Annotated in this window: 106 protein-coding genes (2 of these 106 running past the window's edge); 55 read left to right on the forward strand and 51 right to left on the reverse strand. The window is 73.4% G+C overall.

Annotated elements, in window-relative coordinates:
• Both FHU36_RS42655 and FHU36_RS42660 read left to right on the forward strand, forming a co-directional pair.
• A protein-coding gene (locus FHU36_RS42655; protein ID WP_185089856.1) for a bifunctional sugar phosphate isomerase/epimerase/4-hydroxyphenylpyruvate dioxygenase family protein crosses the window boundary here: on the forward strand, positions 1-1,174 show its 3' portion. Its footprint begins 569 nt before the window's first position; the window shows 1,174 of its 1,743 coding nt (coding positions 570-1,743); its start codon lies off the left edge, out of view; its stop codon occupies positions 1,172-1,174.
• A 10-nt stretch (positions 1,175-1,184) separates the two neighbouring features.
• Positions 1,185-1,844: a TetR/AcrR family transcriptional regulator gene (locus FHU36_RS42660; protein WP_185089857.1), complete on the forward strand. Its 660-nt coding sequence runs from the start codon at positions 1,185-1,187 to the stop codon at positions 1,842-1,844.
• Positions 1,845-1,913: 69 nt separating this feature from the next.
• Here FHU36_RS42660 and FHU36_RS42665 read toward each other — a convergent pair whose 3' ends face one another.
• Positions 1,914-3,551: an MFS transporter gene (locus tag FHU36_RS42665; protein WP_185089858.1), complete on the reverse strand. Its 1,638-nt coding sequence runs from the start codon at positions 3,549-3,551 to the stop codon at positions 1,914-1,916.
• Between the two features lie 398 nt (positions 3,552-3,949).
• On the opposite strand from FHU36_RS42665, the gene FHU36_RS42670 reads away from it, so the two are divergent.
• On the forward strand, positions 3,950-5,287 hold the full coding sequence (locus FHU36_RS42670; protein ID WP_185089859.1) for a retropepsin-like aspartic protease: 1,338 nt from the start codon (positions 3,950-3,952) through the stop codon (positions 5,285-5,287).
• On the opposite strand, the gene FHU36_RS42675 is transcribed toward FHU36_RS42670, so the two are convergent.
• Both FHU36_RS42675 and FHU36_RS42680 read right to left on the reverse strand, forming a co-directional pair.
• Positions 5,284-5,619 (reverse strand): universal stress protein, encoded by a 336-nt coding sequence (locus tag FHU36_RS42675; RefSeq protein WP_185089860.1) that lies wholly within the window; start codon positions 5,617-5,619, stop codon positions 5,284-5,286. The two genes, FHU36_RS42670 and FHU36_RS42675, sit on opposite strands and share 4 nt — an antisense overlap.
• Positions 5,620-5,634: 15 nt before the next feature.
• Positions 5,635-6,210 carry a 3'-5' exonuclease gene (locus FHU36_RS42680; RefSeq protein ID WP_185089861.1) on the reverse strand — a complete coding sequence of 192 codons (576 nt, stop codon included), beginning with the start codon at positions 6,208-6,210 and terminating at the stop codon, positions 5,635-5,637.
• A gap of 221 nt (positions 6,211-6,431) precedes the next feature.
• Here FHU36_RS42680 and FHU36_RS42685 point away from each other — a divergent pair, with 221 nt between their 5' ends.
• From FHU36_RS42685 to FHU36_RS42700, 4 genes are read left to right on the forward strand one after another with little or no spacing between them, the layout of a single operon-like run.
• Positions 6,432-7,685, forward strand: a complete 1,254-nt coding sequence (locus FHU36_RS42685; RefSeq protein ID WP_185089862.1) for an ABC transporter substrate-binding protein — start codon at positions 6,432-6,434, stop codon at positions 7,683-7,685.
• A complete protein-coding gene (locus FHU36_RS42690) occupies positions 7,682-8,572 on the forward strand; it encodes a carbohydrate ABC transporter permease (protein WP_312892233.1) in 891 nt (296 codons plus the stop codon). The genes FHU36_RS42685 and FHU36_RS42690 overlap by 4 nt, the downstream gene beginning before the upstream one ends.
• On the forward strand, positions 8,572-9,405 hold the full coding sequence (locus FHU36_RS42695) for a carbohydrate ABC transporter permease (RefSeq protein ID WP_185089863.1): 834 nt from the start codon (positions 8,572-8,574) through the stop codon (positions 9,403-9,405). The genes FHU36_RS42690 and FHU36_RS42695 overlap by 1 nt, the downstream gene beginning before the upstream one ends.
• A gap of 9 nt (positions 9,406-9,414) precedes the next feature.
• Entirely contained in the window at positions 9,415-10,584 is a 1,170-nt protein-coding gene (locus tag FHU36_RS42700; RefSeq protein ID WP_185089864.1) for an ABC transporter ATP-binding protein, read from the forward strand.
• Between the two features lie 15 nt (positions 10,585-10,599).
• Here FHU36_RS42700 and FHU36_RS42705 read toward each other — a convergent pair whose 3' ends face one another.
• The 5 genes from FHU36_RS42705 to FHU36_RS42725 all read right to left on the reverse strand — a co-directional run bounded on the left by FHU36_RS42705 (position 10,600) and on the right by FHU36_RS42725 (position 14,865).
• The gene (locus FHU36_RS42705; protein ID WP_185089865.1) at positions 10,600-11,265 is read right to left on the reverse strand and encodes a TMEM175 family protein; all 666 of its coding nucleotides are present in this window, start codon (positions 11,263-11,265) and stop codon (positions 10,600-10,602) included.
• A 77-nt stretch (positions 11,266-11,342) separates the two neighbouring features.
• Positions 11,343-12,029 carry a FadR/GntR family transcriptional regulator gene (locus tag FHU36_RS42710; protein ID WP_185089866.1) on the reverse strand — a complete coding sequence of 229 codons (687 nt, stop codon included), beginning with the start codon at positions 12,027-12,029 and terminating at the stop codon, positions 11,343-11,345.
• A gap of 58 nt (positions 12,030-12,087) precedes the next feature.
• Positions 12,088-13,221, reverse strand: coding sequence for an L-talarate/galactarate dehydratase (locus FHU36_RS42715; RefSeq protein WP_185089867.1), 1,134 nt, complete (start codon positions 13,219-13,221; stop codon positions 12,088-12,090).
• 44 nt (positions 13,222-13,265) lie between these two features.
• Complete coding sequence (locus FHU36_RS42720; RefSeq protein WP_185089868.1) at positions 13,266-14,051, reverse strand: sulfite exporter TauE/SafE family protein; 786 nt, start codon at positions 14,049-14,051, stop codon at positions 13,266-13,268.
• Position 14,052: 1 nt separating this feature from the next.
• The gene (locus tag FHU36_RS42725; protein ID WP_185089869.1) at positions 14,053-14,865 is read right to left on the reverse strand and encodes an IclR family transcriptional regulator; all 813 of its coding nucleotides are present in this window, start codon (positions 14,863-14,865) and stop codon (positions 14,053-14,055) included.
• Between the two features lie 239 nt (positions 14,866-15,104).
• Here FHU36_RS42725 and FHU36_RS42730 point away from each other — a divergent pair, with 239 nt between their 5' ends.
• Positions 15,105-15,716, forward strand: a complete 612-nt coding sequence (locus FHU36_RS42730) for a hypothetical protein (RefSeq protein WP_185089870.1) — start codon at positions 15,105-15,107, stop codon at positions 15,714-15,716.
• A 63-nt stretch (positions 15,717-15,779) separates the two neighbouring features.
• Here the strand turns inward: FHU36_RS42730 and fdhD are convergent, their stop codons facing one another.
• The 5 genes from fdhD to FHU36_RS42755 are packed head-to-tail and all read right to left on the reverse strand — an operon-like array spanning position 15,780 to position 22,383.
• Positions 15,780-16,640 (reverse strand): formate dehydrogenase accessory sulfurtransferase FdhD, encoded by an 861-nt coding sequence (gene fdhD / locus FHU36_RS42735; RefSeq protein WP_185089871.1) that lies wholly within the window; start codon positions 16,638-16,640, stop codon positions 15,780-15,782.
• Between the two features lie 42 nt (positions 16,641-16,682).
• A complete protein-coding gene (locus tag FHU36_RS42740) occupies positions 16,683-17,522 on the reverse strand; it encodes a 2Fe-2S iron-sulfur cluster-binding protein (RefSeq protein WP_312892253.1) in 840 nt (279 codons plus the stop codon).
• Complete coding sequence (locus tag FHU36_RS42745; protein WP_185089872.1) at positions 17,522-19,414, reverse strand: NAD(P)H-dependent oxidoreductase subunit E; 1,893 nt, start codon at positions 19,412-19,414, stop codon at positions 17,522-17,524. Before FHU36_RS42745 ends, FHU36_RS42740 begins: the two co-directional genes overlap by 1 nt.
• Before the next feature lie 4 nt (positions 19,415-19,418).
• A complete protein-coding gene (locus FHU36_RS42750) occupies positions 19,419-21,368 on the reverse strand; it encodes a molybdopterin oxidoreductase family protein (RefSeq protein ID WP_185089873.1) in 1,950 nt (649 codons plus the stop codon).
• Between the two features lie 37 nt (positions 21,369-21,405).
• Positions 21,406-22,383 (reverse strand): 2-dehydropantoate 2-reductase, encoded by a 978-nt coding sequence (locus FHU36_RS42755; RefSeq protein WP_185089874.1) that lies wholly within the window; start codon positions 22,381-22,383, stop codon positions 21,406-21,408.
• A 73-nt stretch (positions 22,384-22,456) separates the two neighbouring features.
• On the opposite strand from FHU36_RS42755, the gene FHU36_RS42760 reads away from it, so the two are divergent.
• The 7 genes from FHU36_RS42760 to FHU36_RS42790 all read left to right on the forward strand — a co-directional run bounded on the left by FHU36_RS42760 (position 22,457) and on the right by FHU36_RS42790 (position 32,244).
• Entirely contained in the window at positions 22,457-23,980 is a 1,524-nt protein-coding gene (locus FHU36_RS42760) for a molybdopterin molybdotransferase MoeA (protein ID WP_185089875.1), read from the forward strand.
• An 82-nt stretch (positions 23,981-24,062) separates the two neighbouring features.
• Complete coding sequence (locus FHU36_RS42765) at positions 24,063-25,733, forward strand: thiamine pyrophosphate-binding protein (RefSeq protein ID WP_185089876.1); 1,671 nt, start codon at positions 24,063-24,065, stop codon at positions 25,731-25,733.
• 7 nt (positions 25,734-25,740) lie between these two features.
• On the forward strand, positions 25,741-26,970 hold the full coding sequence (gene frc / locus FHU36_RS42770; protein ID WP_185089877.1) for a formyl-CoA transferase: 1,230 nt from the start codon (positions 25,741-25,743) through the stop codon (positions 26,968-26,970).
• The gene (locus FHU36_RS42775) at positions 26,971-29,112 is read left to right on the forward strand and encodes an acetate--CoA ligase family protein (RefSeq protein WP_246503373.1); all 2,142 of its coding nucleotides are present in this window, start codon (positions 26,971-26,973) and stop codon (positions 29,110-29,112) included.
• Between the two features lie 149 nt (positions 29,113-29,261).
• Positions 29,262-30,749 (forward strand): Nramp family divalent metal transporter, encoded by a 1,488-nt coding sequence (locus FHU36_RS42780; RefSeq protein ID WP_312892234.1) that lies wholly within the window; start codon positions 29,262-29,264, stop codon positions 30,747-30,749.
• A complete protein-coding gene (locus FHU36_RS42785; protein WP_185089878.1) occupies positions 30,749-31,237 on the forward strand; it encodes a hypothetical protein in 489 nt (162 codons plus the stop codon). Before FHU36_RS42780 ends, FHU36_RS42785 begins: the two co-directional genes overlap by 1 nt.
• Positions 31,234-32,244: a TerC family protein gene (locus tag FHU36_RS42790; RefSeq protein WP_185089879.1), complete on the forward strand. Its 1,011-nt coding sequence runs from the start codon at positions 31,234-31,236 to the stop codon at positions 32,242-32,244. Before FHU36_RS42785 ends, FHU36_RS42790 begins: the two co-directional genes overlap by 4 nt.
• Positions 32,245-32,306: 62 nt before the next feature.
• Here FHU36_RS42790 and FHU36_RS42795 read toward each other — a convergent pair whose 3' ends face one another.
• The 3 genes from FHU36_RS42795 to FHU36_RS42805 form a co-directional block, all read right to left on the reverse strand.
• Complete coding sequence (locus FHU36_RS42795; protein ID WP_185089880.1) at positions 32,307-32,483, reverse strand: hypothetical protein; 177 nt, start codon at positions 32,481-32,483, stop codon at positions 32,307-32,309.
• A gap of 264 nt (positions 32,484-32,747) precedes the next feature.
• Positions 32,748-33,479, reverse strand: a complete 732-nt coding sequence (locus tag FHU36_RS42800) for a GntR family transcriptional regulator (protein WP_185089881.1) — start codon at positions 33,477-33,479, stop codon at positions 32,748-32,750.
• 280 nt (positions 33,480-33,759) lie between these two features.
• The gene (locus FHU36_RS42805) at positions 33,760-35,007 is read right to left on the reverse strand and encodes an MFS transporter (protein ID WP_185089882.1); all 1,248 of its coding nucleotides are present in this window, start codon (positions 35,005-35,007) and stop codon (positions 33,760-33,762) included.
• Between the two features lie 89 nt (positions 35,008-35,096).
• Between FHU36_RS42805 and sucC the strand changes: the two genes are divergently transcribed.
• The 6 genes from sucC to FHU36_RS42835 are packed head-to-tail and all read left to right on the forward strand — an operon-like array spanning position 35,097 to position 42,012.
• Positions 35,097-36,227: an ADP-forming succinate--CoA ligase subunit beta gene (sucC, locus tag FHU36_RS42810; protein WP_185089883.1), complete on the forward strand. Its 1,131-nt coding sequence runs from the start codon at positions 35,097-35,099 to the stop codon at positions 36,225-36,227.
• A complete protein-coding gene (gene sucD, locus FHU36_RS42815) occupies positions 36,227-37,114 on the forward strand; it encodes a succinate--CoA ligase subunit alpha (RefSeq protein WP_185089884.1) in 888 nt (295 codons plus the stop codon). The genes sucC and sucD overlap by 1 nt, the downstream gene beginning before the upstream one ends.
• Positions 37,111-37,884 (forward strand): hydroxypyruvate isomerase family protein, encoded by a 774-nt coding sequence (locus tag FHU36_RS42820; RefSeq protein WP_185089885.1) that lies wholly within the window; start codon positions 37,111-37,113, stop codon positions 37,882-37,884. The genes sucD and FHU36_RS42820 overlap by 4 nt, the downstream gene beginning before the upstream one ends.
• Positions 37,881-38,744, forward strand: a complete 864-nt coding sequence (locus tag FHU36_RS42825) for a 2-hydroxy-3-oxopropionate reductase (protein ID WP_185089886.1) — start codon at positions 37,881-37,883, stop codon at positions 38,742-38,744. Before FHU36_RS42820 ends, FHU36_RS42825 begins: the two co-directional genes overlap by 4 nt.
• Positions 38,741-40,462 carry a glyoxylate carboligase gene (gcl, locus tag FHU36_RS42830; RefSeq protein ID WP_185089887.1) on the forward strand — a complete coding sequence of 574 codons (1,722 nt, stop codon included), beginning with the start codon at positions 38,741-38,743 and terminating at the stop codon, positions 40,460-40,462. The genes FHU36_RS42825 and gcl overlap by 4 nt, the downstream gene beginning before the upstream one ends.
• 20 nt (positions 40,463-40,482) lie before the next feature.
• Positions 40,483-42,012: an aldehyde dehydrogenase family protein gene (locus FHU36_RS42835; RefSeq protein ID WP_185089888.1), complete on the forward strand. Its 1,530-nt coding sequence runs from the start codon at positions 40,483-40,485 to the stop codon at positions 42,010-42,012.
• A 45-nt stretch (positions 42,013-42,057) separates the two neighbouring features.
• Here the strand turns inward: FHU36_RS42835 and FHU36_RS42840 are convergent, their stop codons facing one another.
• Complete coding sequence (locus tag FHU36_RS42840) at positions 42,058-43,158, reverse strand: acetate/propionate family kinase (RefSeq protein WP_185089889.1); 1,101 nt, start codon at positions 43,156-43,158, stop codon at positions 42,058-42,060.
• Positions 43,159-43,285: 127 nt separating this feature from the next.
• Here FHU36_RS42840 and FHU36_RS42845 point away from each other — a divergent pair, with 127 nt between their 5' ends.
• From FHU36_RS42845 to FHU36_RS42860, 4 genes are all read left to right on the forward strand, one after another.
• On the forward strand, positions 43,286-43,834 hold the full coding sequence (locus FHU36_RS42845; RefSeq protein ID WP_185089890.1) for a TetR/AcrR family transcriptional regulator: 549 nt from the start codon (positions 43,286-43,288) through the stop codon (positions 43,832-43,834).
• Entirely contained in the window at positions 43,818-44,216 is a 399-nt protein-coding gene (locus FHU36_RS42850) for a DUF5360 family protein (RefSeq protein WP_221497444.1), read from the forward strand. Before FHU36_RS42845 ends, FHU36_RS42850 begins: the two co-directional genes overlap by 17 nt.
• 149 nt (positions 44,217-44,365) lie before the next feature.
• On the forward strand, positions 44,366-45,415 hold the full coding sequence (locus tag FHU36_RS42855) for a glucose 1-dehydrogenase (RefSeq protein ID WP_185089891.1): 1,050 nt from the start codon (positions 44,366-44,368) through the stop codon (positions 45,413-45,415).
• 300 nt (positions 45,416-45,715) lie between these two features.
• Positions 45,716-46,219 carry a DUF6328 family protein gene (locus tag FHU36_RS42860; RefSeq protein ID WP_312892236.1) on the forward strand — a complete coding sequence of 168 codons (504 nt, stop codon included), beginning with the start codon at positions 45,716-45,718 and terminating at the stop codon, positions 46,217-46,219.
• 72 nt (positions 46,220-46,291) lie between these two features.
• On the opposite strand, the gene FHU36_RS43930 is transcribed toward FHU36_RS42860, so the two are convergent.
• Positions 46,292-46,483: a hypothetical protein gene (locus FHU36_RS43930; protein WP_221497445.1), complete on the reverse strand. Its 192-nt coding sequence runs from the start codon at positions 46,481-46,483 to the stop codon at positions 46,292-46,294.
• Here FHU36_RS43930 and FHU36_RS47020 point away from each other — a divergent pair.
• The gene (locus tag FHU36_RS47020) at positions 46,409-46,753 is read left to right on the forward strand and encodes an NADAR domain-containing protein (RefSeq protein ID WP_376774207.1); all 345 of its coding nucleotides are present in this window, start codon (positions 46,409-46,411) and stop codon (positions 46,751-46,753) included. The genes FHU36_RS43930 and FHU36_RS47020 overlap by 75 nt on opposite strands.
• A gap of 127 nt (positions 46,754-46,880) precedes the next feature.
• Here the strand turns inward: FHU36_RS47020 and FHU36_RS42870 are convergent, their stop codons facing one another.
• On the reverse strand, positions 46,881-47,882 hold the full coding sequence (locus FHU36_RS42870; protein WP_185089894.1) for a carbohydrate kinase family protein: 1,002 nt from the start codon (positions 47,880-47,882) through the stop codon (positions 46,881-46,883).
• Positions 47,883-48,055: 173 nt separating this feature from the next.
• Here FHU36_RS42870 and FHU36_RS42875 point away from each other — a divergent pair, with 173 nt between their 5' ends.
• Genes FHU36_RS42875 through FHU36_RS42895 form a run of 5 tightly spaced genes read left to right on the forward strand, consistent with a single transcriptional unit; the run spans position 48,056 to position 52,306 of the window.
• Positions 48,056-49,051 carry a sugar ABC transporter substrate-binding protein gene (locus tag FHU36_RS42875; protein WP_185089895.1) on the forward strand — a complete coding sequence of 332 codons (996 nt, stop codon included), beginning with the start codon at positions 48,056-48,058 and terminating at the stop codon, positions 49,049-49,051.
• Positions 49,052-49,061: 10 nt separating this feature from the next.
• A complete protein-coding gene (locus tag FHU36_RS42880; protein ID WP_221497447.1) occupies positions 49,062-50,024 on the forward strand; it encodes an ABC transporter permease in 963 nt (320 codons plus the stop codon).
• Positions 50,021-50,827 (forward strand): ATP-binding cassette domain-containing protein, encoded by an 807-nt coding sequence (locus tag FHU36_RS42885; protein WP_185089897.1) that lies wholly within the window; start codon positions 50,021-50,023, stop codon positions 50,825-50,827. Before FHU36_RS42880 ends, FHU36_RS42885 begins: the two co-directional genes overlap by 4 nt.
• Positions 50,828-50,849: 22 nt before the next feature.
• On the forward strand, positions 50,850-51,863 hold the full coding sequence (locus FHU36_RS42890) for a LacI family DNA-binding transcriptional regulator (protein WP_221497448.1): 1,014 nt from the start codon (positions 50,850-50,852) through the stop codon (positions 51,861-51,863).
• A 50-nt stretch (positions 51,864-51,913) separates the two neighbouring features.
• Positions 51,914-52,306, forward strand: coding sequence for a hypothetical protein (locus tag FHU36_RS42895; protein WP_185089899.1), 393 nt, complete (start codon positions 51,914-51,916; stop codon positions 52,304-52,306).
• A 123-nt stretch (positions 52,307-52,429) separates the two neighbouring features.
• Here the strand turns inward: FHU36_RS42895 and FHU36_RS42900 are convergent, their stop codons facing one another.
• Positions 52,430-53,254: a PIG-L family deacetylase gene (locus tag FHU36_RS42900; protein WP_185089900.1), complete on the reverse strand. Its 825-nt coding sequence runs from the start codon at positions 53,252-53,254 to the stop codon at positions 52,430-52,432.
• 161 nt (positions 53,255-53,415) lie between these two features.
• Here FHU36_RS42900 and FHU36_RS45355 point away from each other — a divergent pair, with 161 nt between their 5' ends.
• Together FHU36_RS45355 and FHU36_RS42910 are read left to right on the forward strand one after the other, a co-directional pair.
• A complete protein-coding gene (locus FHU36_RS45355) occupies positions 53,416-54,561 on the forward strand; it encodes an NUDIX hydrolase (protein ID WP_246503374.1) in 1,146 nt (381 codons plus the stop codon).
• 389 nt (positions 54,562-54,950) lie between these two features.
• Positions 54,951-56,417 (forward strand): sialidase family protein, encoded by a 1,467-nt coding sequence (locus FHU36_RS42910; protein ID WP_185089901.1) that lies wholly within the window; start codon positions 54,951-54,953, stop codon positions 56,415-56,417.
• A gap of 320 nt (positions 56,418-56,737) precedes the next feature.
• Here the strand turns inward: FHU36_RS42910 and FHU36_RS42915 are convergent, their stop codons facing one another.
• From FHU36_RS42915 to FHU36_RS42935, 5 genes are all read right to left on the reverse strand, one after another.
• Entirely contained in the window at positions 56,738-57,751 is a 1,014-nt protein-coding gene (locus FHU36_RS42915; RefSeq protein ID WP_312892237.1) for an MsnO8 family LLM class oxidoreductase, read from the reverse strand.
• Positions 57,752-57,770: 19 nt separating this feature from the next.
• Entirely contained in the window at positions 57,771-58,802 is a 1,032-nt protein-coding gene (locus FHU36_RS42920) for a hypothetical protein (protein ID WP_185089902.1), read from the reverse strand.
• On the reverse strand, positions 58,799-59,287 hold the full coding sequence (locus FHU36_RS42925) for a SigE family RNA polymerase sigma factor (RefSeq protein WP_185089903.1): 489 nt from the start codon (positions 59,285-59,287) through the stop codon (positions 58,799-58,801). Before FHU36_RS42925 ends, FHU36_RS42920 begins: the two co-directional genes overlap by 4 nt.
• Positions 59,288-59,509: 222 nt before the next feature.
• On the reverse strand, positions 59,510-60,481 hold the full coding sequence (locus tag FHU36_RS42930; RefSeq protein ID WP_185089904.1) for an adenylate/guanylate cyclase domain-containing protein: 972 nt from the start codon (positions 60,479-60,481) through the stop codon (positions 59,510-59,512).
• 91 nt (positions 60,482-60,572) lie between these two features.
• A complete protein-coding gene (locus FHU36_RS42935) occupies positions 60,573-63,986 on the reverse strand; it encodes an AfsR/SARP family transcriptional regulator (protein WP_185089905.1) in 3,414 nt (1,137 codons plus the stop codon).
• 371 nt (positions 63,987-64,357) lie between these two features.
• On the opposite strand from FHU36_RS42935, the gene FHU36_RS42940 reads away from it, so the two are divergent.
• Positions 64,358-65,311 (forward strand): GlxA family transcriptional regulator, encoded by a 954-nt coding sequence (locus FHU36_RS42940; protein WP_221497449.1) that lies wholly within the window; start codon positions 64,358-64,360, stop codon positions 65,309-65,311.
• A gap of 52 nt (positions 65,312-65,363) precedes the next feature.
• Here FHU36_RS42940 and FHU36_RS42945 read toward each other — a convergent pair whose 3' ends face one another.
• From FHU36_RS42945 to arfA, 4 genes are read right to left on the reverse strand one after another with little or no spacing between them, the layout of a single operon-like run.
• Positions 65,364-66,200 carry a carbohydrate ABC transporter permease gene (locus FHU36_RS42945; protein WP_221497450.1) on the reverse strand — a complete coding sequence of 279 codons (837 nt, stop codon included), beginning with the start codon at positions 66,198-66,200 and terminating at the stop codon, positions 65,364-65,366.
• Positions 66,197-67,135, reverse strand: coding sequence for a carbohydrate ABC transporter permease (locus FHU36_RS42950; RefSeq protein WP_221497451.1), 939 nt, complete (start codon positions 67,133-67,135; stop codon positions 66,197-66,199). Before FHU36_RS42950 ends, FHU36_RS42945 begins: the two co-directional genes overlap by 4 nt.
• Positions 67,132-68,472 (reverse strand): ABC transporter substrate-binding protein, encoded by a 1,341-nt coding sequence (locus FHU36_RS42955; RefSeq protein WP_185089907.1) that lies wholly within the window; start codon positions 68,470-68,472, stop codon positions 67,132-67,134. Before FHU36_RS42955 ends, FHU36_RS42950 begins: the two co-directional genes overlap by 4 nt.
• 8 nt (positions 68,473-68,480) lie before the next feature.
• Positions 68,481-69,989, reverse strand: coding sequence for an arabinosylfuranosidase ArfA (arfA, locus tag FHU36_RS42960; RefSeq protein ID WP_185089908.1), 1,509 nt, complete (start codon positions 69,987-69,989; stop codon positions 68,481-68,483).
• 164 nt (positions 69,990-70,153) lie between these two features.
• Between arfA and FHU36_RS42965 the strand changes: the two genes are divergently transcribed.
• Positions 70,154-71,179: a LacI family DNA-binding transcriptional regulator gene (locus FHU36_RS42965; RefSeq protein ID WP_185089909.1), complete on the forward strand. Its 1,026-nt coding sequence runs from the start codon at positions 70,154-70,156 to the stop codon at positions 71,177-71,179.
• Between the two features lie 29 nt (positions 71,180-71,208).
• On the opposite strand, the gene FHU36_RS42970 is transcribed toward FHU36_RS42965, so the two are convergent.
• Both FHU36_RS42970 and FHU36_RS42975 read right to left on the reverse strand, forming a co-directional pair.
• Entirely contained in the window at positions 71,209-71,973 is a 765-nt protein-coding gene (locus tag FHU36_RS42970; RefSeq protein WP_185089910.1) for a hypothetical protein, read from the reverse strand.
• 173 nt (positions 71,974-72,146) lie between these two features.
• Positions 72,147-72,899: a FadR/GntR family transcriptional regulator gene (locus FHU36_RS42975; RefSeq protein ID WP_185089911.1), complete on the reverse strand. Its 753-nt coding sequence runs from the start codon at positions 72,897-72,899 to the stop codon at positions 72,147-72,149.
• A gap of 87 nt (positions 72,900-72,986) precedes the next feature.
• On the opposite strand from FHU36_RS42975, the gene FHU36_RS42980 reads away from it, so the two are divergent.
• From FHU36_RS42980 to FHU36_RS43015, 8 genes are read left to right on the forward strand one after another with little or no spacing between them, the layout of a single operon-like run.
• Positions 72,987-74,474 (forward strand): ABC transporter substrate-binding protein, encoded by a 1,488-nt coding sequence (locus tag FHU36_RS42980; RefSeq protein WP_185089912.1) that lies wholly within the window; start codon positions 72,987-72,989, stop codon positions 74,472-74,474.
• Complete coding sequence (locus tag FHU36_RS42985) at positions 74,471-75,418, forward strand: ABC transporter permease (RefSeq protein ID WP_185089913.1); 948 nt, start codon at positions 74,471-74,473, stop codon at positions 75,416-75,418. The genes FHU36_RS42980 and FHU36_RS42985 overlap by 4 nt, the downstream gene beginning before the upstream one ends.
• 37 nt (positions 75,419-75,455) lie before the next feature.
• A complete protein-coding gene (locus FHU36_RS42990) occupies positions 75,456-76,289 on the forward strand; it encodes an ABC transporter permease (RefSeq protein WP_185089914.1) in 834 nt (277 codons plus the stop codon).
• On the forward strand, positions 76,276-77,190 hold the full coding sequence (locus tag FHU36_RS42995) for an ABC transporter ATP-binding protein (RefSeq protein ID WP_185089915.1): 915 nt from the start codon (positions 76,276-76,278) through the stop codon (positions 77,188-77,190). The genes FHU36_RS42990 and FHU36_RS42995 overlap by 14 nt, the downstream gene beginning before the upstream one ends.
• Positions 77,159-77,971 (forward strand): ATP-binding cassette domain-containing protein, encoded by an 813-nt coding sequence (locus FHU36_RS43000; protein WP_185089916.1) that lies wholly within the window; start codon positions 77,159-77,161, stop codon positions 77,969-77,971. Before FHU36_RS42995 ends, FHU36_RS43000 begins: the two co-directional genes overlap by 32 nt.
• Positions 77,968-79,149, forward strand: coding sequence for a M20 family metallopeptidase (locus FHU36_RS43005; protein WP_185089917.1), 1,182 nt, complete (start codon positions 77,968-77,970; stop codon positions 79,147-79,149). The genes FHU36_RS43000 and FHU36_RS43005 overlap by 4 nt, the downstream gene beginning before the upstream one ends.
• The gene (locus tag FHU36_RS43010) at positions 79,146-80,231 is read left to right on the forward strand and encodes a P1 family peptidase (RefSeq protein WP_312892238.1); all 1,086 of its coding nucleotides are present in this window, start codon (positions 79,146-79,148) and stop codon (positions 80,229-80,231) included. The genes FHU36_RS43005 and FHU36_RS43010 overlap by 4 nt, the downstream gene beginning before the upstream one ends.
• Complete coding sequence (locus tag FHU36_RS43015; protein WP_312892239.1) at positions 80,228-81,664, forward strand: aldehyde dehydrogenase family protein; 1,437 nt, start codon at positions 80,228-80,230, stop codon at positions 81,662-81,664. The genes FHU36_RS43010 and FHU36_RS43015 overlap by 4 nt, the downstream gene beginning before the upstream one ends.
• Here the strand turns inward: FHU36_RS43015 and FHU36_RS43020 are convergent, their stop codons facing one another.
• Positions 81,665-82,273 (reverse strand): DUF6461 domain-containing protein, encoded by a 609-nt coding sequence (locus FHU36_RS43020; RefSeq protein WP_246503375.1) that lies wholly within the window; start codon positions 82,271-82,273, stop codon positions 81,665-81,667.
• Between the two features lie 126 nt (positions 82,274-82,399).
• Positions 82,400-83,170: an SDR family oxidoreductase gene (locus FHU36_RS43025; protein WP_185089919.1), complete on the reverse strand. Its 771-nt coding sequence runs from the start codon at positions 83,168-83,170 to the stop codon at positions 82,400-82,402.
• A gap of 81 nt (positions 83,171-83,251) precedes the next feature.
• On the opposite strand from FHU36_RS43025, the gene FHU36_RS43030 reads away from it, so the two are divergent.
• Entirely contained in the window at positions 83,252-83,869 is a 618-nt protein-coding gene (locus FHU36_RS43030; RefSeq protein ID WP_185089920.1) for a TetR/AcrR family transcriptional regulator, read from the forward strand.
• A gap of 72 nt (positions 83,870-83,941) precedes the next feature.
• Here the strand turns inward: FHU36_RS43030 and FHU36_RS43035 are convergent, their stop codons facing one another.
• The 4 genes from FHU36_RS43035 to FHU36_RS43050 form a co-directional block, all read right to left on the reverse strand.
• Positions 83,942-84,925: an aldo/keto reductase gene (locus FHU36_RS43035; RefSeq protein WP_185089921.1), complete on the reverse strand. Its 984-nt coding sequence runs from the start codon at positions 84,923-84,925 to the stop codon at positions 83,942-83,944.
• A 208-nt stretch (positions 84,926-85,133) separates the two neighbouring features.
• Positions 85,134-85,898 (reverse strand): SDR family NAD(P)-dependent oxidoreductase, encoded by a 765-nt coding sequence (locus FHU36_RS43040; protein ID WP_185089922.1) that lies wholly within the window; start codon positions 85,896-85,898, stop codon positions 85,134-85,136.
• Between the two features lie 48 nt (positions 85,899-85,946).
• Positions 85,947-87,167, reverse strand: coding sequence for an RNA polymerase sigma factor (locus tag FHU36_RS43045; protein WP_185089923.1), 1,221 nt, complete (start codon positions 87,165-87,167; stop codon positions 85,947-85,949).
• A 102-nt stretch (positions 87,168-87,269) separates the two neighbouring features.
• Entirely contained in the window at positions 87,270-87,815 is a 546-nt protein-coding gene (locus FHU36_RS43050) for a GNAT family N-acetyltransferase (protein WP_185089924.1), read from the reverse strand.
• A gap of 381 nt (positions 87,816-88,196) precedes the next feature.
• Here FHU36_RS43050 and FHU36_RS43055 point away from each other — a divergent pair, with 381 nt between their 5' ends.
• On the forward strand, positions 88,197-92,441 hold the full coding sequence (locus FHU36_RS43055; RefSeq protein ID WP_185089925.1) for an RHS repeat domain-containing protein: 4,245 nt from the start codon (positions 88,197-88,199) through the stop codon (positions 92,439-92,441).
• On the opposite strand, the gene FHU36_RS43060 is transcribed toward FHU36_RS43055, so the two are convergent.
• Both FHU36_RS43060 and FHU36_RS43065 read right to left on the reverse strand, forming a co-directional pair.
• Positions 92,438-93,292: a class II glutamine amidotransferase gene (locus FHU36_RS43060; RefSeq protein WP_185089926.1), complete on the reverse strand. Its 855-nt coding sequence runs from the start codon at positions 93,290-93,292 to the stop codon at positions 92,438-92,440. The two genes, FHU36_RS43055 and FHU36_RS43060, sit on opposite strands and share 4 nt — an antisense overlap.
• 86 nt (positions 93,293-93,378) lie before the next feature.
• On the reverse strand, positions 93,379-93,813 hold the full coding sequence (locus FHU36_RS43065; protein WP_185089927.1) for a MarR family winged helix-turn-helix transcriptional regulator: 435 nt from the start codon (positions 93,811-93,813) through the stop codon (positions 93,379-93,381).
• 38 nt (positions 93,814-93,851) lie between these two features.
• On the opposite strand from FHU36_RS43065, the gene FHU36_RS43070 reads away from it, so the two are divergent.
• Positions 93,852-94,304, forward strand: coding sequence for an organic hydroperoxide resistance protein (locus FHU36_RS43070; RefSeq protein ID WP_446685854.1), 453 nt, complete (start codon positions 93,852-93,854; stop codon positions 94,302-94,304).
• On the opposite strand, the gene FHU36_RS43075 is transcribed toward FHU36_RS43070, so the two are convergent.
• Positions 94,294-94,584 (reverse strand): hypothetical protein, encoded by a 291-nt coding sequence (locus tag FHU36_RS43075; RefSeq protein WP_185089928.1) that lies wholly within the window; start codon positions 94,582-94,584, stop codon positions 94,294-94,296. The genes FHU36_RS43070 and FHU36_RS43075 overlap by 11 nt on opposite strands.
• Before the next feature lie 66 nt (positions 94,585-94,650).
• On the opposite strand from FHU36_RS43075, the gene FHU36_RS43080 reads away from it, so the two are divergent.
• A complete protein-coding gene (locus FHU36_RS43080; RefSeq protein WP_312892242.1) occupies positions 94,651-95,670 on the forward strand; it encodes an acetylxylan esterase in 1,020 nt (339 codons plus the stop codon).
• Between the two features lie 171 nt (positions 95,671-95,841).
• Here the strand turns inward: FHU36_RS43080 and FHU36_RS43085 are convergent, their stop codons facing one another.
• The 3 genes from FHU36_RS43085 to FHU36_RS43095 form a co-directional block, all read right to left on the reverse strand.
• Positions 95,842-96,129, reverse strand: coding sequence for an iron-sulfur cluster biosynthesis family protein (locus FHU36_RS43085; protein ID WP_185089929.1), 288 nt, complete (start codon positions 96,127-96,129; stop codon positions 95,842-95,844).
• Between the two features lie 106 nt (positions 96,130-96,235).
• Positions 96,236-96,895: a potassium channel family protein gene (locus FHU36_RS43090; RefSeq protein WP_185089930.1), complete on the reverse strand. Its 660-nt coding sequence runs from the start codon at positions 96,893-96,895 to the stop codon at positions 96,236-96,238.
• Between the two features lie 107 nt (positions 96,896-97,002).
• Positions 97,003-97,446 carry a CBS domain-containing protein gene (locus FHU36_RS43095; RefSeq protein WP_185089931.1) on the reverse strand — a complete coding sequence of 148 codons (444 nt, stop codon included), beginning with the start codon at positions 97,444-97,446 and terminating at the stop codon, positions 97,003-97,005.
• 239 nt (positions 97,447-97,685) lie between these two features.
• Here FHU36_RS43095 and FHU36_RS43100 point away from each other — a divergent pair, with 239 nt between their 5' ends.
• The gene (locus FHU36_RS43100; protein WP_312892243.1) at positions 97,686-98,756 is read left to right on the forward strand and encodes a fatty acid desaturase family protein; all 1,071 of its coding nucleotides are present in this window, start codon (positions 97,686-97,688) and stop codon (positions 98,754-98,756) included.
• A gap of 65 nt (positions 98,757-98,821) precedes the next feature.
• Here the strand turns inward: FHU36_RS43100 and FHU36_RS43105 are convergent, their stop codons facing one another.
• Positions 98,822-99,127, reverse strand: coding sequence for a hypothetical protein (locus FHU36_RS43105; protein ID WP_185089933.1), 306 nt, complete (start codon positions 99,125-99,127; stop codon positions 98,822-98,824).
• A gap of 158 nt (positions 99,128-99,285) precedes the next feature.
• Here FHU36_RS43105 and FHU36_RS43110 point away from each other — a divergent pair, with 158 nt between their 5' ends.
• On the forward strand, positions 99,286-99,921 hold the full coding sequence (locus FHU36_RS43110; protein ID WP_185089934.1) for a DedA family protein: 636 nt from the start codon (positions 99,286-99,288) through the stop codon (positions 99,919-99,921).
• Between the two features lie 38 nt (positions 99,922-99,959).
• On the opposite strand, the gene FHU36_RS43115 is transcribed toward FHU36_RS43110, so the two are convergent.
• The 5 genes from FHU36_RS43115 to FHU36_RS43135 all read right to left on the reverse strand — a co-directional run bounded on the left by FHU36_RS43115 (position 99,960) and on the right by FHU36_RS43135 (position 105,059).
• Entirely contained in the window at positions 99,960-101,372 is a 1,413-nt protein-coding gene (locus FHU36_RS43115; RefSeq protein ID WP_185089935.1) for a dihydrolipoyl dehydrogenase family protein, read from the reverse strand.
• A gap of 120 nt (positions 101,373-101,492) precedes the next feature.
• Positions 101,493-102,107 (reverse strand): pentapeptide repeat-containing protein, encoded by a 615-nt coding sequence (locus tag FHU36_RS43120; RefSeq protein WP_185089936.1) that lies wholly within the window; start codon positions 102,105-102,107, stop codon positions 101,493-101,495.
• Between the two features lie 64 nt (positions 102,108-102,171).
• Complete coding sequence (locus FHU36_RS43125; RefSeq protein ID WP_185089937.1) at positions 102,172-103,335, reverse strand: cation:proton antiporter; 1,164 nt, start codon at positions 103,333-103,335, stop codon at positions 102,172-102,174.
• 8 nt (positions 103,336-103,343) lie between these two features.
• Positions 103,344-103,826: a cation:proton antiporter regulatory subunit gene (locus FHU36_RS43130; RefSeq protein WP_185089938.1), complete on the reverse strand. Its 483-nt coding sequence runs from the start codon at positions 103,824-103,826 to the stop codon at positions 103,344-103,346.
• Positions 103,827-103,889: 63 nt separating this feature from the next.
• Complete coding sequence (locus FHU36_RS43135; protein ID WP_185089939.1) at positions 103,890-105,059, reverse strand: acetate/propionate family kinase; 1,170 nt, start codon at positions 105,057-105,059, stop codon at positions 103,890-103,892.
• Between the two features lie 140 nt (positions 105,060-105,199).
• Between FHU36_RS43135 and FHU36_RS43140 the strand changes: the two genes are divergently transcribed.
• The 6 genes from FHU36_RS43140 to FHU36_RS43165 all read left to right on the forward strand — a co-directional run bounded on the left by FHU36_RS43140 (position 105,200) and on the right by FHU36_RS43165 (position 110,897).
• Positions 105,200-105,625, forward strand: a complete 426-nt coding sequence (locus tag FHU36_RS43140; RefSeq protein ID WP_185089940.1) for an ATP-binding protein — start codon at positions 105,200-105,202, stop codon at positions 105,623-105,625.
• A 28-nt stretch (positions 105,626-105,653) separates the two neighbouring features.
• The gene (locus FHU36_RS43145; protein WP_185089941.1) at positions 105,654-106,127 is read left to right on the forward strand and encodes an ATP-binding protein; all 474 of its coding nucleotides are present in this window, start codon (positions 105,654-105,656) and stop codon (positions 106,125-106,127) included.
• 21 nt (positions 106,128-106,148) lie between these two features.
• Complete coding sequence (locus FHU36_RS43150) at positions 106,149-107,855, forward strand: IlvD/Edd family dehydratase (protein ID WP_185089942.1); 1,707 nt, start codon at positions 106,149-106,151, stop codon at positions 107,853-107,855.
• Between the two features lie 112 nt (positions 107,856-107,967).
• Positions 107,968-109,599, forward strand: coding sequence for a glucose-6-phosphate isomerase (gene pgi / locus FHU36_RS43155; RefSeq protein WP_185089943.1), 1,632 nt, complete (start codon positions 107,968-107,970; stop codon positions 109,597-109,599).
• A 120-nt stretch (positions 109,600-109,719) separates the two neighbouring features.
• Positions 109,720-110,265: a cupin domain-containing protein gene (locus FHU36_RS43160; protein WP_185089944.1), complete on the forward strand. Its 546-nt coding sequence runs from the start codon at positions 109,720-109,722 to the stop codon at positions 110,263-110,265.
• Complete coding sequence (locus FHU36_RS43165) at positions 110,262-110,897, forward strand: LysE family translocator (RefSeq protein WP_185089945.1); 636 nt, start codon at positions 110,262-110,264, stop codon at positions 110,895-110,897. Before FHU36_RS43160 ends, FHU36_RS43165 begins: the two co-directional genes overlap by 4 nt.
• 135 nt (positions 110,898-111,032) lie before the next feature.
• Here FHU36_RS43165 and FHU36_RS43170 read toward each other — a convergent pair whose 3' ends face one another.
• Both FHU36_RS43170 and FHU36_RS43175 read right to left on the reverse strand, forming a co-directional pair.
• Positions 111,033-111,755 (reverse strand): VIT1/CCC1 transporter family protein, encoded by a 723-nt coding sequence (locus FHU36_RS43170; protein ID WP_185089946.1) that lies wholly within the window; start codon positions 111,753-111,755, stop codon positions 111,033-111,035.
• Between the two features lie 366 nt (positions 111,756-112,121).
• Positions 112,122-112,729: the 3' portion of a hypothetical protein gene (locus FHU36_RS43175; protein WP_185089947.1), read on the reverse strand. It continues 118 nt past the right edge of the window; 608 of the gene's 726 nt are visible here — the last part of the coding sequence; its start codon lies off the right edge, out of view; its stop codon occupies positions 112,122-112,124.

Here is a 112,729-nt window from a genome sequence, read left to right on the forward strand (position 1 = left end):
GCAGCTCGCCGACGCGCCGCGGCTGGCCATGGACGTGCTGCAGTGGAGCCGCCACCACCGCTGCTTCCCCGGCCAGGGCGACTTCGACGTGGCCGGAGTGGTCGGGCACGCGCTCCGCGCCGGATACCGCGGGCCGCTGTCGCTGGAGGTGTTCAACGACATCGTCCGGCAGGCCGCCGCGGCCCGCACGGCCGTCGACGCCATGCGGTCGCTGATCGCCCTGGAGGAGCGGGCCACCGCCCCCGCGACGGCGCCCACCGGGTTCGCCTTCGCCGAGTTGGCCGTGCCCGCGCCGGAACGGCTCGGCGAGCTGCTCACCGCCCTGGGCTTCGCCCGTACGGGCGGGCACGCCACCAAGCCCGTCGAGCTGTGGGAGCAGGGCCGGGCCCGGATCCTGCTCAACGCGACCGCGCGCGAGGGCACCTCCCTGGCGGCGATCGGCCTGGAGACGCCCGACCCCGGTGGCGCGGTGCGGCACGCGGAACACCTGCTGGCACCCGTGCTGCCCCGCCACCGCGCGCCCGGCGAGGCCGACCTGCACGCCGTCGCCGCGCCCGACGGCACCGAGCTGTTCTTCTGCCGTACGGACGACCCCGCCTGGCGCGCCGACTTCTCCCGGCCGCGGGAGGCGCCCGGCGGCGAGATCACCTGCCTCGACCACGTGGCGCTCGCTCAGCCGCGTCACCAGTTCGACGAGGCCGCCCTGTTCTACCGCAGCGTCCTCGGCCTGCGCCCGGCCGCGCGCGTCGAGTTCGCCGACCCGTACGGCCTGGTCCGCAGCCGTGCCATGGCGGGGCCGGGCGACGCCGTACGGATGGTGCTGAACATCGCCAGCGTCGGCGGCGGCGGCGCGCCCTGGCAGCACGTCGCCCTGGCGAGCACCGACATCGTCGCCACCGCCCGCCGGCTGCGCGGCCTGACCCTGCCCATCCCGGCCAACTACCACGACGACCTGGAGGCCCGCTTCGACCTCGGGCCCGAGCGGCACCGGCTGCTGCGCGAGCTGGGGCTGCTGTACGACCGGGACGAGCACGGCGAGTTCCTGCACCTCTACACGGCCACGTACGGCCGGGTGTTCTTCGAGGTGGTGCAGCGGATCGGCGGCTACCGCGGCTACGGGACGGCAGGCAGCCACGTCCGCCTCGCCGCGCAGCACGACGGGCCCTACCCCTAAGATGCGGTGCATGCAGCCGGCACCCCGGGCCGCCGGAGAGCGGCAACGCGACGCGGACCGGACCAAGGCGGAGATCCTCGACGTCGCGACGCGCCACTTCGCCACCCAGGGATACGCCGGCGCCCGGGTCGACGAGATCGCCGCGCTGACACGCACCACCAAGCGGATGATCTACTACTACTTCGGCAGCAAGGAGCAGCTCTACATCGCCGTGCTGGAGCGGGCCTACGCCGAGGTGCGCGCCGCCGAGCGGGCAGTCGACGTCGAGCACCTGGAGCCGGTCGAGGCGATCCGCACGCTCGCCGAGCTGACCTTCGACCACCACGACGCCCACCGCGACTTCATCCAACTCGTCGCCATCGAGAACATCCACCGCGCCGAGCACATCCGCAAGTCGCCCGCGCTGGCCAACCTCGGCACGCCGGTCATCGACATCATCTCCCGCATCCTCGCGGCGGGCCGGGCGAGCGGTGACTTCGTCACCGAGGCCGACGCCGTCGACGTGCACATGATGATCAGCGCCTTCTGCGTCTTCCGGGTGGCCAACCAGCACACGTTCGGCGTGCTGTTCGGGCGCGACATCGCCGCTCCCGGCGACCGTGACCGGCTGCGCGCCATGGTGGGCGAGATGGTCGTCGCCTACCTCCGCGGCGCCGGCGCCCCCGGGTGACGCGCCCGCCACGGCTCGCGGGGGAGAGCGGCTGGCCCCCCGTCGCCCACGAGGAGCACGCCACTCCCTTCAGCCGTGGCGGCTGGCGCGCGCCTGGGGAAGCCGTCGTGCCGCCAGGAGCCCGCCGGCCGACAGCACGGCCATGCTCGTGACCGCGACGGCCAGCGCGTGCTCCCTGGCCCGGGCGTTTATCCTGACGAGTTCGTCGGCCGAGGCGCCTGGGAGACCTTGGGAGTGGAGCCTCGCCCGCACCGCGTCGTCGCTCGCCGCGGTGATCTGGACATGATTCTCCAGCGTCTCCTTGACGAGTTGCTTCTGCTCGGGGGGAAGGACGGTGCTGCCGTCCGTCCCGGCCTCGAACAAGTACAGCAGCGACGTGGTCATGAAAGCGCCGGCCAGCGCGACTCCGAGAGAGCTGCCCAGGTAGGCGCCGCTGCGTGACAGGCCCGTCACGTCGCCCACCTCTTCCGGCGGCGGCGCCGACTGGATGAGGTCGGTCACCGTCGTGGCCATCCCTTCGCCCAGCCCGACGAGGAGAAGCCCGGGGGCGAAGGCCAGGCCGGTCGCGAAGACGCCCCGCTGGTACGGGTCGAAGGTGGCGACGATCAGCACGCACCCGGCCGTCATGAACAGGAACGACCATATCTGGGCGGTGCGATGCGTCATCCGCCGACCGGCGATGAGCCTCCCGGCCGCCCACGCGGCCAGCATCAGCCCCAGCGTCGTCGGGAGCAGCATGAGACCGCTCCTCAGCGCGTCGAACCCGAGGGTCGTCTGCACGAAGACCGGCACGAGGAAGAGGGCCCCGGTGGGCACCAGGTACTGCATCGCCTGGGTCAGCGCGCCGTTGCGGACCGTGGGGTTGCGCAGCACGGACAGGCGCACCAGCGGGTCCTTGCCGCTCCTGATCAGGTGACGCTCCCATGCCGCGAACGTGACGAGCACGGCGAGCCCGGCACCCGCGAGCAGCGGCACGGGGGACAGGCCACCACGATGGAGCAGCGTGTGACCGAACATCTCGACGTCGGCCCGAGCCCTGAGCAGGCCGTACCGCCCGGACAGCAGCGTCGCGACGACCAGGAGCCCGAATCCGGCGGCCGACAGCAGCGCCCCGGGGACATCGAAGGGTTGCTCGAGAGGCGCATGACGCGGCCCGGGTTCGGCCGTCCTCCGCATGAGCAGCAACACGGCCGCCGTGACTGCGGCGCCCATGAGGAACGACACACGCCAGCTCAGGTAGTGGGTGATCAGCCCACCCAGAAGAGGGCCGGCCGCCGCGCCGATTCCCCCGATGGTCCCCAACGTGGTCAGCGCCTTCGTCCGGGACGACCCGGTGAGGGCATCGGTGAGCAGGGCCAGCATCGCCGGGAGCATCAGCGCCACGCCCACCCCCTGGAGCAGGGACCAGCCGGCCAGCATGAACGCCAGGTTCGGGCCGAAGGCGGTGACGAGCGTGCCGAGCAGGAAGATCCGTGCGCCGAGGACGAAGGCCCACCGGTACCCGTGGCGCGCGCCGAGCTTGCTGCCGGTGATCAAAAAGGCGGCTATGACCAGGGCGAACAGCGAGATGACCGACTGGACGCCGGTGAGCGTGGTGTGCAGATCCTCGACGATCGACGAGAGCGCCACGTTCATGGCGCTCGTGTTGTAGGCCATCAGGAAGTTCTGCAGGGCGAGGGGGATGAAGAGCGTGGTGACGATCGGCACACGGACGCCCTCGGCGCGTCCGTGAACCTGCCGGCCCTTCCTGCTCCGCCTCACTGCCCCGCCCTGTGCCCCTGATCGTGGCGGCGGCCGGATGCCACCACCGTCCCGCTCCGGGCCCGGACCGGCGACCGTCCGCCGGCGCGGAAGCCGGCGGACCTCCGTACCCGGCCGGTGCCTTCTCACGGCGATCCTGCCCGAGGCGCCATGAGATATCCCCTGCGGTGCGCCGGCCCGTACCTCCGCGAGGCTGTCCCCTCGCGCCTGCTCCGGAGGTGAGGCCGAGTGATCCGATGCGCTGAAGCGGAAACCAGCAGGAAACACGACGACGGGTTGAATGCCGTCCGGCTCGCCCGTCCCGGGCGACCGCTCGATGAAGGAACGGCTGAGGAGCACGGCGCATGACGGACACCACCCCGATCCCCTCCCCGCTCGGCCGGCGTGCCTTCCTGCGGTGGGCCGGCCTGGCCGCCGGCGCCGCGGCGACGGCGGCGCATCTCGGCGCGGACCCCGCCGAGGCGTCCTCCGCGGTGTTCGCCGGGCCGCCCGGCGCATCGTCCGGTGTGGCGCCCGGCGCGGATCCGGACGCGTTGTTCACCGCCGGAAGGTTCGCCGAGGCGGATCGCGCCTACGCCCGCCTGCTGCGCGAGGACCCGCGCGATGCGCACGCGCTGGCCCAGCGCGGGCGGATCGCGCTGCTGTCCAACAGGTTCGGGGCCGCTGAGTCGTTCCTCACCCGGGCGGTCCGCCTGGCACCCGGTGACGCGTTCGCCAAGCGGCAGCTCGCGGAGTGCCATGTGCGGCAGGACCGGCTCGCCCCCGCGGTGCCGCTGCTGCGTGGCACGGGTGATCCGACCGACGCGGCCTTCGCCACCCAGTACGCCGGCGTGACCGGCGCCCCCTACGAGCTGCGCGGCGCGCACGCCACCCGCCTCCCGTTCGTCTGCCTCGACCCGCTGCCGTGCGTGCAGGCCGGCGTGAACGGGTCACAGCCGCAGAACTTCCTCATCGACACCGGCGCCACACTCGCCCTCTCGACCCGGACGGCGGAGCGGGCCGGCCTGCGGGCGCTGGCGACCAGCACCACCCAGCCCGCCGGGCAGACGCTCACGACTTTCCACGGCGTCATGGAGTCGTTCCGGCTGGGTGACATCGTGCTGCGCAACGTCCCCGTCGTCTGGTACGACCTGCGGATGCCGAACCTCCCGGACGGCTCCCAGCCGTCGGGTGTCATCGGGACCACCCTGCTCTACCACTTCCTGGCCACGATGGACTACGCGGGCCGCGCGCTCGTGCTGCGCAGGAAGACGGCCGCCCAGCGGCGTGCGCTGCGGGCCGATCTGGGACGCGCCGGGGCGGAGCGCCTGCCGCTGTGGCTGGCGGGTGACCACATCCCGTGCACGCTGGGCACGGTCAACGACTACGGGCCGCGGGTGGCCTCGCTCGACACGGGCGGCATGAACATGGGCATCATGATGACCGAGGAGACCGCGCGACGCGCCGACGTGAAGATCGACTACGACAACCCGCGGTCCAACGGCGGCATCACCTTCTATCCCATCCGGCCCGCCCGGATCAGCCTCGGACGGGTCGCCGGCCGGGACGTCCCCGGGTTCGCCGGCGGCTGGCCGTGGCTGCGGCTCTTCGGGTTCGAGACGATCGGCAACTTCACGCACGAGTTCTTCAAGCCACACGCCATCACCTTCGACTACGCCGGCATGACGTTCCACATCAGCTAGGCACTCATGCGGGGGAGTGGTCGCGGCGCCGTCAGTCCGGCAGGAGGCGGTCCACGTCGCGGCGGCGCAGCCGGGTGCGCGACAGGGCGCGCAGGTGGCCCGGCAGCGGCACGGCGAGCGCCGGGCAGCCGGCCCAGCGCCTCCTCGGACGCCGTCCACACGGCGTCGCGGGCCCGCCGCAGGGCCTCGTCGTCGCCGTCGAGGTCGCGCAGGCTCCCGGAGCCGGACAGGACGCGGACCGCGAGGAGGTGGGCCTCCCGCAGCCGGGCCTCGTCCACGGCCCGGCGCAGCGCGGCCAGGCTCGCCAGCGAGCCGTCCAGCACGACGAACACGCGAGCGCGGCCGGTTCAGGCAGGCGAGGGCGCCGGTGGCCAGGCGTCGCGGCGGGCGAGGAAGAGCACCAGCGCCGCGATGTTCCAGGCGTCGTCCTCGCCGCGGTGGTGGCGTCCCTCCAGGGGCAGCCCGGCGACGCGCAACGCCTGCGCCATGCCGGGACGCCTGGGCAGCCCGAGCGCCTCGGTGAAGGCGGCCTTGGCGTTGACGTGCCGCCCGCCGAAGGGGTAGGGGACGCCGGCGGCCCGGCACTGCCGGGTGAACTGGTGACGGTCGTAGTCACCCCAGCTCGCCCACGGCCGGACCCCGGCCCGATGCTCGGCCGCCAGTGTCCGGCACGCCTGTGCGAAGCTCACCCCGGCGTCCACCTCGGCCTGCGTCAGCCCCGTCAGCTCGGTGCAGAACGCGCTCACCGCCGACCGCTCGGGCCGGACGAGGATGCGGTGGCGGGCCGACCGCTCCCCCGCGCGCAGGTCCACGACCGTCAGCCCGATCTCGATGATCTCGCTCACCGCGCCGGGCGGCGGCATCCCCTCCCAGCAGGTGGCCTCGACATCCACCACGTTCAGCAGGTCTCCGGATGCGTCCATGGCGTCGAGCGTAGAGATCCACCGGCCCTCCGGTCGTCCCGTTTTCTCCCGCCGGCCACGTCAGGGAACGCCGATGCCCCTGACGATCCGGCCGAGCTGCCCGGGTTGGACGCGCCTGCCGAGGCGGAGGTTCGGGACCGCGAGCCGCTCCGAGGCGGACGTTTGGCCCATTGATGGACCACACTTGGTCATATCACCAGGTCACCGGGTAGATCCGCGAGGTGGGGAGTGCGAGGGGGACCCGAGCCGCGGCCGTGCTGCTGGCCGCGGCGACGCTCGTGCCCGTCGCCGCCTGCGGGACCGGGGGTGCGGGAGAGAAGCTGATCAACCTCTACAACGCCCCCCAGGAGAACCTCGCCGCCATCGTCGACCGGTGCAACGACCTGGCGGCCGGCCGCTACCGGATCGTGCTCAACACGCTCCCGCGCGACGCCGACGGCCAGCGCGAGCAGCTCGTGCGCCGGCTCGCCGCCGCCGACCCCGGCCTCGACGTGCTCGGGCTGGACGTGACGTGGACCGCCGAGCTGGCCGAGGCGCGGTGGATCCGCGAATGGACCGGCGAGCACGCCCGGCAGGCCCGCGAGGGCACCCTGGCCAAGCCGCTGGAGACGGCCACCTGGAAGGGCCGGCTGTACGCGGCGCCGTACAACACCAACGTCCAGCTCCTGTGGTACCGCTCCGACCTCGTCCAGGAGCCGCCCAGGACCTGGGACGAGATGACGCGGGCCGCCGCCGAGCTGGCCGCGCAGGGCAAGCCGCACTACGGCGAGGTGACCGGCGCGCAGTACGAGGGGCTCGTCGTCTGGTTCAACAGCCTGGTGGCCTCCGCCGGCGGCCGGATACTCAACCCCGAGGGCACCAGGGTGGAGCTCGGGCCGCCCGCGCTCAAGGCGTTGCAGGTGCTGCGCGACTACGCCCGGTCCAAGGCGGCCGACCCGTCGCTGCCCAACACCCAGGAGGACGCCGCCCGGCTGGCCATGGAGGGCGGCCGGGCCGCGTTCGAGGTGAACTGGCCGTTCGTGTACGCCTCGATGGCCGCCAACAAGCCCGACATGCTGCCCGTCTTCAAGTGGGCGCCCTACCCGGGCATCCAGGGGCCGGGCGCCTCGCCGCTCGGCGGCGGCAACTTCGCCGTCAGTGCCTACTCCCCGCACCCGCAGGAGTCGTACCAGGCGGCCCTGTGCCTGCGCGACCCCGCGAGCCAGCTCACCGCCGCCGTCAAGGACGGGCTGCCGCCGACGATCGAGTCCGTCTACGACGACCCGGCCATGGCCGAGCCGTACCCGATGCGGCAGGCCATCCTCGACGCGCTGAAGACGGCCGCGCCCCGCCCCGAGACGCCCACGTACCAGAACGTCTCCACCATGATCTCCGCCGCGCTGTCGCCGCCCGCGGCGATCGATCCGCAGGCCACGCTCGGCGAGCTGCGCGAGCAGATCGACGAGGCGCTGCGCAGCCAGGGGGTGCTGCCGTGAACGGCCGCCGGGCGCGCACCGAGGGGCAGCGTTCCGAGCGCCGGCTCGGCCTGTGGCTGTGCGCCCCCGCGGCGTTCATCATGCTCCTCGTCACCGGCTGGCCGATCATCTACTCGGTGCTGCTGTCCCTGCAGCGCTACGACCTGCGCTTCCCGGCGGACCGGGCGTGGATCGGGCTGTCCAACTACGCCGCCGTGCTGACCAACGAGTTCTGGTGGAGCGCCCTGTGGGTGACCCTCGTCATCACCGTGATCAGCGTCGCCATCGAGCTGGTGCTCGGCATGGCCCTCGCCTTCGTCATGTACCGGGCGCTCGTCGGGCGCGGGCTGGTGCGCACCGTGGTGCTCATCCCGTACGGCATCGTCACGGTCGCCGCGGCCTACGGCTGGAGGTACGCCTGGACGCCGGGCACCGGCTGGCTGGCCGGCATGCTGCCCGAGGGATCGGCGCCGCTCACCGAGCGCGTCTCCGCGATCGCGATCATCATCCTGGCGGAGGTGTGGAAGACCACCCCGTTCATGGCGCTGCTGCTGATGGCCGGCATGGCGGTCGTGCCGGAGGAGCTGATGCGCGCCGCGTCCATGGACGGGGCCTCGCGCTGGCAGCGGTTCACCCGGGTGATGCTGCCGCTGATGAAACCGGCGATCCTCGTCGCGCTGCTGTTCCGCACGCTCGACGCGTTCCGCATCTTCGACAACATCTACGTGCTGACCAACGGCTCGCAGAACACCAGCTCGGTGTCCATCACCGCCTACCACAACCTCATCGGCGGGCTGAACCTCGGCATCGGCTCCACCATGTCCGTCCTCATCCTCATCAGCGTGGCCGTCATCGCGACGCTGTTCATCGTCGGGTTCGGCACCGCCGCGCCGGGGAGCGGGCGCTGATGGAACGCCTCGACCGCAAGCGCGCCACCGGCTGGATCGTCGTGGACGTCCTGGTCGTCCTGTACGCGATGATCCCGGTGGTGTGGATCGCGTCGCTGTCGTTCAAGGACCCCAGCACGTTCACCGACGGCTCGTTCATCCCGCGCACGTGGACGCTCGCCAACTACGCCGGCATCTTCGACAACCCCGACTTCGTCCGCGGCCTGGCCAACTCGATCGGGATCGGGCTGATCTCGACGTTCGTCGCCATCGTCTTCGGCACCATGGCGGCCTACGCCATCGCCCGGCTCACCTTCCCGGGCAAGCGGCTGCTCATCGGCGTCTCGCTGCTGATCGCGATGTTCCCGCAGATCTCGCTGGTCAGCCCGCTGTTCCAGATCGAGCGGAGCCTCGGCCTGTTCGACACCTGGCCCGGCCTGATCCTGCCCTACATCACGTTCGCGCTGCCGCTGACCATCTACACGCTGTCGGCGTTCTTCCGCGAGATCCCCTGGGAGCTGGAGAAGGCCGCCAAGATGGACGGGGCCACCCCGTTCCAGGCGTTCTGGCAGGTCATCGTGCCGCTGGCGGCTCCCGGCATGGTGACCACGGCGATCCTGGCGTTCATCTTCTGCTGGAACGACTTCCTGTTCGCCATCTCGCTGACCTCGTCCAACGCGGCCCGCACGGCCCCGGCGACGATCTCGTTCTTCACCGGCAGCACGCAGTTCGAGGACCCCACGGGGTCGATCTCGGCGGCGGCCGTCGTCATCACGATCCCCATCGTGATCTTCGTGCTGTTCTTCCAGCGCCGGATCGTGGCCGGCCTGACCTCGGGAGCGGTGAAGGGATGACGCGACACCATGGCTGAGATCGAGCTCGACCACGTCTCGAAGAAGTTCGCCGACGGCACGGTCGCCGTGGAGGACTTCCACGTGAGCATCGCCGACGGCGAGTTCGTCATCCTGGTCGGCCCGTCGGGCTGCGGCAAGTCCACCACCCTCAACATGATCGCGGGCCTGGAGGACATCAGCGGTGGGGAGCTGCGCATCGACGGCGTGCGGATGAACGACAAGGCGCCGCGCGACCGCGACATCGCGATGGTCTTCCAGTCGTACGCGCTCTACCCGCACATGACCGTCCGCGAGAACATCGCCTTCCCCCTCAAGCTGGCCAAGCTCGACAAGAAGGTCATCGACGAGAAGGTCGAGCACGCAGCGGGCCTGCTGGACCTCACCCCGTACCTGGACCGCAAGCCTGGGGCGCTGTCCGGCGGGCAGCGGCAGCGGGTCGCGATGGGCCGGGCGATCGTGCGCAGCCCCAAGGCGTTCCTCATGGACGAGCCGCTGTCCAACCTCGACGCCAAGCTGCGCGTGCAGATGCGCACCTCCATCTCGCGGCTGCAGAAGAACCTCGGCACGACCACCGTATACGTCACCCACGACCAGACCGAGGCGATGACCCTCGGCGACCGGATCGTCCTCATGCGGGCCGGCCTCATCCAGCAGATCGGCCCGCCCCAGGAGCTGTACGACCACCCGCGCAACCTGTTCGTGGCCGGGTTCATCGGCTCGCCGGCGATGAACCTCCTGCCCGCCGAGGTGACCGGCGACTGCCTGCGCACCGCCATCGGCGACATCCCGCTGCGGGGACGGCTGCGCCGCGCGTTCGAGGGCCGTGACCCGAAGGAGGTGCCCAAGGAGGTGATAGTGGGCATCAGGCCGGAGGCGTTCGAGGACGCGTCCCTCGTGCACGACCGCGAAGGCGGCGGCAGTTTCACCGGCACGGTGGACTTGCTGGAGTCGATGGGGCCGGAGAAGCTCGCCTACTTCACCCTCGACACCGGCGGCGTCCGGTCGCGGCACCTGGAGGACGTCGCCACGGACGAGGCGGGAGGCGGCGCGCAGCTCGTGGCCCAGCTCGACCCGAAGTCGCAGGCGCGCCGCGGGCAGCCGCTGCGGCTGTGGTTCGACTGCGAGGCCATCCACCTGTTCGACCCCGAGAGCGGCGAGAACCTCACCGAACGCGACTGACTCGCGGAGGGGCGCTCAGGACGGCACGATCCGGCCGATCGCCCGTGCCGCGACGCCGCCCACCACCGGGCCGAGCAGCCAGAGGAACACCACGCCGTCCATCAGCCACGTCAGCCCCGCCGTGGCCAGCCAGAAGACCCCCACCACCGCGAGCGTGCCGGCCTGCACCCGCATCGCCCGCCCGTTCGCCCCCGGCCGCAGCGCGCCGTCGCCGACGATCGCCCGCAGCAGCCCCGCCTGCGAGAGCAGCAGCGCCGCCACCGTGCCGGCGAACAGGCAGACGGCCAGCGGGTTGCGCACGGTCTCGCCGATCAGCCCCGTCGCGTACGGCAGCAGCACCACGACCAGCAGCAGGGGGACGTGCCACCGCATGACCCGGCGCGTGACCCGGGTGACCAGGTCGAGGGTGCGGTGGTGGTGGCGCCAGACGCCCCACAGGATGAGGAACGCGATGACGAAGGCCATCCAGGTGCTCCAGTCGCCGCCCAGGAAGTCCCACAGCCGGGCGGCCAGGACCATGCGAGGAGCGTCGCTCTCGACGAGTTCGGCGGGCGGCCGGGGGATCTCGACGGCGAGCAGCGTCATCGCGATCGCGAAGACGGCGTCGACGAACGCGCCCACCCGCTCGTGGCTCTCCCCGGGCTCGACGCCCGCACTCCGCGCCGCACCCCCGTCGCTCATGGCGCACCTCCCGTGACCGACCGTAACAACATCGGGAGGACTCCGAAGTCCCCGGGGGCTGTCGAGGGCCGTGACGGCTACGGGCCGGTCGCGAGCAGGCGGGCGCGGCTGTTGGCCAGGTGGACCCGCACCGCGGCGCGGGCACCCTCGGCGTCCTGGCGGGCGATGGCCGCGTAGACGTTCTCGTGTTCGATGACGATCTGCTCGAAGTGGCCCGGCTCGCCGGCCGCCAGCCGGTCGCGCGGCACGATGATCATCGAGGGGCCGAACGACGAGATCAGGTCGCCGAAGTAGCGGTTGCCGGTGGCCAGCGCGATCCGCAGGTGGAACTGGAAGTCGGCGTTGACCGCCGTGCTCGGGTGGCCGGCCCCGCCGGCGAAGCGGTCCAGCGCCTCCCGCAGGTCCGCCAGTCGCGCCTCGGTGCGCCGACCGGCCGCGAGCGCGGCGGCCTCGACCTCGAACGCCGTCCGGAAGTCGAGCAGGTCCACCACGTCGCGGACGGTCGGCTCGCCGTCCCGCGCGAGGGCGCCGAGGTCGAACCGCGTCGTGCTGGGCCGGGCCAGCACGAAGCTGCCGCGTCCGTGGTGGGTCTCGATCAGTCCCGCCGCCTGCAGCCGGGAGATCGCCTCGCGGACGACCGTCCGGCTCACGCCGTACGTCTCCACCAGGCTGCTCTCGGTCGGCAACCGCTCGCCGGGGCGGATCACGCCCTCCTGGATACGCGCCGTCAGGCTGTCGACCAGCTTCTGGGTCAGGTTCGCCATGTCTGCGTCCGTCGTGTCGCGGCCGTGGTGTTTCGGCCTGTGGTGTTTGGGTCCGCCGTCAGCGGGAGCCGAACTCGCACTGGTCGGCCGTCCACCTGGCGGCCTGCTCGCTCGGGGTGACGCCGAGGCCGGGCCGGGACGGCACGAGCATCCGGCCGTCGCGGATCTCCAGCCGCTCCTCGAACAGCGGCTCCAGCCACTCGAAGTGCTCCACCCACGGCTCCAGCCCGTACGCGGCGGCCAGGTGCACGTGGATCTCCATGGCGAAGTGCGGCGCGAGTTGCAGACGGCTGTGCTCGGCCAGCGCCGCCAGCCGCAGGAACGGCGTGATGCCGCCGATCCGGGGCGCGTCGGGCTGGATGACGTCCGCGGCGCCCAGGCGGATCAGCTCGGCGTGCTCGCCGACGCTGGTGAGCATCTCGCCGGTCGCGATCGGCGTGTCGAGGGACGCCGCGAGCGCCGCGTGCCCGGCGGCGTCGTAGGCGTCGAGCGGCTCCTCGATCCACACCAGCCCGTACGGCTCCAGCGCCCGGCCGAGCCGCTGGGCGGTGGGCCGGTCCCACTGCTGGTTGGCGTCCACCATGAGCGGGACGCCGTCTCCGAGGTGCTCGCGCACCGCCGACACCCGGGCGAGGTCGACCTTGGCGTCGGGGTGGCCGACCTTGAGCTTGATGCCGCCGATGCCGCGCTCCACGGCCGCGCTCGCGTTGTCGAGGACCTGCTCGATCGGGGTGTGCAGGAAGCCGCCCGAGGTGTTGTAGCAGCGGACCGAGTCGCGGTGGGCGCCGAGCAGCTTGGCCAGGGGCAGGCCCGCCCGCCTGGCCTTGAGGTCCCACAGGGCGATGTCGAGCGCCGCGATGGCCTGGGTCGACAGGCCGCTGCGGCCGACGGACGCGCCGGCCCAGACGAGCTTGTCCCACAGGCGGGCGATGTCGCTGGGGTCCTCGCCGAGCAGGTCGGGCGCGATCTCGCGGGCGTGCGCGTACTGGCCGGGCCCTCCGGCGCGCTTGGAGTAGCCGAAGCCGAACCCCCGGTGACCGCTCTCGGCGCCGATCTCGGCGAACAGGAACGCGATCTCGGTCATCGGCCGCTGCCGGCCGGTGAGCACCTTGGCGTCGCTGACGGGGGTGCCGAGAGGCAGGTAGACGGAGGAGAGCCGGACCCAGGCGATGCGGTCGGAGGGAGTCGTCATACGAGTCATCGTATGACCCGCCCTGTCGTCATACAACTCACGGGCTAGCTCACGGCGGACAGCCAGAGATGCAGGGCGAGCCCGAGACCCGCGAGCGCGATGGCGAAGCGCAGCGGCTTCTCCGGCAGCCGCCGCACGACGGCGGGACCGACCCAGCTTCCCGCCAGGCAGCCGACCGCGAGCGCGCCCGCGGCCGGCCAGTGCACGGGGGCGAGGAAGGCGTAGGCGACGGCGGCGGTGATGTTCGCGGCACCGGTGGCGATGTTCTTGACGGCGTTGGTCACCGGCAGCGGCTCGGTCGCCGAGGCCGCCAGCACGGCCAGCATGAGCACGCCCGCCGCCGCGCCGAAGTAGCCGCCGTACAGGCCGACCAGCACGACCGTCGCCGCCAGAGGCAGGCTCCCGCGAGCCCGGCCGGCGGCGGCGGAGACCGAGGCGGCGGCGGCGCGCCGGTCGGCGAACCGCCGGAGCGGATCGCGGACGAGCAGGAGCACCGAGCCGAGCGCGATGAGCCACGGGACGACGAGCTCGAACGCCGAGGCCGGGGTGCTCAGCAGCAACCACGCCCCAAGTGAGCCGCCCACGGCGGCGAGGACGACCAGCTTGGCGACGCGCACCCGCTGGCCGCGCAGCTCGGCGCGCGAGCCCGCGGCGGCGCCGACCGTGGTCGAGAACATGGCCACCGTGTTGGTGACGTTCGCGACGATCGGCGGCAGCCCGACGGCCAGCAGCGCCGGATAGCTGAACAGCGAGGCCAGTCCGGCGACCGAGCCGGCCAGTCCGGAGGCGATCCCGGCCAGGAGCAGCAGGCCCGTGGAGGCGGCGTCCACCTCAGAACTCGGCGGACAGATCGACCGGAGCCATCCGCTCGATGGCCAGCCGCGTGCGCTCCATCGCCTCGACGATCTCGCGGGACCGCTCGGGGGTGAGGTTCGCGACCGGCACCGAACAGCTGATCGCGTCGGTCGCCGGGCGGCTGTAGCGCAGGGCGAAGCCGAAGCACGCCACGCCCTCGTAGTTCTCCTCGTCGTCGGTGGCGTAGCCGCGCTCGCGAGCCTGCCGCAGGTCGGCGACCAGGGCGTCGCGGTCCACGATGGTGTGGGGGGTGAGCGGGGTGAGCCGCTCGGGGACGGGCACCTCCATGTCCGTGCCGAGCCGCTCGGCCAGCAGCGCCTTGCCCATGGCGGTGCTGAACGCCGGCAGCCTGCGCCCCACCCGGCTGAACGGGCGGAGGTACTGGCTGGACTCCTTCGTCGCCAGGTAGACGATGTCGTCCCGGTCGAGGCGGCCGAAGTGGATCGTCTCGTCGAGCAGCGCGCTGAGGTCGTTGATGTGCGGCTGGACGATGCGCAGGTAGGGGTCGGTGTCGAGGTACGTCGTGCCGGCGAGCAGGGCGCGGATGCCGATGCTGTAGAGCGTGCCCGTGGCGTCGGTGCGCACCCAGCCGTGCTCGGCGAGCGTCCGGATGAGCGCGTAGACGCTGCTCCGCGGCGCGCCGAGCGCCTCGCTGAGCTCGCGCAGCCGGGCCGGGCGGTTCTGGCGTGAGGCGAGCAGCTCCAGCAACTCCACCGTGCGCGCGGCGGACTTCACCCCCCGGACACCGCTCTGCGCTCCGCCGTCCGCGGCGTCAACAGGAAGGGTCATCGCATCTCATCCGCTCCGGGCACGTGGGCTTCGACGGTTGACACCCTACCAAGTGGCGAGCAGAGCTGCTCGAAACATAGACGTCATCTACATATGAAGACACTATGCTCGCCGGCCCGCTCCCCACCATCCCGCGCGGGTCAACGGGCCGCGACGAGGTCTTGGCCCGCCGGAGATCGACCGTACGGCCGGCCGTTCCTAGCGTGGAGGGAGGCAGCACCACCCGGAGGGGAGAGGCCATGTTCATCCAGGTCATACAGGGGCAGGTCGGCGACGCCGGAGAGATCCGGGACGCGCTCGACCAGTGGATGCGCGAGCTCCAGCCCGCCGCCCACGGCTGGCTCGGCACCACCGCCGGGGTGACGGAGGACGGGATGTTCGTGAACATCGCGCGGTTCGAGTCGCGCGAGGCCGCCCGCGCCAACTCCGAACGCCCAGAGCAGCACCAGTGGTGGATGGAGACGGCGAAGCTGTTCGCCGGGGAGGTCTCCTTCCACGACTCCGAGCGGGCCGAGCCGTACCTGCGCGGAGGGTCCGACTCCGCCGGGTTCGTCCAGGTGATCCGTGGCCGCGTCCGCGACGCCGGCCGGGTCCGCGAGCTGATGCGGGCCGGTGAGGCGGACCTCGCCCAGGCGCGGCCCGACCTGATCGGCGGGCTCGCCGCCGTGGAGGACGACGGCACCTACGTCGACGCGGCGTACTTCACCAGCGAGGAGGAGGCCAGGCAGGGCGAGCGCAAGGAGCTGCCGCCCCGCCTGCGTGAGGCGTTCGAGGAGATGATGAGCCTGTTCGAGGGGCAGCCGGACTTCTACGACCTGCGCTCCCCGTGGCTCTACTCGCCGCCCTCGTGACGGCACGGGGGAGGGATGCCGAACAGCGGCCGGGGGCGTGGCACGCCGGTCGACATCCCCTCATCACCCCGCAGGACGCGCGGCGGAAGAGCCGTTTCCGCCGCCCGGGGTGACGTTCAGGCGCTGGTCGCAGGTGTAGACGTTCATCGACTCGCCCCGCAGGAAGCCGATCAGCGTCAGCCCCCGTTCGGCGGCGAGCTCCACGGCGAGCGAGGACGGCGCCGACACCGCCGCCAGGACGGGGACGCCGCCCATGACGGCCTTCTGCACCAGCTCGAACGAGGCGCGGCCGGAGACCATGAGCACCGCGGACCGCAGCGGGAGGCGCCCCGTCCGCAGCGCCCACCCCAGTAGCTTGTCCACGGCGTTGTGCCGGCCGACGTCCTCGCGCACGCACAGCGGCTCGCCGGCCGCGGTGAACAGCCCCGCCGCGTGCAGCCCGCCGGTCCGGTCGAAGACCCGCTGGGCGGCGCGCAGCCGGTCCGGCAGGGCGGCGACCGTCTCCAGGGAGAGCTCGACCGGGTCGTCCCGTACGTCCCACCGGGCCACGGTCCGCACCGCCTCCAACGACGCCTTGCCGCAGACGCCGCAGGAGGAGGTGGTGTAGAAGTTGCGCGCCCGCGGCGCGGCCACACCGGGCGCGAGCGTGACGTCCACGACGTTGTAGGTGTTGAGACCCTCGCGCGTCGCCCCCGCGCAGTAGCGGATCGCCACGATGTCGGCGGGCGCGGCGACCGTCCCCTCGCTGACCAGGAAACCGGCCGCCAGGTCGAAGTCGTCGCCCGGGGTGCGCATGGTGACCGTCAGCGGCTCGCCGCCGACCCTGATCTCCAGCGGCTCCTCGGCGGCCAGCGAGTCGATCCGGTGCGCGGGCACGGCCTGCCGGACGCGCAGCACCGGCCGCCGCACGGTCACCCTGGACATTGGCTGCACCCTGGACATGGGGCACCCCAGACATGGGGCACCCTAGACATAGCCGTATCCGAAGCGGCCCTTGACGCAGAGGTTGCCGTGGGTGACCGGGTTGTCGTGCGGCGACGTCACCTTGACGATCTTGTTCTCCTGGACGTGCAGGGTCAGGTTGCAGCCCACTCCGCAGTAGCTGCAGATCGTCGTCGTCCGCGTCTGCCGCGACTCGTCCCAGGTGCCCTCGGCGCGCATGTCGAACTCCGACTTGAACGACAGCGCCCCGGTGGGGCACACCTCGACGCAGTTGCCGCAGTAGACGCAGGCCGAGTCGGTGAGCGGGGCGTCGAACTCGGTGGAGATCGTCGCGTCGAACCCCCTGCCCGCCACCGCGATGGCGAAGGTGTTCTGCCACTGCTCGCCGCAGGCGTCCACGCACTTGTAGCACAGGATGCACTTGCCGTAGTCGCGCACGTACAGGTCGTTGTCCACCTTGGGCGGCTGCGCGACCGTGGCCGCCTGCTCGCCGAACCTGCCGGGCTCGGCGCCGTACTCGGCGATCCACTCGGCGGCGCGCGGCGTGGTCGACAGGTCCACGGACGAGGCGAGCAGCTCCAGCACCACCTTGCGGCTGTGCCTGGCCCGCTCGGTGTCCGTGCCGACGGACATGCCGGCCTCGACCTTCCTGGAGCAGGCCGGGGCCAGCGTCCGCGCGCCCGCCACCTCGACCACGCAGACCCGGCAGGCGTTCTTCGGGGTGAGCGTGTCGCCGTGGCAGAGGGTCGGCACGTCCTTCCCGGCCGCCGCGCAGGCGTCCAGGACGGTGGCGTCTTCGGGCACCCGCACGGTCTCGCCGTCGATCTCGACGTCGACGAGCCTGCGCGGCGGTTGGAGCGGGATCACGAGTACACCCCCAGACGGTCGATGGCCGACTCCACCGCGTTCCAGGCCGTCTGGCCCAGACCGCAGATGGAGGCGTCCCTCATGGTGCGGCCGACCTCCCGCAGGAGCAGCAGGTCGCGCTGGTCGACCCGGCCGGACAGCCGGTGCAGGGCCTCCTCCTGGCGTACGGTGCCGACGCGGCACGGCACGCACTGGCCGCAGGACTCGTCGCGGAAGAACTCCGCGATGCGCAGCAGGATGGCCTTGAGGTCCACGGTGTCGTTCAGGACGAGCACCACGCCGGACCCGAGCGTGGCGCCCGCCTGCCTGGTGCCCTCGAACGTCAGCGGGACGTCGGGGTCGGTCACGAACGCGCCGGCCGCGCCGCCGAGCAGCACCGCCCGCAGCGTGCCCACCGGCCGGGCGAGGTCCAGCAGGTCCCGCAGCGTCGCCCCGAACGGCAGCTCGTACACGCCCGGCTTGTCCACCGTGCCGGACACGCAGAACAGCTTGGTGCCCGTGGACTCCTTCGTGCCCACGGCCGCGTACGCCTGGGCGCCGTGCTCCAGGATCGGCAGCACGTTGACCAGCGTCTCGACGTTGTTGACCACCGTCGGCTTGCCGAACAGGCCCTTCTCCACCGGGAACGGCGGCTTGCTGCGCGGCTCGCCCCGGTACCCCTCGATCGAGTTGAAGATCGCGGTCTCCTCGCCGCAGATGTACGCGCCCGCGCCGCGCCGCAGCTCGATGTCGAACGAGAAGCCGTGGCCGAGGATGTCGCCGCCGAGCAGGCCCCTGGCGCGGGCCGTGGCGATGGCGTGTTCCAGCCGGCGGGTGGCCCGCGGGTACTCGCCCCTGATGTAGAGGTAGCCCTTGGCGCACCCGGTGGCGTAGGCCGCGACCGTCATGGCCTCGACCAGCGCGTACGGGTCGCCCTCCATGAGCACCCGGTCCTTGAACGTGCCGGGCTCGCTCTCGTCGGCGTTGCACACCAGGTAGTGGGGGTGGTCGGGCCGGCGGGCCGTGGCGTCCCACTTGCGGCCGGTCGGGAACGCGGCGCCGCCCCGGCCCACCAGGCCCGACTCCAGCACCTCCCGGATCACGCCGGCCGGCCCGAGGCGCAGGGCCCGGCGCAGCGCCGCGTACCCGCCGTGCGCCCGGTAGTCGTCCAGGCTGGCCGGGTCCACCACGCCGATCCGGCGCAGCAGCACCAGCTCCGGCCGCCCGGCCTGCGGCACGGCCGCCTCCGCCGCCGGCTCACACGTCTCCTCGTCGCGCCAGCCCGTCACCGGCCCGCTCGCCACTGGCCCGCTCGCCACTGGCCCGTCCGTTACCGGCCCGTCCGTTACCGGCCCGTCCGTCACCGGCCCGTCCGTCTCGTCGTGCGCCGCCGGTTCGGCCGCCGTGGCCGGGCCGTAGACCGTCGCGCGCGGGGTCTCGCCCGCCTCCAGGGCGAGCGCCGCCGGGGCGCGCTCGCACAGCCCGAGGCACGGGCTCGGCTGCCAGCCCTCGCCCGGCGGGCCGAGCCGTTCCTCGACACGCCGCCGCACCTCGTCGCCGCCCCGCGCCTGGCAGGCCAGGTCGGTGCAGACGTGCAGCACCCGCGCGGGGCGCGGCTCCAGCGACAGCAGCGAGTAGAACGACGCCACGCCGTACGCCTCGGCGGGTGGAACGGTGAGGCGGCGGCAGATGTAGTCGAGCGCGCCCTCGCTGACCCAGCCCACCCGGTCGTTGACCGCGTGCAGCGCGGGCAGCAGCAGGTCGCGGGACCGCTCGGCGCGGGCGGCGACGCGCAGGTCGGCGTCCGTGCGCGGGCCGCCCTCCCAGGCGCTGGCGGGCGGGCCGAGGAGCGCGTCGACCGCCGCGCGCTCCTCCTCGGTCGGCTCGACGTCGCGGAATCGCAGGTCCACGGCGTCACCCGGCCTGTACGGGCTGCGGAGCGGACCGCAGGGACGGCTGCGGGGCGGGCTGCGGGACGAGCCTCTCGACCCGCACGGCCGCCGCCTTGAACTCGGCCGTGCCCGCGATCGGGCAGGTCGCCTCGATGGTGAGCGCGTTGGTGTCCACCTCGTCCGGGAAGTGCATGGTCATGAAGACCAGTCCCGGCCGCAGCGCCGGGTCCACGTAGACCGGGGCGACGACCGAGCCGCGCCGCGAGGTGATCCGCACCTCCTCGCCGGCGACCAGGCCGAGCCGCGCGGCGTCCTCCGGGCACATCTCGATGGTCTCCCCCCGGCGCAGCGGCGAGGCGAAGCCCGACGACTGCACTCCGGTGTTGTACGAGTCGAGCCGGCGGCCGGTCGTCAGCCGCAGCGGGTACTCCTCGTCCAGCAGGTCCACCGGCGGCCGGTGCGGGATGACCGCGAACGGGGCCGGCCGGCCGCGCCTGACCGGGTCGCTCTCCCACAGCCGCCCGTGCAGGTAGGGCGGCTCGACCGAGTCCTCCGACGGGCACGGCCACTGGATGCCCTGCAGGTCCTCCAGCCGCCGGTACGTCATCCCGGCGTGCGCGGGAGACAGGCGGCGCAGCTCATCCCAGACCTCCTCGGCGCCGTCGTAGTGCCAGTCGTGGCCGAGCCGGCGCGCCAGCTCGCACAGGATCTCGATGTCGTCGCGCGCCTCGCCCGGCGGGTCGAGGGCCCGGCGCACCCGCTGCACCCGCCGCTCGCTGTTGGTGAACGTGCCCTCGGCCTCGCACCAGGCGGCGCTGGCCGGCAGCACCACGTCGGCCATCTGCGCGGTCTTGGTGAGGAAGATGTCCTGGACCACCAGGTGGTCGAGCATCGACAGGCGCTTGACGCAGGCCAGCGAGTCGGCCTCGGACTGGACCGGGTTCTCGCCGATGAGGTAGCAGGTGGTGACCTCGCCCTCGGCCATGCCCTCCAGCATCTGGGTCAGGTTGCGCCCGTACCGGGGCTGGATCGGCACCCGCCACACGCCCTCGAACCGGGCGCGCACCTCGGTGTCGAGGATGTCCTGGAAGCCCGGCAGGCGGTTGGGGATGGCGCCCATGTCGCCGCCGCCCTGCACGTTGTTCTGGCCGCGCAGCGGCGACAGGCCCGAGCCGTAGCGGCCCACGTGGCCCGTCAGCAGCGCCAGGTTGATCAGCGCGCGGACGTTGTCGGTGGCGTTGTGGTGCTCGGTGATGCCGAGGGTCCAGCAGAGCTGGGCCCGGTCGGCGCGGGCGTAGGCGTGGGCCAGCTCGCGGATGGCCGTGGCCGGCACGCCGGTCACCTGTTCGGCGGCGGTCAGCGTCCACGGCTCCACCGCCGCCCGGAACTCGGCGAACCCGCTGGTCGCCCGCGCGATGAACGCCTCGTTGTGCAGCCCGGCGTGGATGATCTCCCGGGCCACGGCGTGGGCCAGCGGGATGTCGGTGCCCACGTTCAGCCCCAGCCACAGGTCGGCCCACTGGGCGGTGCCGGTGCGGCGCGGGTCCACCGCGAACATCCGGGCGCCGTTGCGCAGCCCCTTCAGCACATGGTGGAAGAAGATCGGGTGGGCGTTGCGCGCCGCCGACCCCCACATCACGATCACGTCGGTGTCCTCCACCTCCTGGTAGGAGGACGTCCCGCCGCCGCTGCCGAACACCGCCGACAGCCCGGCGACGCTCGGCGCGTGACAGGTGCGGTTGCACGAGTCCACGTTGTTGGTGCCGATCACCACGCGGGTGAACTTCTGCCCGACGTAGTTCATCTCGTTCGTCGAACGGGCGCACGACAGCATGGCGAAGCAGTCGGGCCCGTGCCGGGCGATGTTGCGGCGAAATCCCTCGGCGGCCCGGTCCAGGGCCTCGTCCCAGGTCGCGGGCCGCAGCACCCCGTTCTCACGCACCAGTGGACGGGTCAGGCGGTCATAGCTCATGATCCCTCCATTCTGTATACAGCCTACGGTATGCCTGTTAGCTCGCGCGGACAAGGTTCTCGTTGAGCAGGTCGCTCACCGCGTGGATCGCCCGCAGGGTGGGCACGTTCGTGCCCGTCAGGTCGGCGAGCTCCACGACCGCCGCCAGCAGCACGTCCAGCTCCATCGGCTTGCCCTTCTCCAGGTCCTGGAGGGTGGACGTCCGGTGCTCGCCCGCCCGTTCGGCGCCCCGCAGGCGGCGCTCGATCGAGACGCCGGGATCGCAGCCGACGCTCCTGGCCACCTGGAGCGTCTCGCGCATCATGGCCACGACCAGCTCCCGTGCGCCGTCGTGGCGGCAGATCCCGGCCATCGTGGCCCGGGCCAGCGCGCTGATCGGGTTGAACGCGATGTTGCCCATGAGCTTGATCCAGATGTCACGGCGCAGGTCGTGCTCCACCGGGCACTTCAGGCCGCCCGCCACGGCCGCCTCGCTGAAGGCCCCGCACCGGGCCGACAGCCGCCCGTCGGGCTCGCCGATCGAGAACCGGGTGCCCTCCAGGTGGCGGATCACGCCGGGTGCCTCGATCTCGGTGGCCGCGTAGACCACGCAGCCGACCGCCCGCTCCAGCGGCAGCGCCGCCGTCACCGCGCCGCCCGGGTCCACGCTCTCGATCCGGTGGCCCCGGTAGGGGCCGTCGAGTCCGTGGAAGTACCACCACGGGATGCCGTTCTGTGCGGCGATGATGCTCGTGGACTCGTGCAGCAGCGGTCCGACCATCGGTCCGGCCGCCGCGTAAGCGTTGGCCTTGAGTCCCAGGAAGACGTGATCGACCGGGCCGACCTCGCGAGGGTCGGCGGTCGCGTTGGGGTGGGCGGTGAAGTCGCCCCGTGGGCTCAGCACCCGCACACCGGACTCCCGGATGGCCGCGAGGTGCGCGCCCCTCGCGATGAGGTGCACCTCGACCCCTGCCCGGTGCAGGGCGGCCCCCACGTACGCGCCTATGGCGCCGGCGCCAAGAACAGCGACCTTCATGCTCCGCTCCGCTCTCGCGTCGTATGTGCATTCGGTATACAGTATGGAAAATTACCGGTCAAGGGAGCGGCCCATGCCTGTGAAGCCCCACCACCACCCGCACTCGCACGGCGGCGCCGGAGGCCGGCCGAGCTGTCGCGGAGTGGCGTGGGAGGAGGCCCGCCGGATCGCCGTGGCCGCCGCCCGGGCCCTGATCGTGGGGAACGCGCCTCCGCCGCACTCCCCGGACGTGCCCATCGGGGGCTCGCCGGTGCAGGGCCCGGATGCCGGGGGAAGGAGTGTTCCCGGTGCGCCGGTCGTGGTGCCGCTGGTCGAGGCGCTGGGGTGCCGTCTGGCGCTGCCGCTCCGGGCGTCGGTGGCGGTGCCCGGCGCGGACGTGGCGGCCATGGACGGGTACGCGGTGGGGGGAGAGCCGCCGTGGCGGGTGGTCGGGCGCGTCCTCGCGGGCGGCCGGCCGTACGGGTGCCCGCTGCGGGCCGGTGAGGCGGTGGAGATCGCGACCGGCGCCCCCGTCCCGGACGGCACGTCGGCGGTGCTCCGCCACGAGGACGCCCTGGTCCGGCCCGGCGCCCCCACCTGCGCCTCCCCCTCCGCGCCCGGTCCCGCGTCGTCACCCGATCCCGGCCGTGACGGCTGGGCGGGGGAGAGGGGTGGGGCGCCGTCGCCGGAGTGGGTGTGGGGGAGGGGGCCGCTGGAGGCGGGGCGGCATGTGCGGCGGCGCGGTGAGGACGTCGCCGAGGGCGCGGTGGTGCTGGAGGCCGGGGTCGCGGTGACGCCCGTGGTGCTCGCGCTGGCCGCCGGACTCGGGCACGACACCTTGCCCGTACGGCCCCGGCCGGCGGTGTCCGTGCTGGTCACCGGTGACGAGGTGGTGCACGAAGGAGTGCCGGGGCCGGGACGGGTGCGCGACGCCATCGGGCCGTTCCTGCCGGGCCTGGTGGAGTGGGCCGGTGGCCGGGTCGTGGCGAGCGACCACCTCCCCGACGGCCAGGAGCCCCTCCTGCGGGCCCTGTCCCCGCCCGCGCGCCTGGAACCACCCCGCCCCGGACGGACGGCACCGCCCTCGCCGCCGTCCCACGTGGGCCGCGCGGACCCGCGACTGCCGCCCCCGCCGCCGTGGGCCCGGGCGGGTGCCGTGCGGGTGGTGGTCGTGTGCGGGGCGTCGTCGAAGGGGCCCGCCGACCACCTGCGTGCCGTGCTCGACCGGCTCGGGGCCGAAGTGCTGGTCGACGGGGTCGCCGTGCGCCCCGGCCACCCGCAGCTCCTCGCCCGCCTGCGGTGCGGCACCCTCGTCGTGGGCCTGCCCGGCAACCCGTACGCGGCCCTCGGCGCCGCGCTGACCCTCCTCGTCCCGATCCTGCGCACCCTGACCGGGGCCACCCGGGCGGGAAGCGCGGGCACCCTGGCGGCCGTCCGCCCGCACCCCGAGGACACCCGCCTGGTCGCCGTGCGCAGGCGGGGCGACCAGGCGGTGCCCGTGGGACACGACCGGCCGGGTTCGCTGTGGGGCGCGGCGCTGGCGGACGCGCTGGCCGTGGTGCCTCCGGGGTGGCGCGGCGAGCCGGTCGAGCTGATCGAGTTGCCCGGAAGGGGCTAGACAGGCCCCGCGCGGCGGGGTAACCATTGGCCTCATACGGTATGCAGTATGCGGAAGACAGCGTCGGGAGAGGTTGGCACGCATGTCAGAAACGATCTCTGGCGGACATCTTGTGGCCAAGGCACTCAAGGCCGAGGGCGTGGACGTGATCTACACGCTCTGCGGCGGCCACATCATCGACATCTACGACGGTTGTGTCGACGAGGGCATCGAGGTCATCGACGTACGCCACGAACAGGTGGCCGCCCACGCGGCCGACGGCCACGCCCGCATCACCGGCAGGCCCGGCTGCGCCGTGGTCACGGCCGGGCCGGGCACCACCGACGCGGTCACCGGCGTGGCCAACGCCTTCCGCGCGGAGAGCCCGATGCTGCTCATCGGCGGGCAGGGCGCGCTCAGCCAGCACAAGATGGGCTCGCTGCAGGACCTGCCGCACGTCGACATGATGACGCCGATCACCAAGTTCGCCGCGACGGTGCCCAGCACCGAGCGGGTGGCCGACATCGTCTCGATGGCGTTCCGGGAGTGCTACCACGGCGCGCCCGGCCCGTCGTTCCTGGAGATCCCGCGCGACGTGCTCGACGCGAAGGTGCCGCTGGACAGGGCGCGCATCCCCAAGGCCGGCCACTACCGCGCCTCGACGCGCCAGCAGGGCGACCCCGAGGCGATCGAGCGGCTGGCCGACCTGCTCGCGCACGCGGAGAAGCCGTGCGTGCTGCTCGGCAGCCAGGTCTGGACCTGCCGCGCGACCGACGCCGCCATCGACTTCGTCCGCGCGCTCAACGTGCCGGCCTACATGAACGGCTCCGGCCGCGGCACCCTCCCGCCGGGCGACCCGCACCACTTCCAGCTCTCCCGGCGGCACGCCTTCACCGAGGCCGACCTCATCATCATCGTCGGCACGCCGTTCGACTTCCGGATGGGCTACGGCAAGCGCCTGTCACCGTCGGCCACGGTCGTCCAGATCGACCTCGACTACCGCACCGTCGGCAAGAACCGCGACATCGACCTCGGGATCGTCGGCGACGCCGGCCTCATCCTGTCGGCGGCGGCCCAGGCCGCGAGCGGCCGGCTCGACGGCGCGGCGGCCAGGCGCAAGGAGTGGCTCGACGAGTTGCGCGCGGTCGAGGCCAAGGCGTACGACAAGCGCCTGCCGCGCCAGCTGTCCGACGCCCGGCCGATCGACCCGTACCGGCTCGTGCACGAGATCAACGAGTTCCTCACCGAGGACACCATCTACATCGGCGACGGCGGCGACATCGTCACCTTCTCCGGCCAGGTCGTCCAGCCCAAGTCGCCCGGCCACTGGATGGACCCGGGCCCACTCGGCACGCTCGGCGTCGGCATGGCCTTCGCGATGGCCGCCAAGCAGGCTCGCCGCGACAAGGAGGTGCTCTGCCTGTTCGGCGACGGCGCCTTCAGCCTGACCGGCTGGGACTTCGAGACCATGGTCCGCTTCGACCTGCCGTTCATCGGCGTCATCGGCAACAACTCCTCGATGAACCAGATCCGCTACGGCCAGGCCGCCAAGTACGGCGCGGAGCGTGCCCGCGTCGGCAACACCCTCGGCGACATCCGCTACGGCGAGTTCGCCAAGCTGCTCGGCGGCCACGGCGAGGAGGTGCGCGACCCGGCCGAGATCGGGCCGGCGCTGCGGCGGGCGCGCGAGTCGGGCAAGCCGTCGCTCATCAACGTGTGGGTCGATCCCGAGGTGTACGCCCCGGGGACCATGAACCAGACCATGTACAAGTAGGCAGGCGGTGGCTGTGAAGGCTCTCGAAGGTGTCCGCGTCCTCGACATGACCCACGTCCAGTCCGGCCCGTCGGCCACCCAGCTGCTCGCCTGGCTCGGCGCCGACGTGGTCAAGCTGGAGGCCCCCACCGGCGACATCACCCGCCGGCAGCTCCGCGACGTGCCCGACGTCGACAGCCTCTACTTCACGATGCTCAACTGCAACAAGCGCAGCATCACGCTCAACATGAAGAGCGAGCGCGGCAAGGAGATCTTCACCGAGCTGGTGAAGGGCTCCGACGTGCTGGTGGAGAACTTCGGGCCGGGCGCCGTGGACCGGATGGGCTTCCCCTGGGAGCGCCTCCAGGAGCTCAACCCGCGCCTGGTCTACGCCTCGATCAAGGGCTTCGGCGCCGGCCGCTACGCCACGTTCAAGGCGTACGAGGTGATCGCCCAGGCGATGGGCGGCTCGATGGCCACCACCGGCTTCGAGGAGGGCCCGCCGCTGGCGACCGGCGCCCAGATCGGCGACTCCGGCACCGGCATCCACGCGGTCGCCGGCATCCTGGCCGCCCTGGTGCAGCGCGAGCGGACCGGCCGCGGCCAGCGGGTGCAGGTGGCCATGCAGCACGCCGTGCTGAACCTGTGCCGGGTCAAGCTGCGTGACCAGCAGCGGCTCGCGCACGGCCCGCTACGCGAGTACCCCAACAGGACCTTCGGCGACGAGGTGCCCCGCTCGGGCAACGCCAGCGGCGGCGGCCAGCCCGGCTGGGCGGTGCGCTGCGCGCCCGGCGGGCCCAACGACTACATCTACGTGATCGTCCAGCCGGTCGGCTGGCGGCCGCTGTCGGCCATCATCGGCCGTCCCGAGCTGGCCGACGACCCCGAGTGGGCCACGCCCGAGGCCCGGCTGCCCAAGCTGGACAAGATGTTCCAGCTCATCGAGGAGTGGACGATCCGCCAGGACAAGTGGACCGTCCTCGACCGGCTCAACGCCGAGAACATCCCGTGCGGGCCCATCCTGTCCACCAAGGAGCTCGCCGAGGACGAGAGCCTGCGCCAGGAGGGCATCGTCGTCACCGTCGACCACCCCCAGCGCGGCGAGTTCCTCACCGTCGCCAGCCCGCTGCAACTGTCGGACTCGCCGGTCGAGGTGCGGACCCCGCCGCTGCTCGGCGAGCACAACCAGGAGATCTACGCCTCCATCGGCGTCGGCGCCGAGGAACTGGCCGAGCTGAAGCAGAACGGAGTCATCTGAATGGACGCGGTCATGGACGTGGAGATGGACGGCGTCCGGGAGATCCTGGAAAAGGCGCGGGCGGCGGGCCGTTCGGCGCTGACCGCGCCCGAGGGGCGGCGGATCTGCCAGGCGTACGGCATCGCCACCCCCGGCGAGGGCCTGGCGACGTCGGCCGGCGAGGCGGCCCGGATCGCCGCCGAGATCGGCCTCCCCGTGGTGCTCAAGATCGTCTCGCCCGACATCCTGCACAAGACCGACGCGGGCGGCGTCCTGGTCGGGCTGAGGACGGAGGGGGAGGTCAGGGACGGCTACGAGCGCGTCGTCGCCAACGCCCGCGCCCACGATGCGGCCGCCCGCATCGACGGCGTGCAGGTGCAGCAGCTCGTCGGCGGCGGCCACGAGGTCATCGTCGGCGCGGTCACCGACCCCACCTTCGGCAAGATCGTCGCCTTCGGCCTCGGCGGGGTGCTGGTCGAGGTGCTCAAGGATGTGACCTTCCGGCTTGCCCCGGTTTCGGGTGATGATGCGCTTGCGATGCTGGACGACATCAGAGCGGCGGACGTGCTCCGTGGTGCCCGCGGGGCCGAGCCCGCGAACCGGGAGGCGCTCGCGGGGCTGATCGAGCGGGTCGGCCGGCTCGTCGCCGACCACCCCGAGATCACCGAGGTGGACCTCAACCCCGTCTTCGCGAGCGCCGCCGGAGCCGTCGCCGCCGACGTGCGGATCATCGTCGGCGAGCCGGCGCCCGAGCCCGAGCGGCCCTCCCGCGAGGAGATCCTCCGGCAGATGACCCGCATCTTCCGGCCGCGCTCGGTCGCCGTGATCGGCGCGTCCGCCGAGACCGGCAAGATCGGCAACTCGGTCATGCGCAACCTCATCAACGGCGGCTTCCAGGGCCAGATCTTCCCGATCAATCCCAAGGCCTCCGAGATCATGGGGCTGCCCGCCTACCGGAGCGTCGCCGACGTGCCCTACGACGTGGACGTGGCGGTCTTCGCCATCCCCGCGAAGTTCGTCGCCCCGGCACTGGAGGAGGTGGGGCGCAAGGGCGCCGCCGGCGCCATCATGATCCCGTCGGGCTTCGCCGAGACCGGAAACGCCGAGGGCCAGCGCGAGATCGTCGAGATCGCCAGACGGCACGGCGTGCGCGTGCTCGGCCCCAACATCTACGGCTACTACTACACGCCCGCCAACCTCTGCGCGACCTTCTGCACCCCCTACGACGTCAAGGGCGGGGTCGCGCTGACCTCGCAGAGCGGCGGCATCGGCATGGCCATCCTGGGCTTCAGCCGCACCACCCGGATGGGCGTGTCGGCCATCGTCGGCGTCGGCAACAAGGCCGACGTGGACGAGGACGACCTGCTCACCTTCTTCGAACAGGACGACCACACCCGCGCCGTCGCCATGCACCTGGAGGACCTCAAGGACGGCCGCGGCTTCGTCGAGGCGGCCCGCCGGGTCGTCAGGGAGAAGCCGGTCATCGTGTTGAAGGCCGGCCGCACCGCGATGGGCGCCAGGGCAGCCGGCTCCCACACCGGCGCCCTGGCCGGCGACGACAAGGTCTACGACGACATACTCAAGCAGGCCGGCGTGGTCCGCGCGCCCGGGCTCAACGACATGCTCGAGTACGCCAGGACCCTGCCGCTGCTGCCCGCGCCCAAGGGTGAGAACGTGGTCATCATCACCGGGGCGGGCGGCTCCGGGGTGCTCCTGTCGGACGCCTGCGTGGACGCCGGGCTGACGCTCATGGACATCCCGCCGGACCTGGACGAGGCGTTCCGCGCCCACATCCCGCCGTTCGGCGCCGCCGGCAACCCCATCGACATCACCGGCGGCGAGCCGCCCACGACCTACGAGAACACCGTCCGCCTCGGCCTGGCCGACGAGCGCATCCACGCGCTCGTGCTCGGCTACTGGCACACGATCGTCACCCCGCCCATGGTCTTCGCCGAGCTGATCGCCCGCGTGGTGGCCGAGGAGCGGGACAAGGGCAACGTCAAGCCGGTCGTGGCCTCGCTCGCCGGGGACACCGAGGTGGAGGAGGCCTGCGAGTACCTGTTCGAGCACGGCGTGGTCGCCTACCCGTACACGACGGAGAAGCCCGTCGCGGTCCTCGGCGCCAAGTACCGCTGGGCCCGGGCGGCCGGACTGCTGCGCTAGAGCCGAGCGCGGCGTAGCAGGAACCCGGTCAGGCCGGAGGCGGACGCGCGAGGGACGAGCCGAGTCCCGCGCCGGCCGCGGCGCGAACGGGTGAGGGGGCGCATCGGGGCAGCGAAGGAGATCGACCAAACCCCCCTGGAGGTCCGTAGGTGGACACATCGAAGACACCGGCCGCGGCAGCGCCGCCGGTCGAGGACGAACGAGTATGGAAAGCGGGCCGGCTGGAGCCGATGCCCATCAGGAGACTCCCCGACGCGCCCCCCTCGGTGCACATCCTCGGGCCCACGGTGTTCCTCGTGGCTCTGGGCGTGGGGATGGGCGAGTCGTACATGTGGCCCCGGCTCGTGCTGCTGTTCGGGCCGGAGATCCGCTGGTTGTTCCTGATCGGCGTCACGCTGCAGGCCGTGGTCATGCTGGAGATGGCACGCTACGCCATGGCCACGGGGGAGAGCATCTTCTCCGGCGCGGCCCGGGTGTTCAAGCCGCTGATGTGGTTCTTCTTCGTCGTCGCCATCGCCGTCTACATCTGGCCGGGGCACCTGTCGGCCGGGGCGGCGGCGTTCGAGCAGATCACCGGGATTCCGTGGATGGTGACCGCGATCATCGGGCTCGTCCTGGTCGGGGTGGTCTTCAGCCTGGCCAAGGTGATCTACAACGTGCTGGAGAACGTGCTGTCGCTGCTCATCGGGACCCTGGTGATCGGCACCGCCGTGGTCGCCGCCATGGTGGGCTCCTGGAGCGACGTCGCCAGCACCCTGTCCGGGATGTTCGCCATCGGCTACCTGCCGTCGGAGGCCATGTCGGCGGCCTGGTTCCCGGTGATCGTCGGCGCGTGCGCGTTCGCCGGGCCCTCCGGCATGCAGCAGATGTGGTACACGCTGCACCTGCGCGACTCGGGGGCCGGCATGGGCGCCCACATCCCGCGCATCCGCGGCCTGCGGCACGCGGGCGAGGAGGAAGCCATGCCGTCGCGGGGGTTCATGTTCGACACCGACGACCCGGCCGAGATGGCCAAGTGGAGGGGCTGGCGGCGGTGGGTCACCTTCGACGCGCTGCTGCTGTTCTGGGGCGTCACCATGCTGGTGACGGTCTCGTTCACGGTCATCGCGCAGGCGGCCGCCCGGCAGAACCCCGGCGTCCGCGCGGTCATCCAGAACGAGGAGCGCGAGGTCGCGCTGACCGCGATGGCGGACGCCGTCTCCTCGGCGGGCAGCTCGGTGCTCGGCACGATCTTCCTCGGCTTCATCGCGCTGATCGGCCTGAACGCCACGCTCGGGCTGTTCGACTCCTTCTCCCGCGGCCAGGCCGACATGACCTACAACTTCGTGCCCGGCGCGAAGAAGCTGCGCATGTCGCACCTGTACGCGGGCTTCCTCTGGGGCGTGATCATCTTCGGCATCCTGATCCTGCTGTTCGGCCCGGCCGACGGGCCGAGCGGGATCCTGGACACGCTGGCGTTCCTGTCGACGTTCGCGATGGGGGCGTACTGCGTGACGCTGCTGCTGGTCAACAACCGCATGCTGCCCAAACCGATCAGGCCGCGCTGGTGGACCAACGTGATCATCGGGTTCGGCGCCTGCTTCTACCTCGGGATGCTGTTCTACAGCCTGTTCGCCTTCGGCGTGGTCGTGGGCTGATGGTCGGACGGCACAGTCTCGAACTCGCCCTGCCAGGGGCGACGATCGGAGCCGCCGCCGGCGCCATGGCCGGCGGGCTGACCCTCCTCGCGGGGCAGCCCGCCGGCCTGGCGGCACTGTCGGCGCTCGCGCTCGCCGTGCCGCTGGCCCTCTTCGGCGGCCTGTACGGGGTGCTGCTCGGCGAGGGCCTGCTGCGGCACGGCACCTTCGGGCCCTCCGGCCTGTACTGGATGGCGGCCTTCCCGCTGTCCCGCCTGTTCCAGGACGGCGTCGCCGGGCCGGGCACCACCGAGGGCGTGGGCGCGTTCCTCGCCTTCCAGGCCATGGTGAGCCTCGGCTTCGCGCTCGGGTTCGTCTGGGTGCACGAACGGCTCATGCCGCACTGGCTGCTGCGCCGGGCCACGGTCAACCCGCGCGCCGCGGCGCTGCTGGAGACGTACGTGCGGCACGCGCAGGTGACGCACCGACGGAAAGGAGCGCGCAGGTGAACCTGCCCGCCTGGATCTGGCTGGCCACGATCGGCGGCTTCGGCCTCGTCCTCGCCCTGGACTTCTACCTCGTCGCCCGCAACCCCCGCGAGCCGTCGTTTCGGGAGTGCGTCGGCTGGGTGTCCTTCTACGTGGCGCTGGCCTGCGCGTTCGGTGTCGGGCTGCTGGTGGTGTCGGGGCCCGGGCGCGGCGGGGAGTTCTTCGCCGGCTGGATCACCGAGTACTCGCTCAGCGTCGACAACCTGTTCGTCTTCCTGCTGATCATGAGCAGGTTCCGGGTACCGCGGGCCTATCGGCAGAAGGTGCTGCTCATCGGCATCGTGCTGGCCCTCGTCATGCGGGGCGCGTTCATCGCGGCCGGCGCGGAGGCGGTGACCAGGTTCGACTGGCTGTTCTACGTCTTCGGCGCCTTCCTCGTCTACACCGCCTGGAAGCTGATCGGGCACGAAGAGGAGGAGGCCGAGTTCTCGGAGAACGTCGCGCTGCGCGCCGTACGGCGGCTGCTGCCGACCACCGACGCCTACCACGGGGCCCGCCTGACGGTGCGGCCGGCCGGGGGCGCCCGGCGGATGGTCACGCCCATGCTCATCGTGATGGTGGCCATCGGCACCACCGACCTGTTGTTCGCGCTCGACTCGATCCCGGCCATCTTCGGGCTGACGAAGGAGCCCTACCTGGTCTTCACGGCCAACGCCTTCGCGCTGATGGGGCTGCGGCAGCTGTTCTTCCTCATCGGCGGGCTGCTCGACCGGCTCGTGTACCTGAGCAAGGGGCTGTCGGTGGTGCTGGCCTTCATCGGGGTCAAGCTGATCCTGGAGGCCCTGCACCACGACGGGGTGTCGTGGGCTCCGGAGATCCCGATCCTGGTGTCCCTGGGCGTCATCGTCGGCACCCTCGCGGTGACCACGGTGCTGAGCCTGCTCAAGTCCGCCCGTGACACCAGGGCCGCGGCCCGCGCGGACGAGGACGGCGAGGTGCGGGAGGTCTCGGAACGCGTCGAAGGCTGATCCGGCCGACCGGGGCTGATCCGGTCGTGGGCGGGGGCGGCGGCTCCTGCCCACGGCTGGGCTCAGCTCCGCCGGGTCCTGCGGGTCTCGTGCTCCGCGGCCCACCGGCGCAGATGACGCTCCGCGTCGTCGGCGGAGTGGTGCTTCCTCAGCGCGGCGGCCAGACCGAGGCCGACCGCACGGCCGTCGGCCGGCTGGCCCAGGGGCTCGCCGAGCAGGAAGCGGAGGAACGCCTTCATGATCATTCACCTCCCGTCGGGGTCTCATCCTCTACCCGAGAAGTTTCCCGGCAAGCCGCAGTCCGTGAACGTCAGGTATCGCCGCTCCGGCCCGTCAGGCATGCCATGCCGTGGCACGTTCCGGGATCTCGGCTCCGGCCGCCGGGCCGGAGCCCCGGGTGTCCGGCCGGTGGGTCACCGGGCGGCGGGTGTCCGGGCGGCGGGTGTCCGGGCGGCGACCCACCGGCCGGTGGGTCGCCAGACGGTGGGTTCCCCCGGCCGGGGTCAGCCGGCGGACAGGGTGCGTGGGCGGCGGCGGCGTACCGGCTTGGGCAGCGGCTCCACCGGCTCGCCGGCACGCTGCTCCATGTAGCTCGCGCGGGTGTGCTCGGTGTGCTCGCGCATGATGTGCGCGGCCCGCTCCCCGTCACCCGCCTCGATGGCGTCGATCAGCGCGGCGTGCTCGCGCCAGGACGTCATGCCGCGCTGCCGCGCCACCGGCGTGTGGTACCACCGCACCCGGCGCGCGACCTGGGCGGCCAGCTCGGCCAGCACCTTGTTGCCCGACAGCGCCGTCACCAGGGCGTGCAGCTCGGAGTTGGTGGCCACGGCCGTGTCGATCTCGTCGGCCTCGACGGCCGCCGTGCCGCGCGCGCACAGCTCGCGCAGCCGCTTGACGCCCTCCTCGCTCGCGTGCTGCGCGGCGAGCCGGGCGGACTCGGTCTCCAGCAGCGCCCGGACGGCGAGGAGCTGGTCGGCCTCCTCCACCGTGGGGACGTGCACGAACGCCCCCTGGCCCGGATGCAGATCGACCCACCCCTCGCCGCTGAGCTGCTGCAGCGCCTCGCGCACCGGCTGCCGCGACACGCCCAGCAGCTCGGCCAGCTCGCTCTCCACCAGGTGCTGACCCGGTTTGAGCTGGCCGGAGACGATCAGCTCCTGGATGGCCTCGATCACGCTCTCCCGGAGCGTGGCCGGGCGGGGGATCTTGGCGCCTGCCTGAACCGAGTGCAACATGGGTGCTCCAGAAGAAGGGCTTCAACGGTTTCTCGTCGACTGCCTACAGCATACCGTTCCACCCGCATCTCCGCCGGTGAACCTCGTCACACAGCCGTTCCGCCCCGCCGCCGCGCCTCCACCGGGTCGGCGTCCGGGTCGGCGTCCGGGCCGGGCGTCGAGGGACTGGGCCGACGCGCCGTCCGCTCCGTCCCGGCCCCGTCCGGAGGCGGGCCAGGCGGGGTCGGGTGGGGTCGGGTGGGGTCGGGCAGGCCAGGCGGGTCAGGCAGGTCAGGCAGATTCAGGCGGGGAGGGTGGCCGGGAGGCCAGGGGCGCGGAGGCGGGTGGTGGCCAGGGCGGTGACCGCCGTCAGACCGGCCGCGAGCAGCAGGGCCCCGGCCGGGGTGGTGAAGGCGAGGGCGGCCAGGGCGACGGCGCCCACCCCCGCCACGGCCTTGGCGCTGTAGACGACGGCGTGGATCTGGCCGACGCGCTCGGCGCCGAAGAAGTCGCGGACCAGGCTGGCGACCAGCGGGTAGAAGGCGCCGCCCGCCAGCCCGGCGGCGAGCGCGCCGAGCCACGGCAGTGCGGACGCCCCGCCGCCCGCGCTCCGGCTCGCGGCGAGGAGAGCCTGGCCGAGAGCCAGGAGGGCGAGGACGGTGACGAGCACCCGCCTGCGGCCGACGACCTCCGAGCAGCGCATGGCCAGCGCCCGGCCGGCGCCGTTCAGTGCCACCAGCAGGGCCAGCGGCCCCCACACCCCGGCGCGGGCGACCACGATCACGTCGAACACCGACACGGCGCCCGCGCACACCAGGATCGCGGCCAGCGCGGCGAGCGTCCGCGTGCGCAGGGCCTGGGCCAGGGAGAACTGCCGGACGGAGCCGGGGGTGCGGCGCAGGATCGCCGCGTCCAGCGCGTGCGCGCGGGGATCGACAGTGCCGGGCCACCACCCGGCGGGCGGCAGCCGCAGGAACCGGGCGGCCACGGCGACGGCTGCCCAGGCGGCGACCGCCGCCGCGAGGAAGGCCGGGCGCAGCGCGTCGGGATCGAGGCCCACCCACACGACCAGGGGCAGCGCGCCGTACCCGAAGGCGCCCGTCAGCAGGCCGACCCGGACGGCCGGACGCTCGGGATGCCAGGAGGACACCACCTCGGTGCACACGCCGTAGACCACGCCGGCGCCCAGCCCGCCCAGGACGGCGTAGCCGAGGAAGACGGCCGGGGCGGGGCCGCCGGCCGCGACGGCGAGCAGGCCGAGGCCGCTCAGCGCCGCCCCCGCGGCCAGGGCGGCCCGCACGCCGAGCCGGCCGCGTCGCACCAGGCGCAGGGCGGGCAGGGCGCCCGTCGCCTGGCAGACGATCCACGCCGCCAGGGAGATCAGGGTGAAACCGTCGCGGGCGACGAGCGCCGCGTAGCCGTACTGGAGCGGCCCGATCGCCACCATGGCCGCCCAGGCGAGCCAGAACATCCGGGACCGGTCGCGCGGGACCGGTCCGACGAGGTAGGAGCGGCCGCGCCAGTCCCTGACCAATGTCGTCTTCTCCATACTGTATGGAATATCCCGGGAACGGGAAGTCTGTCGAGACCTGGACGGCGGATATTCCATACGGTATACCGTCTACAAAGGAGGCTCGCATGGACCTGTACGAGTACCAGGCCAAGGAACTCTTCGGGCGCCGCGGGATACCGGTTCCGGCCGGCGGCGTCGCCACCAGTCCGGAGCAGGCCCGCGAGATCGCGACCGGGCTGGCCGCTCCCGTCGTCGTCAAAGCGCAGGTGAAGACCGGCGGCCGGGGCAAGGCCGGCGGCATCAGAGCCGCGTCGGGCCCGGGCGAGACCGAGGCGGAGGCCGCCCGCGTCCTCGGGATGGACATCAGGGGACACGTCGCGCACGCGGTCCTCGTCGAGGCGGCCACCACGCCCGCCGAGGAGTACTACGCCGCCTACCTGGTGGACCGGGCCGAGGGGACGTTCCTCGCCATGGTGTCGCGCCACGGCGGGATGGACATCGAGGAGGTCGCGGCGAGCGACCCGGACGCGCTGGTCCGGTTGCCGATCGACCCGCTGGCCGGGGTGGACGCCGACACCGCCGGGCTGCTGGCCGAGAAGGCCGGCCTGCCGCCGGAGACGGCGAAGGTGCTGCACCGGCTCTGGCAGGTCATGGTCGAGGAGGACGCCCTGCTCGTGGAGGTCAACCCGCTCGTCCGCACCGCCGACGGGCGGATCATGGCACTCGACGGCAAGGTGACCCTCGACGGCAACGCCGCCTTCCGCCACGACCGGGAGCCGCCCGCCGCCTCCGGCGGGCTGGAGGACCGGGCCCGCGCCAAGGGGCTGAACTACGTCAAGCTGGCCGGCCGGGTCGGTGTCGTGGGCAACGGCGCCGGGCTCGTCATGAGCACGCTCGACGTGGTCGCCCAGGCGGGCGCGGCCCCCGCGAACTTCCTCGACATCGGCGGCGGCGCCTCCGCCCAGGTCATGGCCGACGGACTGGAGATCATCCTGTCCGATCCCGACGTGCGCTCGGTCCTGGTGAACGTCTTCGGCGGTATCACCACCTGCGACGCCGTGGCCACCGGCATCGTCACCGCGCTGCACCAGCTCGGCGAGCGCGGCCTGAGCAGACCCATCGTCGTCCGGCTGGACGGCAACAACGCCGAGGTGGGGCGGCGCATCCTCAGCGACGCCCGGCACCCGGCGGTCCGGCAGGTGTTCACCATGGACGGCGCCGCCGAGCTGGCGGCCGGACTCGCGGCAGGTGCGTGATGGCGATCTTCCTGACCAAGGACAGCCGGGTGCTCGTGCAGGGTATGACCGGCGCGGAGGGCACCCGGCACACCGCCCGCATGCTCGCCGCCGGCACCGACGTCGTCGCCGGCGTCACGCCCGGCAAGGGCGGCCGGTCGGTCGACTTCGGCGAGCGCACGGTGCCCGTCCTCGACTCGGTGACCGCCGCCGTGGACGGCACCGGGGCGGACGTGAGCGTCGTGTTCGTGCCACCCAGGTTCGTGCGGGCCGCCGTGGAGGAGACCATCGCGGCGTCCGTCCCGCTCTGCGTGGTGATCACCGAGGGGGTCCCCGTGCACGACGCGGTCCGGCTGCGCGCGCTCGCCGCGGCCGGGCGTACCCGGATCATCGGCCCGAACTGCCCCGGCCTGATCAGTCCCGGACAGTCGTCCGCCGGCATCATCCCCGCCGACATCACCTCCGCCGGCCGGATCGGCCTGGTCTCCAAGTCGGGGACGCTGACCTACCAGCTCATGTACGAGCTGCGCGACCTCGGCTTCTCCACGGCCGTCGGCATCGGCGGCGACCCGGTCGTCGGCACCACCCACATCGACTGCCTCCAGGCGTTCCAGGACGACCCGGGCACCGACGCCATCGTGATGATCGGCGAGATCGGCGGCGACGCCGAGGAGCGGGCCGCCGCCTGCATCGCCGAACGGGTGACCAAGCCCGTGGTCGCGTACGTGGCCGGGTTCACCGCGCCCGAGGGCAGGACCATGGGCCACGCGGGCGCCATCGTGTCCGGCTCCTCCGGCACCGCGCAGGCCAAGAAGGAGGCCCTGGAGGCCGTCGGCGTCCGGGTCGGCCGCACCCCGTCGGAGACCGCCCGCCTGCTGCGCTCCGCCCTGGAGAGGGCGGCCGGATGACCGGGCCGTCCTTCGCCGTCAACGTCTCCATCCTGCTCACCGAGCTGCCGCTGCTGGAACGGCCGGCGGCGGCGGCCGAGGCGGGGTTCGACGCCATCGAGATGTGGTGGCCGTTCGACGGGCCGCAGCCCGCCGACGCCGAGGTGGCGGCGCTCAGAAAGGCCATCGAGGCCGCCGGCGTGCGCCTGACCGGCCTGAACTTCGACGCCGGCGACATGGCGGCAGGGGAGCGGGGCCTGCTCGCCCGGCCGGGCACCTCGGCGCGCTTCCGCGCCAACATCGACGTCGCCACCCGCCTGGCCGCCGAACTGGACTGCCGGGTGCTCAACGCCCTGTACGGCAACGACCCCGGCACCGACCGGGCGCTGGCCGTGGCGAACCTCACCCTGGCGGCCGAGGCCGCCGCGCGGTCCGGCGCGGTCGTCGTCGTGGAGGCGCTCAACGCCCACGAGAACCCGCACTACCCGATCACCTCCTCGGCGGCGGCGTTCGAGCTGATCGACGAGGTGGGCCGGGACGACGTGGCGTTCCTGGCCGACCTCTACCACCTGCACCGGATGGGCGAGGACGTCCCGGCGCTCATCGACACGGCCGCCCACCGGTTCGGTCACGTCCAGATCGCCGACGACCCCGGCCGGGGCCGTCCCGGCAGCGGGCGCATGCCGTACCCGGAGATCCTCGACCGGCTGGCCGCCGCGGGCTACCGCGGACGGATCGGCCTGGAGTACCGGCATCAGGGGCCCGACGCGTTCGCCTGGAGGAGCGCATGACCACCATCGGATTCGTCGGCCTCGGGGTCATGGGCAGCCCCATGGCCGCCAACCTCGTCGCCGCCGGGCACGCCGTGACCGGCTACGACGTCAGCGCCGAACGCCTCGACCGGCTGGCTGACGCGGGCGGCAAGGCGGCCGGCGACGTCGCCGGGGCGGTCGCCGGCGCCGACGTCGTGATCACCATGCTGCCCGACTCGCCGCAGGTCGAGGAGGTCGCGGCCGAGATCCTCCGGCACGCCGGCCCGGGGCTGCTCTACCTCGACATGAGCACGATCAGCCCGAGCACCTCCCGCCGGGTGGCCGAGCAGGCCGCGGCCCGGGGGGTGCGGGCGCTGGACGCCCCCGTCAGCGGCGGCGAGCGCGGCGCCGTCGACGGCACCCTGTCGATCATGGTCGGCGGGGCGGGCGGCGACTTCGAGGCGGCCCTGCCCGTCCTGCGTGCGCTCGGCACCACGATCGTGCACGTGGGCCCCCCGGGCGCCGGGCAGACCGTCAAGGCGGCCAACCAGCTCGTCGTCGGCGGGATCTACGGCCTGGTGGCCGAGGCCATCGTGCTGCTGGAGGGCTCCGGGGTGGACCCCGTGGCGGGCCTCGACGTGCTGGCCGGCGGGCTGGCGGGCTCGCGCGTCCTCGACCTCAAGCGGCACAGCATGATCAGGCGGGAGTTCGCCCCCGGCTTCCGCATCGACCTGCACCACAAGGACATGGGGATCGCCGTCGCGGCCGCCCGCGAGGCGGGCGTCGCCCTTCCCCTGACCGGCCAGGTCGCCCAGCTCGTCGCGGCGGCCAGGGCGCAGGGCCACGGCTCCCTCGACCACTCCGCCCTGCTCAAGGTGATCGAAAGGCTCAACGGATGAAACGAGTGCCCTGCATGGAGGCCGTGGTCGCGGTGCTGGAGTCGGAGGGCGTGGACACCGTCTTCGGCATCCCCGGCGCCGCCATCCTGCCCTTCTACGCCGCGCTGCGCACCAGCTCGATCCGGCACATCACCGTGCGCCACGAGGAGGGCGGCACCCACGCCGCCGACGGCTGGGCCCGGGTCACCGGCAACGTCGGCGTGTGCGTCGGCACCTCCGGCCCCGCCGGCACCAACATGATCACCGGGCTGTACACGGCGCTCGCCGACTCCATCCCGATGATCTGCGTCACCGGCCAGGCGGCGACCGCCAAGCTGCACCAGGAGGCGTTCCAGGCCGTCGACATCGTGGAGATCGCCCGGCCGGTGACCAAGTGGGCCGTGCAGCTCAAGGAACCCGCCCAGGCGCCGTGGGTGTTCCGCGAGGCGTTCCGGATCGCCCGGTCCGGCCGGCCCGGCCCCGTCCTCATCGACCTGCCGATCGACGTGCAGCGCGGCACCTGCCTGTACGACCGCGACCTCGACGCGCCGCTGGCCGTCGAGGTGCCCGAGCCGCCGCCCCGTGCCCTCCGCGCGGCGATGGACCTGCTGGAGACTGCCCGTCGGCCGATCATCCTGGCCGGCGGCGGCGTCATCGTCGCCGACGCCTGCGACGAGCTGCGCGAGCTGGCCGAGCACCTGCAGGTGCCGGTCCAGGTCACGCTCATGGGCAAGGGCGCCTTCCCCGAGGACCACCCGCTGTTCGCCGGGATGGCCGGCATCCAGACGCAGACCCGCTGGGGCAACGCCGCGTTCCTGGCCAGCGACCTGGTGCTGGCCGTCGGCGCCCGGTTCGGCGACCGGCACACCGGCGACCTGGACGTCTACCGCAAGGGCCGGCGCTTCGTCCACGTGGACATCGAGCCGACGCAGATCGGCCGGGTCTTCGAGCCCGACCTCGGCGTCGTCGGCCACGCCCGGCCGGTGCTCGCCGGCCTGCTGGCCGAGGCGCGGAGCCGGGCGGCCGCCCGCGAGCCGGGCCGGTGGGTGCGCCGGGTGGCCGAGCTGCGCGGCACGCTGGCCCGCCGCGACGACTTCGACGACGTGCCGATCAAGCCGCCCCGGGTGTTCAGGGAGATGAACGCGTTCTTCGGCCGCGACACCACGTTCGTCACCGCCATCGGGCTCTACCAGATCTGGTCGGGCCAGTTCCAGACCACCTACCTGCCGCGCCGCTACCTCGTGTGCGGGCAGGCCGGGCCGCTCGGCTGGGAGATCCCCGCCGCCCTGGGCGTCAAGTGCGCGCACCCCGAACGGCAGGTCGTCGTGGTGGTGGGCGACTACTCCTTCCAGTTCCTCATGGAGGAGGTGGCGGTCGCCGCGCAGTACCGCGTCCCGTTCGTCATCGTGATGATCAACAACGAGTACCTGGGTCTGATCAGGCAGGCCGAGATCCCGTACGAGATGAACTACGCGGTGGACCTGCACTACGGAGAGGGCGGCATCGACCATGTCAAGGCGATGGAGGCGTTCGGCTGCCCGGCGCGCCGCGTGGAGCTGCCCGGCGACCTGCGCGAGGCGCTGTCCTGGGCGTCGGCCGAGGCGGAGCGGCAGCGGCTCCCCGTGCTCGTGGAGGTGATGGTGGAGCGCGAGGCCAACGCGGCCATGGGGCCCGCGTTGGACGCCGTCAAGGAGTTCGAGCCGCTGCCCGAGCTCGTCACCGTCGACTGGTCCGACTGAGGTCCCATCAAGGAGGTCACATGCGGCTCAAGCCGGGAACGGCCTGGTCCGACGCCTACGAGCGGTGCTGCGCGGCGGCGCCGGAGGCGTTCCACGACGACCGGGTGCTCAACCACTGGGGCGGGTTCTGGCAGCGCGACGGCCGGCCGGCGCCCGTCTTCTCCCCGGTGGACGGCACCGCCATCGCCGGGCCGCCCCGGCTCGACCGGGCCGGCGCGGCACGGGCCGTGGCCGGAGCCGCCGACGAGCACCGGCAGTGGCGGCACCTGCCGCTCGCCGAACGCGCCGCCAGGGTGTCGGCGGCCGTGGACGCCATGGCCGCGCACCGCGACCTGCTGGCGCTGCTGCTGGTGTGGGAGATCGGCAAGCCGTGGCGGACCGCCCGCGCGGACGTGGACCGGTGCCTGGACGGCGTGTGCTGGTACCTGACCGAGATCGAGCACATGGTGGCGGGCCGGACGCCGCTGCCCGGCCCGGTCAGCAACATCGCGAGCTGGAACTACCCGATGAGCGTCCTCATGCACGCCATGCTCGTGCAGGCGCTCGCGGGCAACGCCGTGATCGCCAAGACCCCCACCGACGGCGGCCTGTCCTGCCTCACCCTGGCCACCGCCCTGGCCGTGCGTGAGGGCCTGCCGTTCACGCTGGTCAGCGGGGGAGGGGCGGAGCTGTCGCCGGTCCTGGTGCGCGGCCGGGCCATCGGCTGCGTCTCGTTCGTCGGCGGGCGGGACGCCGGCGCCGAGGTGGCCGCGTCACTGGCCGACCTCGGCCGCCGCCACGTCCTGGAGCAGGAGGGGCTCAACTGCTGGGGCGTGTGGGAGTACTCCGGCTGGGAGTCGCTCACCCGGCAGATCCGCGCCTCGTTCGACTACGGCAAGCAGCGGTGCACCGCCTACCCGAGGTTCGTGGTGCAGCGGGAGCTGTTCCACGAGTTCCTGGCCGCCTATCTGGCGGCGGTCGGTTCGTTGCGCTTCGGGCATCCCCTCGCCGTCGAGGAGCCGGACGACCCGCTGCCCGAGCTGGACTTCGGGCCGCTGATCAGCGCCTCGAAGGCGAAGGAGCTGGGTGACCAGGTCGGCGAGGCGGTGGCCAAGGGCGGCGTGCCGATCCACCGGGCCTCGCTGGAGTCCGGGCGGTTCCTGCCCGGGCAGGACACCTCCGCCTACTTCCCGCCCACGGCGCTGCTCAGCCCGCCCCGGTCCTCGCCGCTCTTCCACGCCGAGCCGTTCGGGCCGGTCGACACCATCGTGCTGGTGGACACCGAGGCCGAGTTGCTGGCGGCCATGAACGCCAGCAACGGGGCGCTGGTGGCCACCCTGTCGTGCGACGCGCAGGAGACGGCGGCCAGGCTCGCGCCCGAGGTGCGGGCGTTCAAGGTGGGTCACAACCGGCCGCGGTCGCGCGGTGACCGGGAGGAGCTGTTCGGCGGGCTGGGCAGCTCGTGGCGGGGCGCGTTCGTGGGCGGCGAGCTGCTGGTGCGCGCCGTCACCGTCGGGCCGGAGGGCGAGCGACTGGTGGGCAACTTCCCGCACTACACCCTCCTGCCCTGACCTGCCGGGGCAGAGGGTGCGGGGCGGTGGGACGGCCCGCCGCGCTCAGGCCAGGACGCGCAGGGCCTCGCGGGCGAGCTGCAGCTCCTCGCGCGGCTCGACGACGTACACGGGTACGGCCGCGCCCTCGGCGCTGACCGGCCCGTCCTCGGTCCGGTGCGTCACGGCCGGCGGCTCGACGCCGAGCACCCGTAGCCGCCGGCAGACGTCGTGGCGCACCTCGGGCTGGTCCCAGCCGATCTCGCCGGTGAGGACCAGCGCGTCGATCCGGCGCAGGGAGGTCGCCACGGCGGCGATCTCCCGGGCCACCCGGTGGCAGAAGACGGCCAGCGCCAGCGCCGCGTCCGCGTCGCCGTCGCCCTGGGCCGCCACCAGCTCCCGCGTGTCACCGGACCGGCCGCCGGACAGCCCGAGCAGCCCGGACTCGCGCCACAGCCCCTCGCCCAGCTCCCCGGCCGTGAGCCGGCCCTCCTGCAGCAGCCACAGCAGCATCCCGGGATCGACCGAGCCGGACCGCCTGCTCATCGGCACCCCGTCCAGCGGCGTCCAGCCCGTCGAGGTGTCCAGGCTGCGCCCGCCGGACACGGCGCACACCGACGCGCCGCCGCCCAGGTGGGCGAGCACCAGGTCCAGCTCCTCCACCGGCCGGCCCGTCAGCTCCGCCACCCGGTCGGCCGACCAGGCGTAGGACAGGCCGTGGAAGCCGTAGCGGCGCAGGCCGTACCGCTCGCGCCACCGCGCCGGCAGGGCGTACATCGCGGCCTCCACGGGCAGGCCGGCGTGGAAGGCGGTGTCGGGGCAGAGCACGTGCGGCACCGCCGGCAGCAGCTCGCGGGCCGCGTCCACCAGCGCCAGCGACGGCGGCAGGTGCAGCGGCGCCAGCCCGGACACCCCGCGCACCGCCTCGACGGTCTCGTCGTCGGCGACCACGGCGGCCCGCACCGCCTCGCCGCCGTGCACCAGGCGGTGCGCGACGGCCTCGATGTCGCGGTCGAGATGGCGGCCGAGGAACGACGACAGCTCGTCCTGGGCGGACGCCGGGTCCACGGCCCGTTCGGCGTGCGCGCTGTCGATGAGCACCTCGCCGTCCACGAGGTCGAGCCGGAGGCTGGACGATCCGGCGTTGACGGTGAGCACGCTCGTCACGATGGCACTGCCTCCTCACGGGTCTCGGACAGGAGCCGCGCGGCCCCACCGGCGCGGGCTACCCGAGACTCGGCGGGGAATGCCGATCACCGCATTAGTAAACCGGCTGACCGGTATAGTTTCCGGCATGCCGCGACCGAGTTCCAAGGACCGCCTCCTCGACGCCGCCGCCGACGTGCTGCTGACCGAGGGAGCCGAATCACTCACGCTGGAAGCCGTCGCCCGGCGGGCGGGCGTCTCCAAGGGCGGGCTGTTCTACCACTTCCCCACCAAGCAGGCGCTGGTCGCCGCCATGGTCGAACGGCTGACCCGCGCCTTCGACGAGGCGCTGGCCCAGGCGGGCGGCAGGCCGGGCGACTTCCTGCGCGCCTACGTCGCCGCGACCATCCCCGACCGGCACGCCACCGCCGCCCCGTCCGACCGCGTCACCGCCGCCCTGCTCGCCGGGGTGCTGGTCGACCCGGCCGGGCTGGAGCCGCTGCGCGCGCGGTACGCCGCCTGGCAGGACCGCCTGGCCGGCGACGGCATCGACCCGGCCGCCGCGACGGCCGTGCGGCTCGCCGTCGACGGCTGGTGGGCCGCCAGGCTGTTCGGCCTCAGCGCCCCCGGACCCGACCTGCACGAACGCACCCGCCGCTACCTGATGGAGGCCATCGACCGTGCTGCGCACGACTAAGGTCCTGATGCTGGTCACCGACGTCGGCTTCGTGGTCTACTTCGGCGTCACCGGGCTCGGGCTGATCCCCCCGGAGTGGGCGTTCGCCGGCTACGCCGACCCGGTGATGGCCGACTGGAACTGGTCGTTCCTCGCGATCGACCTCCTGGCCGGCGCCACCGGCCTGGCGAGCCTGCTCCTGCTGCGGCGTGGCTCGGCGAGCGGGTCGCAGCTGATGCTGGTGTCCCTCGTGCTCACCATGGCCTCCGGCCTCATGGCCATCGCGTTCTGGACCCTGCGCGGCGACTTCTCCCTCGCCTGGTGGCTGCCCAACCTCTACCTCATGATCTTCCCGCTTCCGGCGATCGTCCGGCTCGCCGGGCCCCGTCCCGTGCCGGGCTGAGCGTCCGTGTCCCGGGAAGGTCCCCGGCACGCGTCCGTGTCCCGGGGAGGTTGCCGGCCGCAGACGAGCCCGCCGCCGGCTCTCCCGGGACTCGCGTGTCCGGGCCGCCGGCCCGGGTAGGTGAGCGCAGACGAGGGGGTGGCGCGCCGATGAAGGCGATCACGGTGATTCCCGGCCAGGCCGGCAGCGTACGGGTCGAGGAGGTCCGCGGCCCGGAGCCCGGCGAGGGCCAGGTCCTCGTCCAGGGGCTGCTGCTCGGCATCTGCGGCACCGACGTGGAGATCGTCGAAGGGCTGGAGCACGGCGCGCCGCCCCCGGGCCGCGAGCGGCTGGTGATCGGCCACGAGTCGCTGGGCCGGGTGCTGGAGGCGCCCGCGGGCAGCGGCCTGGCCGAGGGCGACCTCGTGGTGGGCATCGTCCGGCGTCCCGACCCGGTCCCGTGCGAGCCGTGCGCCCACGAGGAGTGGGACTTCTGCCGCAACGGCCGCTTCACCGAACGCGGCATCAAGGAACGTGACGGATACGGCGCGCAGCGCTGGCGCATCGAGCCGGAGTACGTGGTCAGGCTGGACTCCGGCGTCGGCGACCGCGGGGTGCTGCTGGAACCGGCGTCGATCCTGGCCAAGGCATGGGAGCAGACCGACCGGTTCCTGACCCGTACCTCGTGGCGGCCGCGGGTGGCGCTGGTCACGGGCGCCGGGCCGATCGGGCTGCTGGCGGCGCTCATGGGCGTTCAGCGCGGCATGGAGGTGCACGTCCTCGACGTCGCCGACGGCGGGCCCAAGCCGCAACTCGTCGCCGACCTCGGCGGCGTCTTCCACACCGGGGACGTCACCGGCATCGGGGTGGAGCCCGACGTGGTGATGGAGTGCACCGGTCACGGGCCGCTGGTCTTCGCCCTGCCCGAGGTGGCGACGCCGGACGCCGTCATCTGCCTGACCGGCATCTCCTCCGGCAGCGACCTCGGCGAGGCGCCGCTCGAACTGATCAACAGGGAGCTGGTGCTCAAGAACACCGTCATCTTCGGCACGGTCAACGCCGCCCGGCGTCACTACCAGCAGGCCGCCGCGGACCTCGCCAAGGCCGACCAGGACTGGCTCGACCGGCTGATCACCCGGCGGGTGCCGATGGAGGAGTTCGACGCGGGCCTGCGCAAGGAGCCCGGCGACATCAAGGTGGTCGTCGACCTGACCCTCTGACCGGCCCGCGCCCGCTCGCCCGTGGCCTGCTCGCGGGCGCGTGGGCGGCGTGCGCGTCCCGAGCCGGGCCGGCAGCTCCGTGAGCCTTGCCTCCTCGCGGATCCGCCGCGCGGTTCGACGTGCCGGACCATGACGTGCCGGACCATGACGTGCCGGACCATGACGTGCCGGACCATGACGTGGCCGTAGACCGGCTCTGATCAGCGACGCCGCCCGGTGGGGCAAAAAGCGAGGTTTTGCAGGGAAAAGCCCGGTAAGTCATACCGTCTCGGTGACGATCGTGTGGAAGGGACGGCCCAGGTGAGCAATGGACCGGAGACGGGCGGGGAGACCGGCGGCGACCGCGCCGACCGCAACTTCGTGGAGCTGCTGCAGGGCGCCCGCGTGGCGGTGACCGGGGTGCAGGTGCTGTTCGCGTTCCTGCTCACGGTGCCGTTCTCGCCGGGCTTCACCCGCTTGGACGCCTTCGACCGGCGGCTGTTCTTCGTGGCGCTGGTCAGCGCGGCGATCGCGTCCATCTGCTACATCGCGCCGGCCGCGCAGCACCGCGTGTTGTTCCGGCAGGGGCTGAAGGAGACGCTGGTACGCCGGTCCAACTTCTACGGCATCGCCGGAGCCCTGGCCCTGGCCGTGTCGATGACCGCGGCGACCATGCTGGTGGTCGATTACCTCTTCGACAGCACGATCGGGGTGCTCACGGCGGCCATCGTCGCGCTGCTCGCGGTGTGGACGTGGTTCGCCCAGCCGGCGCTCGACCGCTCCAAGGCGCCGGAGCGTGAGCCCTCCGACGAGGGCCGCGGGTAGGGGAGGAGTGCTCCGGAGCCGCGGGGGTGACCGGACGGGGAACGCCAGGCCACCGGGCCCCGCGCGGGCGGGTCACCCGGCGTCGGTGACGCGCCGGGTGACCTCGTCGACCAGGTCGCCGGTCGCCTCCACGGTGCCGGGACCGCTGCCACGCACGAGCAGGCCGTGCGGCAGCCACCTGTTGATCAGATCCACGTCGGACGCGACGCCGAACGCGATGTCACCGTCGGCGGGCATCCCCCGCGTCGCCTCGTACTCTGCCATGCCACCCGGCCCTACCCGCCGCCCACCGGGGCAAACGACCCTGGCCGTCTCCCACCGGGAGAGGCGAAGAAGCTGGGCCGCCTGGTGCGCGGCTTCGACGAGGTCACCTGGGCGGAGCACCGCTACGGCATCGTGGTGCGCGCCGGCGTCGCCAAGTTCGCGGCGCACCCGGAGCTGAGGGACTACCTCTTCGGCACGGAGACCTGGAAGGGCCTCAACCTCCTCGGCTTCGCCCTCATGGACGCGCGCGACGAACTCTCCGCCCACTGACGCGCCCGCGCCCCTCTCGTGCTCGCGCTCTCCCGCGCCCGCGCGCCCTCCCGCGTCGCGCCCCCTCTCGCGCCTGCGTTCCCTCCCGTGCCCGCGCGTCGGGGGGCGGGGGCGTTCGGCCGGTACGTCAGGAGGTCGCCGGTTCGGCGAGCTGGTACGCCCACGGCGGGTTGGCGCCCGCGACCGCGCAGGTAAGCGCGGCGACCCGGGCCGCGAACGACGCCGCCTCGGCCGCCGTGGCCAGGTCCAGCCGGTCCAGCCGCCCGCCCAGCAGGCCGCGCTCGCCCAGGCGGTGCAGCAGCCCCGCGGTGAAGGCGTCGCCCGCGCCGACCGTGTCCACGACCCTCACGCGGGGGGCCGCCACCTCCGCCCGGGAGCCGTCCAGGGAGACGAGCGCCCCCGTCGCGCCCCTGGTCACCACGACGAGGCGGGCGCCCGCCTCGTGCCAGGCGTCGCAGACCTCCGCCACCGGCTCGCCGGGGACGAGGAAGGCCAGGTCGTCCTCGCTCAGCTTGATGATGTCGGCGAGGGCGCACCATCGCGGCACGTCGTACGCCTCGCGCGGGGCGAGGCTGGGCCGGACGTTCGGGTCGATCGAGACCGTCGCCCGCGCCGCCGCCTCGGCGGCGAAGCGCTCCACCGCCTCCCGTCCCGGCTCCCTGACCAGGGCGAGCGACCCCGTGTGCAGGCAGGACGAACCGCCGAGGCCGGCGGCGGCCAGCTCGCCGGGCGTCCACCGCCAGTCGGCCGCGCCCTCGGCGTGGAAGCTGTAGGCGGCCTGACCCCGGGCGTCGAGCGAGGCCACGGCGAGCGTGCTCGGCTCGGCCGCGTCCACGCAGCCCGACAGGTCCACCCCGGAGGCGGCCAGCCGGTCGCGGAACAGCTCCCCGAACACGTCACGGGAGATCCGGCCGAGGAACCGGGTGGGCGTGCCGAGCCGCGCGAGCGCCACCGCCGTGTTCGCCGGCCCGCCGCCGGGCAGCACCCGCAGCGACAGCTCGGGGTCACCCGCACTGCCACCGGCACCGGCCTGGTCACCGGCACCGCGAGCGGCCTGGTCACCGGTCCGGTCACGGGTCCGGCGGTCGGCGAAGGCGTCGGCCACGCACTCGCCGAGGACAGAGATCATCACAGTCGCCTCTCACCACGTTGCCGATTCGTTACGGCCGTAGACCATTGACGTTTCCCGGTCCGGAGTTCATCATCACAACACAGCCGATGTCAACGTTGACATATGTCAACGATGACATTGAGTTCGCCCTGATAGGATGAGATCCGAGACCACTCTGATAGGAAGCCACCATGAAAGCTAGGCTCTCGGCCGGTCTCCTGGCTGCCGCACTCCTCGCCGCCGGATGTGGAAGCGACGACGGGGGCGGCAGTGGCCAGCAGGCCGCCACCACCGCCAAGGTCGGTCTGATCACCAAGACGGAGACCAACCCGTTCTTCGTGAAGATGAAGGAAGGCGCGCAGAAGTCCGCGCAGGCCAACGGCATGGAGCTGATGACGGCCGCGGGCAAGTTCGACGGAGACAACGCCTCCCAGATCACCGCCATCGAGAACATGGTGGCCGCCGGCGTCAAGGGCATCCTCATCACGCCGAGCGACACCAAGGCGATCGTCCCGGCCGTCAAGAAGGCTCGCGACGCCGGGGTCCTGGTCATCGCGCTCGACACCCCGACCGACCCGCAGGACGCCACCGACGCGCTGTTCGCCACCGACAACTTCAAGGCCGGCGAGCTCATCGGGCAGTACGCCAAGGCCGCCATGGCGGGCAAGCCCGCCAAGATCGCCACTCTCGACCTGGCGCCCGGCATCACGGTCGGCCAGCTCCGCCACGACGGCTTCCTCAAGGGCTTCGGCGTCGCCGAGGGCGACCCGTCGATCGTCTGCTCCCAGGACACCCGCGGCGACCAGTCCAAGGGCCAGACCGCGATGGAGAACTGCCTGCAGAAGGCGCCCGACATCAACGTCGTCTACACCATCAACGAGCCGGCCGCGCTCGGCGCGCACACCGCGCTGAAGGCCAAGGGCCGCGAGAAGGACGTGCTGGTCGTCTCCGTCGACGGCGGCTGCACCGGCGTCAAGGCCGTGCAGAGCGGCCAGATCGCCGCGACCTCCCAGCAGTACCCGCTGAAGATGGCCGAGGACGGCGTCAAGGCCGTGGCCGACTTCGCCAAGGGCGGCAAGAAGGCCGCCGGCTACACCGACACCGGCGTCACGCTGATCACCGACAAGGCGGTCGACGGCGTCGAGGCCAAGGACACAGCCTTCGGCCTCGCCAACTGCTGGGGCTGACATGGCCGTCATGGAAGCGACGCTGCCGCGGCGTCTCATCACCACCCCCACCGCGGGCCCGCTCGCGGCGCTGGTGCTGGCGTGCGTGTTCTTCGCGGTCAACTCCGAGCAGTTCCTCACCGGGGGCAACTTCTCGCTCATCATCCAGCAGGTCATGGTCGTCGGCACGCTCGCCATCGGCCAGACACTGATCATCCTGACCGCGGGCATCGACCTGTCGAACGGCGCCATCATGGCGTTCGGCGGAATCGTGATGACGAAGCTGGCCGTCGACAGCGGCCTGCCACCGCTGCTCGCCATCGCCGCCGGGCTGGCCGTCTGCGCGGCGTTCGGGCTGCTCAACGGGCTGCTCGTGATGAAGATCTCGCTGCCGCCGTTCATCGTGACCCTCGGCATGCTGAACGTGGTCTTCGCGCTGACCCACATCTACTCGCAGGACCAGACGGTCACCGACCTGCCGCCCGCGATGACGTACCTGGGCCGGACCTTCAACCTCGGCGGGACGAACGTCACCTACGGCTCCCTGCTCACCATCCTGTTGTTCCTGCTGTTCGCCTACCTGCTCGGCCAGACCGCCTGGGGCCGCCACGTGTACGCGCTGGGCAACAGTCCCGAGGTCGCCCGGCTGACCGGCATCCGCACCAACCGGCTCATCGTCGGCGTCTACACGGTCGCCGGTCTCGTGTACGGCATCGCCGCCCTGCTCCTGGTGTCGCGTACCGGAGTGGGCGACCCGCAGGCGGGGCAGACCGACAACCTCGACAGCATCACCGCGGTCGTCCTCGGCGGCACGAGCCTGTTCGGCGGCCGGGGGCTGGTGCTCGGCACGCTGATCGGCGCCCTCATCGTGGGGGTGTTCCGCAACGGGCTGCAGCTCATGGGCGTACCGTCGATCTACCAGACCCTCATCACCGGGATCTTGGTGATCCTCGCCGTCACCGTGGACCAGCTCTCCCGCAGGAGGAACCGATGACCCCCGTGCTCCAGGCGCGCGGCCTGGTCAAGCGCTACGGCCACGTCACAGCGCTCGACGGCGCCGACTTCGACCTGATGCCCGGCGAGGTGCTCGCGGTCATCGGCGACAACGGCGCGGGCAAGACGAGCCTCATCAAGGCACTGACCGGCGCCCTGCAGCCGGACGAGGGCGAGATCCTCCTCGACGGCAGGGCCGTGCGCTTCCGCGACCCGCTGGATGCGCGCAGGCACGGCATCGAGACCGTCTACCAGGACCTCGCCGTCGCCGCCTCCCTCGACATCGCCACCAACATGTTCCTCGGCCGGGAGATCCGCAAGCCGGGCCCGCTCGGCAAGGTGTTCCGGATGCTGGACAAGAAGCGCATGCGCGAGGAGTCGGCCAAGCACATGGCCGACCTCAAGATCGGCCTGCGCTCGCTCACCCAGCCCGTCGAGTCGCTGTCGGGCGGCCAGCGGCAGGGGGTCGCCGTGGCCCGTGCCGTCGCCTGGGCCTCCCACGTCGTCGTCATGGACGAGCCCACCGCCGCGCTCGGCGTCAAGGAGTCGGGGCAGGTGCTCGACATGATCAAGCGGGTCCGTGACCGCGGCACCCCCGTCGTGCTGATCAGCCACAACATGCCGCACGTGTTCGAGATCGCCGACCGCATCCACGTCCAGCGGCTCGGCCGCCGGGTCGCCCAGATCAAGCCGGGCGACTTCAACATGGCCCAGGTCGTGGCCATCATGACCGGCGCCATGCAGGTCGCGGACGGCAAGGCGGTGGTCACCGACCAGGACGCAGCGGAGGCGATCGGCCTGTAGCCGGGCCACTACCATGGTCGGAATGCGGCGCCCCACGATGGCAGACGTCGCCCGCGAAGTCGGTGTGACGGCCAAGACCGTCTCGCGGGTGCTCAACGACGACGGCCCCGTCGCGGCCGACACCCGTGAGCGCGTCCTCGCCGCGATGCGCAGGCTGGGCTACCAACCCAACCTGATGGCCCGCAACATGCGGGTCGGCGCTCGCGACGCCGCGATCGGGCTGGTCATCCCCGAGATGGGCAACCCGTTCTTCGGCACGGTCGCGGGCGGCATCGAGCACGCCGTCCGCGCCCGCGGCCTGACGCTCATCGTCGGCTCCTCCAGCGAGACGGCCGAGCTGGAGCAGTCGCTGATCGCCACGTTCCTGGCGCGCCGGGTCAGCGCCCTCATGGTGGTGCCGTCCGCCGCCAGCGACCACCGCCACCTGCGGGCCGAACGGGCGGCGGGGCTGCCGATCGTCTTCCTCGACCGGCCGGCGGTCGGGATGGCAGCCGACCACGTGGTCAGCGGCAACCGCGAGGGCGCCCGCGAGGGGGTCGCGCACCTCGTGGGGCGCGGCCACCGCAGGATCGGCTTCGTCGGTGACCTGCCCGCCACCCTCTACACCCGCCGCGAACGCTTCCAGGGCTACCGCGACGCGCTGGAGGCGGCGGGCCTGCCGTTCGACCGGGCGCTGGTCGAGAGCGGCCACGACCAGGAGGCGGCCAGCGCCGCCGTGCGGCGGCTGCTGGCGCTGCCCGACCCGCCGACGGCCCTGTTCGCGGCGAACAACTTCGCCTCCATGGGCGCGGTCGTGGCGCTGGCCCGGGCGGGGCGGCGCGACGTGGCGCTGGTCGGGTTCGACGACCTGCCGCTGGCCGAGGTGCTCGACCCGCCGCTGACGGTCGTCGCCCAGGATCCGGCCGCCATCGGAGCGGCCGCCGCCGAGCTGGTGCTGTCGCGGCTCGACGGCCACCGCACGAAGGCGGCCCGCCGCATGCACATCCCCACCCGTCTCGTCCCCCGCGGCTCCGGCGAGATCCCCCCGCCCCCCTGACGCTCCGGTACGCGTACGAGATCATCCCTGCGTCCCGAGGAGCACCCGCAGTGAGCCGCACCGTTCCCCCCGGCGAGATCCTCGACCACGATGAGATCGCCCTGCTGCGCCGCGGCCTCGGCGAGTGGGGCGGCCCGGCCCGGCCCAGCAGGTCTCTGGCGGTCGCACTGGGGGCGGAGGACCCCGCTGACCTGCTGGAACAGTGCGGGAGGCTCCGTTCTGCCCTGGCCGCCGACCAGCCGCTCGCTCCCCTCGACTGGGCCCGCGTCCTGTTCGCCGTCGAGATCGTCTTCGCCAGCGACCTGCAGGGCTCGGGCGTCGACTGGCCCACGACGACCGGTTACAGCGATCAGGAGACCATCACGGCGCTACGCGTCATCCAGCGCAAGCTGGGCCCTGTCCTGCGCGACGTCTACGGCCAGAGCCTGAGCCGCAACCCTTAACGACACCAGCGCGCACCGCTCACCCGGTCGGACTCCTCGACGGCGATCTGGTGGCCGGCGACGAGGAAGGCGTGGACGGCCACGAGTTGTTCGGCGGTGAACTCGCTCATCAGCCGGCGGGGGTCAGGGGCGGAGGCCGGCGAACAGGTCGTCCTCGTGGGCCGGGGTGGCGACGCGGGACAGGACCCGGGTGAACGCCTCGTGGGAGAAGGCCTGCTGCTGGGCCTCCTCGGGCATGCGCAGCAGGAAGATGCTCTCGCCCTGGCTCTCGTGGGCCATCAGCGCCTTGAGCTTGCGCTCCACGTAGGGGGCGACGTCGACCACCGTGGTGACCTGCTCGTCGGGCGTGCCGAAGTCGTCGGACGGTCGGAAGTCGCCCAGGTCGGCGCCGCTCTCGCGCATCAGCTCGAACATCCGCTTGATCGCCGAGCGGGTGATCGCCGTGTAGTAGAACTTGGCCGGGACGCCGGTCGCCTCGACGGCCGCCACGGTGATGCGGTGGGCCTGGACGTGGTCGGGGTGGAAGTAGCCGCTGCCGCCGGTCTCGTCGTAGGTGACGACCACGTCGGGCCGGTAGTGCTCGATCAGCTCGCCGAGCCGGGCCGCGGCGGTCTCGACGGGCACGTTGGCGAACGCGTCGGGGTGGTGGTTGGTCTCCCAGCCGTCCATGCCGGAGTCGCGGTAGCCGAGCAGCTCCAGGTGGCCGATGCCGAGCACGGAGACCGACTCGCGCAGCTCGGCCAGCCGCCGCTCGGCGACGGCCGCGTCGTCGTGACCCGGCTCGCCCGGCTTGACGCCGCCGGGGCCGTCGCCCTGCTCGCCGTTGGTGCAGGTGACCAGCACGGTGCGGACGCCGTCCGCGGCGTAGCGGGCGAGGACGCCGCCGGTGCTCAGGCACTCGTCGTCGGGGTGGGCGTGCACGGCCATGAGGGTGAGTTGCCGGTCCATGGTCGCAAACCCTACTGCCCGGCACCGACAATCGCGCCGCCCCGTCGTCCGGGGGAGCACCGCCCGATGCGTGCGCCGACCCACGTCCCCGCACCCCCGACGTCGCCCATCCCGTCATTCGCACCCCCTCACCCGGGGAGGATCGGGCAGACTCCTGAGCCATGACACATGACGGCGAGGCGTCCTGCGGGGGGCCCGGGCCGCTGGCGCGGGTGCTGGCCGAGGTGGCGGCGGAACGCGCGGCCCAGGACGCGATGTGGGGCGTCCAGGACTTCCCCGACGGCACGGGCCCCACGACCCCCGCGGTCCCCGGGGCTCCCACGACCTCTGAGGGCGCCGGCCGCGGCGCCACGGACGCCGGTGACGGCACCGGCGTCGCCGGCCGTGCCGGTGTGGGCTTCGGCGGCGGCCTGGCGCGCGGGGTGGGTGAGGACGCGGGGGAGGCGGCCGAGCGGGCCAAGCGGGAGGTGACGGAGGCGGCCGCGCGAGGGGCACTGACGTGGCGGCACGTCCTGCACGAGGAGGTGCTGGAGGCGTTCGCCGAGGACGAGCCGGCCGCCCTGCGCGCGGAGCTCATCCAGGTGGCCGCGGTGGCCGTCAAGTGGGTCCAGGCCCTCGACCGGCGCCGGGAGCCACCGCCGCGACGGGACGCGCAGCGGTTCCGCGCCATCGTGGACGTGCACGTGCTCCTGCTCCGCCCGGCCGCCCCTCCCGTACGGACCGGCCCGGACGACGAATCCACGCCGAACGGCCTGGGCGGCGGGCTCACGCCGGGACCGGAAGGGTTCGCCGGGAGCGGACCGAGCGATCGGCTCGCGCGGCGAGGGCCGGAAGGCGGACCCATGTGGAACGGGCCGGGCGACGGGGTCGCGCGGGGCCTGCCGGGCGGTGTGCTCCGGGCGGGCGGGACGGGTGCCCGCGTGCGCGAGGTGCTCATGGGACGCCGGAGGGGCACCGGTTATGGCGACGGTCTGTGGCATCTGCCGTCCGGGCACCTGGAGGCCGGCGAGTCCGTGGTGCGGGCCGCCGTGCGGGAGGCGCGCGAGGAGGTGGGCGTCGTCGTCGACCCGGACGACCTGACGTTCGTCCACGTCATGCACCGGGCGCCCGACCGCGTCGGGCTGTTCTTCGCCGCCAACCGGTGGGCGGGCGAACCGTACAACGCCGAGCCGCACAAGTGCTCCGAGCTCGGCTGGTGGCCGCTCGACCGGCTGCCGGCCGACATGGTCGGCTACCCCGCCGCCGCGCTGGCGCGGATCCGGGACGGGGTGCCCTTCGCCCATCACGAGTGGCTCCCCGGTCACTGACCCCGGGGGCGCCGTCGATCTCGGCTCCCGGACGGTGCGCCGGCGGCTGCCATGGTCGACCAGCCACCTACCGGAGGCCTCTCTTGTTCGATCTACGCCACGCTCCACCCCGCCAGATCGACTGGCGCCGCAGCGCGCTTTCCATACCCGCCGCCGGCAGTTTGCGCTGACTGCGCACCGGCTGCCCCGTCGAGGAGCCGGTCAGCGCCGCGATCACAGCAAAAGCTCAGGTCGGGCACATTGTCGGCTGGGTTCGTGGCCAACGGGCAGACGAAGCTGATCTTGTGGTTGTAATCTTCCCTGCGTCGTTCGCCGACTCCCGGGAAGACGCCACGCTACCCCGGCGAGGCGGTGACGTCTCACAGACACAGCGAAGATGAGGAAAGCTCGTGATCCGACGTTCCAGGGCGCTCTTAGCCGCAGCCGCCACCCTGTTCGCCTGCACCGTTGTGCAGCCCGCCTCCGCGGATGACGCCGCGACTCCCAGACCTGCCATCGTGCGGCCGGTCTCGGGTATCAGCCCGCTGCCCGCGGGCTGCGGACTGCCCCCGGCCGACGGCTACACCCTGAACCCGAACACCGAAGTCCTGCCCATGCTGGCGAGGGACCCGAAGCGTCCGCAGCGCCTCGTCACGGTGTTCCAGCAGGACCGCTGGAACCGGTACGGCAGCAACGGCGCGGTGACCGCCGTGTCGGACGACTACGGTCTGACCTGGCAGCAGTCCGAGAACCAGCCCGCCTTCTCCCGGTGCAACGGCGGTACGAGCGCCAACGGCGGAGACTACGACGTCACGACGGACCACTGGGTCACGGTCACGCCGTCGGGTACGGCGGTGGCCGCGTCCTTGTCGATGTCCCGCGCCGGCGACGTGACCGCCATCCTGGTGGCCCGATCCGCCGACGGCGGCCGGACCTGGGACGCGCCGGTCACCCTGCAACGGGACGACAACCCGCGATTCTTCAACGACCGCCCGTCGGTGACCGCGGACCCGTACCACCCAGGCGTGGTCTACGCGGTGTGGGACCGCATCGACAACCAGTCGACCAGCACGACGGAGAACTGGGTACAGCCGATCTATCTGGCGAAGTCGACCGACGACGGGCGCACCTGGTCCACGAGCAAGGTGTACGACGTGCCCACCAACAGCGGCGTCATCGGCACCCAGTTGGTGCCGCTCCCGGACGGGACGCTGCTGATCGGCATGCATCACGAGACGAGCACCGACGGCGCCACCCAGGTCATCCGCTCGACCGACGGCGGCCGGACCTGGTCGGAGCCGACCCTGAACGTCCCGGCCCCGCTCGCGGTGGGCCCCCGCATCCCGGACCCGGACGACTCGGGTGACCCGGTGCGCAACGCCGCCCTGCCGCTGCTGGCCGCCCAACCGGGCACCCAGGTGGTCAACGCCGTCTGGCAGAGCCAGGACTCCGACGGCACCTTCCACGTGGCCTACTCGCGATCGGCGGACGGGGGGAAGACGTGGTCCAGCCCGGTCCGCCTGGACAAGACCCCCACCGGTTCCGCCGCCGTACCGGTCGTCGCCGTGTCCCGGACGGGCACCGTGGCGGTCACCTACTACGACTTCCGCAACAACACGCCTGACCCCGCCACCCTGCCCACCGACCTGTGGGCCGTCACGTGCGCGAGCAACTGCACGCAGCCCAGGGCATGGCGCGAACAGCACATCGAGGGGCCGTTCGACACGCGGAAGGTTCCGGTGACGAGCGTGGGACGCCTGCTCGGGGACTACACCGGCCTGGTCTCGGTCGGCAGCGCCTTCACAGCCGTGTACGGCGTGTCCACCAACGATGCCGCCAACCCCGTGGACCTGCACAGCGCGGTCTTCTCCGGCTGAGCGGTTGTGCCCCGCCGGCGCCGCGGCATCGGACCGTCCTGACCGCTGCGGCAGTGCCTGCAGGCCGAGGTTGTTGCGGGGGAGGCCCTCCGGCGCGTCGCGGTCGCCGGCCACGGACCCCTCGGGAACGGCCTGCAGGAGGGCGGCGAGCTTCTCGTTCTCGTACGGGCCGTACGCCTCGGCGGTGTCGATGTACGTGATGCCTGACCGCCCAAGGCCACGGTCTGCATTCTGCTCACGTCCTTCCTGCCGGGTGGGGTGGTCATGCCGCCTCACCCTGGTGCGCGCCACAGGTCGAACCCGGGAGGCCGCGCCGGGGCCTATCCGTCCCGGCCGGCGGCCGTCGCGGGCCAGACGGCCGCCAGGCGGCGGTAGGAGTCGAGGCGGCGGTCCAGGTCGTAGGTGTTCATGGTGACCAGCACCTCGTCCGCCCCCATCACGTCCACCAGGCCGCCCAGCTCCAGCGCGACCTCCTGCGCCGTCCCGTGGACGCGCCCCTTGCGCGCCTCCTCGAACAGCGCCCGCTCCCGCTCCGTCATCTCCAGCGCCAGCACCTCCTCCGCCGGCGCCAGCGGCGGGAAGGAACCGCGGGTGCGCGCGTGGGCCGTGGACCACGCCTCCGGCACCTGCAGCAGGGCCGCCTCCCGCGCCGTCGGCCCGACCGCGACGTCCACCGCCGCCACCACGTACGGCAGGGCCGCCCACGCCGAGGGCCGGAACCCGGCGCGGTACCGCTCGACCGCCTCCCGGGCCCGCCCGCCCGTCCCGCCGATCACCAGGGGCAGTCCGTGCGCGGCGGCCACGTCCGCGCCCGCCCCCATCGCCAGCACGAACACCTGCGGCCTGAGCCCTTCGGCGGGCAGCGCGTGCACGCCCGGGTACGCGGACCGGCCGGTGAAGAAGCCGAGCAGCTCCGCCAGCCGGTCGCCGAAGTCGTCGGCCTCCTCCTTGCCGACCCCCAGCGCCCGCCGGATGCCGCCCGTGAACCCCACCGACCGGCCGAGCCCCATGTCGACGCGGCCCGGGTGGAGCGACTCCAGCACGCCGAACTGCTCGGCCACCACCAGCGGCCGGTGGTTGGGCAGCATCACCCCGCCGGTGCCCACCCGGATGCGGGAGGTGGCGGCGGCCACGGCCGCCGCCAGCACGGTCGGCGCGGACCCCGCCGCCCCCGGCACGCTGTGGTGCTCCGACACCCAGAAGCGGTGGTAGCCGAGCTCCTCGGCCTGCCGCGCGAAGCGGACGGTGTCGCGCAGCGCCTCGGCGGGCGGGTGGCCCTGCCTGACGAGCGAGCGATCGAGGATCGAGAGCCTGGTCACGTACGGGTGCAACACGGGCGGCCGTGGATAATTCCTATTCCCGGAAGAGGCCGACCGACCAGCGGACGAGCCGGTCGGGGGCCTCGGCCCGCATCGACGCCTTCACCGTGATGGTCGCCGACCGGCCCTTCGGCACGGCGAACTCCTTGATCGCCGACGGGAACGCGCCCCGCTTCCACACGCCGCACGAGCTGCTGGCGCCCGTGTCCCGGCCGTTCAACTCGTATCGGAACTCCAGCCGGTCGGCCAGGTCGCCGGTGCAGATCTGGTCGACGCCGATCGGCCGGCCGTCCCCGCGCACCCGGAACGTGACGGAGGACTCGCGTGGCCAGGTGCCCGACCGGGACTCCGCCAGCTCGAACGCGCCGGCGCGGCGGGGAAGCGGCCGCGGCGCCTCCGGCTCGACCGGCTGGGCCGGCGGCGTCCACTCGTACACGGCCAGCGACCAGTCGCCCCGCTCCTCCTTCACCGGCCGGCACGGACCGCCCGGCTTCTCGCGCGTGCAGGCCGTGCCATGGGTCGTCGTGTCGAAGGTGACGGTGGCCTCCTTCGCGCCGCCCGCCGGCACGGGCAGTGCGACGAGCTGTCTGCCCGGCCGGCAGAACACGCCGGCGGTCACGGGCCTGCGGCCGATACTGATCTTGGGGCTGGCGGCCCTCGTGGACCCGGCGCAGGTGACGGCCACGTCGAGCGGCCTGCCGGTCACGGGGATCGTGACCGTGGCCTTCCTGGGGCCCGTCCTGGCGAGGGAGACCAGGTCCAGTCGCCGGTACTCGGCTCCGTCGGCCGAGGTGAACGACTCGGGCAGCTCGGGCGCGTCCGCGGAGGTCGGCACGACCGCGGTGTCGTCGGCGGGCCGGGGAGCAGCCGCCGTACCGGGAAGGAAGGCGAAGCCCAGTGCGGCGACCGTCGTCACGGCCGCCCCCGCGCCGGCGACCATGACGGCGCGCCGGCGCCGCCGCATCCGGCGGATGCGGGCCCGCACCTGGTCGGGGCGGGTGGGGTTGGCCGGCGCGGGGCCGTCGCCGTGCTCGCGCAGCACATCACGCAGATCTTGTACGGTCACCGGTGCAGCTCCTTCACGATCGACTCGTCCACGCGCAGCTTGGCCAGCGCCTTGGCGGTCTGGCTCTTTATCGTGCCGGGGTTGCAGCCCATCAGCCGGGCCACCTCGGCCACCGCCAGGTCCTCGTAGAAGCGCAGCACGACCACGGCGCGCTGCTTGGCGGGCAGCCGGCCCACGGCCCGCCACAGCGCCTCCCGCTCGCCGACCCCGGCGACGTCGTCGCCGGTCGGTGCGTCGGGCAGGTCGGCGCTGGGCAGCTCGCGGCGCCACCTGCGCCGCCACCACGACGTATAGGTGGTCACGAGCACCCGGCGGACGTACGCCTCCGGCTCGTCGATGCCCGGCCAGGCGAACCAAGCCTTGGCCAGCGACTCCTGCAGCAGGTCCTCCGCGAGGGCCCAGTCCCGGGTCAGCAGGTAGGCCGTGCGTAACAGCAGGTCGGACCGCGCGAGCACGAAGTCCTGATATATCGCCCGATCTGCCACCTGATGCCTCCTGTCGGCGCTTCTGCCGGCGCCCGCTCAACCACATCCAGCCGCGTGGCCCCGGATGTCCGGGGCCACTGCCGGTAGTGACGCATCGGCGCCGCCCCCGGGTTGCCCGGCCGGTCGGAGGACCGGAAAGGGCGCCCGCGTGAAGACGGCGGGGCAGCCGGAGGGGATGCGCGCGGGTGAAGGCGGCAGGTGGCCGGAAGAGCGAGGGCGCGGTCAGGTGGTGGCGCGGCCGGCCCGGGTGATCGTGAACGGGGCCAGCTCGCCCAGGCCGCGCACCGAGAGGCGGTTGACCGGCCGCAGCTCGAACGCCCGGTCACCCTCCAGCTCCTCGGCCATCTCCGGGTCGGCGAGGATCGTGCCCGGGTTGGCGAGCGCCGTCAGGCGGCTGGCGAGGTTCACCGTGGTGCCGAACACGTCGCCCATCCGCCAGATCACCGGCCCGGCGGCCATGCCCACCCGCAGTTGCGGCATGTTCCGCACCTTGGCGTGCGTCTCGATGAGCCGCAGCCCGATCTCGGCCGTCTCGTGTGCCTTGCCGGAGACGAACAGCACCGAGTCGCCGAGCGTCTTGACCACCCGCCCCCCGGACGAGGTGACGACGTCGGCCGAGCGGCCCTCGAAGTGGTCGACCAGCTCGGCGAGCTCCCGCTCGGTGATCTGCCTGCTCAGCCGGGTGAACCCGACCAGGTCGGCGAACCCCACCGCGAGCCGTACCGCGGCGTGGTCCTGGTCGGCCATGCGGCCCGCCGCGGCGGCGAGCTGCCGCTGCCAGGAGTAGACGAGCAGCCGCGCGAGCGGCGGGACGACCCGGTCGGCCCGCCTGCGCCACGCCTTGGACCGCTCCGACAGCGGCACGCCCGCCTGGTCGAGCGTCTCGGCGCCGAGCTGCGCCTGCGACTCGGCCAGCCGCGCCGTCGCCCTGCCCAGCGAACGCGCCGTGAGCAGCATGTGCTCCTCGTCGTAGACGCCGTCGCTGACCATGCCGACGAGCGTCTTGAGCGCCTCGACGTCGGAGTCGGTGAACTCGACCGCGTCGTCGGCGACGTTCGGGAACCCCAGCGCCCGCCAGAACCGGCGCGCACGGTAGACCGGCACCCCGGCCATGTGGGCGACCTGGTGGCTGGTGTAGCGACGGGGCTCACGCAGGAACGCCTCGGCAAGCCCGTCAGAGTCCTCGTGCGTCATGCTGCAAGATACACCGTGTCAGAGCGGGAAAGCGTCCCGTTCGCCCTCATTTGCCAAGGTGAGGGATGGCGCGGGGCCCGGCGCAGCCGGGTCACTCCCCGCAGAGCGACTCCAGGTCGCACACCTGCCCGGCCGGGTGACCGCCGGAGGCCGTCGCGGGGGTCGGCGAGCCGGCCTCGCGGCTGCCGATCTCGGAGAACAGCAACAGCGCCGTGCGCCGGTACGGCACCGCGGCGGCGACGCCCTCCTCCTCGCACAGCGCGTCGCACAGGACGCGGAGCGCCCGCGCCTCGCCGAGCCGGTGGCCGCTCTCGCGGTGCGCCGCGACGGCCAGCCTCGCCTGCGCGGCGGCCTCGGAGGCGGCGCCGCGCGCGAGCCAGGTCTGCGCGACGGCGGTCAGGGCGAGCCCTTCGAGCATCCGGAACGAGCGGTCGCTGGCCGTCGCGCGGGCCCGCTCGGCGTGCGCCGCGGCGTCCTCCAGGCGGCCGAGGGCCCTGGCGGCGCCGGCCAGGCCGATGAGGCTGACGACCTCGGGATAGCGGTTGCCGCCCTGCTTGGTCGCCTGGAGCGCCTGCTGGTGGACCTCCAGCGCCTCGCGGTGCCGGCCGTGGCCGTGGTGGACCGCGCCGAGGACGTTCAGCGCGCCGGCCTGCAGGATGCGGTCGCCCAGGTCTCGGCTCATCGCCAGGGCCTCGCCGCCGAGCAGCAGCGCCTCGGCGTCGTGCCCGAGGTCGTGGTGCACGGCCGCCAGCACGATCAGGCACTCGGCCTCCATCGCGCGGTCACCGCTCTGGCGGCTGAGCGAGACGCCGCGCGTCAGGTGGCCGGCCGCCTCACCCAGTCGCCCCAGGCTGTGGCAGACCTCTCCCACGTTGCAGGCGATGACGGGATTGTCCGTGGCCGCGTCCAGGATCGGCCTGAGGTGGTCGAGGGCCTGCTCCAGCCGGCCGAGCTGGCGGTGGGTGTGCGCGAGGTTGTTGAGGTACGCCTCCTGCCCGCGAGCGTTGCCGGTGCGCCGGGACAGGGCGAGGGCCTCCTCGAGCGGCTCGACCGCCTGCCGCGGATACCCGAGGCGCAGCCGGGCGAGGGCCAGCCCGCCGAGGGCGGAGGCCCGGCAGTCGAGCCACCTGGCCTCCTCCGTGAGCGACAGGGCGCGGGTGTAGAGCGCCGTCGCCTGTTCGAGCCGGTCCTGGTGCATGTGGGCGTTGGCCAGGCTGAGCTGGATCACCGCCTGGGCGGCCGGGTCGCCCTCGGCCCGCGCGGCGGACAGGGCGACCGCGGCGCAGCCGAGCCAGTCGTCCATGCGCCTGCTCATCCAGAAGTGGCCGCGCAGCGCGTCCGTCAGCCGCCACGCCGGCTCACCGGGACCGTGGGCCCGCACGTCGCGGATCATCGCGACCAGGTTGGCGTGCTCGGCGTCCAGCCAGGCCGCCGCGCTCTCCTCGCCGCCGAACGCCACGGGTGTCACGCCCGGCTCCGGCGGCGCGGGCGGCAGCCGTACCCAGTGGGGGTGCAGCAGCCGGGCGGCGGCGGTGGCGCTGCGCAGGTACCAGTCCTGCAGGCGCCGCCTCGCCCGCCGCAGCTCGACGGGTTCCTCATCGGCGGCCGCGCGGTCGGCGGCGTACAGGCGCAGCAGGTCGTGGAAGCAGTAGCGGCCGGGGCCGTCGGCATGGATCAGGTGGGAGGCGGCGAGCCTGGTCAGCTCCTGCCTCGCCTCTGCCGTCGGGCAGCCGGCCAGCGCGGCCGTGGCGCCCGGCGTGAAACTCCCGCCGGGCACCAGTCCGAGCAGGCGGAACAGCCGGCGTCCCCGCTCCGGCAGCGCGGTGTAGGACAGCTCGAAGGTCGCCCGCATGGCGGCCGCCTGGTCGTCGCCCGCCTCCAGGGCGCAGAGCCGGTTGCCCTCGCGCAGCTCGGTCACGTAGTCGGCGAGGCTCAGGTGCGGGTCGGCGCCGAGGTTGGCCGCCGCGATCCGCAACGCCAGCGGCAGGCGGGCGCACAGCTCGCCCAGCTCCGCCTCCGCCCGGGGGTCCGCCCGGAGCCGATCGGCGTCGAGGACGGAGGACAGCAGCGCGTGGGTCTCCTCGGGGGAGAAGACGCCGACGGTGACGCGGTGCGCTCCCTCGCGCGCGGCCAGGCCGCGCAGCTGGTTGCGGCTCGTGATGAGCACCAGGGACCGCCCGCCCGGCAGCAGCGGCCGCACCGACGCCTCGTCACGGGCGTTGTCCAGGAGGATCAGCAGGCGGCGGCCGGCCAGCTCGCTGCGCCACAGCGCCGAGCGCGCGTCCGGCTCGGCGGGGATCCGCTCGGCCGGCACGTCCAGCGCCCGCAGCAGCGTCTCCAGGGCGGCGGCGGGATCGAGCGGGGCGCCGGGCCCGAAGCCGCGCAGGTCGAGGTACAGCTGCCCGTCGGGGAAGCGGTCCTGGACCAGGCGCGACCAGTGGACGGCCAGCGCGGTCTTGCCCACCCCTCCTGTGCCGTCGATGACGACCGGCCGCGGGGCCCCGCCGCCGGCTTCGGAGAGCAGCTCGTCCAGGGCCGCGAGCTGGGCGAGGCGCCCGGTGAAGGGGGCGATGCCGGCGGGGAGCTGCCGCGGCCGCGGGCCGGGCCCGGGGGGAGCGGCGGTGTCCGGCCGGGCGGGGCCGGCAGGGGAGGCGGCGGTGTCCGGCCGCGTGGGGTCCGCCGGGGTGGCGGCGGCGCTCGGGGACGTGGGGCCCTCCGGGGAGAGAGACGGGGACGGGGAGGGGGACGGGCCGGGGGCGCCGGCGAGGATCTCGCGGTACAGCCGCAGCAGCTCCTCACCCGGATCGACGCCCAGCTCCTCGCGCAGCAGCCGGCTGACGGCGCGGTAGCTCTGGAGCGCCTCGGCCTGGCGGCCGGACCGGTGCAGGGCGAGCATGAGCTGGGCCCACAGGCGTTCGCGCAGCGGGTGCGCGGCGGTGGCGTCCTTGAGCTCCACGACGAGCTCGTCGTGGAGCCCGGCCCGCAGCCCGAGGTCGAACCGGCGCTCCAGCGCCCGCGCCCGCCGCTCGTCGAGCGCCGGCACGTGGTCGCGGTGCAGCGCGTCCGACGGGACGTCGACCAGGGCGGGCCCGCGCCACAACGCCAGCGCCCGCCGGAGCAGGCTCTCCTCGGCCGTGACGTCGCCGGCCCGGCCGGCTCGTTCGGCGCGGCCGACGAGGTCGAGGAAGGCGGTGACGTCGAGATCGTCGGTGGCCAGCTCGATGCTGTAGCCCTCCTCCCGCGTGTGGATCAGCCGTGGGCGGGCGCCGCGGTCGAGCAGCGTCCGCCGCAACCTCGCGATGTGCGTCTGGACCGCTGCCCGCGCGTCGTCGGGAGCCTCCCGGCCGTCCCACATGCGCTCGGCGAGCTGATCGAACGAGACGTGCTGGTTGGCCCGCAGCAGCAAGGTGGCCAGCGCGATCCGCTGTTTGACCGCCGGGACAGCCACCGGCACGCCGTCCCGCGTCACCTCGAAGGCCCCCAGTAGACCGAAGCGCATCCCCATACCCCTCACCCTGCAACGGCCCGGCGGCCGGAGCGCACAGTTCAAAGAACTTGAAAGTCGCCCGCGTCCCCGCGGCTGACCGGCGAACCTGGCGTCCGCGCGGCGCCCCGGCCGGGCGGGGCGACAGCGGAACGACACCGGGACGACAGGAAGGGGTGGCATGGTCGCCCGATGACGGATCGCCGGATCAGGGGCCGGACGGCCGGGTCCTGCCGCAGGTGTCGTTCGGGGGGAAGGGGATGCGGGCGTTGAGCGTTCACGGATCGTCACTGCTGTCACCCACGAGGCCGTTCTGCCCGCACCAACGGCGTGACGAGCCCGCCCGGCCGCCGAGCCCGCCCGCCGGTCGCGCGCGGACCCCCTTCAGATCGGTGGTGGCCTACGCCCGGCCCGGGGTCAGCTCGTTCGGCCTGAGCGCGGTGAGCAACATCTTCGCCGACCGGTCCTCCCTCGGCCTGCCCCCGATCGACTTCTCCGTCTGCGCCGACCGGACCGGCGCCCTGCGCACCGATCTCGGCCTGCTCATGCGGGTCGAGCACGACGCCGAGGCGATGGCCGGCGCGGACCTGGTCATCGTGCTGCCCACCGACTCCCGCCCGCTCGTCCCGTCCGCCCGCGCCGTCCACGCGATCACCGGCGCCTACGGCCGCGGCGCCCTCGTCACCGCCTACTGCAGCGGGACGGTCCTGCTGGCCGCCACCGGCCTGCTCGACGGTCACCGGGCCGCCACCAACCGGCTGCTGGCCGGCGAGCTGGCCCGGGAGCATCCGTCGATCACCGTGGACACCGGGGCGCTCTACGTCGACCAGGGCCGCGTCGTCACCGGCGCCGGCGTGACCGCGGGCATCGACATGTGCCTGTACCTGCTGCGCCGCGAACACGGCACCGCCGTGGCCAACGTCGTGGCCCGGGAGGGCATGGTCGCGCCCCGGCGCGACAGCGGCGAGTCGCACTACGTCCCGGCCACGGCCGAGACCGATGTCGTGCCCCGCGCCGCGGCCGACGACGCCCGCCTGGGAGACACGCTCGCGTGGGCGCGTGACCGGCTCCGGCAGCCGCTGACCGTCAAGGACCTGGCCGAGCGGGCGCTGATGAGCCCGCGCACGTTCGCCCGCCGCTTCCGGGAGCTCACCGGCACCACCCCGCACGCCTGGCTGTCCGCCCAGCGGCTCGACCGGGCGGAGGAACTGCTGGAGACCACCGGGCTGTCCGTCGACGAGGTCGCCCAGCAGGTCGGCTTCCGCACCGGCGGAGTCCTGCGCGCGCATTTCGCCAGGCGCCACGGCCTCTCGCCGCGCGCCTACCGCCACGCCTTCGACCGCTGACCGCCCCGGACCACCCGAGCCGCCGCGCCGCGTCCCGAGGCGGCCGGGCCGGTCAACCCTTCAGACCCGAGCGGGAGATCCCCTCGATCACCCAGCGCTGGGCGATCAGGTAGAGGGCGATCACCGGCAGGCTGGCGATCACCGCGCCGGCCATCAGCAGGTCGTAACGGATGCTGTTGGCGCTCTGGAAGTTGCCGAGGCCCGCCGGCAGGGTGAGCGACTCGGGGCTGAGCAGCACGTAGAGCGGCCACAGGAAGTCGTTCCAGTTCGTCAGGAACGACAGCAGGAACAGGGTCACCAGGGCCGGCCGGGCCAGCGGGAGCGCGATGGCCACGAAGATCCGCCACCGGTCGCACCCGTCCAGCTCGGCCGCCTCCTCCAGCTCGGCCGGCAGGGTCAGGAAGAACTGCCGCAGGAAGAACACCCCGAACGCGCCCGCCGCCGCGGGGACGATCACGGCGGGCAGGCTGTCCACCCAGGACAGCTCGTTGACGATCAGGAAGTTGGGGATCAGCAGCACGACCGGCGGCACGAACAACGTCGCCACGATCGCCGTGAAGATCACGCCGCGTCCCCGGAACCGGAGCCGGGCCAGCGCGTAGGCGGCGGGCGCCGCCGTGACCAGGACCAGGGCGGCGTGCCCGGTGGCCGCGACGAGGCTGTTGGCGAACCACGTGATGACGGGGCTGTCGGCGCTGCCGAGGATGTCGCGGTAGGCGCCGGTGGTGACCGGGTCGGGAATCCACGCCGGCTCGGTCGACCCGGCGCTCTCCCGAGTCTTGAACGAGGTGGAGACCATGTACACCAGCGGGCTGAGATAGAGCGCCGCCAGCACGACGAGGACCAGGTGGAGCAGGGCCCGCCGCAGGCCGCGCGCGTCCCGGGTCACGGCTTGCTCCTTTCCCTGAAGGCGCCGAAGACGAGGGCGCTGACGACCATGAGGCACCCGGCCAGGACGAAGCTCATGGCCGACGCGGTGCCCATGTCGAACTGGCGCAGACCCGTCTCGGCGATGAGGTAGATCGCCGTCTTGGTCTGGTCGGCGGGAGCGCCTCCGGTGATCAGGTAGGACTGGCCGAACATGTTGGCCGAGGCCAGGATCGTGGCGTTGACCACGAAGACCGTCACCGGCCGCAGCCCGGGCAGCGTCACCGCGCGGAACCGGTGCCAGGCCGAGGCGCCGTCGACCATCGCCGCCTCGTGCAGCTCGCGCGGGATGTCCTGCAGGCCCGCGAGGAAGATGACCGAGTTCAGGCCCAGCGTCCACCAGACCGTCACCCCGACCAGGGCGACCCAGGCGGCCGGCACGTCGGTGGTCCACTGCACGTCCAGGCCCAGGTAATGGTTGACCAGACCGATGTTGCCGTCCAGCAGGAACCGCCAGACGAGCCCGACCACCGCGACGCCCAGCACGTAGGGGGCGAAGTAGACGGCCCGGTAGAGGTTGCGCCCCCTGAACCGGCCGTTCATCAGCAGAGCCACGAGCAGGGGCAGCACGATCAGCAGCGGGACCGAGGCCACGGTGAAGATCCCGGTCGCCCGCATCGCCGTCCAGAAGCGCGCCCCGTCCACACTGGCCGGGTCGAACAGGTCGGCGTAGTTCTGCAGGCCGACGAACGGCTTGGCCGGGAGGTTGATGTCCCACTCGTGCAGGCTCGTCCAGCCGCCGAACGCGATCGGCAGCAGCATGAAGACGGCGAACAGCGTGAGGTAGGGGGCCAGGAAGGCGTACGGCGTCCAGGGCCGCATCCGCGGGGTCCGCGTGGCGGACCTGCCGGGCTCCGCGGCGCCGGGCAGGTCACGCGCCCGGGTCAGCAGGCTCACTGTCCGTACTTCCGCTTGTTCTCGGCGAGCAGCTTGTCCGCCGTCGCGACGCCCTCCTTCAGCGCCTCGCTCGGGGACGCCTGCTTCAGCACGGCCTTGGCCACCGCCAGCTCCAGGGCCTTGGACTGCACGTCGCCGACGCCCGGCAGCGGCGGCAGGAAGTGGAAGGCGTCCAGGTCGGCGGCCAGTCTGATCTGCGGCAGGTCGGCGACCGAGGGGTCCTGCCGGGCGGAGTTGCGGGCCGGGATCATGCCGGCCCTGGCCCACTCGGTGGACAGGCGGCCCATGTGGTCGACGAAGAACTTGGCCGCCTGGACCTTGTGCGGATCCTTGCCGGCCTGGGAGGTCATCACGAAGTTGTGGGAGGAGCTCCACACCGCCGCCGAGCCGCCGATGTTCGGGATCGGGCCGAGGCCCCACTGCAGCGATCTGGCGTTCGTCTTCAGGTCGTTGATCTGCCAGATGCCGTCCCAGGTGAAGCTGACCTTGTCGTTCTTGAAGGCGGCGTACTGGCTGTCCTGGGCGACCTGCGCGGGGCTGAAGCCCTTGTCGATCTGCCCGACCATCCAGCTCAGCGCTCGCACGCCCGGCTCGGACCCCCACAGGGCCCGCGTGCCGTCGTCGCTGTAGAGCTCCCCGCCGTGCTGCCAGAGCAGGCTCATGAACATCAGGTGGGCGGGCCACTTGTTCGGCATCCAGAACGGGTGGGCGATCCCGGCCTTCTTCAGCTGCGCGAGCGCGTCCTCGTACCCGGCCCGGTCGGCGGGGGCCTCGCTCAGCCCGATCTTCTCCAGGTGGGACCGGTTCCAGTAGTCGCCGAGGCTGTGCACGTCGAGCGGCACGCTGTAGCGCTTGCCCTGGTAGACGCCGGCGTTCCAGACGGCGGGGATGAAGTCCGACTCGCTCAGGGAGAGCGCCGACACGACGTCGTCCAGCGGCAGCAGCGTCCGCCGGGCGGCGAAGGTGCCCACCCAGTCGTTGTGGATGACCGCCACGTCGGGGCCCTTGCCGGCGGCGATGGCCGTCGGCATGGCGGGGTAGAGGTCCTCCCAGCGCCGGGTGACGTTGCGGACCTCGATGCGCCCGGCGAACTCCTTGTTGAACGCCTCCAGCATCGCCCGCATGTGCGGGCCGTCGCCGCCGGTGAACCCGTTCCAGTAGTCCAGCGTGACCTTGGGACCGGTGTACTCCCCGCCGGAGAAGGTCGGCGCGGCCGAGGCCGGTGCGGACGACCCGGCGCCGATCTTGGTGCCGCCCCCGCAGGCGGTCAGGGCGGCGGTCAGTCCCACGGCGCCGGACAGGCCGAGGAAGGAGCGGCGGGAAAGGGAAGTGCTCATGGTGTCTCCTACGGGACGCTGGGAGCGAAGCGGACAATACTCCAAGAAACGGGTGGAAGCGTCAGGGTGACCCGGCGTTCCGCCTGGCTGAGCCCGGTTCCGGCCCGGGGGACGACGCGGTCGGGGGCGTCGGCGGTGTTGGCGGCCGACAGGTCGTCGTCGGCCAGTTCCAGGTGCTCCACCGGGCGCAGCCCGGCGGGCAGGGCGATCTCCAGCGCGCACGGGCCGTGCCGGTCGCGGTTGACGACGAACAGCGAGATCTCCCCGGTCGCCGCGTCGTGGGTGGCCGTCGCCCAGAGCGCGGGCGCCTCGCCGTACTTGGCGGTCGGGATCGTCGCGCAGTCGGGCTCGACCCGCAGCACCTCTCCGCGGGCGTGCCGGGCGGTCAGCGCGAACGGGTGGAAGATGCTCTGCCGCCACGCGGGCCCGCCCGGCTCGGTCCGGATGGGCGCGATCACGTTGGCGAGCTGGGCCAGGCAGGCGACGCCGACCCGGTCGGCGTTGCGCAGCAGCGTGATGAGCAGGCTGCCGACCACCACGGCATCGGTGACGTCGTAGGTGTCCTCGATCAGCCGGGGGTGCTCGCTCCACTCCAGGGAGGACTCGCCGTGGAACCGGCTCTGGTACCAGACGTTCCACTCGTCGAAGGAGAGCTTGAGCCGCCTGCCGCTGCGCAGCTTCGCGCCCACGTGGTCGGCGGTGGCGGCGATCGAGCGGATCATGTGGTCCATGTCGGCGCCGCTGGCCAGGAACGAGTCGACGTCGCCGTCGGAGGGGTCGTAGTAGGCGTGCAGCGAGATGTAGTCGACCAGGTCGTAGGCGGCCTCCAGCACCTCGGCCTCCCAGGCGGCGAACGTCGGCATGCCGCTGTTGGAGCTGCCGCAGGCCACCAGGGACAGGTTCGGGTCGAAGCGCTTGAGCGCCCGCGCCGTCTCGGCGGCGAGCCGGCCGTACTCGGCCGCGGTCTTGTGCCCCATCTGCCAGGGGCCGTCGAGCTCGTTGCCCAGGCACCAGAGCCGGACGTCGTGCGGCTTGTCCACGCCGTGCGCCCGCCGCAGGTCGGACATGCGGGTGCCGCCCGGGTGGTTGGTGTACTCCACGAGGTCCAGCGCCTCTGCCACGCCGCGCGTGCCCAGGTTGAGCGCCATCATCGGCTCCACGCCGGCCTTCGCGGCCCAGGCCATGAACTCGTTCAGGCCGAACCGGTTGTCCTCCAGACTGCGCCAGGCGAGGTCCAGCCGCGCGGGCCGGTCCCCGACCGGGCCGACGCCGTCCTCCCAGCGGTAGTTGGAGACGAAGTTCCCCCCGGGATAGCGGACGACCGTCACCCCCAGCTCGCGGACCAGCCGCAGCACGTCGGTGCGCAGCCCGTCGGCGTCGGCCAGGGGGTGACCCGGTTCGTGGATGCCGGTGTACACGCACCGGCCCATGTGCTCGACGAACGACCCGAAGAGCCGGGGTTCGACGGGCCCGATACGGAAGGAGGGATCCAGGGTGAGACGAGCGGTGGTCGCCAAGACAACAACCTCACTGTTAACGCGACGTTTCGTGGAGGTATTGATACAACGTTGCTTCAACGTTGTAAATGGGTGTCCCGGCGGCCGATACCGGGGCGTTACGATCGACGGCGTCGAACCGTGTGCGGCAGGCGAGCCGTGCGACCTTTGGGAGGTGAGTGCGGATGGGAGCGAGCCTGCGCGACGTCGCGCGCCTGGCCGGCGTGTCGGTGAAGACGGTCTCCAACGTGGTCAACGGATACGCCCACGTGTCGCCCGCCACCCGGGCGAAGGTGGAGCACGCGCTCTCCCAGCTCGACTACCGCCCCAACCTGTCGGCGCGCAACCTGCGGCAGGGCCGCACCGGCGTGATCGCGCTGGCCCTGCCCGAGCTCGACGCCCCCTACTTCGCCGAGCTGTCGCGGTTCATCATCGACGCCGCCGCCGAGGTGGGCTGGCTGGTGATCATCGAGCAGACCGGGGGCAGCCTGGACCGCGAGCGGCAGGTCCTCGACGGGGTGCGCAGGCATCGCGTCGACGGGCTCATCCTCAGCCCCATCGCGATCGGCGCCGACGAGCTGGCCGCCCGTACGGACGACACGGCCCTCGTCCTGCTGGGCGAGCGCATCCACGGCGGCCCGGCCGACCACGTCGCGGTCGACAACGTCCGCGCCGCCCGTGACGTCACCGACCACCTCATCGGCCTCGGCCGCGGCCGGATCGCCGCCCTCGGCGCCCAGGACAACTCCATCAGCGGCACGGCCCCGCCCCGCCTGGCCGGATACCGCGAGTCCCTGGCCGCGCACGCGCTGCCCGAGACGGTGGCCAAGGTCGAGCGTTACCGCCGGGCGGAGGGCGCCGCCGCGATGGCGGCCCTGCTGGAGGCCCGGCCCGACGCGGTGTTCTGCTTCAACGACCTGCTGGCGCTGGGGGCGATGCGGACGATCCTCGCCGCGGGGCTGCGGATACCGCAGGACATCGCGGTGGCCGGGTTCGACGACATCGAGGACGGCCGCTTCTCCACGCCCACCCTGACCACGGTCGCCCCCGACAAGGCGCAGCTGGCCGGGATCGCGGTGGACCTGCTCAAGCAGCGGATCGAGGGCCGCACCGACCGGCCCCCGCGGGAGGTGCATGCCGCGTACCGGCTCATGACCAGGGAGAGCACGCGAGGAGTGCGACCGCGCGACGCGGCGGGCGACCGGGCCTGAGCCCGGCGGCGAGCGCGTGCGGGGCGGTGTCAGCGGGCGGCGGCGAGCGCCTGCGGGGCGACGGCGTCGATGAGCGTCTGGACGGTCGCGTTGCCGGCGGGCCTGCCGTCGCGGACCCTGCGGGTGGGGATGTCGGCGCCGCTCGCGGTGATCGAGACGACGACGTTGCCCTTGCGCAGGACCGCCCGGCCCTCGCCCCGCCTGGCGGCGGCCACCTGGTAGACGTAGTACACGTAGTAGCCCTCGTCGAAGTGCTCGCCCGACCTGGCGGTGCCGACCTGCCGGATCACGCCCTTCACCGACGGGGCGCCGCCGAAGACGCTGGGCTGACGGTAGTCGTTCCGCCGCCGGGTCGCGAAGGTCATTCTGGCCTCCTCCTCGGTGAAGGCCAGGCCCGCCAGGCCCGTGGTGTAGGAGATCTTCAGGTCCCGGAGGACGAACGGCGGAGCCGTGCCCGGCTCGTTGGTCCACGCGCACGCGACGTCACGCCGGTTCCTCGTCGCCTTCGGCATCCTGATCCTCAGCCGGGTCCGGGCGCTCAGCACCCGGCAGGGGTCGGCCGGGGCCTTCAGGGCGGCGGCCCCGGCGGTCGCGGTGGACGTCGGGGTGGACGTCGCAGTGGACGTCGCGGCGACGTGCTCGCCGGGCGGCGTCGATGACGGTGCGGCCGACGACCGTACGCGGGCCGGGGTGGCCGAGGGGGAGGGTTGGGCCTGGGGAAGCACCACGCCGCAGCCGGCGGCCAGCACCGCCAGGACCGTCACGCCGAGCCCCGATCTCGTCCACTTCGCCATCCGTCCCCCCAAGCCGGATCCGTGTGCCGGCCGCACGGCGACGGCCGCGCGCCGGTACGGCGGCTAGCCAGCGTGCCAGGCGCGCCGGGGCCGGTCGAGATCGATCACTGCCGAAGACCGCCGGATTCCGGCCACCGGCGCCGGGCCATGCCGGCAGGGCTACTCCAGCAGGGCTACTCCAGCAGGGCGCGCAGCGCCGCGCGCTCGCCGGCCGGCACGTATCCCGCGTAGTAGTCGTACATGGTGCGCCGCGACAACCGGGCCGCGAGCGGGCCGTCGCCGGTGCGGACCGCGGCCAGCACCTCCTCGTGGTGGCGGATGCTCTGCCGCATCAGCGCCACCCGGTCGTCCGCCTCGGCGATCCTGCCGGAGATCAGGTCGAGCACGATCGAGCGGACCACCTCGGTGGAGATCTGGATGAGCTTGTTGCGGCTGGCCCGCGCCACCGCGTCGTGGAAGGCCACGTCGGCCGCGCTGAACTCGTCGTAGCCGGTCTCGACCGCCTCGCGCATCCGGTCGATCGCCGCGTCCATCTCCGCGAGCTGCTCGTCGGTGCGCAGCCGCGCCGCCAGCAGGTTGGCCGAGGAGTCGAGCACCATGCGGAACTGGACCAGTTCCGCCAGCGACAGCCCCTGCACCCGGGCCAGCGTCGTCATCGACTTGTGCAGCGCGGCCGGGGTGAACGGGAGCACCTCGGCGCCGTTCGGATCGCCCGGCCGGGACCGGACCAGGCCGCGCGCCTGGAGCACCCGCAGCGCCTCGCGCACCGTGGACCGGCTCACCGAGAACTGCCCCATGAGGTCGCGCTCGCTGGGCAGCCGCCGGCCGGGGCCGAGCGCGCCGCTCTCGATGGCCTCCTCGATCTGCTCCACGATCCGTTCGTAGGCGCGTACGGTGCGCACCGGCTCGAAGCGTGGACCACCCATGTAAGCCCCCTTGACCTGAGCCGTCGCGGACTGGCAATGTGCGTAGCCTACTGGTCAGACCAGTGCACTAGCCAGGAGGCTTGGGACATGAGGCGTATCGGTATCTGGATCGCCCTGGGCGGTCTCCTGATAGGAACCGCCGCCTGCGGTGGCGGCTCCGGCGGCGGAGGCGGGACGGCGAAGGCCGAGTCGCTGGCGGTCGGGTTCGTGGCCGAGCCGGCCAACCTCGACTTCACCTCGACCGAGGGCGCCGCCATCCCGCAGGCGCTGCTGGTCAACGTCTACGAGGGGCTGGTCAAGCTCGGACAGGACGGCACGGTCCAGCCGCTGCTGGCCGAGAAGTGGGAGGTCTCCCCGGACCGCAAGACCTACACCTTCACCCTTCGCCCGAACGTCACCTTCACCAGCGGCGCGCCCTTCACCGCCGACGACGTCGTCTTCTCCCTCGGCCGGGTCACGTCGGACTGGAAGCTGAAGATCAAGTCGCAGTTCGACGTCGTCGACAAGGTCGAGAAGAAGGACGACACGACGGCCGTCGTCACGCTGAAGCGGCCCAGCAACGGCTTCCTCTACGCGCTGGCCACCCGCCTCGGCGCGATGTTCAGCCGCACCGGGGTCGCCGACCTGGCCAACAAGCCCGTCGGCACCGGCCCCTACCAGCTCGCCGCGTGGAAGCGCGGCGACTCCATCCGGCTCGACGCCAACCCGAAGTACTGGGGCACCAAGCCCGCCCTCCCGGCCGTCACGCTGAAGTACTTCAAGGACGCCACGGCCATGAACAACGCGCTGCTGACCGGCGGCATCGACGTCATCTCCAACGTCCAGGCGCCCGAGTCGCTGCAGCAGTTCGCCGACCCCAACCGCTTCCAGACGGTCGAGGGCACCACCAACGGCGAGGTGGTGCTGTCCATGAACAACGGCCGCGCCCCGTTCGACGACAAGAAGGTGCGCCAGGCCGTCCGCCACGCCATCGACCACAAGGCGCTGCTCGACACCGCCTGGGCCGGCCGCGGCCAGCCGATCGGCTCGATGGTGTCGCCCACCGATCCCTGGTACGAGGACCGCACCGGCGACTACCCCTACGACGTCGCCAAGGCCAAGGCACTGCTCGGCGGCAAGACCTACACCGTCAAGATGCGCATCCCCAACCTGCCCTACGCGGTGGCTTCCGCGCAGGTCGTCAAGTCGCAGCTCGCCCAGGTCGGCATCACGGCCGACATCGAGCCGCTGGAGTTCCCCGCCCGGTGGCTGGACGTGGTGTTCAAGCAGGCCGACTACGACCTGTCCATCATCAACCACATCGAACCCCGCGACATGAGGATATTCGCCGACAAGTCGTACTACTTCCGCTACGACAACCCCGAGTTCGGCAAGCTGCTCGCCTCCGCCGACGAGGGCACCGAGCAGCAGCAGACCGACGAACTCAAGAAGGCCGCCAAGCTGCTGTCCGACGACGCCGCGGCCGACTGGCTGTTCCTCTTCCCCAACCTGATCGTGGCCGAGAAGGGCGTCACCGGCCTGCCCAAGAACGCCATCTCCGAGTCCTTCGACTTCACCGGGCTCGCCAAGCAGTGATCCTCTACCTGCTCAAGCGGCTGGCGGTGCTCCTGGCGAGCACCGCCGTCGCCGGGGTGGTCGTCTTCGCGTTCATGGCGGTGCTGCCCGGCGACCCGGCCGAGATCGCGCTCGGCGTCAACGCCACGCCCGAGGCGGTGGCACGGCTGCGCACCGAGTTCGGCACCGACCGGCCGCCCGTCGTCCAGTTCCTCGACTGGTTCGGCGGGCTGCTCCAGGGCGACTTCGGCACCTCCTACGTCACCACCTCGCCCGTCGGCGAGCAGATCGCCGACCGGCTCGGCGTGACGGCCGTGCTCGTGCTCGGCGGCATGCTCATCGCGCTGCTCATCGCGGTGCCGGTGGGCACGTTCGCCGCCGTCCACCACCGCGACCCGCTCGGCGCGGCCATCAGCGCCGCCAGCCAGGTCGGCATCGCCGTCCCGGCGTTCCTGGCGGGCATCCTGCTGGTGTTCGTCTTCGCCGTGCAGGCGCAGGCGCTGCCCTCCGGCGGGTACGTACCGTTCGCCGAGGACCCCGCCGCGTGGCTGCGCGGTCTGGTGCTGCCCTGGCTGTCGCTCGGCCTCGTGCAGGGCGCCGTGCTCACCCGCTACGTGCGCAGCGCCGTGCTCGACGTGATGCGCGAGGACTACCTGCGCACCGCCCGCGCCAAGGGCCGGGGCCGGATGGGCGCGCTGTGGCGGCACGGTCTGCGCAACGCCTCCATCCCCGTGGTGACCGTGCTCGGCCTGCAGCTCGCCACGCTGCTCATCGGCGCCGTCGTGGTCGAGCGGGTGTTCGTCATCCCGGGCCTCGGCGACCTGCTGCTCAACGGTGTCGCGGGCCGCGACCTGCTGCTGGTCCAGGGGGTGGTGATGGTCCTCGTCGTGGCCGTCCTGCTGATCAACTTCGTGGTCGACGTCTGCTACGCCACCCTCGACCCGCGGCTGCGAGGCGCGCGATGAGCCGCCGGCCGGGCGCCCGGCGACCGGGGGAGGCGCGATGAGGGGCCGCGTCAACGTCGCCCTCGTCACCGGCGGCGCGCTGGTGGGCCTCGTCGTGCTCACCGCGCTCGTCTCGTTCGTGTGGACCCCGCACGACCCCACGTACGTGGACGCCGCGAACAAGCTGCGCGAACCCGGCGGCGGCCACCTCCTCGGCGCCGACAAGTTCGGCCGCGACACCCTCAGCCAGCTCATGGTGGGCGCCCGCACCACCCTCTACGTCGGCATCGTCGCCGTCGGCATCGCCGCCCTCGTCGGGACACCGCTGGGCGTGCTCGCCGGGATGACACCCCGCGGCTGGCTGTCGGAGCTGGTCATGCGGGTCAACGACCTGGTGTTCGCCTTCCCGGCGCTGCTGCTGGCCGTCATGCTCGGCGCCGTCTACGGAGCCGGCACGCTCACCGCGATGATCGCGATCGGGGTCGCCACCGTGCCGGCGTTCGCCCGCGTCGCCAGGGCGGCGACGATGCAGGTCATGGTGACCGACTACATCCTCGCCGCGCGGGCCGCCGGCCGCCGCCGCACCGCCATCGCCGTACGGCACGTGCTGCCGAACATCGGCTCGGTGCTCATCGTGCAGGCGTCGGTGTCGTTCGCCATCGCGATCCTGGCCGAGGCGGCGCTGTCGTTCCTCGGCTTCGGCACCCGGCCGCCCACCCCGTCGTGGGGCCGCATGCTGCAGGAGTCGCAGGAGCTGCTGTTCTCCACCCCGCGCCTGGCCCTGTGGCCCGGCCTGGCGATCGCGCTGGCCGTGCTCGGCTTCAACCTGCTCGGCGACGGCCTGCGCGACCATCTCGACCCCAAGCTGAGGAGGGTGCGTGCTGAGGGTTGACCGCCTGAGCGTCCACGCCGGCCCGGCGGCGCTGGTGCGCGAGGTGTCGTTCGGCATCGCGCCCGGCGAGCGGGTCGGCCTCATCGGCGAGTCCGGCTCCGGCAAGTCGCTGACCGCGCTGTCGCTCATGGGCCTGTTGCCGGAGGGCGTCACCGCCACCGGCACGGCCCGGCTGGGCGAGCGCGACCTCGTCGGCGTGCCCGAACGGCGGCTCAAGGACCTGCGCGGCCGCCAGGTGTCCATGGTGTTCCAGGAGCCGATGACCGCGCTCAACCCCCTCATGCGGGTCGGCGCCCAGGTCACCGAGGTCATGACCCTGCACGGCGTGCCCGCCGCCCGCGCCCGCGAGCGCGCCGTCGAGCTGCTCGGCCGGGTCCGGCTGCCGCAGCCCGCCCAGGTCGCCCGCGCCTACCCCCACCAGCTCTCCGGCGGGCAGCGCCAGCGCGTCATGCTCGCCATCGCCCTGGCCAACGAGCCCGAGCTGCTCATCTGCGACGAACCCACCACCGCGCTCGACGTCACCGTCCAGAAGCAGATGCTGGAGCTCATCGCCGAGGTCGCGCCCGCGCTGCTGTTCATCACGCACGACCTCGCCGTGGTCGCCTCGGTCTGCGAACGGGTGCTCGTCATGTACGGCGGGCGGGTCGTCGAGTCCGGCCCCATCCGCGACGTGTTCGCCCGGCCCCGCCACCGCTACACCGAGGGCCTGCTGGCCGCCTCCCGGCTCACCCCGCGCGGCACCCGGCTGGCCACCATCGCCGGCGGCGTCCCGGCCGCCGGCCACTTCCCCGCAGGGTGCGTGTTCCGCAACCGGTGCCCGCACGCCACCCCCACCTGCGAGAGCGAACCCGCGCTGACAGGAGACGGCCATGCCTTCGCATGCTGGCACCCCCACGGGTGACCCCCTGATCGAGGCACGCGACGTCACCCGCCTCTACCGCCGCCCCCGCACCTCGCTCACCCGGCCCGGCCAGGCCGTGCACGCGCTGAAGGGCGTCTCCCTCACCGTGCGGCGCGGCGAGCGCTACGGCATCGTCGGCGAGTCCGGCTCCGGCAAGTCCACGCTGCTGCGGCTGCTGTGCGGGCTCGACCGGCCCACCGGCGGCTCGATCCGGTTCGACGGCCAGGAGATCACCGGGCTGCCCGAGCGGCGGCTGGCCTTCCTGCGGCGCAGCCTGCAGATCGTCTTCCAGGACCCGATGAGCTCGCTCGACCCGCGCATGCGGGTGCGCGACATCGTCGCCGAGCCGCTCGTCGCCCTCGGCCGGCCCACCGGCGGGCGCGTCGCCGAGCTGCTGGAGGAGGTGGGCCTGCCCGCCTCGGCCGCCGACCGCTACCCCCACCAGTTCTCCGGCGGACAGCGCCAGCGCATCGCCATCGCCCGCGCCCTGGCCACCCGCCCCACCGTGCTCGTCGCCGACGAGCCGGTCAGCGCCCTGGACGTGTCGGTACGCGGCCAGATACTCAACCTGCTGGCCGACCTGGTCGACGAGCACGGCCTCACCCTCGTCTTCGTCTCCCACGACCTGTCCGTGGTCCGGCACGTGTGCGAGACGGTCGCGGTCATGAACGGCGGCGAGATCGTGGAGAGCGGCCCGGTGGACGACGTCTGGGCCCATCCCGGCCACCCGTACACCCGCGCGCTCCTGGAGGCCGTACCAACCTTGGAGGGAATGCTGTGATCGAGGTCGACGCCCAGGGGGTCGTGGAGTTCACGCAGGCGCTGGTGCGCGTCCCCAGCACCAACGACCCGGCGCGGGGACGCAGCGAGCAGCCGGCCGCCGACCTGGTCGCGGCGAGGATGCGGGAGTGGGGCTGGCAGCCGCGCGTCTACGAGGCGGCGCCCGGCCGGCCGAACGTGGTCGCCGTGGTCGAGGGCGGCGGGGGTGACGGGCCGACGCTCATGTTCGAGGGGCACACCGACGTCGTCACCGAGGGCGACCTGTCCGAGTGGACCGTCGACCCGTTCGGCGGCGAGATCCGCGACGGGAGGCTGTGGGGGCGCGGCAGCGCCGACATGAAGTCCGGCCTGGCCGCCGCCCTCTACGCCACCCGGGCGCTGCAGCTCGCCGGGCCGTTCCCGGGCCGGATCAAGGTGTGCGCGCTGGCCGACGAGGAGGGCCTGATGATCGGCGCCCACCACTTCGTCGCCGAGGGACTCGCGGCGGACGTGGACGGCGCCATCGTCGCCGAGCCCGAGGCGGGCGAGATCTGCGCGGTCGCCAAGGGCGCGTTGCGGCTGCGGATCGACTTCACCGGCAAGATGGCGCACGGCGCGATGCCGCAGCACGGCCGCAACCCCGTGCCCGCCGTCGGCGCGCTGCTGGTCGCGCTGGGCTCGCTGGAGAGCGAGCTGCAGGCGCGGCACCCGGCCCACGAGCACCTGGGAGAGGTGTACGTGACGCCGACCGTGGTGCGGGCCGGGAGCGAGGAGCAGGTCAACGTCATCCCGGCGGTCGCCTCCGTCTTCGTCGACGTGCGGACCGTCCCCGGCGTCGAGCACAAGGACGTCGCCGAACGGGTCGCCGCGCTGGCCGCCCATGACGGGATCGCGGCCGAGGTGTCGATCCTGGTGGACCGGCCGCCGGTGGACGTGCCCGTGGCCGATCCGGTCGTGGCCGCGCTCGCCGCCGCCCACCGTGACGTCACGGGGGCGGAGCCGGTCTACGGTGGGGTGCCCGGCTCGACCGACGGGACCGTGCTCACCCACTGGGGCGGCATCCCGTCCGTCGTGTACGGGCCGGGCGGCAAGTGGATCGCCCACCAGGCCGACGAGTACGTCGAGGTGGCCGAGATCGTCCAGTGCACCCGCGTCTTCGCCGAGGCCGCCCGCCGCTTCCTCACCCGGGACCTGCCGTGACGGCCGCCTCCCACGCGCAGACCGCGGGTACTCCGGCGGGTACTCCCGCCGGCGCTCCTGGCGGCACGGCTGCGGCCATGGCGGCCGGCCGGGCGAACGCGCTGGTCGACGTGGCCGGGCTGCGGGTCGGCCACGCCGAGCGCGTCGGCGACGGCTACCTCACCGGCACGACCGTCGTCCTCGCGCCCCCGGAGGGCATGGTGGCCGGGGTGGACGTGCGCGGGGCCGCGCCCGGCACGCGCGAGACCGAGCTGCTCGACCCGCGCAACCTCGTCGAACGCGTGCACGCCGTCGTCCTCACCGGCGGCAGCGCCTACGGGCTGAGCGCGGCGTGCGGCGTCATGGACCGGCTGGCGGACGCGGACGCCGGATTCCCCGTCGAGGGCGGCGTGGTGCCCATCGTGCCCGCCGCCGTCATCTACGACCTGGGGCGCGGCGGCCGGCTCCGAGCCGTGCCGGACGGGGCGCTGGGCGCCGCCGCCTACGACGCGGCCTCCGCCGCCGAGGCCCGCAGCGGGTCGGTGGGCGCGGGCACCGGTGCGGTGGCGGGCGGGCTCGCCGGCGGCGTCGGCACGGCCAGCGTCGTCCTGCCATGGGGCGCCACGGTGGCCGCCCTCGTCGTGGTCAACGCCGCCGGCTCCGTGCTCGACCCGGGCGGCGCGTTCCTGTCCGGCACCAGGTACGGCCTGCCGGGCGAGTTCGGCCACCTGCGCGAGCCGCTCGCCGAGGAGGCCGCCGCCTGGCGGCCCCCGGTCGTGACCTCGTTCAACACCACGATCGGCGTCGTCGCCACGGACCTCACGCTCACCAAGGCGCAGTGCGGCAAGCTGGCGGGCGTCGCCCACGACGGCCTGGCCCGTGCCATCCGGCCGGCCCACACCATGGTCGACGGTGACACGATCTTCGGCCTGGCCACCTGCGGCGGACCGGCCCCCGGCCCCGACGGGCTGCAGGACGTGCTCGCCGCCGGGGCCGATGTGTTCAGCCGGGCCGTGGCACACGCCGTCCTCGCCGCCACCGGGCGGGACGGCGCACCCGCGTACCTGGACGTGTTTCCCAGCGCTGGAGGGGGAGTGGCGTGATTTCGCACGAGACAGGGGACGGCTGGCCGTCCGGGCTGCCCGTCGGATCCGGCTGGGTCGAGACGGACGCCACCCGGGACGTCGTGTTCCCCTACGACGGCTCCGTCGTGGGCGCGGCGCCGCTCGGCACCGCCGAGCTGGCCCGCCGGGCCGTGGCCGAGGCCCTCGCCGTCGCGCCCGCCATGGCCGCGCTGCCCTCGCACGCGCGCCGCGCCGCGCTCATGGGCGCGCACGACGCGCTGGCGGCCCGGCGCGAGGAGTTCGAGCGGCTGCTCGTCCTGGAGACCGGCAAGCCGCTGGTGGACTGCCGGGTCGAGGTCGCGCGCACGCTCGTCACGCTGGCCACCGCCGCCGAGGAGGTGGCCCGGCTGCACGGGGAGACCGTGCCGCTCGACCTGCTGCCGGCGGGGGAGGGGCTGGTCGGGTTCTGGACGCGGCGGCCGATCGGCGTGGTGGTCGGCATCACCGGCTTCAACTACCCGCTGCTGCTGGCCGCCCACAAGATCGCCCCCGCGCTGGCGGCCGGTTGCCCGATCATCGTCAAACCTGCCCCGGCCACCCCCCTGGCCACCCTCTGGCTCGTCCACCTGCTGCGCGCCGCCGCAGCGCTGCCCCCGGCGGGCGTGCAGCTCGTGACAGGCGACGTCGAGGTGGGACGCGCGCTCGTGGAGGACCCGCGGATCGGCGCGGTGTCGTTCACCGGCTCGGCCGCCGCCGGGCACGCCATCGCCCGCGCCGCCGCCCCCACCAAGGTGCTGCTGGAGCTCGGCTCCAACGCCGCCCTCGTCGTCGCCGCCGACGCCGACGTGGCCGCCGCCGCCGACGCCGTGGTGCGCGGCGGCTACTACGCCTCCGGCCAGGCGTGCATCTCCGTGCAGCGGGTGCTGGTGGAGGAGCCCGTCCACGACGCGTTCGTCTCGCTGCTCGCCGAGCGGATGAAGGACGTCGTCGTCGGCGACCCCCGCTCGCCCGGCACCCGCGTCGCGCCGCTCATCGACCCGGCAGCCACCGAACGTGTCCTCGCCTGGGTCCGCGGGTCGGGTGGCACGCTCGTCAGCGGCGGCACGCTCGACGGCCGCGCCATCGCCCCGACCGTCCTCACCGGCGTCCCCGACGGCGCCGACGCGTGGGACGAGGAGATCTTCGGCCCGGTGGTGTGCGTCCGCCCGGTGCCCGACCTCGACGCCGCCTTCGCCGCGGTCAACGCCTCCAGGTACGGCCTGCACGCCAGCGTCTTCACCCGCTCCCTGGCCACGGCCTTCGCCGCGATCGACCGCATCGAGGCCGGCGGCGTGGTGGTCAACGAGGTGCCGGGGTTCCGCGCGGACAACATGCCGTACGGCGGCGTCAAGGACAGCGGCGCCGGTCGCGAGGGCCCCCGGTTCGCCATCGAGGAACTGACGGTCACCCGCATGGCCGTCATCCGGCCCTGATCACTGGTCGAGCGGCTCCGCGCCCAGGAAACGCAGCTCCAGCAGGTCGGGGGTGAAGGGCAGGCCGGTGATCCGGCTCGCCAGCGCGAAGCAGGCGGGGATGCGCAGCGTGAGATCGGCGTCGTCCTGGGCCGCGTCGTCGGAGTCGGGGTCGAGGCCGACCTCCCGCATCCACGCGACGAGGCGGTCGGGGTCGCCGCCCGACCGCGCGTTCGGCGCCATCGGGTCGAAGTGGGTGACGAGCTCGCCGCCGGCCAGGTAGGTAAAGGAGTCGGCGGCGTAGTCGTGGCGGCAGACCGACACGGCCTCCGTCCCGGCCGAGACCCGCGCGCCCAGCTCGGCGACGACCGCGAGCCGCCATCCGCCCGGCTCGACGAGCATGGTCCACTCGCCGATCCGGACGGCGCCGACGAAGCCGGCGGCGTCCTCGGCGTTCTCCGCCGACCGCACGCTCAGCTCGTCGAACGTCACCTCCTCCAGCGTGCTCTCGTCCACGCCGAACCGCCGCAGCACCTCACGCGGTGAGAGGCCGCGGACGAAGGACACGCAGTAGATGTCGTCCAGGGGCTCATGCCGGCTGAGCCAGTGGAAATCCTCGGGGGTTCGCATGCCCGGCATGATCGCAGCCGCCACCGACAGCGGGACACCGGCTCGCGGACGGTGGTGGAGTTCACGAGCGTCCACGGCCGGCGCCCGTCCAGGTGTGGCTGCCGCCCCGGCGCCGATCGTCCCGCGTTACAGCTGGGAGCCGCCCGTCGCGTCGACCACCCGGCCCGTCACCCAGCGGGCGTCGTCGGAGGCGAGGAACGCCACGACGCCCGCGATGTCGTCCGGCTGCCCGATCCGTCCGAACGTCGAGGCCGCCGCGGCCTGCGCCGCCGCCTCCGGGTCGCTCAGCCATCCGGCGTTGACGTCGGTCTCGACGTAGCCGGGCGCGACCGAGTTGACCGTGATGCCGCGCGGGCCGAGCTGCTTGGCCAGCGTCAGCGTGAACACGTCGAGCGCCCCCTTGGTGGCGGAGTAGGCGATGACGCCGGGCAGCGCGATGCGGGTGACGCCGCTGGAGATGTTGACGATGCGCCCGCCGTCGCGCAGCCCCCGCCGCAGCGCCTCCCTGACGATGAAGAACGGCGCCCGTACGTTCACCGCGAACACCTGGTCGAACTCCTCCTCCGTCAGCCCGTCCAGGTCCGAGCTGGTGGCGATGGCGGCGTTGTTCACGATGATGTCCACGCCCGCGCCCGGCGCGAACTCGCCGACCGCGGCGTCGAAGGCGTCCCACAGCGCGACCGCGTCACCGTGGCCGCCCAGCTCCGCCCGGATCGCGAACGCCCGGCCGCCGCTCTCCTCGATCCGCTTCACGACCTCCTTGGCGGCGACCGCCTCGCGGGCGTAGGCGACGGCCACGACCGCTCCGTCGCGGCCCAGCCGCTCGGCGATGGCCCGGCCGATCCCCCGGCTGCCGCCGGTGACCAGCGCGACCTTGCCGTCCAATGGCCTGCTCATGAGATGCCTCCATAATTGTTGAGCGAGCACTCAAGAATTAAGGTAGCACGAATTCTTGAGTGACTGCTCTAGAATGTGGGCATGGCAGGGACAAGTGCGACACGGGGCCGCCCACGCGGCTTCGACCGCGACGCGGCGCTCGCCGTGGCGACCCGGTTGTTCTGGGAGCGCGGCTACGAGGCCACCTCCGTCGGCGAGCTGACCGAGGCCATGGGCATCCGGCCGGGCAGCCTCTACGCCGCGTTCGGTGACAAGAAGGCCCTGTTCAAGGAGGTGGTGGGGGCCTACGGGCGCTCGCCGGCCGGCGCGTTCATGGCCGAAGCCCTGCGCGAGGAGCCCACGGCGTACGGCGCCCTGGCCCGGATCCTGCGCGAGGCGGCGGCGATCTACCCTGACCCCTCGCATCCGGCGGGCTGCCTGACCATCTGCGCCGCCACCAACGTCACCGTGCAGGACGCCGACGTGGGGGAGTACCTACGCGACCTGCGCAACGCCAACCTCGTCGTGTTCGAGGCGCGGCTGCGGGAGGGGTGCGAGCGGGGCGAGCTGCCGGCGGACGCCGACCTCCGCGCGCTGGCCGGCTACTTCGCGGCCGTCATCCAGGGCATGTCGCAGCGCGCACGCGACGGGGCCGGCCCGCACGAGCTCGCGATGATCGCCGAGCTCGCCCTGGCGGCCTGGCCGGGCCGCCGCGACTGACCTGCGGGGGATCCGGTCGTGCGGGTGATCGGCGGGCTGCCGACCGGTGCGCGGCGGATCCGGTCGTGCGCGTCACCAGCGGCCGGCCACCTGCGGCGCGACGAGCTCGTCGTAGACCTCGCGCACGGCCCGCAGCGCCTGCGCCGTCAGCGGCGCGAGGTCCGCGGCGGCGGCGTTGGACCGGGCCTGCTCCGGGTTGCGGGCACCCGGGATCACCACGCTCACGCCGGGCTGGTCGACGATCCAGCGCAGCGCCACCTGTGCCATCGTCGCGCCGTCAGGCACGAGCGGCGCCAGCCGGCGCACCGCCGCCAGCCCCGTCGCGAAGTCCACGCCCGAGAAGGTCTCGCCGATGTCGAACGCCTCGCCCCCGCGGTTGAACGTGCGGTGGTCGTTCGTGGCGAACGTCGTGTTCTCGTCGTACTTGCCCGACAGCAGGCCGCTGGCCAGCGGCACCCGCGCGATGACGCCCACCCCCGCCTCGCGCGCCGCCGGCAGCACCTCCTCCAGCGGGCCGAGCCGCAGCATGTTCAGGATGATCTGCACGCTGGCCACCCCCGGCCGCGCGATCGCCGTCAGCGCCTCGGCCCGCGTCTCCACGCTCACCCCGTACGCCGCGATCCGCTGCTCGGCCACCAGCGTGTCGAGCGCGTCGAACACCTCGTCGGAGGAGTAGACGGCCGTCGGCGGGCAGTGCAGCTGCACCAGGTCGAGCACGTCCACGCCGAGGTTCGCCCGCGAGCGGTCGGTCCAGGAGCGGAAGTTGGCCAGCGTGTAGTTGCCCGGCTCCTGGGCCATCCGGCGGCCCATCTTGGTCGCCACCGTGATGCCGTGATCCGGCCGCGACCTCAGGAACCGGCCGACGAGCCGCTCGCTGACCCCGTCCCCGTAGACGTCGGCCGTGTCGACGAACGTCATCCCGGCGTCCGCCGCGGCCGACAGTGTCGCCAGCGCCTCCTGCTCGGACACCTCGCCCCAGTCGGCGCCGAGCTGCCACGCGCCCAGCCCCACCACGCCCACCCGGCGGCCGGTCCGGCCGAGAACTCGCTGCTCCACGTGATCCCTCTTCTCTCGCCGTTGTTCCGATGCGAACGCTAACACCACCGGCGGCGGGTCACAGGAGCCGGTCGAGGGCTGCTCCATCGCCGCCGGGCCGATCCGTGCTCTGCCGGCCTTCGAGGGCGGCGCCACGTCGCGCGGCGGGCCGGCCTCCTCGCGCCCGACGCCGAGGCCGGCCCCCACGTCGCCGAACCCGGGGCGGCGGTCAGGTGGGCGGGTCGAAGCGGCCGTCCACCGCGGTCCAGCCGCCGTCCACGTACAGCACCGAACCCGTCACGAAGCTCGCCGCGTCGCTCGCCAGGTAGACCACCGCCCCGGCCATCTCCTCGGCCCTCGCCCACCGGCCCAGCGCGCTCTTGGCCGCGTACGCGCCGTACCAGGCGGGATCGTCCTTGATCTGCCGGGTCAGCGGCGTCTCCACCACCCCGGGCGCGATGGCGTTGACCCGCACCCCGTGCGGTCCGAACTCGGCGGCGGCCGTCCGCAGCAACTGCACCAGCCCCGCCTTCGTCGCCGAGTACACCCCCTGGCCGGGCTCCGTCACCGCCGCCCGGATCGACGCGAACCCGATGATGGACCCCCGTCCCCGCGCCACCATCGTCGCCCCGAAGGCCCGCACCACGTCGAACGAGGCCCGCAGGTTGAGGTCCACCACCCGGCCGAACTCCTCGGCGGTGTAGTCGAGCAACCGCTTGCGCACGTTCGTCGCCGCGGTGAACACCAGCACGTCGGCGGGCTCGCCCGCCGCCGCCTCGCGGACGGCTTCGCCGTCGAGCACGTCCAGCAGCAGCGCCTTCCCGCCGCACCGTCCGGCCGTCTCGCGTGCGGCGGCCAGGTCGCGGTCGGCGCACACCACCTCGGCGCCATGGGCGGCCAGCGCCAGCGCCGCCTCCCGGCCGATCCCGCTGCCGGCCCCGATCACCACAGCCCGCCGCCCGTCCAGGCGGAACAACCCGTCGTATCCCGTCATGACCCCACCCTAGTAACTGGTCAGACCAGTAGACCAGTAGGGCGGGGTTCAGACGCGCAGGGCGCGCCGGGCGGCACGCAGGAAGGCGCGCTCGGCCTCGTTCGCCGTGCGGGCCAGCGCCGCCTCGTACGCCGTCGCCGCCTCCGCTTCACGGCCCAGCCGCCTGAGCAGGTCGGCCCGTACGGCGTGGAAGAGGTGGTAGCCGTCCAGGGGCAACGCCTCCACGAGAGGCAGCGCGGCGGCGGGCCCGGAGACCTCCGCCACCACGACCGCCCGGTTCAGCGCCACGACCGGCGCCGGGCTGAGCGCCAGCAACTGGTCGTACAGCCGCAGGATCTGCGGCCAGTCGGTGGCGGCCGCGTCCGGCGCGTCACCGTGCACGGCGTTGATCGCCGCCTGGATCTGGTACGGCCCCGGCCGGTCACGGCGCAGGCAGCGGCGGACCAGGTCCTGCCCCTCGGCTATGAGGGTCCGATCCCACAGGCCGCGGTCCTGGTCGGCGAGCCGGACGAGGTCGCCGCCCGGCGTGGTGCGGGCGGCGCGCCGGGCGTGCAGGAGGAGCATGAGGGCGAGCAGCCCCGTCACCTCCGGCTCGTCGGGCATGAGCTCGGCCAGCAGCCGGCCGAGCCGGACGGCTTCGGCGCACAGGTCCTCGCGGACCAGCCGCGGCCCGGAGGCGGCGGTGTGCCCCTCGGTGAAGATCAGGTAGATCACGGCGAGCACCGCGCGCAGCCGGTCGGGCAGATCCGCCTCACGCGGCACCCGGTACGGGATGCCCGCGTCACGGATCTTGGCCTTGGCGCGCACGAGCCGCTGCGCCATGGTCGGCTCGGACACGAAGAAGGCCCGGGCGATGTCGGCGGTGCCGAGCCCGCCGAGCAGCCGGAGCGTCAGCGCCACCCGGGCGGCGGGGGCGAGCGCGGGATGGCAGCAGGTGAAGATCAGTCTCAGCCGGTCGTCGTGCACGGGCCCCTCCTCGACGGGTGTGTCGCCGGCGTGCACCAGCGCCGCCGCGGCGTGCCGGGAATCGCGGGAGGCCTCGCGCCGCAGCCGGTCCACGGCCCGGTTGCGCGCCGTGGTGATGATCCACCCGGCGGGGCTCGGGGGAGTCCCGGCGGACGGCCAGCGGGCCACCGCCACGGCGAACGCGTCCTGGACCGCCTCCTCGGCGAGTTCGATGTCGCCGAAGTGGCGCACCAGGACGGCGACCGCGCGGGCGTACTCGCGGCGGAAGACCGCCTCGACGCCCGCGACGCACGGATCCGGCATGCTCTCAGCTCCCCCTGGGGAACGGCCGCCCTCGGCAGGGCGGTCGCCTGTTCTCACCTGGTGAACGAACGGCCCGCCGCCGGATCGACACCCCGGCCGGAATCAGCCCGCCCGGAGGGCCTCCCAGTCGGCGCGGAGCAGTTCGTACTCCACCTCGCCCTCCTCCGACCCGTCGATGACGTCCGGCCAGTCGCCGAAGAACGTGCGGACGTGGCGCAGCCCGCACTTCTCCATGACCCGGCGGGAGCCCAGGTTGACGGCCATCGTCTGGGCGAAGACCCGGCGGGCGCCCAGCTCGGCGAAGGCCTTGTCGATCAGGGCGAGCGAGCCCTCGGTGGCGAATCCCCTGCCCCAGTACGCCTGGTGCAGGCGGTAGCCCAGCTCCGGTTCGTCGGGGGAGCCGCCCCGGGCCGCCCGTAGGTGGAACCACCCGGCGAACGCGCCCGTGGACTTCTCGACGGCGGCGAAGAAGCCGGAGGCGACGAAGGCGGGCAGCGTCTCGCGCACGATCACCTCGCGCGGGGTGGGCTTGCCGCCGTTGAGGAAGCGCATGACGCCGGGGTCGTTGTGCAGGGCGAACAGGTCGTCGGCGTCGGCGTCGGTGAAGCGGCGCAGGACGAGCCGGTCGGTCGTGAGGTACGTCTCCACGGCAGCCCACGGTAGCCAACGGGCCGGCGGATGTTCGACGGGATTTTCCGGTGGCCGGGCTCCACCGGGGAGCGGGACACCAAGGAGCGGAGCCGGCCGATGGGGCTCCTGCGGGCGACCGATGCCGTGATCCTCGCTCCCTCCATCTCCGGCGGCCGGCTCCCCGCCGGCCGCCGATCAAGCGGTGTGAAGCTCACGGGCCGTGGTCGCCGGGCGGCGGTGGGAGACGGGGCGTCACGGGTTGGAGCCCCATGTTGGCTCCAAATTGACTACGAGTGAGCGGGTGTGGTCGGGTCGTGACACATGTTTCTGTTGTGATGATTGATACCGCTTCGGGGGTAAGCGTTCATGCCGCGGTCTCCACGGCACGCGTTGGTGCGCGTGCTCGCTTCCGCGTCCCTGGCGGGTGCCACGCTGACGGCCGGTCCCACCGCCGCCGCCGGCTCCACCGCCGCCGCCGGTCCCACCGTCCGGACGGCCGCCCATGCGACCACCGGCGCCGTCCGGCCGGCCGGTCACGCCGCTGTCACGGGGACCGCCCGCACCGCCGCCGGCGAGAACGGCGGCGGCCGGGTCCGCCCGGTCCCCGGCGTGCGGGAGCCCGGGGGCGCCGCCGCGGACGTGCCCCGCGAGCCGTCCCTGGCCCTGCGTGACCCGGGCGACCCAAGCACCGGCCCGGTCGCCCCCCAGGTGACGACGCCCGCGGGGCCGGAACTGGTTCGCGAGATCGAACGCGACGCGGCCGATCGGGTGGGCGCGGGCGGCCCCGACACGCGCGACCTGCTGCCCGACACCGGCCGGGCACGGCCGCTGCGACTGAGGACCCCGGCCACGGGCGTGCTCGACGCCCTGGGCATCGCCCGGTCCCGTCGCGGGACCGAACCGGCCCGTCCTGCCACCTCGGCCGCCACCTCGGCCGCCACCGAACCGGCCACCAAGCTGACCTACCGGCTGTGCGTGCGCGCCGCCGACGTGCCCGTCTCCTGCTCGGCCACCCGGCCCGTGGCCACGCCCGCCGCGGCCGACGTCACCGGCGACGGAGCCCCCGACCTCGCGGCCGTCCTCACACCGACCGCCGCGCCGCGCGAGGCGGCGGCCGGGCTGGCGTTCGCCGTGCGGCGGCTGCCCGGCGCGGGCGAGCGCGTCAGGGCGCTCGTCTGGGCCGAGTACGACGGTCGCGTGGCGGTCGGATTCGACGGGCTGCGCGGCGGTGCGGAGCTGTCGGAGGCCGACCGGGGCACCTTCACCGTGGACCTGTCCGGCAGGCGGGTGACGGCCAGCGTGCGCCGCACCGGCCCCGGCGCCTCCGCCGCCGTGGTGGCCGGGCTGATCGGCCGCAGCGCCGTGAGCCTCCGCCAGACCCCCGCGACCGAGAAGCTCACCGTCGACGCCGCCCTGGACCCGACCGCCGAGGACGCCGCCGGCTCCACCTCGCTCACCCTCGACGCGTCCGCGCCGGCCGTGGTCGAGGCGGTGGCCGTCCAGCCCGGCCGGTACACGCGGGCGCTGCTCGACCGGATGCCCGTCCGCGCCCGGGTGGAGCTCACCCGCGGCGCCGGCGCCGCCGCTCGCGTCCGCATCACCGGCCCGAGCGCCGTCCGCCGCGCCGAGCTGCGCACGTACCACTACCGCGACGGCCGCCTGTCCCGCGCGGCGAGCGTCGAGGTGCGCGACGCCCCGCCGTCCCTGACCGCCGCGTACGAGCCGCGGGACGGCACGCAGACGCTGACCGTCGACTCCGGCCGCGCCGGTGCCGGCTCGGCGAGACTCCTGTACTACGACCGGGCGTCGGCCGGGACCGTCCTGCGCGCCGAGCTGGACGACCTGCCGGCCAAGGTGCGCCTGCTGCACGACCCGGCGGCGCACCGGCTCGTCCAGACGACCGGCTCACCCCTGGGCGGCCTCGCCATGGTGCTCCAGCGTGGAGGGGGCGCCCTGGCCAGCCCGGCCGGCCACCACCTCACCATGATCAAGAACGGGTCCGCGGTCGGCGTGTCGGCGCGGCTGGCGGGGCTGTCGGGCTTCGACGTCACCTACGGCGCCCGCCCGCGCGCCCGCCTGGACGCCCGCACGGGCGGACGGCCCTTCGTCGGCGCCGCGAGCCTCGACGGCGCCCACCTGGCCCGGCTGGAGGTCTCCAACCTGCCGCGCACGCTGGAGGTGGACCTCGACCCCGCCGCCGGCCGGGTCGTCTACCGGGCCGACGGCGCGATCAGCCGGGCGCGGGCCGCGTACACCGGCCTGAAGGCGGGCCCCACGCTCGACGGCACGGTGCTCGGCCTGCGCGGCCGGGTGGCGGCGTCCTGGGCCCTCGGCGAGCGTCCGACGGCCGAGATCGAGACGTCCGCCCCGCTGCGCACGGTCCGGCTCTACGCCGGCCGGGCGCACGCGTCCTCGCCGCACGACCGGAACGCGAGCGGGCAGGACGCGCGGGGGAACGACGCGCGCGGCGAGGACCCGCAGGGGACGGACGTGCGCGGGGAGGACGTGCGGGCCGAGGTGCACGGCCTGCGCGGGCGGGCGAGACTCGTCGCCGACACCGCGGCCAGGACCCTCTCCTGGACCGCCACCGCCCCGGTCACCTCGGTGTCCGCCCTCGCCCGCGCCAGGGTGCACGGCCGCTACGTCCGGGCCGCCGCCCGCGTCACCGGCGTGCCCGCCCGGTTCGACGCCTCCTGGGACGCCTCCGGCTACCGCTTCCGCGGCCTGTCCGGGCCGCTCGGCTCGGCCGCCGTCGCCGTCACCAACCACGACGGCGCCAAGGCTCCCACCGGCCCGCACCTGGCGGCCCACTACGACGAGACGTCGGGCGACCTCGACGCGAGCGTGCTGGTCAAGGGTCTGTCCCGGGCCGAGTTCGGCCCGGCGGGCGCCGCCGGGTTCGCCGCCGACTTCCGCGCCGCCCGGCAGCGGCTCGCCCTCGACACCGACGTCACCCGGGGCGACGTGCGCTTCGGCGTGCTCGGCCGGCTCGGCCCGGTGCCCGGCCGGCTCGCCGTGTCCGTGGCCGACGGCGCGCTGACGTACACCGGCTCCCGGCTCGACGTGCGGGCCAGCGCCTGGCTCGGCAAGGCGGCCGCGCTGCGCGACCTGCCGCCCGCGCCCGTCGTGGCGGGCGGCGTCTCCCTCGTGGACGGCGGCTGCGCGCCGGGGACGGCGGGCTGCGCGCCGGGTCCGTTCTGCGCGGGGGAGCGGGGCTGCTTCGCCGTGCGGGGCCACCTCGACGTGACCGGCCTGCCGGAACGGATCACGGTGGACGCCGCGAGGAAGACGTTCACGTTCAGCGGCTACCGGCCCGCGAGCAGGCGGCTCGACCTCTACCTGAGCAGCACCGTCCTGGCGCCCGCGCCCGTCAGGGCCAGGGCCTCGATCACCGGGCTGCCCCGGACCGTCACCGGCCTGTCGCTCGGCCCGTTCGAGGTGGCCGGCAACGCCGTGCAGGCGGCGTACCGCGTCGAGCCGGCCGCCACGCTCGGGTCGCTCACCGTGCACGCCGAGGCGGGCGGCCTGCGCGGCCGGCTGGCCGTCGACCCCGTGCCGGCCACGCTGTCCGTGCAGGCGGCGTACGGCCCGCGCACCCGCGTCCGGGTGCGCAACAGCGCGGCCGTGAAGCGGCTCAGCGCGGCGGTGACCGTGCCCGGAGCGGGCACCGGCGAGGCGCGCTTCGGCGACGTGCCCGCCGTGTTCGGCGTGGACGCCGACGCCGCGGCCGGTGACCTGCGCGTGCCGGCCGTGACCTACCGGGCCGAGGGCGGCGCCAGCACCCTGGACGGCCGCCTCGCCGTCCAGGGTGGCCTGGTGGACCGCACTGGCAGGCTCGGCGCGCTGTCGCTGGCCGTCACCGACCTCGCCGCCGACACCACCGTCCGGCTCACCCCCGGCCAGGGGCTCGACCTGGTGTCGAAGCCGGTGCCGACGAAACAGGTCGAGCTGCACGCCGGCGTCACCATCGGTCCCGTCGCCCGGCAGCGCTTCTCGGCCGGCAAGGAGATCCCGTACACCACCGGCTTCCTCTCCTACCACCTCGGCGGCGATCTCGCGCTCGGGCGCAGCACCATCGACGACCTGTCGCTCACCGTGCGTCGCCTGTCGTGGCTGCGGGTCCGCCCCGGCAGGGTGCCGTTCGGGCTGAAGGCGCCCGCCGGGCTCGGCTACGTCGCCCCCGCCTTCGAGGGCGACTACGGGCGGCTCGACCTCGCCGCGAAGGGCGTGGACCTGCGGCCCGACGTCAGGCTCGACGTCAGGCTGAGCCGGAAGGTGGGCGAGGACGTCTTCCGCGAGTCCGTCCGGCTCGGCGCCGTCACCTCCCTCGCCCTGCGCCGCTACGACCAGCGGATGCGGCGCATCGGCGCGAGCCAGGAGCTGAGCGCCGCCGGCGTGCGGCTGGCCTGCCTGACCGTGGACGCCCGGCCCGGGTTCGCGGCCGCCCAGGCGGGTGACGTGATCACGCTGCGCGGCTCCGACGGCCCGCAGATGGTGTCGCTGCTCGACCCGGGCGGCCGGGTGCCGGACTACGCGGTGGACCTGCTCACGCACTTCATGTCGCCGTTCCCCGGCGCCGAGTGGAAGGTGAGCGGCGCGAAGGCCGGCCGCTGTCCCCGGCCTGACGCCGGGGACGCCCGCTAGCCGATGCCCGGCCCGGTGAGCCCGTGCACATCGAAGGCCGCGAGCATCTCCCCGTCCTGGGCCGGGATGACGCCGTAGCTGCTCTCCGGCAGCTCGTTCCAGGCGCCCTGCAGGTCGCCCAGCGGCTCGGACACCACGATGCGGGTGTCGGCCGACAGCCTGTGCAGCCACGCCACGTCCGGGTGCAGCGCCCGCAGGGACTCGACGCAGGTGCTGTAGAACAGCGTCCGCGACTCGCGGCGGCTGGAGTAGCGGAACACCCACACCCGCTCGCCGTTCGACGCCGCGATGGTCATCTGCACCGGGAACTCCACGCCGATCTGGTGCCCCAGCCGCTCGACCAGGCCCGCCATGCGCGCCACGGCTCCCGGCGGATCCTCGTCCAGGCCGAACGTCAGCGCCAGGTAGAACATCGTCTCCGAGTCCGTCGTGCCCTCGATGTGCGGGAACAGCTCCGGGTCCACGGTCAGCAACAGATCCCGCCTGAGCCGGTCGAACCCGGCGATCAGGCCGTTGTGCATCCACATCCAGCGGCCGTGACGGAACGGGTGGCAATTGGTCTGCTGCACCGCCGTGCCGGTCGAGGCCCGGATGTGGGCGAAGAACAGCGGGGAGCGGACGTGGTCGGAGATCTCCCGCAGGTTGCGGTTGTTCCACGCCGGGCCGGTGTCACGGACGATCGCCGGGGTGTCGATGTCATCGGTGTACCAGCCGATGCCGAACCCGTCGCCGTTGGTCGTCTCCACCCCCATCCGCGAACGCAGGCTCTGGTCGATCAGCGACGGCACCGGACGGTAGAGCACGTCGCTCAGCAGCACGGGCGTGCCCGAATAGACGAGCCAGCGGCACATGAGCCACACCTTTCGTCAGGGGTCGTACGACCTCAGCCGTACCCCCGGAGCGGCGTGCCATGGCAGGCGGCGGTGCCGCGCGGGACTCAGCGCGCGGCGTCGGTGAGGGAACGGGTCAGCCTGCCCAGCGTGCCGTGCAGGTCCACCAGCTCCTGAGGGCTGAGGCCGGTGACCTCCAGCACGTGCCCGGGCAGCGGCTCGGCGCGCTCGCGCAGCCGCGTGCCCTCCGGCGTGAGCCGGACCAGCACCGACCGCTCGTCGCCCGGGTCGCGTTCGCGGCGTACCAGCCCGGCCGCCTCCAGCCGCTTCAGCAGGGGCGACAGCGTGCCGGAGTCGAGCCGAAGCGCCGTGCCGAGCTCCTTGACCGAGACCGGCTCGCGCTCCCACAGCACCAGCATGACCAGGTACTGCGGGTAGGTGAGCCCCAGCTCGGCCAGGTGCCGCCGGTAGAGCGCGTCGAACGCCCGCGAGGCGGCGTGCACGGCGAAGCACAACTGGTGGTCGAGCAGGAGGGCGTTCATGCGGAACAGTCTACCGTCTTGACGCGCACATTTGAATTGTGCACAATCGAGTTGTCCGCAACCAAGAGGCCGAGGAGCCCGCCATGCTGTACACCGCCATCGCCACCGCGTCCGGCCGCGACGGCCGCGCCGTCACCTCCGACGGCCGGCTCGACGTGACCCTCGCCCCGCCGAAGGAGCTGGGCGGCACCGGCGCCGGCACCAACCCCGAGCAGCTCTTCGCCGCCGGCTACGCCGCCTGCTTCTCCAGCGCGATGGCGCTGGCCGCCAAGCGCGCCGAGATCGACGTGTCCGACGCCTCGGTCACCGCCGAGGTGGGCATCGAGCCGAACGGGGCCGGCGGGTTCCGGCTCGCCGTCACGCTGCGCGTGGAGCTCCCCGACCACCTGGCCGGCGAGGCCGGCCGGTCGCTGCTGGAGGCCGCCCACCAGGTGTGCCCCTACTCCAACGCCACCCGCGGCAACATCGCGGTCGAGACCGTCATCGAGTAGGGGCGGCGGGGATCGGATTGCCCAGCCGCACGACGAGCAGGCCGCGGTCCCGGACGAGCTCCCGCACCTCCCACACCTGCTCGTCCACGACCGCGCCCCGGGGGTTCACGCGGGCGCCCACCCGCAGCACCGGGCGGCCCGCGGTGTCCCTCAGCAGCCGGCTCCGGGACTCGGAGTCGTCGGTGAACAGGAGCAGGAAGTCCGCCGCCTCCGGCGGGGCCTCGAACGTCAGGCCGGGGTAGAGGTGCGAGTGCGCGAGCCGGACCAGGTGATCGTTCATGCGCCCGCCCCTACCCCGGAATCACGTTCCACATGACCCTGGGATAGCGCTTTCCGGTGCTATGAGGTGAAATACCCTTGTCACCGCTACAGGCTGGAGATCTTCGTGGCCCTGTTCGACCTGCCTCTGGAGCAGTTGCGTTCCTACCGTCCCGACCGTGACGAGCCCGCCGACTTCGATGCCTTCTGGGCGCGGACCCTCGCCGAGGCGGCCGAGTTCGACCTGGCGCCCGAGTTCACGCCGTACGACGCGCCCTACACGGGCGTCGACGTGTACGACGTGTCGTTCGCCGGGTGGGGCGGGCACCGGATCAACGGCTGGTTCCTGACGCCGCGCGGCGCCGACGGCCCGGTGCCGTGCGTCATGCACTACATCGGCTACAGCGGCGGCCGCGGCTTCCCGCACGACCACCTCCTCTGGCCCGCCGCCGGGAACGCCGTGTTCGTCATGGAGACCCGGGGCCACGGCGGCGCCAGCCCGCACGCCCCCGGCACGACCGGCGACCCGCACGGCAGCGCCCATGCCCAGGCGGCCGGCATGATGACGCGCGGCATCCTCGACCCGGACGACTACTACTACCGCCGCGTCTTCACCGACGCCGTCCGCGCGGTGGACGCCGCGGCCGGGCACCCGGCGGTGGACGCCTCCCGCATCGTCGTCTCGGGCGGCAGCCAGGGCGGCGGCATCGCCCAGGCGACCGCCGCGCTGCACCCCCGGGTCGCCGCCGCGCTCATCGACGTGCCGTTCCTGACCCACTTCCGCCGGGCCGTGGAGATCACCGACGCCGAACCGTACCAGGAGCTCGTGCGCTTCCTCGCCACCCGCAGGGAGGCGGGGGAGCAGGTGTTCCGCACGCTGGGCTACTTCGACGGCCTGCACTTCGCCGCCCGCGGCCAGGTGCCCGCCCTGTACTCGGTCGCGCTGATGGACGACATCTGCCCGCCGTCCACGGTGTTCGCCGCCTACAACCACTGGCAGGGGCCCAAGGAGATCACCGTCTGGCCGTGGAACCGCCACGAGGGCGGCCAGGGCTACCAGCGTGAGGAGCAGCTCCGCTACCTGCACAAACTGCTCTCGGCGAGCTGACACCCCCACACTGCCGGACCGCGAAGCGCAGGTGGCCCGGCCCGGCGCCGGCGTGGGACCACAGGCAGACCTCCACCTGTCCGGGCCCGGCCGGACGGTTCGAGGTCCGGACATGCCACCGGCCCGGTACGGCAGGGTACCGGGCCGGTGGGCGGAACGGGGCGGGCGGCGTCAGGTGGTCTGGTCGGTGACCAGGAAGGACACCGTCCCCTGGTCGTCCGCCCCCGCATCGAGCGACTTGTCGTCCAGGACGGTCGCGGCCACGGGGTCGAGGTACACGCGGGCGCCCTCGGCCTCGACCACCTCGTCGGCGGGTTCGGGCCGGCTCGTCAGCGAAAGGGTCAGCGAATCCGTGCCCTCGCCCTGGGCCGCGATCCGGATGCCGCTCTGCGACGGCTCCGGAGCGGAGGCCGTAAGGTCGCGGATAGCCTGGGCTGCGTTGGCTGTCAGGGTGAGCACTACGGCTCCTCCTCGTACTCGACGTACATGAGTTGCCTGCCCTTCCCGTTTCCGGGCGGTCAAACCCTGTTCGTCCGAATTTCCGCTGAACAGCCGCCTGAAGCGCTCACAGCTCGGCGAACCGCTCCACGTCCTCCGTGCGGCCCGAGACGATGATGACGTCGTTGTACGTCAGCTCCGTCTCGGCCGTCGCGTAGGTGAACTCCTCGTCCGGGCTCTTGACCGCCACGATCGTGATGCCGTGCTTGCGGCGCAGGTTGGTCCGGCCCAGGGGGGCGCCCACGTACTCCTTCGGCGGGCGCGTCTTGGCCAGCGCGAAGTTCTCGTCCACCTGCATGAAGTCGAGCATCCGCCCGCTCACCAGGTGGGCGACCCGCTCGCCCATGTCGTGCTCGGGCAGCACCACGTGGTGGGCGCCGATCCGGCTCAGGATGCGCCCGTGCTGCTTGCTGACGGCCTTGGCCCAGATGTCGTTGATCTCCAGCTCGACCAGCAGCGACGCGGTCAGGATGCTCGCCTCGAGGTCGCCGCCGATCGACACCACCGCCCGGTAGAAGTCGGGCACGCCGAGCTGCCGCAGCACCTCGATGTCCGTCGCGTCGGCCGCGGCGATCTGGGTGATCTGCCCGGCCAGCGCCTGGACGACCTTGGGCCGCCGGTCGATGGCCAGCACTTCGGTGCCGTGCCTGGCCAGCTCCAGCGCCAGCGACGTGCCGAAGCGGCCCAGCCCGATCACCACGACGGGGTCGCTCGCCTTGTCACCCACCGCTCACACCTACTTCTCGGGTCGAAACGCCACGAACCGGGCTACCGTAACAGTCGCGCCGGCCGGGAGCGTCAGCGACGCCCCACCAGATCGTTTCGCCGGCTCGCTCACCGCTCCACCAGCCGGTCCACCAGCGCCTGCAGCGTGACGGCGCCCTGCAGCCCGCTGTCGTCCACCACCGCGACCAGCGGGCTGTGCGTGCGGGCCATCAGCGCCGCCAGCTCCAGCACCGTCGCGTCAGGGTCGGTCACCGGAAGCTCACGCGGCTTGGCCGGCAGGGCCTCGCGCACGGTGCGGTTCGCCAGCTTGTCCAGGAACGCGTCGGCGTGCGCCTCGTCCACCACCCGCGCCAGGGCCGGGTCGTCGAGGCAGTAACCGGGCACCGCCAGGCGCAACACCTGCGTGCCCGGCAGGATGCTCGCCGGCAGGCCCCGCTCGTCCACCACGATCAGGCCCGGCAGATCCTGCTCGGCGAGCAGCCGGGCCGCCTCGATCACCGGCGTGTCGAGCCGGACGGTGGGGAAGTCGGCGACGAGATCTCTGGCGCGCATGCTGCCTCCCGGGACGACGACGTCGATGCCATGCTCCCACGTCCCCCACCCGCTCCGACCGCGTGCCCGTACCCGGAGGCGGGGCCGCGGGGGTCGGGCCGGCGGGGGTGGGGCTGTGGGGGCAGGGCTGTGGAGGTGGGGCCAGCCATACCCCGGACACGGGTGCCTGCCTGGGTCCGCGCCGCGCACGCGACCGCCATGCTGGGGTGATCATGCACCGACAGCACTTCGGAGGAATCGTGACGCCTGCTCGGACCACTCACCCCCCGGCCGCGGCCGGCGAGCGGCGAGGCAGCGACTTCGCGCGCCTGTCCCGCGCGGTCGCCCAGGCCGGTCTGCTGGACCGGCGGCCCGGCTACTACGCGGTCCGGGCGGCGGTGGTGGCCGGCCTGTTCGCCGGAGGCTGGGCGGCGTTCGCCGTCGTCGGCGACTCCTGGTGGCAGATCGCGGTCGCCGTGGTCCTCGCGGTCGCCTTCGGCCAGGTGGCGCTGCTGTCCCACGACCTGGCGCACGGCCAGGTGTTCCGCTCACGCCGCGCCGGCGCGCTCGCCGGGCGGCTCGCCGGCAACCTCGGCATCGGCCTCGGGTACGGCTGGTGGCAGGACAAGCACACCCGCCACCACGCCAACCCCAACCACGAGGACCACGACCCCGACGTCGCCCCCGACGTGCTCGTCTGGTCGATCAAGCAGGCCGAGGCCAGCACGGGGCTCGTCCGGTTCCTGGGGAGATGGCAGGCGTTCCTGTTCTTCCCGCTGCTCACCCTGGAGGGCGTGAACCTGCACGTGTCCAGCGTGCGGTCGCTGCTGCGGGGCGACTCGCCGGTTCGGCAGCGGGGGCTCGAAGGGCTGCTGCTGTTCACCCATTTCGCCGCGTACGTGGGCGCCGTCCTCGCGGTGCTGCCCCTCGGGAAGGCGCTGGTCTTCATGGTGGTGCACCAGGCGTGCTTCGGCGTGTACCTGGGGTGCTCGTTCGCGCCCAACCACAAGGGCATGCCGGTGCTCACCGCCGAGGACGAGCTCGACTTCCTGCGCAAGCAGGTGCTCACCTCGCGCAACGTGAGCGGCGGGCGGCTGCTGACCGCCGCGCTGGGCGGGCTGAACTACCAGATCGAGCATCATCTGTTCCCCAGCATGCCGACGCCCAACCTGCGCCGGGCCCGGCCCCTGGTGCGCGAGCACTGCGCGTCCCTCGGCGTGCCGTACGTGGAGTGCGGCCTGCTGGCCTCCTGGGGACAGGCGCTGCGCCACCTCCACGCGGTCGGCGCGCCGCTCCGCCGTCCCTCCCGCCCCGCCGCCGAGCCGAGCTGACCCGCGGTCGAGGGGAGGCGCGGGCCGCGCCGCCGTGGCTGCGGGAGCTCGCCGGGAGCCGACGGTCAGGTGCGCGCGGTGACGATCATCTCGCCGCCGCCGTCCTCCGTCACCTGGTAGCCGGCGTCCGCCAGGATCGTGCGCAGCGCCAGCCGCACCACGTTGCGGATCGTCGGGAACCTCGCCACGTCGTCGCCGCCGATCCCCGTGGCCGGACCCCATGACACCACCACGCCCCGCGCCGGGTCGTGCCGGACGCTGAGGCCGCCGTCGGCGTGCAGCGGGTGCCGTTCCACCGTGAACCCGGCGTTCTCCAGTTCGTGGCGCACGCGGCTCGCCAGGGCCGACGCGTCCTTCGGTGCGGGGTTCACGGCGATCAGCTTCCCGCCGGAGGTCCGTCCATGCCTGCCGCGTCCCACGCCCGCCGCGTGAACGTCAGGGCCCCGTCCCCTCCCGGCGACGCATAGACCGCCGCGCTGCGGCTAGAGGATCTCCGACCGGCGGGCGACATGGAGGACAGGGAGCGCTGATGACAGCACAGAACACGGACGGGGTCGTCGGATGGGCGACGGGGCTCATGGAGTCGCTCGGCGCGCCGGGCGCCGGGCTCATCGTCGCCCTGGAGAACGTCTTCCCGCCGCTGCCCAGCGAGGTCATCCTCCCGCTGGCCGGATTCACCGCCGGCAAGGGCGAGATGGCGCTGTGGGAGGTGCTGGTGTGGACGACCATCGGCGCGCTGGCCGGCGCCCTCGTCCTCTACGGAGCCGGCGCGCTGCTCGGCAAGGACCGCACCCACGCCCTCGCCGCCAGGATCCCCCTGCTCAAGCCCGATGACCTGGACAAGGCCGAGGGCTGGTTCGACCGCCACGGCCGCAAGACCGTCTTCTTCGGGCGCATGGTGCCCGTCTTCCGGAGCGTGATCTCCGTCCCGGCCGGCCTGGACCGCATGCCGCTGGCCACCTTCGCCGTCCTCACCGCGCTCGGCAGCCTCATCTGGAACACCGCCCTGGTGCTGGCGGGCTACCTGCTGGGCGACAAGTGGGAGGTGGTGGACACCTACATGGGGATCTTCACCTACGTCGTGCTCGGCCTCGTCGCCCTGGCGCTCGCCGGGTGGATCTGGCGGCGTGTCGCCGAGTCACGCCGCGCCGCCGCCCGCCACTGAGCCGCCACTGGGTCGCCGCCGCGACCGCGGGCCGGCACTCACAGTCCGTACGTCTCCAGCAGCCGCAGCCACACCTCGCTGACCGTCGGGAACGACGGCACCGCGTGCCAGAGACGCTCCAGCGGCACCTCCGCCGTGACCGCCACCGTCGCCGCGTGCAGCAGCTCGCCCACGCCGGGCCCGACGAACGTCACCCCGAGCAGCACCCGCCGCTCCTCGTCCACCACGGCCTTGGCCCGGCCCCGGTAGCCGTCGCCGAGCAGGTAGGCGCCCGTCACCGACGCCAGGTCGTACTCGACCGCCCGCACCGTGAACCCGGCCGCGCGCGCCGCCGCCTCGGTGCGGCCCACCGAGCAGACCTGCGGGTCGGTGAAGACCACCTGCGGCGCCCCGTAGCCGTCGGCCAGGTCGCGCAGGGCGGGCAGGTCGTCGGGCTCGCCCTTGGCCCGGGCGACGATGACGTCGCCGCAGATCCGGGCCTGGTACTTGCCCATGTGCGTGAGCAGCGCCCGGCCGTTGGCGTCGCCGACCGCGTACAGCCAGCCGTCCTCGACCCCCGTGGCCCGCATGCTGTCGTCGACCTCGATGCTCTCGCCCGGCCGCAGTCCGACGGTGTCCAGGCCGATCGCCGTGGTCGCCGGCCGGCGACCCGTGGCCACCAGCAGCTCGTCGGCCTCGATCGGCGGGCCGTCAGGCACGTGCACGGTCACCGGACCACCCGGCGCGGGGCGCTCCACCCGGCCGGGACCGGTGCGCAGCCGCACGTCGATGCCGGAGTCGGCGAACGACTCGGCCACCAGCTCGCCCGCGAACGGCTCCATCCTGGCCAGCAACCCGCCGCCGCGCACCAGCAACGTGGTGCGCCGCGCGCCGAGGCCGTGCATGGCCTGCGCCATCTCGCAGGCCACCACGCCGCCGCCGATCACGACCAGCCGCTCCGGCACGGCCGTGGCGGCGGTGACCTCGTGGCTGGTCCAGGGGGACGCCTCGCGCAGCCCCGGCACCGGCGGAACCGCGGCGGAGGTGCCCGTGGCGACGACCACGGCGTGCCGGGCGATCAGCACCCGCTCGCCGCCGTCGGGCGTGCCGACCCGCACCCGCCTGGGCCCGTCGAGCCGGCCGCTGCCCCGGACGAACGTGGCGGGCAGTCCGTCGACCCAGCCCACCTGCCCCGCGTCGTCGTAGAAGGAGACGGCCTCGTCGCGCCTGCCCAGCACCTTGCCGGCGTCGATCGGGCCGACCGTCAGCCCGGGCACCCGGCTCGCCTCGGCGGCCAGCTCCACCGGGCGCAGCAACGCCTTGCTGGGGACGCACGCCCAGTAGGAGCACTCGCCGCCCGCGAGCCGCTCCTCGACGACCGCGGCCGTGAGCCCGCCCCGGACGGCCCGGCCCGCGACGTTCTCCCCGGCGGGCCCGCCTCCGATCACGATCACGTCGAACTCGTCGCTCATCTCTGCCTCCCGTGCGGTCACACCCGGCGTGCCGCACCAGCCTCTCAGATCTGCGGACGACGACGTGACGGTGGGTCGGCGGCGCCCGGAGGGGGCCCACGGCGCGCCGGGGGCGGGACGCTAGCGCACCTCCAGCCCCAGGGCGGCGGCCAGCACCGCCGCCTGGCGGAGGTCGATGACGGCGCCGTCCAGCGTGACCGTGTGCGGGTCGAGCCCGGTCAGCTCGGTGCCGCGCAGGTCGCAGCGGGTCAGGTCGGCGCCGTGCAGCCACGCCCCCGACAGGTCGCCCGCCCGGATCTCGGCGCCCTCCAGCCGGGCCCCGGTCAGGTCGGCCTCGCGCAGGCGCACGCCCTGGAAGGAGCTGCCGCGCAGGTCGGCGCCGGGCAGGCAGGCATAGGACCAGTCGCCTCCCTCGACCTTGAGCAACCCGAACGAGCAGCCGTCGAACATGCTGCCGGTCAGCTTGCACCCCGTGAAGGTGGCGTCGAAGAACGAGCAGCGCGAGAACGTGCAACCGGCGAACAGGGCGTCCTCGTGGACCGACACGTTGAAGCGGACGTCGCGGAAGGTGCACTCCTCGAACGAGGAGCCTCGGTCGGTCGCCTCGGTCATGTCCACGTCGACGAACAACACCTGCCGGTGGACCTCGCCGGCGAGCTCACGCCCGTCCCAGTCGGCGGACCTGATCGTGGTGAGGGTCGGCGGCGAGGGTCGTCCGGATCTCCGTTCGGCCATGCCGGTCACGCTAGCGGCCGGGCCCGACAGTCCCGGCCGGGCCCGGCCGGCCGGGAGCCGGGGATCAGCCGGTGCGCTTGGCGATCGAGGTGATGAGCGGCTGCACGAGCTTGGCCGCCAGCGGCCCGAACGCCGCCAGGATGAGCACGTACGCGGCGGCCAGCGGCCCGAGGTCCGGGTGCACCCCGGCGGCCACGGCCAGACCGGCGATGACGATGTTGAACTCACCGCGCGGGATGAGCGCGATGCCGGCCCGCGCCTGGCCCGCCTTGGCGATGCCCGCCCGCCGGGCGGCGAACGCGCCCGTGAGCAACTTGGTGATCATGCTGATCACGGCCAGCAGCGCCGCCAGCCCGGCCACCGGGCCGATCTTGGTCGGGTCGGTCTGCAGGCCGAAGAAGACGAAGAACACCGCCGCGAACAGGTCGCGCAGCGGCTCCAGCAGGGCCAGCGCGTCGTGCGCGAGCTGCCCCGACAGCGCGATGCCGACGAGGAACGCCCCGACGGCCGCCGACACCTGGAGCTGCTGGGCGATGCCGGCCACGAGCAGCGCGAGGCCGACCACCTTCAGCAGCAGCACCTCGTTGTTGGGACTGGAGACGAACGCCTCGATGAACCGCCCGAACTTCAACGCGACCAGGAGCACCACGCTCACCGTCGCCAGCGCGATCGCCACCGTGACGGCGCCGCTCGCCAGGCTCAGCCCGGCCAGCATCGCCGTCAGGACCGGCAGGTAGATGGCCATCGTCAGGTCCTCGAAGACCAGCAGCGACAGCACGGTCGGGGTCTCGCGGTTGCCGACCCAGCCCAGGTCGGACAGCACCTTGGCGGTGATGCCCGACGAGGTGGCGTAGGTGACGCCGGCCATCGCCACGGCGGCGACGGGCCCCCAGCCGAGCAGCAGCGCGCAGATCGCGCCCGGCGCCGCGTTGAGCACCAGGTCGACGATGCCGGCCCGGGCGTTGCTCTTGAGGCTGGTGACCAGCTCGTCGGCGTTGTACTCCAGGCCCAGCGTGAGCAGCAGCAGCACGACGCCGATCTCGGCGCCGACGGAGATGAACTCCTCGCTGGTGGCCAGCGGCAGGATGCCGCCCGTGCCGAACGCGAGGCCGGCGAGCAGGTAGAGGGGAATGGGGGAGATGCCGACCCGAAGGGCGAGCGCGCCGAGCACGCCGAGAGCCACCAGGACAGCGCCGAACTCCAGGAAGATGATCGCAGTGTGGTGCAAGCCAGGCCCTACCCGTGAGCCAGGATGTCGGCCACCTCGGCGGTGCTGTCGGCGCTGCCCACGACCACGACGGTGTCGTTCCCGGCGAAGACGAAGTCCGGCCCCGGGCTCGCGAACACCTGGCCGGCGCGCACGACGGCCACGATGGAGGCGTTGGTGCGGGTGCGGACCCGCGCATCACCCATCGGCCGGCCCACGTAGGGCGAGCCCGGCGGGATGGGCAGCTGCAGGCTGACCAGGCCCGCGACCTGCTCGTGCAACTGGTTGAGCCGCTGCACGATGCGGGGCGCGCCGAGCAGCTCGACCAGCGCCTCGGCCTCCTCGTCGTTGAGCTTGACCGTCTCGCAGACGCGGTCGGGGTCTTCCCTGTCGTAGATCACCAGGTCGCGGCGGCCGGTGCGGTGCGAGACGACGCCGACCCGCTTGCCCGACTGTGTGGTGAACTCGTGGCGCAGACCGATGCCGGGCAGTGCCGTCTGTTCTACGTCCACCGATCTTCCCATCCTCTGGTCCCGCGCACGTCAAGTGAACTTTACCAAGGTCGGCGAAAGGGCTCACAACAGGGCGACGGCCTGACGGGCGATCTCCCATTCCTCGTCCGTCGGCACGACCAGCACCGCGGTCCGCGACCCGGCCGCCGACACGACCCGCTCGGCGGACGAGCCGGCCTCGTTGCGCGCCGCATCGAGCTCGATGCCGAACCCTTCGAGCCCGGCCATGGTCTCGGCCCGGGTGGCCCTGTCATGCTCGCCCACGCCACCGGTGAACACCACCGCGTCGACCCGCCCCAGCACCGCGTGGTAGGCGCCGACGTACTTGCGGATCCGGCGCACGTAGACGTCCAGGGCCAGCCGCGCCCGCGCGTCGCCGCCGGCCACGCGCCGGCGCGCCTCCCGCATGTCGCCGGACCCCGCGAGCGCCAGCAGGCCCGCGCGACGGCTCAGCGCCTCCTCGGTGGCGTGCGCGTCGAGCCCGTGGACCCGCGCCAGGTAGCCGGGCAGCGCCGGGTCGACGTCACCCGAACGGGTGCCCATGACCAGCCCCTCCAGCGGCGTCAGCCCCATCGAGGTGTCCACGCTGCGCCCGCCCGCGACCGCGGTCGCGCTCGCCCCGTTGCCCAGGTGCAGCACGATCAGGTTCGTCTCCGCCAGGGGCCGGCCCAGCAGGGCCGCCGCCCGCTCCGACACGTACGCGCACGACGTGCCGTGGAAGCCGAACCGGCGCACCCCCCACTCGGCGGGCACCGCGTAGGTGTACGCCTCGGGCGGCAGCGTCCGGTGGAACGCGGTGTCGAACACCGCCACCTGGGGCACCCCGGGGAAGGCGTCCCTGGCCACCCGGATGCCGGCCACGTTCACCGGGTTGTGCAGCGGGGCGAGCGGCGCAAGCTCCTCGATCGCGGCGATCACCCCGTCGTCGACCAGCACCGCCTCGGTGAACCGCGTCCCGCCGTGCACCACCCGGTGCCCCACCGCGACCGGGTCGAGGTCGGGGCCGGCGTCGGCGAACGCCTTCAGCATCGCGGCCAGGCCGTCCGCGTGGCCCGGGAACGGCTGCCGCCGCTCGTAGGCCTGGCCGCCGTCCACGTGGTGCGTCAGCCGCCCCTCCTCCTCGCCGATCCGCTCCACCAGGCCCCGCGCCGCACGGGCATGGGACGCCACCTCGATCAGTTCGTACTTGATCGAGGACGAGCCGGTGTTCAGCACGAGGATCCGGTCGGTCATGTCATCCCTTCGCCGTCGCGTCCCGCCGTCGCGTCGATCGTCCATCCCCCAGATTCTTGCTCCTCACGAACCGGCTCAATCAAGACGATTAGAACCGGCCTCCTGTGGCAGGGGTCCGGCAACAGGCTGAGCGAGGCGTCATGGACATCCGGTCGAGGAAGGAACAGGCGTTCACCATGGCATTCACCGAGGGGGACGTCGCGCAGGCGCGGGGGGCCGTCGAACGGTTCGCCCGCGCGCAGGGCATGCCCGGTGAACGGGTCACCGACCTGGTGCTGGCCACCAACGAGGCGGTGGTCAACGCCGTCGCCCACGGCGGCGGTCAAGGGGTGCTGCGCGTGTGGGCCGCGGACGGAACCGTGGGCTGCGACATCAGGGACTTCGGGCGGGGCATCCCGATGCACCGCCTCGCCGGCGGCGAACCGCCGGCCCACCAGCCGGGAGGCTGGGGCATTTGGCTCATTCGCCGGCTGGCCGATAAGGTCGCGTTCACGACCGGCCCGGGTGGCACCGCCGTACGGATCGCGATGACGCTGTCCGGCGACGACGATCGCGATGTGCTGTGAGGGCCCTGCACCTCAGGTGGGCGAGCGGGTGAACGATCCAGGTGATGCGGACCTCCCACCACTTCTCGACGTCGGCTTCGACCAGAGCGGCCTGGCGGCGACCCGCGCCGAGGTCCAGCGGCGGGCACACGAGCAGGGCCTGACCGGCGAACGGCTCGGCGACTTCGTGATGGCGGTCAACGAGTGCCTCGTCAACGTCGTCGCCCACGCGGGCGGCCGCGGCCGGGTCCGCCTCGGCGTCGAGGGCAGCAGCCTGTTCTGCGAGATCACCGACTCCGGGCCGGGCATCCCCCAGAGCTTCCTCGACGACACCGGCCTGCCCGCCCCCTCCCAGATGGGCGGCCGCGGCATCTGGCTGATCCGCCGCCTCACCGACGGCGCCGCCTTCGCCACCGGCCCGGCCGGCACCACCGTGCTCATGGTCATGAGGCTCCCGCGCGACGACGGGCGGCCCGTCCGGCCCGGCGGATCCGCCGTCCCCACCCATCGCGCGCCCGGCTAGCGAAACATAGGGTTGCCGGTCATGGGCCTGCGCAGTTCACGCTGGTACGCCGGTGACGACAGAAACTCCTACATCCACCGCGCCTGGATGAGGCGCGGCCTGCCGGCCGACGCCTTCGACGGCGAACGGCCGCACATCGCGATCGCCAACACCGCCTCCGACCTCACCCCCTGCAACTCCCACTTCGGCGAGATCGCCGAAAGCGTCAAGCACGGCGTCTGGGCGGCCGGCGGCGTCCCGCTCAACCTGCCGGTCGTCTCCCTGGGCGAGACCAACGTCCGTCCCACCGCCATGCTGTGGCGCAACCTCGCGGCCATGGCCACCGAGGAGATGCTGCGGGCCAACCCCATCGACGGCGTGGTGCTGCTCGGCGGCTGCGACAAGACCATCCCGTCGCTGCTCATGGCCGCCGCCTCCGTCGACCTGCCCGCCGTGGTCGTCCCCGGGGGGCCCATGCTGACCGGCACCTTCCGCGGCGTGCCGCTCGGCTGCGGCACCGACGTGTGGCGGCTCAGCGAGGAGGTACGCGCCGGCACCCTGTCACGCGAGGCGTTCCTCGAGTCCGAGTCGTCCATGATCCGCAGCCGCGGCCACTGCAACACCATGGGCACCGCCTCCACGATGGCCTGCATGGCCGAGGCCCTCGGCATGACGCTGCCCGGCACGGCCGGCACCCCCGCGGCCGACAGCAGGCTCCTCGAACGCTCCCACGAGACCGGCCGCCTCGCCGTCGACCTGGTCCGCCGCGGCCTGCGGCCGAGCCAGGTGATGACCCGCGGCTCGTTCCTCAACGCCATCGTCACGCTCGCCGCCGTCGGCGGCTCCACCAACGCCGTCATCCACCTGCTCGCCATCGCCGGTCGCCTCGGCGTCCCGCTCGACCTCGACGACTTCGACCGCACCGGCGCCGGGGTGCCGCTGCTGGCCGACCTCCAGCCCGCCGGCCGCCATCTGATGGACGACCTGCACCGGGCGGGCGGGCTGCGCGCCGTGCTCAAGGAGGTCGAGGACCTGCTCGACCCGGCGGCGCTCACGGTCACCGGCAGGCCGCTCGTCGAGCACCTCGCGGGCGCGGCCGTCCACGACGAGGCCGTCATCAGGCGGCGCGCCGAGCCGGTGCTGCCCGACGCCGGCATCGCGGTCCTGCGCGGCAACCTCGCGCCCGACGGCGCCGTGATCAAGCCCGCCGCCGCCTCGCCCCACCTCCTGCGTCACCGCGGCCGGGCCGTCGTCTTCGACAGCGTCGAGGACCTGCACGCCCGGCTCGACGCGCCCGACCTCGACGTGGACGAGACGTCGGTGCTGGTGCTGCGCGGCTGCGGGCCCAAGGGCTACCCGGGCATGCCCGAGGTCGGCAACCTGCCGCTGCCCGCCAAGCTCCTCGCCAAGGGGGTGCGCGACATGGTGCGCCTCAGCGACGCCCGGATGAGCGGCACCGCCTACGGCACGGTCGTCCTGCACGCCTCCCCCGAGGCGGCGGCCGGCGGCCCGCTGGCCCGGGTGCGCACCGGCGACCCCATCGTGCTCGACGTGGCCGCCCGCCGGCTCGACGTCGATGTGCCCGACGGTGAGCTGGCCGCCCGCGAGCCGGTCCTCGACGGCCACGCCCGGCCGCTGCGCGGCTGGGAACGCCTCTACGTCGACCACGTCACCCAGGCCCACCAGGGAGCCGACCTCGACTTCCTGCTCGGGTCGAGCGGTGACACGGTCGGCCGCGACTCGCACTGACCGCCCCGGCCGGCCTACCAGCGAAAGGACTCGTCCGCCGTGCGCGGAATCCGCGCCGGCGGGTACGGGGTTACGCAACGATGTGAACGGCGTGACGGCACGAGGAGGAGACGTGAGCGGCGACATCACCCAGAGCCCGGAGTGGGCGGCTCTGGACAAGCACCACGAGGAGCTGTCCGGCAGGCACCTGCGCGAGCTGTTCGCCGACGACCCGGAGCGGGCCGAGCGGATGACGCTCACCGCCGGCGAGCTGTTCCTCGACTACGCCAAGCATCGCGTCACCCGCGAGACGCTCGACCTGCTCGTGGCGCTCGCCGAGCGGGCCGGGCTGCGCGAGCGGATCGACGCCATGTTCCGCGGCGACCACATCAACGTCAGCGAGGACCGCGCCGTGCTGCACACCGCGCTGCGCCTGCCCGCGGACCGTGAGCTGGCCGTCGACGGGCAGGACGTGACCGGCGACGTGCACACCGTGCTCGACAAGATGAGCGCCTTCTCCGAGCGGGTGCGCTCGCGCGAGTGGCGCGGCGCGACCGGGCAGCCGATCGCCACCGTCGTCAACATCGGCATCGGCGGCTCCGACCTCGGCCCCGCCATGGCCTACGAGGCGCTGCGCGACTACGCCGACGCCGGCATCGAGGCGAGGTTCGTCTCCAACATCGACCCGGCCGACATCACCGGCAACCTCGCCGGGCTCGACCCCGCCACGACGCTGTTCGTGGTCAGCTCCAAGACCTTCACCACCCTGGAGACGCTCACCAACGCCAAGGTCGCCCGGCAGTGGCTGGTCGACGCGCTCGGCGAGGACGCCGTCGCCAGGCACTTCGTGGCCGTCTCCACCAACGCCGCCAAGGTCGCCGAGTTCGGCATCGACACCGACAACATGTTCGGCTTCTGGGACTGGGTCGGCGGGCGCTACTCCTACGACGGTGCCATCGGGCTCTCCCTGATGATCGCCATCGGCCCCGAGCGGTTCCGCGAGATGCTCGCCGGCTTCCACACCGTCGACGAGCACTTCCGCACCGCGCCGTTCCACGCCAACATGCCCGTCCTGATGGCCCTGCTCGGGATCTGGTACACCGACTTCTTCGGCGCCGAGACGCGGGCCGTGCTGCCCTACAGCCAGCGCCTGCACCGCTTCCCCGCCTACCTCCAGCAGCTCACCATGGAGTCCAACGGCAAGTCCGTGCGCGCCGACGGCTCCCCGGTCACCACCCAGACCGGTGAGATCTTCTGGGGCGAGCCGGGCACCAACGGCCAGCACGCCTTCTACCAGCTGCTCCACCAGGGCACCCGCCTCGTGCCGGCCGACTTCATCGGGTTCGCCGAGCCCCACGACGACCGTGAGGGCATGCACGACCTGCTCACCGCCAACCTGTTCGCGCAGACCTCGGCGCTGGCGTTCGGCAAGACGGCCGAGGAGATCGCGGCCGAGGGCACCGACCCGGCGATCGTGCCGCACAAGGTGATGCCCGGCAACCGGCCCACCTCCACGATCCTCGCGCCCAAGCTCACGCCGTCCACGCTGGGCCAGCTCGTCGCCCTCTACGAGCACATCGTGTTCGTCGAGGGCATTGTCTGGGGCGTCGACTCCTTCGACCAGTGGGGCGTCGAGCTGGGCAAGAAGATGGCGCTCGACCTGGCGCCCGCGCTCACCTCCGACGAGCCGCCGCACGACCTGCCCGACCCGTCCACCGAGCGGCTCGTCCGCAGGTACCGCGAGCTGCGCGGCCGCCGCGTCTGACCCGGCGGCCGGTGCGGCCGGGCCACCGGCCGCACCGGCCGCGGACAACCCGCGGAGGGCGTCGGCGGTCTTACCTCGCCATGGTGGTCCCCGGCCCCGTGCCGGGGCGAGCATGAGGGCATGGGCACCACGCTGGTCGACCTGCTGGACGCGGCGCTCCTCGGCGGCGAGGTCCTCATCCCCGGCGCCACCGTCCCGGCGCGACTGGCGCGGCTGAGCGACTCGGCCTCGCTCCTCCGGCTCCCGCCCGGCTGGACCCGCCCCCAGCACGGCCACCACCTGGCGGGGGAGGAGTTCGTGGTGCTGGGCGGCGAGCTTCAGATCTCCGGTGTCCGCTACCTGCCCGGCCACCACGGCTGGCTGCCGGCCGGCGCGCTACGCCACTCCGGCGCCGCGCCCGTCGGGGCATTGGTGCTCTGCGGCTTCGCCGCGAACTCCGTCTGGGTGCCCAGCGACCTCGACGAGCCCGACGGCCCGTCCCAGCGCACCCCGCTGGCGAGCGTCGTCATCCCGGCGGGCGGCCTGCGGCTCACCCCCCGATCCGTCCTCCACGACACCCCCGTCGTCGTGCCGCACCCAGCCGAGATGATCACCGTGGGGAGCTGGACCTGGGAACGATCCCCCCTCATGCCCGAGGGTCGCGTTCTCGTAAGGTGTGAGTCATGAGCTCTTTGACCCAGTTCGTCGCGTTCGGCGGTGTCGTGATGTTGGGGGCGATGTCGCCGGGTCCCGATTTCGCCGTCGTCGTCCGGCGCTCGGCCGTCTCCGGCCGCTCGTACGGCATGGCGGCCGCGGCGGGCATCTCGGTGGGCGTGTTCGTCTGGGTGGCCGCCGCGGCGACCGGCGTCGCGGCGCTGCTGGCGGCCTCCGCCCTGGCGTTCACCGTGGTCAAGGTGGTCGGCGCCGCCTACCTGCTGTTCCTCGGGGTCAAGGCGTTCCGCGCCGCGCTGCGCAAGGGGGGCGGCCTCGATCTGGACGTGCCCGACCCGGGGCGGCGCAGCCGGCGCGCGGCGTTCGCCGAGGGGCTGCTGACCAACGTGCTCAACCCCAAGGCGGCGCTGTTCTTCGTGGCGCTGGTGCCGCAGTTCCTGACCGCTGAGGCGCCGGTGGGAGAGGCGCTGCTGCTGTCGCTCGTCGCGCCGGCGGGGACGGTGGCGTGGTTCCTGACGGTGGCCGGGATCGTGGGGACGCTGCGCAGGGTGTTCGCCCGGCTCGCCGTCCGCAGGGCCGTCGACGGCCTCACGGGCACCGCCCTCGTCGTGCTCGGCGTCAACCTGGCCGCCTCCACCCGGCCCTGACCCCCGGCCCTGCCCGAGAGCTCAGCCCGAGAGAGGACACGCAGAAGATCTCTCCGAGCAGGCCGCGCTCATCCGCGGGTGAGGCTTCCAGCCAGCGGAACGGGGCCAGCGGATCGCGCACCGCACCTCCCGTGCTCAGGCGACGGTGACGCCGAGCAGGTGGCCGATGCCGTACGTCACCGCCGCCGCGCCCACGCCCAGCCCGAGCTGGCGCAGCCCGCCCAGCCACCACGGCCGGGCCGTCATCCGCGCCACCATCGCGCCGAAGACGAACAGCGCCACCACGCTCAGCACCAGCGCCACCACCAGCCCCGAGGCCCCGAACAGGAACGGCACCAGCGGCACCAGCGCCCCGGCCGAGAAGGCGCCGAACGACGACGCCGCCGCCAGGTAGGGGGAGGGCAGATCGTCGGGATCGACGCCGAGCTCCTCGCGCACGTGCACGCGCAGCGCCTGCTCCGGGTCCGCCGACAGCTCCGCCGCGACCCGGCGCGCCAGGTCGGGGTCGAGGCCGCGGGACTCGTAGAGGGCGGCCAGCTCGGCCTGCTCGCCCTCGGGGTTGCGGGCCAGTTCGCGGCGCTCCACGGCGATCTCGGCCCGCATCAGCTCCGTCTGCGACTTCACGGACGTGTACTCGCCCGCCGCCATCGAGCACGCCCCGGCCACCAGGCCCGCGAACCCCGCCAGCACCGCCCCGCGCCCGGCCCCCGCGGCCCCCACCACGCCGGCGATCAGCGCGAAGTTGGAGACCAGCCCGTCCATCGCGCCGAACACCGCCGGGCGCAGCCAGCCGCCTGTCACGTCCCGGTGCGTGTGGTGCTGCTCCGGAGAGCGAGGCTGGACGAGCTCGATGGTCATGAAAACGCCTCCCGTTGGCCATGCCTTTCTTGAAATCTAGGCATATGTCGGGACACGTCGCAACGAAGGAGAGGCTTGCCTGAGCTGCGGCTTTACCGTCCGGGCCGAACGGGTGTGCGGGTTTCCCAGGCCGCCCCGGCGGGCCGCAGGGGGTGCGCGTGCGGCGTGGACGACCAGGTCACGAGGGATCACCCCGGTCGATGATCTCCCGGCGTCCCGAGGCGTGCGCGACCGACCGGCCGGCGGCAGGGCCGCCGGTAAGGCGCCCCTGCGTGATCGGATTCACCCGCTCGATCACGCCGGCCGCGCGCAGCGGCGGTGTCCGCGTGACCCGCGGTCGCCGCCGCTCGGCACCGATGATGACGGTCAGGTGCGGGCCGGGCGCGGTGCGGGCGCCGGGGCCTCTCCGGTGACCGACGAGCCCCGTGCGGCCGGAGCCTGTCCGGTCGCCGGCGCCCGGGCGGGCGTGCGGCCGTGGACGAGCTCGGCGCAGTCGGCGATCGCCGCCGTCAGGAGCTCGCGCAGCAGCGCGTCCGGGTCGGGGATGCAGGCCTGGACGATGCCCACCACCGACAGCTGCACCGCGTTCGGCGCCGCGTACCGGCGAAAGCCCTTCTCCGTGATCCGGGCCGCCTTGCTGAACCGCCGCGCCTGCTCGGCCGCGTGCGGGACCTGCGCCATCGCCCAGCGGCTCCGCTCGCTCAGCCGGCCCGCCGGCCCGCCGTCGAGCCGGCACAGCATCTCCTCGGCGGCCAGCACGGACACCGCGAGGGCGAGCTGCCGCTCGGCCGCGGACACCGGCAGCGCCGTGGTCGCGCAGCGCAGCGCGATACGGGCGTCGAGGCGCAGGTCGTCGCCCGACAGGCCGATGATCGACGGGACGAGCCCGATCAGCTTGCCCCGGTTGTCGTCAGCGGTGTTGTCGTTGACCAGGCGGGCGAGGGCGGCGAGCAGCGGGTGTGTGCAGGCCGGAT

The sequence above is a fragment of the Nonomuraea muscovyensis genome, assembly GCF_014207745.1.
Classification (GTDB): Bacteria; Actinomycetota; Actinomycetes; order Streptosporangiales; family Streptosporangiaceae; genus Nonomuraea; species Nonomuraea muscovyensis.

Excerpts from the sequence above, each read along its gene's own strand:
- FHU36_RS42885 (WP_185089897.1), top strand. The coding sequence starts at position 50,021 with ATGACCCCCGTGCTCCAGGCGCGCGGCCTGGTCAAGCGCTACGGCCAC.
- FHU36_RS42715 (WP_185089867.1), bottom strand. The coding sequence starts at position 13,221 with ATGACGACTCCCTCCGACCGCATCGCCTGGGTCCGGCTCTCCTCCGTC.
- FHU36_RS42755 (WP_185089874.1), bottom strand. The coding sequence starts at position 22,383 with ATGAAGGTCGCTGTTCTTGGCGCCGGCGCCATAGGCGCGTACGTGGGG.
- FHU36_RS42805 (WP_185089882.1), bottom strand. The coding sequence starts at position 35,007 with ATGGAGAAGACGACATTGGTCAGGGACTGGCGCGGCCGCTCCTACCTC.
- FHU36_RS42965 (WP_185089909.1), top strand. The coding sequence starts at position 70,154 with ATGGGAGCGAGCCTGCGCGACGTCGCGCGCCTGGCCGGCGTGTCGGTG.
- FHU36_RS42820 (WP_185089885.1), top strand. The coding sequence starts at position 37,111 with ATGACCGGGCCGTCCTTCGCCGTCAACGTCTCCATCCTGCTCACCGAG.
- sucD (WP_185089884.1), top strand. The coding sequence starts at position 36,227 with ATGGCGATCTTCCTGACCAAGGACAGCCGGGTGCTCGTGCAGGGTATG.
- FHU36_RS42800 (WP_185089881.1), bottom strand. The coding sequence starts at position 33,479 with ATGTTGCACTCGGTTCAGGCAGGCGCCAAGATCCCCCGCCCGGCCACG.
- gcl (WP_185089887.1), top strand. The coding sequence starts at position 38,741 with ATGAAACGAGTGCCCTGCATGGAGGCCGTGGTCGCGGTGCTGGAGTCG.
- FHU36_RS42855 (WP_185089891.1), top strand. The coding sequence starts at position 44,366 with ATGAAGGCGATCACGGTGATTCCCGGCCAGGCCGGCAGCGTACGGGTC.
- FHU36_RS42795 (WP_185089880.1), bottom strand. The coding sequence starts at position 32,483 with ATGAAGGCGTTCCTCCGCTTCCTGCTCGGCGAGCCCCTGGGCCAGCCG.
- FHU36_RS43140 (WP_185089940.1), top strand. The coding sequence starts at position 105,200 with ATGGACATCCGGTCGAGGAAGGAACAGGCGTTCACCATGGCATTCACC.
- FHU36_RS42880 (WP_221497447.1), top strand. The coding sequence starts at position 49,062 with ATGGAAGCGACGCTGCCGCGGCGTCTCATCACCACCCCCACCGCGGGC.
- FHU36_RS43060 (WP_185089926.1), bottom strand. The coding sequence starts at position 93,292 with ATGTGCCGCTGGCTCGTCTATTCGGGCACGCCCGTGCTGCTGAGCGAC.
- FHU36_RS43115 (WP_185089935.1), bottom strand. The coding sequence starts at position 101,372 with ATGAGCGACGAGTTCGACGTGATCGTGATCGGAGGCGGGCCCGCCGGG.
- FHU36_RS43040 (WP_185089922.1), bottom strand. The coding sequence starts at position 85,898 with ATGACGGGATACGACGGGTTGTTCCGCCTGGACGGGCGGCGGGCTGTG.
- FHU36_RS42955 (WP_185089907.1), bottom strand. The coding sequence starts at position 68,472 with ATGAGCACTTCCCTTTCCCGCCGCTCCTTCCTCGGCCTGTCCGGCGCC.
- FHU36_RS43095 (WP_185089931.1), bottom strand. The coding sequence starts at position 97,446 with ATGCGCGCCAGAGATCTCGTCGCCGACTTCCCCACCGTCCGGCTCGAC.
- FHU36_RS42730 (WP_185089870.1), top strand. The coding sequence starts at position 15,105 with ATGTTCATCCAGGTCATACAGGGGCAGGTCGGCGACGCCGGAGAGATC.
- FHU36_RS42705 (WP_185089865.1), bottom strand. The coding sequence starts at position 11,265 with ATGAGCGACGGGGGTGCGGCGCGGAGTGCGGGCGTCGAGCCCGGGGAG.
- FHU36_RS43930 (WP_221497445.1), bottom strand. The coding sequence starts at position 46,483 with ATGGCAGAGTACGAGGCGACGCGGGGGATGCCCGCCGACGGTGACATC.
- FHU36_RS43065 (WP_185089927.1), bottom strand. The coding sequence starts at position 93,813 with ATGAACGCCCTCCTGCTCGACCACCAGTTGTGCTTCGCCGTGCACGCC.
- FHU36_RS42670 (WP_185089859.1), top strand. The coding sequence starts at position 3,950 with ATGACGGACACCACCCCGATCCCCTCCCCGCTCGGCCGGCGTGCCTTC.
- FHU36_RS42695 (WP_185089863.1), top strand. The coding sequence starts at position 8,572 with ATGGAACGCCTCGACCGCAAGCGCGCCACCGGCTGGATCGTCGTGGAC.
- FHU36_RS43045 (WP_185089923.1), bottom strand. The coding sequence starts at position 87,167 with ATGCCGGATCCGTGCGTCGCGGGCGTCGAGGCGGTCTTCCGCCGCGAG.
- FHU36_RS42835 (WP_185089888.1), top strand. The coding sequence starts at position 40,483 with ATGCGGCTCAAGCCGGGAACGGCCTGGTCCGACGCCTACGAGCGGTGC.
- FHU36_RS42825 (WP_185089886.1), top strand. The coding sequence starts at position 37,881 with ATGACCACCATCGGATTCGTCGGCCTCGGGGTCATGGGCAGCCCCATG.
- FHU36_RS43170 (WP_185089946.1), bottom strand. The coding sequence starts at position 111,755 with ATGACCATCGAGCTCGTCCAGCCTCGCTCTCCGGAGCAGCACCACACG.
- FHU36_RS43120 (WP_185089936.1), bottom strand. The coding sequence starts at position 102,107 with ATGGCCGAACGGAGATCCGGACGACCCTCGCCGCCGACCCTCACCACG.
- FHU36_RS42875 (WP_185089895.1), top strand. The coding sequence starts at position 48,056 with ATGAAAGCTAGGCTCTCGGCCGGTCTCCTGGCTGCCGCACTCCTCGCC.
- FHU36_RS42980 (WP_185089912.1), top strand. The coding sequence starts at position 72,987 with ATGAGGCGTATCGGTATCTGGATCGCCCTGGGCGGTCTCCTGATAGGA.
- FHU36_RS43075 (WP_185089928.1), bottom strand. The coding sequence starts at position 94,584 with ATGAACGATCACCTGGTCCGGCTCGCGCACTCGCACCTCTACCCCGGC.
- FHU36_RS43030 (WP_185089920.1), top strand. The coding sequence starts at position 83,252 with ATGGCAGGGACAAGTGCGACACGGGGCCGCCCACGCGGCTTCGACCGC.
- FHU36_RS42970 (WP_185089910.1), bottom strand. The coding sequence starts at position 71,973 with ATGGCGAAGTGGACGAGATCGGGGCTCGGCGTGACGGTCCTGGCGGTG.
- FHU36_RS43150 (WP_185089942.1), top strand. The coding sequence starts at position 106,149 with ATGGGCCTGCGCAGTTCACGCTGGTACGCCGGTGACGACAGAAACTCC.
- FHU36_RS43000 (WP_185089916.1), top strand. The coding sequence starts at position 77,159 with ATGCCTTCGCATGCTGGCACCCCCACGGGTGACCCCCTGATCGAGGCA.
- FHU36_RS42900 (WP_185089900.1), bottom strand. The coding sequence starts at position 53,254 with ATGGACCGGCAACTCACCCTCATGGCCGTGCACGCCCACCCCGACGAC.
- FHU36_RS42725 (WP_185089869.1), bottom strand. The coding sequence starts at position 14,865 with ATGACCCTTCCTGTTGACGCCGCGGACGGCGGAGCGCAGAGCGGTGTC.
- fdhD (WP_185089871.1), bottom strand. The coding sequence starts at position 16,640 with ATGTCCAGGGTGACCGTGCGGCGGCCGGTGCTGCGCGTCCGGCAGGCC.
- FHU36_RS42660 (WP_185089857.1), top strand. The coding sequence starts at position 1,185 with ATGCAGCCGGCACCCCGGGCCGCCGGAGAGCGGCAACGCGACGCGGAC.
- FHU36_RS43025 (WP_185089919.1), bottom strand. The coding sequence starts at position 83,170 with ATGAGCAGGCCATTGGACGGCAAGGTCGCGCTGGTCACCGGCGGCAGC.
- FHU36_RS43165 (WP_185089945.1), top strand. The coding sequence starts at position 110,262 with ATGAGCTCTTTGACCCAGTTCGTCGCGTTCGGCGGTGTCGTGATGTTG.
- FHU36_RS43020 (WP_246503375.1), bottom strand. The coding sequence starts at position 82,273 with ATGCGAACCCCCGAGGATTTCCACTGGCTCAGCCGGCATGAGCCCCTG.
- sucC (WP_185089883.1), top strand. The coding sequence starts at position 35,097 with ATGGACCTGTACGAGTACCAGGCCAAGGAACTCTTCGGGCGCCGCGGG.
- FHU36_RS42935 (WP_185089905.1), bottom strand. The coding sequence starts at position 63,986 with ATGGGGATGCGCTTCGGTCTACTGGGGGCCTTCGAGGTGACGCGGGAC.
- FHU36_RS42775 (WP_246503373.1), top strand. The coding sequence starts at position 26,971 with ATGGACGCGGTCATGGACGTGGAGATGGACGGCGTCCGGGAGATCCTG.
- FHU36_RS42975 (WP_185089911.1), bottom strand. The coding sequence starts at position 72,899 with ATGGGTGGTCCACGCTTCGAGCCGGTGCGCACCGTACGCGCCTACGAA.
- FHU36_RS42870 (WP_185089894.1), bottom strand. The coding sequence starts at position 47,882 with ATGATCTCTGTCCTCGGCGAGTGCGTGGCCGACGCCTTCGCCGACCGC.
- FHU36_RS45355 (WP_246503374.1), top strand. The coding sequence starts at position 53,416 with ATGACACATGACGGCGAGGCGTCCTGCGGGGGGCCCGGGCCGCTGGCG.
- FHU36_RS42750 (WP_185089873.1), bottom strand. The coding sequence starts at position 21,368 with ATGAGCTATGACCGCCTGACCCGTCCACTGGTGCGTGAGAACGGGGTG.
- FHU36_RS42760 (WP_185089875.1), top strand. The coding sequence starts at position 22,457 with ATGCCTGTGAAGCCCCACCACCACCCGCACTCGCACGGCGGCGCCGGA.
- FHU36_RS42890 (WP_221497448.1), top strand. The coding sequence starts at position 50,850 with ATGCGGCGCCCCACGATGGCAGACGTCGCCCGCGAAGTCGGTGTGACG.
- FHU36_RS42785 (WP_185089878.1), top strand. The coding sequence starts at position 30,749 with ATGGTCGGACGGCACAGTCTCGAACTCGCCCTGCCAGGGGCGACGATC.
- FHU36_RS42700 (WP_185089864.1), top strand. The coding sequence starts at position 9,415 with ATGGCTGAGATCGAGCTCGACCACGTCTCGAAGAAGTTCGCCGACGGC.
- FHU36_RS42765 (WP_185089876.1), top strand. The coding sequence starts at position 24,063 with ATGTCAGAAACGATCTCTGGCGGACATCTTGTGGCCAAGGCACTCAAG.
- FHU36_RS43110 (WP_185089934.1), top strand. The coding sequence starts at position 99,286 with ATGACAGCACAGAACACGGACGGGGTCGTCGGATGGGCGACGGGGCTC.
- FHU36_RS43160 (WP_185089944.1), top strand. The coding sequence starts at position 109,720 with ATGGGCACCACGCTGGTCGACCTGCTGGACGCGGCGCTCCTCGGCGGC.
- FHU36_RS42680 (WP_185089861.1), bottom strand. The coding sequence starts at position 6,210 with ATGGACGCATCCGGAGACCTGCTGAACGTGGTGGATGTCGAGGCCACC.
- FHU36_RS42990 (WP_185089914.1), top strand. The coding sequence starts at position 75,456 with ATGAGGGGCCGCGTCAACGTCGCCCTCGTCACCGGCGGCGCGCTGGTG.
- FHU36_RS43135 (WP_185089939.1), bottom strand. The coding sequence starts at position 105,059 with ATGACCGACCGGATCCTCGTGCTGAACACCGGCTCGTCCTCGATCAAG.
- FHU36_RS42845 (WP_185089890.1), top strand. The coding sequence starts at position 43,286 with ATGCCGCGACCGAGTTCCAAGGACCGCCTCCTCGACGCCGCCGCCGAC.
- FHU36_RS42930 (WP_185089904.1), bottom strand. The coding sequence starts at position 60,481 with ATGACGCACGAGGACTCTGACGGGCTTGCCGAGGCGTTCCTGCGTGAG.
- FHU36_RS42710 (WP_185089866.1), bottom strand. The coding sequence starts at position 12,029 with ATGGCGAACCTGACCCAGAAGCTGGTCGACAGCCTGACGGCGCGTATC.